Source organism: Psychrobacter sp. (assembly GCF_049295055.1).
GTDB lineage: Bacteria > Pseudomonadota > Gammaproteobacteria > Pseudomonadales > Moraxellaceae > Psychrobacter.
Map to the genome: position 1 here is coordinate 1 of NZ_JBAQQF010000047.1, position 91,179 is coordinate 91,179.

A 91,179-nucleotide genomic window follows, 5' to 3' on the forward strand; every position below is an offset into this window, starting at 1 on the left:
TGAACCCTATCGAGAAAAAATGGGCTCAGGTGAAGTTTCTACGCCAAGGCTGGATGGAAAACGACTTATCTAAATTATTTTATGATATTTGTCCTGGCCATAACAGTTTTATTTTGAACTGACTATACCTAAGGAGATTGAATTTGTTGACGATTATTGTTACAGCAAAGATATTCAACCGTTAATAGTAGTGAAAAAAGATAATAAACAAGGTCTTATAGATAGGCAAGGTAATATTGAGATTCCATTGGAGTATGAGTCTATTGAACTGTTTCGCAGAAAAAGAGCACTTGTAGGACAAAATGGTAAGTTTGGTTATATCGACGAGCAAAATAGTATAGTGATTCCGATACTTTATGACGGTTTTGAAAACTTATTTAATCATGAGGTTTTCTCTGTAAAAAATAATAATAAATATGGCTTTATCAGTGATAAAGGTGCGCTGATTACTGACATCATATATGACGATGTAGGCTACTTTAGCGAGGGATTAGGATCCGTAGGTTTAGAGGATAAATATGGCTTTGTCAGTAAAAGGGGAAAATTGGTTATTCCCATTGAATATGATGAGGTAGGCAGCTTTACTAATGGTCTTGCAAAAGTTAAGAAAGGGGGTAAATACGGGGCTATTAATAAAAATAATAAGATCATTATTCCTTTGGAATAGAAAGACTGGGCTTGATGGTCGTTAAAAGGGACAGGAAGTATGGTGTTATTAATATCAAAAACGAAGTAATAGCTCCTTTTGAATATGACAGTGTTAACCATAATCTAGAAAATAGCATTGGACTGTATATGCACGGCTCCAATGTATTCATGGATGGGGGTTGGATGCTCGGTCGTTAATGTTAGTCTCAAATCGGTCATTTTAATAGTCAGAGACACGAATGATGATATTTTTTAACAATAAAAAATTAGGTCTTATTAGTGCTTTAGCGCTTGTATTCTCATTGAGCAATCAAGCACTAGCCAATTCAGGTTGCGCTTTAGCTTCAGGTTATGAATTACCAGTAGGTGTAGAGTTTGCCGAGTACTGCTCATTTGATGAAGGATTAGCTCCTATTATCAAAAATGGCAAATATGGTTTCGTGAACCAACGAGGTCAAGTAAAAATTAATCCAGAGTATGATTTATCGGGAGCTTTTGTTGAAGGTTTGGCAAGCGTAGACAAAAATGAAAAGTCAGGATATATAGATACAGCGGGTGAGGTGGTTATACCTTTTATATACGATATTGCTTACCCATTTGACGATGGTTTAGCTGTCGTTGTTAAAGATGATAAACGAGGAGTTATTGATAAAAAAGGGCAGATCGTTATTCCTATAACTTATGATGACTTGATAGGTTTTCAAGAAGGTTTATCGGCAGTTGAGAAAGATGGTAAATATGGATACATAGATATTAATAATAAATTAGTTATTCCTTATGAATATGATTCTACTATCTCATTCACAGAAAGCTTAGCTGCTGTTGAAAAAAACGGAAAATTTGGTTTTATTAGTAGGTTGAATAATATCGTTATCCCTATCGAATACCAAAGTGTCACTTGGTTCTCAGGGGATTTGGCGGTTGTTAAAAAAGATAATAAATTTATGATCATTAATAGGTCGAATCAAGTCATTAAACAACTAAATCATGCAGTAGTTTACCCCTTCATCAATGGACTCGCGCTTGTTCATAATATTTGTGAGAACAACTATAGCAAAGACGGATTTATTGATACGAAAGGAGATATTGTAATCCCTCTAATATATGACGATATTCCATTCCTCTATCCATTTAGTGACGGAACCGCTTATGTGCAAAAAGATGGTGAATGGTTTTATATTGATAGACAAGGCAAACGATTAGAGTAGATCGTTATAAACAAAAAAAAGCCCTTTCAAATTGAGAGGGCTTTTTAATTTCACAGGTTAAGAATAAAGCTTAAAGCTGCGTATGCAATCCACACTCACGATGCTCTTCTACCTTCGTTGGATCAAAGTAGTCAAACTCGTTTGGTAGGCTATGCTCTTCAAGATAAACATCTAAATCAGCATCATTTTTCTCAAATAATGGCGCGACTTTTAAGACGCCATCTTTTGATAAGCTCAAGAAATCAAGCCCTTGACGGAATTCAGTTTGATCTTTACGAATAGCGTTGAACCACACATCAGGCTTTAGCTCGTCCAGTGCACGGCGGAATGGCTCAAGTTTTACTTGATCGGTGAACTCGTCATGTTGTGCATCATCGACACCAGGGATACCATTCATCGTTACGTCACGATGCGCAGCGGTTTGCTTAGGGATATAAGTGATGACGTTAAGATCTAAGTCTTTGATCACTTTATTAGCAAAACGATAAGTGGCATCGGTGTTATAGCCTGAGTCTACCCATAATACGGTGATATCTGGGCGCTGCTTAGCAACTAAATGCAAAATAGCGGATTCATAAGGGCGGAAGTTAGTAGTGATAATGGGATTTTTCGCTTGGCTCAATGCCCATTCGACGATTTGCTCAGGCGACTTACCTTGCAAGTCTTGGTTGGCTTGATCGATATTTAGATTTGGGTGTAATTGGCTCATGGTGCGTTCCTTAATGGTGGTTAATAATTAAATAGCTAGGTGATTAATAGTGAATTGAATATTTAATGATAAATTAAGCGCCGGCAAACATCGGCAAGTCGGCAGCGTTGCGGCCGTCGTAACTGCTGGCAAGCGCGTTAAATGCTTGACTGATGTCAGAGATAGATTGCAGGTCATGCTCACTAATCACAAAACTGTCTGCACCCGCACGTAAAAGGTAAGCGATTTGATCACGACCAAACTTGCCAGCCATACGAATCTCACCCTCGTAACCGATTTGGCGTAGGGTCTGGGCAAAGCTAAAGCCGCGCCCATCAGTGAAAGCTGGCACATGAATCACAATCAAATCTTGCTGTAATAAAAACTCTGGTATACGCGTCAGTACTTCCGTATCGCTGTCCGATGTCACCCAAACACCAAAACGGCTGGCATGTTCGGATAGCAATTCACGTACTTGTTGTACTAGTCCACCAGCGATATTGCCTTTAGTATCTAATAAATCGCTAAGCGGCAAGAGCACCTTGAGCTTTTCTTGCTTTTGCAATAACTCAAGTAAGGAGATGTGAGTTAGAGCAATACTATCAGGCAGCTCATTGGTGCTAAGCGCCAACCAGTGATCGTTTTGACTGATATCAATACCATCACTATTGAAAAGATGATGATTACCCATAGACCTTCTCCTTAAAGGGTGCAAGGCCAACACGGTCGACTAAATCACCAAAGCCTTCGACGTCATGCTCATTACTCACACGTTGCTCCAGATAGACATCGATTATCTTTTGTATTGTCGTCGCCACGTCGTCAGATGGCACCGCTTTACCTAGTATCTTACCGAGTTTGGCGTTATTACTAGAGTTGCCACCAAGGCTGATTTGGTACCAGTATTCGCCTTTTTTATCGACACCAAGGATACCGATATCACCCGTATGATGGTGCGCACAGGCATTCATGCAGCCAGACATATTGAGGCGAATCTCACCTAAGTCATAAAGGTAGTCGAGATCATCAAACTGCTTTTCGATTTGCTCAGCGATATTGTGCGTGGTGGCATTGGCAAGCGAGCAAAAGTCCCAGCCTGGGCAGACAATCATGTCGGTTAAGGTGTTGATATTGGGACGTGCTAGATGTAGCTCTGCTAGCTGTTGCCATAGCTCGTATAACTGATTGGTTTGTACATCAGCGAAAACTAAATTCTGCTGATAAGTGCCGCGCAATTCGCCAAAGCTATGTTTATCGGCAAGGTCGGCGAGGGCATCCATTTGCGACTCACTGATATCACCTGAAGGTACGTAGCTGCCATTAACCAAACCCGCTTTCAACGAAATCACGACTGCACGATAACCAGCGATTTTATGGGCGACGGTATTTTGCTGATACCAATTGGCAAAGTCTTGATTACTATCAAGCGTTTGTTGTAGCTCTGACTGAACTTGTAAGGCATCAAAGGTAAGGTAATCAGGCTCGGTGAAAAAGCTACTGGCTTTGTCAAAGTTTGCATCGGTTAAAGTCAAGGCACCATCTTTAGTATGCGCTTCCCATTCAGCATCGACCAATTTAGCAAAGGCCGGACCGCCCATGCTCTCAACCAAGATTTTGATACGCGCCTTAAACTTATTGTCACGGCGACCATGCAGGTTATAAACGCGCAGAATTGCATCCAAATAGCTGAGCAAATGCTGGCGTGGTAAGAATTTGTTAATGGTTTTTCCAATCACTGGTGTGCGTCCAAGCCCACCACCAACAATCACCTCAAAGCCAAGCTCACCGGCGTCATTGGTTTTTAAATGCAATCCAATATCATGAACTTGCGTCGCTGCACGGTCATTAGCAGTACCGATAACGGCAATCTTAAATTTACGCGGTAAAAACGCAAACTCAGGATGAAAGGTTGACCACTGGCGAATAATCTCGCAATAAGGACGTGGATCGGCAATCTCTTCTTTATGGATACCGGCATAAGGGTCAGTGGTGGTATTACGAATACAGTTGCCCGACGTTTGGATTGAATGCATCTGCACTGACGCCAACTCCGCCAAAATATCTGGCACTTCTTCAAGTTTTGGCCAGTTCAGCTGCATATTGGTACGGGTAGTAAAGTGTCCATAACCTTTGTCGTATTTACGCGTAATCTCGGCCAACTTACGTAATTGATAGGTCGCCAGTAAGCCATAGGGCACAGCGATACGCAGCATGGGTGCATAACGCTGTATATAAAGCCCGTTCTGCAAACGCAGCGGCAAAAATTGATCTTCTGGCAACTCGCCTGCTAAGAAACGCTCGGTTTGGTCACGAAACTGGGCGACTCGTTCTTCTACCAAGGTTTGGTCAGCGTAATTATATTGATACATGACGTAATCTCAATTTTGTTTTAAACGTAAAAGCAGCGACGAAAATGATTTGCGTGTGTACTCGATTTTATTGCCAATCGCAAGATAAATAATTCAGCTTCACATCATATAAGTTTAATCTTTTAAACATAAATTCCTTTAAGTCATATCTATATCCAAACACAGCATAAATTTTCATAACGAAAATTCGGTAGCCTATGCTTATCAAAATTTATATCTGCTTTTAATATTAATTTACAGCAGTTAACACCTTATTCATCGCAACACCTTTCAAACAAGTTACTTTCAATTCAATTCTTTTTTCTCACCATTTCTTAAGGTTGTAAAATCACCATGACATCTATCAATGCTAATCAATCACCATCAAAACTCGTTCCGCCACATGGTAGTGCTGAGCTTAAGCCGTTGCTATTAAATGGCGATGCTCTTAAACAAGCATTAAAGCTTGCCAACAATTTGCCAACTATTACCCTAAGCTCGCGTGAGCGCGGCGATTTGATTATGTTTGGCATTGGTGGTTTTACACCGTTAAATGGTTTTATGAATCAAGCGAATTGGCAGGGCGTAGTTGATAACATGCGTCTGCAAAGTGGTGATAATGCGGGCTTATTTTGGCCGATTCCTATTACTTTGTCAGCGCCAAAAGCGACTGCCGATAGCCTAAACCAAGGCGATAAAGTAGCGTTGGTGGCGCAAGATGGCGAGATTATGGGTATTTTGACGGTAGAAGAAACTTATACTATCGATAAAGCGCATGAGTGCCAGCAAGTCTTTACCACCACTGACCCTGAGCATCCGGGCGTTCAGCAAGTATTAGAGCAAGGCGACGTTAATATTGCTGGTAGCGTTGAAGTATTAAGTGAAGGTGAGTTCCCAACGCTATATCCTGAGATTTATAAAACCCCTGCTGAAACCCGCGAGATTTTGGACAATAAAGGCTGGCAAACGGTTGCGGCATTCCAAACTCGTAACCCAATGCATCGCTCACATGAATATCTTGCCAAGATTGCGATCGAGATATGTGATGGCGTGCTGATACATTCGTTATTAGGCGCACTAAAACCAGGTGATATCCCAGCAGACGTCCGCCAAGAAGCCATTAAAACCTTGATTGATAATTACTTTAGACAAGATACCGTTATTCAAGCCGGTTATCCGCTAGATATGCGTTATGCCGGACCACGTGAAGCATTGCTGCATGCGGTATTCCGTCAAAACTACGGCTGTAGCCATCTGATTGTTGGTCGCGATCATGCAGGCGTTGGTGATTATTATGGCGCTTTTGATGCGCAAACTATCTTTGATTATGTCGGTAAAGATGATCTGATTACCCAGCCGCTAAAAATTGGCTGGACGTTTTGGTGTAATGCTTGTAATGCGATGGCGTCAGACAAGACCTGCCCACATGAAGCGTCTGAGCATGTGAAAGTATCAGGTACTAAGCTACGTAAAGCACTATCAGAAGACGAAGAGGTACCTGAGAACTTTAGCCGTCCAGAAGTGTTGCAGATTTTGCGTGATTATTATGCCGGTATCGCTCGTGAGGAACGTGCGGAAATCAAACTCACTGGCGCATCAGCTGTATAGTTACTATAAATCATTAAAATAAAATCAATAAAAAAGGTGTCAGACGATAAATCTGACACCTTTTTTATTGTCTAAAGCCGTGTATTACCTAAAGCTGAGTATTACTTCATTAGATTCTAATTCAGCTCTAAATCGTCCTCAAGCTTCTCATAGTTTCCGACCAAGGTAGCACCACCCGAACAAAAATAATTCAATGCGTATTTATCTTGGCTATCAATGGTCAGCATATCGTCTTTAAATTGAAAAAAGGCGGTGCTGGCATTAACCTTACTTTGGAAAATGACACCGTGCGCGTCATCTTGCCCCATAAAAGTCGCTGTTCCATCAAATTGGCACGTCGGTTTTTTTATATCACTACGCGCTCGTACCTTGATCTCAATCTGCTCATTCCCTTCCGATCGTATCATCACACCTACCCAATCATAGCCTTGCGCACGCTTGGCATAATCCTCAGAAGCGTAATCTCCAACAATAACTTGTACTGCAGGCGAAGTCGTAGCGGTAGAAAGCATGGCGTTAGGTTGCATGGTGCTGTGATTGTCCACATTGGCTTTGGTGGTGTTATTACAGCCACTTAAAGCAAGCAGCGCTGCGCTCGTCAAAGATAGGGCTGAAAAAAAACGCGAGTAACGAGAGAAAGAGGTAATCATTGAGATGCCTTGTTTGAGTGAATCAGTCGCAGAGAATGGCTCTAACAACCATGTTAGCCACTGCTAATTAAATGTATCGCTATTAATGGAATCAGACGGTTTTATGCCGCTAGATATAGGTCGGGCTTAAAATGCAGGCGATGATAGCGCTTATTTAAATTTTCGTCTACTGCATAAGAAACACCATAACTTACGCACAAGTGACGCAAAAGCGACGGCTTATCTCTAAATCGTAAAAATAGCCAATAAAAAATCCCATTGTAGAATAACTAATAACAGTGCTTATGCCAAGTTAAACACTTGATAAGCGTATTCGTCACTAAGCATTTTACTTCTATGCTGCTAGCATATCTCTCATCAACAAAAAAACCAATTCATCTACCAAAATTCTAACAACCACTGCCTTTGTTACCCTTATTAATCGATTCTGCAAATAAGGTCAACCAATAGCAGCATGACATTATTGAGAGCGTCTATGCAAACGACCAACCCCATTAAAAACAACTCTTTGCGTCATATCTCAGCAACTGATAATCAGAGCATGCAAATCATCCAAAACAAAGCATCGCGCAGCTTGATAATGGGTGGCGTACTGAGTATGGCAGCATTTATGAGCGGTTGTAGTCCTACGGAAGCCACTCAAAGTGAGACGCAGCCCGATGCACAAAAATCATCCGCACCGTCACAAGATATCGAGATACTAAACGTCTCTTATGATGTATCACGTGATTTTTATAAGGACTACAATACCTTGTTTGCTAAAGGTTATCAAAAACAGCATCCCGATAGCAAAGTCAGCATCAATCAATCACATGGTGGCTCAAGCAAACAAGCGCTATCGGTCGCTAACGGTCTACAAGCGGATGTGGTGACCTTTAACCAAGAAAGTGATATGAATCTGTTGGTCGAAAAAGGCTTAGTCGCTGCTGATTGGCAACAAGCATTACCAAATAAGGCTGTCCCTTATACCAGTACCATGGTGCTATTGGTACGCAGTGGCAATCCAAAAGGTATTAAAGACTGGCAAGATTTGGCACGTAGTGACATCGGTGTCGTTATACCTAACCCAAAAACCAGTGGCACCGCGCGTTATGCTTTTTTAGGCGCCTATGGCTATGGTCTGCATCATTTTAAAGAAAATGTTAATGCTTCTACCAAAACAGATAATTTTATCAAAAAGCTACTGGCAAACGTCGTCACTTATGATAATGGTGCACGTGCCGCAACGACTAGCTTTACCCAGCGTGGTCTAGGCGATGTGCTCATTACGACCGAAAACGAAGCACATCTGGCTGTCAAGCAATTTGCCAAAGGAAAAGTCGATATTGTTTATCCAAGCTATTCAGTATTGATTGCTAATCCTGTTGCGGTAGTGACCGGAGTAACGGATAAAGCAGGTAAGACCGCTGCGGCAAACATCTATCTAAAAGGCTTATGGGACACGCCTGCACAGGAGCTGATGGCACAGATGTATATGCGTCCTAGTAATGAGCAAGTGCTTGCTGCCCATAAAGATACCTTGCCTGATATTGAGACATTTGAGCCAGTAGCGGTATTTGGTCCTTGGACGCAAATTATGGAGACATTCTTTGTTGATGGTAGTCGTTTTGATCAGTTGGCAATTAAGCAATAAATTAGGATGATTAATTACTGTCTTACTTGCGATTGACTATTGGTGACTGATGATTATTAGCGAATGATGGAAGCAATCGGTCATATGCTTATAAAAATATAAGGCTTATCAAGCGCTCGTTACATTAAGTATTTGATAAGCCTGTATTTCTATATCCTTTATTCCGTTTTGGCAATAACATACGCATATTCGTCATTAAACATAATAAGCTTGCGCTGTTAGCATACTTGCATTACTTAACTTATCTCCTTTGAGGCAGCCATGACATCATATACAGCAGGTTATAAAAATAAAACGATTAGCGTCCTAAGTATCGCCGGTGTGGCGCTTACTTTGGGTATGACAGGCTGTAGCAATAGCGAAAAGACTGAGCCAACTGCCAAAACTGATGACGCACCAGCTGCTGCCGCTGAAAATATTGAGCTATTAAACGTCTCTTACGATGTAGCACGCGATTTTTACAAAGGCTACAACCCACTATTTATTGAACATTATAAAGCTGAAAACCCAAACAGTAATATCAGCGTTAATCAGTCGCATGGCGGCTCAAGTAAGCAAGCATTGTCTGTTGCCAATGGCTTACAAGCAGACGTGGCGACCATGAACCAAGGCTCAGATATTGAGCTACTTGAGAAAAAAGGCTTGGTTGAAGCAGATTGGGAAAGCAAATTCCCCGATAATGCCGTACCTTTTACCAGCACTATTGTTTTCTTAGTACGTAAAGACAATCCAAAAGGCATCACAGACTGGGCAGATTTGACCAAAGATGGTGTTGAGATTGTCATGGCCAACCCAAAAGTGACCGGTAATGGTCGTTATGCTTTCTTAGGCGCTTATGGCTATGGTTTAAATGCTTTTAATAAAGATGAAGCCAAAACCAAAAGCTACGTAAAAGACGTCCTTAAAAACGTCAAAGTTTATGAGAGTGGTGGGCGCGCCGCAACGACGACCTTTGTCCAACGCGGTATCGGTGACGTGCTAGTAACTTTTGAGAATGAAGCCAATCTTGCAGCAACTGATTTTGGCGCTGGTAAAGTCGATATCGTTTATCCTAAATACTCTATCAAGTCTGAAAGCCCGGTTGCTATTGTAAAGACCGTGACCGACAAAAAAGGCACAACTGCTGCTGCAAAAGCTTACCTTGACTATCTCTGGAGCGAGCCTGCTCAACAATTGGCCGCTGATTTATACTTACGTCCAAGCGTGAAGAGCGTTCTTGATAAAAACGGTGATAAATTACCACCAATTGAGACTTTCCGTCCGAATGATACCTTTGGCACATGGGATGACATCATGGGTAACTTCTTCAGTGATGGCGGTGTGTTCGATCAGTTAGCCGTTAACGCGCCAAAATAACTCTTAAAAAATTAGCTTTTAAAATGCGCTGAGCTTAGCGCTACCTTTAACTTAGAAAGACAATCAACCTTATCATTCGATAATAGAGCACACAATATAAAGGACATGGCGACTCGCGCTATGTCCTTTATACCATAAGCATACTAATAACAAACTTGAGATAAATGGTCTTAACGATAAGCACCATTAGATAGGCAATAGGACATTATTATGAGTGTAACAACCACTTCTGCCAATAAACCTAGTCACAAAAAGGGCTGGCTGACACGCTTGCGCCAACGTAATGTGCTACCAGGTTTTGGGCTGAGTATGGGTATCACCGTCTTTAGCTTATCGTTGTTGGTGGTCTTGCCGTTTGCAATGATGGCTTATACCACAACCCAAATGGGCTGGACAGGATTTTGGACAACCATCAGTCAACCTCAGGTTGCAGCCGCCATCAAATTGACGTTATGGATGTCGTTCTTAGCGATGTTGACCAATATGGTGTTTGGTACCTTGGTCGCATGGGTGTTGGTGCGTTATGAGTTTTGGGGCAAATCTTTGATTAATGCCTTGGTTGATTTACCATTTGCGCTGCCGACCGCGGTGACTGGCATCTCACTGGCGACCCTTTATGCCCCTAATGGTTTGATCGGGCAGTGGTTTGAGAAAATTGGCATTCAAGTAGCGTTTACACCCATAGGAATTTGGCTCGCGTTAGTGGTCGTCAGTTTTCCATTTATTGTGCGCGCAGTGCAGCCAGTATTAGCAGAGTTATCGGTTGAATTTGAAGAGGCTGCTGCGGTACTAGGAGCCAATCGATTCACCACCTTTCGTAAAGTCATTTTACCCGAGCTATTGCCAGCGTTGTTGATGGGCGCTGGCATGATGTTTGCCCGTGCTACTGGCGAGTATGGTTCCGTTATTTTTATCGCGGGTAACATACCCATGGAATCTGAGATTTTACCTATTATTATTATCAGTAAACTTGAGCAATTTGATATTCAAGGCGCCTCCGCAGTAGCGTTATTTATGCTGATGATTTCTTTTGTGATTTTACTAACGATTAATATAGTGCAGTGGAAACTGTCACGCCGCGTAGGAGCTCGCTAAGATGCAAATAGCCAATAGCTACGACTATCAAAGCAACCCTGCAACCCGCGATAAGCCATGGATTAGACGCATCTTTATTACTATTGCCGTCTTATTTATGATTATTATGTTGGTTTTTCCGCTACTTGCCGTATTCTATGAAGCCCTTAAAAATGGCTGGGAATTGTATATTGCTTCTCTTATTGAGCCTGAAGCGCTACAAGCCATTAAGCTGACTCTCATTACCGCTGCTATTGTGGTACCAATTAATATGGTGATGGGCATCGCCATTGCTTGGCTGGTGACTCGTTATCAATTTAAAGGTAAGCAGTTGGTCACCACCTTACTTGATTTACCGTTTTCGGTATCGCCGGTGGTTGCAGGTTTGATGTTTATCCTGTTATTCGGTCTGAACTCGCCTATCGGTGGCTGGCTTGAAAGTATGGGCATCCAGATTATTTTTGCAGTTCCTGGTATTATTTTAGCCACTTTGTTTGTGACCTTTCCCTTTGTTGCCCGTGAGTTGATACCTTTAATGCAAACTCAAGGTGACTCTGAGGAGCAAGCGGCATTGACACTAGGCGCTAGTGGTTGGCAAACGTTTTGGCATATTACTTTACCTAATATTAAATGGGCATTGCTATATGGTTTGATTTTGACCAATGCACGGGCGATGGGTGAGTTTGGCGCCGTCAGTGTCGTCTCTGGTCATATTCGCGGCGAAACCAATACCATGCCACTATTGGTCGAGATTGCCTATAACGATTATAACTTTACCGCCGCTTTTGCCTTATCTAGTCTACTTGCTGCCTTAGCTATGGTGACCTTGCTAGTTCAACAAGTGATGACTAAGCTACAAGATCGTAAGTTTGCTAAGTCTGAGCGGTTGGTCAGTGCACCTGAATTGCCCGTCAGCGCCAGTGTTAATGCGACAGCAACCGTTGAAAAACGTACTGATAACGATATAGATTCTGATAAATAAGCCATTACAGACGTTGCTAAAGACAATTAGCCACCATTAGATAAAGCCGTACTAAGAGAAAAATAAGAGATATTGCTATGAGCATCGAAATTAGACACGTGAATAAGAACTTTGGTAACTTTACCGCCCTAAATGATATTAATATCACCGTGCCGACAGGTAAGCTTACCACCTTACTTGGGCCCTCAGGCTGCGGTAAAACCACTTTGCTGCGGATTATTGCGGGTCTTGAGTATGCAGACTCAGGGCAGATATTATTTGATGAATTAGATGTGACCAATACACCGGTACAAAAACGCCATATCGGCTTTATGTTTCAGCATTATGCGCTGTTCCGTCATAAAAATATCGCCGACAATATCGCCTTTGGTCTTACTTTATTACCAAAAAATGAGCGCCCAAGTAAAGCGGATATTAATAAACGGGTTGCCGAGCTATTAGAATTGGTGCAATTGCCACAATTGGCAAATGCTTACCCGCATCAATTATCAGGTGGTCAACGGCAGCGGATTGCGCTGGCACGTGCCTTAGCCGTCAAACCAAAACTACTCTTACTCGATGAGCCGTTTGGCGCACTTGATGCCAAGGTGCGTAAAGAGCTGCGTACCTGGTTAAAAGACATTCATCATGAGCTTGGTATTACTAGCATTATGGTGACCCATGACCAAGAAGAGGCAAGGGCGGTATCTGATGAGATTGTGGTCATGAACCATGGCATTGTCGAGCAAGTAGGGACCTCAGAAGAATTGATAAATCGCCCAGCCAACGCTTTTGTGAGTGATTTCTTAGATTTGGTCTAGCCAGCTAAATATAAAAAACACATTAAAATAATCCATAAAAAAAGACCTAATAATGTTAGGTCTTTTTTTATACGTTGAATTAACTTAGGTTTTTTTAGTACCTGTCATAGTTAAGTAGGGTTTGGCATATTAATATCTTTGGTCGATATCTGCTTGTAAGTAATCTCTAAAATCTCTTGGCACCATTCTGGTAAGTCGTCTGCCACTTCATACCACATCCACGTTCCATCACGAACGCAGCTTAAAATACCCAATTTTTTTAAGTGATTGAGATGGCGAGATATGGTTGGCTGTGGTTGATCAAGTATTTCTACCAACTCACCAACGCAGCGCGATTCTTTATTGAATAAGATTTGGAAAATCTTTAAGCGCGTTGGGTCAGATAATACTTTAAATAACTCAAGTGGTTGTATCATAGAATTATTATTAGACATAGAACAATTCCAATATGTGTGGTTGGTAGGGGGACAATATAACAGCAGTTACCGACAAAATCGATTAAAAAATGACCAAATTTACAGTTCATCGTTATTCTAATACCTTTGATACTTTACAGTTACACTTATGATTATATTCAGTTACCTGAATTAAATAAGGGCAACATAACGAGGTGCTGATAACTAATATGACTGACGAATCTTTTAAATACTATTGTAAATGGTAATAATTATCGTTATTATAACGAATAACAAGACAGTAATTCACGTAGGAGCCGCACATGTACGTATGTATCTGCAATGATATCAAAGAAAAGCAAATCAAAGCCGCCATTGCTTCAGGCATTGATACGTTAGATGGTCTAAAAGATACGCTAGATGTGGCGACTTGCTGCGGCTGCTGTGAGCCCATGGTCAACGATTATCTTGATGCACATCATGCCAAACTAGATGTACTCGCTTACGCAGTTTAAGTGTTAGCTACTCTGATCTTTTATCACTTCAATAGCTATACTTAATAAATATACCTAATAGCTATGCCTAACAACTATATCCAAGTATCTTGATGCAACAGCAGTACATGCAATACTCTGCACTTACCTTTAATTTATTATACCTAAAGGGTAGGTTGCAAGCGTCCATATAACGTCACTCATACACCCGCATTCATTGCTCATTCTATCGATCCATATTGAATCTGATGATTCATCACTGTCGCTACTAGCAACAGTAGTTCGTTATGATTCTCAATTCGCATCTTATTCTTAGTTCATATCGTTACAAGCGATACGCGTCTGTATGCTACTATATCTATCAGTCTTTGTAAGACTTTTTGTTGAATTAATCTTTACCGATTAGTTTACTGATAGTACTTTCTATATATGCAATATTATGAATGTAATCTGCAGATAACGATAAATACAGGAGTATATGTGATGATAGGTAGTCCGAAAGTTATTGATTATTTAAACTTTTTGTTAGGCGGTGAGCTTGCAGCTCGTGATCAGTATTTCATTCATTCTGAGATGTACGCAGAATGGCATTACGGCAAATTATACGACCGTATCAGCCATGAAATGCAAGACGAAACCATGCATGCACAAGTTATTATCCGCCGTATATTGATGCTGAGCGGCACGCCAAAAATGAAAGTCAATGACATTCATATTGGCAGTACGGTTCCAGAGATGCTCCAACTCGACCTTAACCTTGAGTATGAAGTACAACAACATCTTAAAGACGGTATTGCTATCTGTGAAGCAGAGCATGACTATGTCACACGTGAGATGTTGGTCGAGCAGCTAAAAGACACCGAAGAAGATCATGCGCATTGGCTTGAGCAGCAGCTACGTCTAATCGATATGATTGGTCTGCCTAATTACCTACAAAGTCAAATGGCTGAAGTGTCTCCCAATCTTATTTAATATCATAATAGATATGAATAGCCATAATAGTTAGCTTAAAAAAATAAGTAAGGAGAGAAGTCATGAAAGGGGATAAAGAGGTTATTCGTGCACTGAACAAGGTGCTTGGACAGTCATTAATCGCGATCAATCAGTATTTTTTGCATGCTCGTATTGCTAGACACTGGGGCTTAGAGTCGCTAAATGAAAGTTTTTATAAACAGTCTATTGCGGAAATGAAATGGTCTGATGAGCTCATTGCACGGATTTTATTGCTAGGTGGTTTACCAAACTTGCAGGATTATGGCAAGATGTTCATCGCTGAAGATGTACCTGAAATGATTGACTGTAATTTGCGCTTAGAGAAGCAAAAATTCGCCATCATTACCGATGCGATTACTTTGTGTGAGACTCAGCAGGATTACGTATCACGTCAACTAATTGTCTCATTGAAAGATGGTAATGAAGAATATCAGGACTGGTTAGAGACGCAAGAAGACTTGATGAAAGATGTCGGTATTGAAAACTATATCCAATCTCAAATGGATGACGATAATACGCCTTAGGTTATTTTGTTATAAATTATTACTATTGCGGTGACTAGCGCTAATATCATCCAAACTCGCCAGCGTGTATTTTGGTCTTAACCAAGCACACGCTGGCTTTTTTAGGTCTGACTTTTAACAAGTTTTATTATATCGTCAGCTTAAGATAGAAGATACGAATTTGAAATATAGTCAGTCCTAAATAAAAAAGTACAACTATTATCAGGCGCTACTGGGATAAATTTTACTTGCTTACTTGCGCAGACAGAGGCTGCGAAAAATTTATTCCAGTAGCGCTGTATGTATTTAATAGTGGATCGACTATAGCGCTCTGCAATACATTAATACATCAATATAAACCGCGACCATCCTCAGGTTTTAGGCGTAAAAAATATAATCCTGACAAGATAGTTAAAATACCTAGTATCCAATACGTAGTTTGAAATGCCGCCAACGTATCAAGCTGCATTCGCTCACGTAATAGGTTAAGTAATGCCGCCCCAAAGGCAATACCAAAGCTGATAGCCAGTTGTTGATTAACTGCCATCAAACTATTGCCACTACTGGTTTGCGTGCCTTCTAAGTCACCGATAGTAATCGTATTCATTGCGCTAAACTGCATAGAATTACATGCGCCCATGACAGTCAAAATAGGAATAAACCACATCCATTGTGACGAATCGCTAAACTGCGCCAATACAATAATGAGCGCACCCATCAAAAAGGTATTGTAAACAAGAACGGTGCGATAGCTATAACGCTGGATAAGCTTGCTAACCCAAGGCTTAATACCTATCGCACCCACAGCGATGGGCGCAAGTAACCATCCTGCTTGCGAAGGGGAGTATTCAAACACCACCTGCAACAGCAGCGGCAGTAAAAATGGTACAGCGCTGATGCCTAAGCGTGTAAATAAATTACCGGTAATACCGATGCGAAAGGTACGAATGCTGAACAAACTCAACGGAAATAGTGGCGCTGAGCGACGTTTAGCGTGCCAAACATAAGCGCCTATCAATAGACTTGCCAGCAACCCAAGCATGAGTCCATAAAATCCACGACCTGTCTGCGAGCCGAACTCCACAGCAAGAGTAAAACCACACGCGGCGGCGGCAAACAACAAAAACCCCGTCCAATCGAGACGTTTGGTGTCCTCAAACAAAGCCGGCACCAGCTTTTTACCTATAATAAAGCCAAAAATACCCATGGGGATATTGATTAAAAATATCCAATGCCAACTGGTGTACTGAACAATATAACCGCCCAACACGGGACCAACTAATGGCGCGATCAATGCCGGTATCACGGCAAAGTTCATAACCGTTAAGAGCTTATTACGCGGATAAGATTTGACCAATATCAACCGTGCAACGGGTGTCATCATCGCACCGCCGATACCTTGTACGATACGTGAGCCAATTAAGAAATTCAAATCAGTTGATGCAGCACATAATAGCGAGCCAACACAAAAGATGATAATAGCTGATAAAAATACCCGTCGTGTGCCATATTTATCGGCTAAAAACCCACTTATGGGAATAAAAATAGCCAAGGTTAAGGCGTAACTAATGACTGCCCACTGCATTTTTAATGGCGATTCACCCAGTGCTTGTGCCATCTGTGGTAGTGAAGTGTTCAAGATGGTAGCATCTAAAATTTGCATAAATAACGCCACCGCTAGTACATAAGGTAGGTATTTATCTTGCGTCGCGGTCAGAGTTACCATATTGATGTCGCCATATCTTAAGACTGCCATTATTTAAATTTTGTCTGAATCAGCTGCTAACTGTATATATAAAACAGCCATTAAGTTGTGTGTAGTATAAAAATAACCGCTTAGCAGTTAAAGATAAAGAGCAGCAAAGTAACCATGTGGCTATATCACAACTTTAAAATGTGGCTATGTAACATGGTTACTTTGCTGCACTCGATACCCGACAATATCTGGCTTAAAAATACCTACATTAATTACAAGACGTGACTTTAATAGAATACTCCATCCTCGCTATAGTAAGACGCACATGGTCAGCATAACCATACTTAGAAAAGCCGTATTTAGAAAACCATAACGAGTGCATCCCCATTTAATAAAACGATAAAAATAGGCAGCCTTATGAGTCATGATAATAATTCCTCTAACCAGCAATCTAGCGATAAGCAAGCTAATGGTAATACAAGTGGCTATATACCACCCAACGTCTGGACCCAAGATAAAGAAAACGGTGGGAAATTTGCTAGCATCAATCGTCCCACTGCAGGCGCGCGCCATGATAAAGAACTGCCAGTCGGCGATGCGCCATTACAACTGTACTCGTTAAATACACCGAATGGTGTCAAGATAAATATCTTATTGGAAGAGCTTGCCGAGCTTAATATTAAAGGCGCTGAATACAACGCCTACCAAATCGACATCTCTGAAGGCGATCAGTTTGGCTCAGGCTTTGTGGCCATCAACCCAAACTCAAAAATCCCTGCTTTGGTCGATCATGCTGCTGATGACGCTGGCGAACCGATTGCTATCTTTGAATCTGGCGCAATTTTAATGTACTTAGCAGAAAAATTTGGCGAGTTTATACCTTTGTCACTTGGCAAGGCGCGGGCAGATTGTCTGTCTTGGGTAATGTGGCAGATGGGGAGTACACCTTTCTTGGGCGGCGGCTTTGGACACTTTTATGCTTATGCGCCCGAACCGCTGGAATATCCTATCAACCGCTATACGATGGAAGTTAAACGCCAGCTTGACGTTCTGGATCGCCACCTAAAGGACAATGAATATATGTGTGGCAATAAGGAATCTGATTATAATATTGCCGATATCATTATTTGGACATGGTATGGTCAACTGGTACTTGGCAAGCTTTATGATGCCGCTGAATTCTTACAAGTGGACGACTATCAGCATGTAAAGCGTTGGGCAGAAAAAATTGCCGAACGTCCTGCTGTCAAACGTGCAGTAAGCTTAGTGCTTGAGCCCATTGTTTAATGTAGGCAGTCTATAAAATAGTATTAGCTCATTGTTATAAACAAGCAGTCTAATAAAAAGGTTAATAAGGGATTCTCTTATTAACCTTTTTGTTTTCAGAATATCTATAATTCTAAATACAAATATAGTTATATTCAAATAGAGTTATAATTCGTTATTTACATAATGGTACATTAGTACAACAGATAGAAACATTGGTACGTTAAGATAACAGCCACCACCTTAATAGGCTGGTGTTTATATTTCTTCTATTAGTGAGTAAAAATTATGAAGAATAATAATCTTAAGGGTAGAGCATTAGTGTTATTGAATAAGGCTAGTCATAATAGCCAACATAATGTTGAAGCACTTGAACTGTTAAAAAACAGCGCTTATTTTAAAAAAAATGTTATAAAAATTAAAAAGACGTCAGTATTTATGCCAAAGAAGCTCTTATTACCTATATTTGCAGCAATCAGCAGCGCTTTATTTAGTGCTGCGAGTATTGCTAGCACGCCCGTTAATTTTAATAGTCAAGATTGGCAAGTCGCTTGTGACAACACCCTTACTTGCCGGCTGGCAGGCTATCAATCAGATAACAATAACGAGCTGCCTGTTTCTTTATTACTGGTACGCCGTGCAGGTGCGAATGCGACGGTCGATGGACAGGTTAAACTTGGCGGTGCTAAAGAAAGCGCCGCCAAGGCATTGATGCAATTGGGCAATCGCCATCGGATATCGTTGTTTATTAATGATAAAGATTATGGCGAAACCAGACCTTTCTCAGCTACAGCAGGCTATGCAGAACTTACCTCTGCGCAAGTAACAGCGCTATTAGAGGCATTGACAAAATCAAGCAAGATTGAGCTGGTTATCCGCAATGCACGCTGGCAGTTATCCGACAAGGGTTCAAATGCGGTCATGCTCAAAGCCGATGAAGCGCAGGGTCGAGTTGGTACGTCGAGTGCCTTTATCCGTACTAATAGCCCCACTAAGCCTAATAGCAGCGTCTTAGCACCGAAGGCTATACCGTCGATACAGCTGGTAACGCCTAATCCTAAGGCCACTTCTAGCAGTAAGAAAAAATTTGCTATGCGCTCTTCTCAGTTATCAAAGATAATGAAAAGCACCATAAGCGACGTAGATACTAATTGCCCAAACTTATCTGATAACTCACCGTGGCGCGTTAGTCGCCTAAATAGCAGACAATTACTTGCACAACATGACTGCTGGGCAGGCGCTTATAATACCGGTATGGGTGTCTGGGTACTCAATGACAGTGAACCTTACAAACCTACATTAGTGACGACTGGTGCAACAGACTATAGTAGTGGCAAAATAACGTCTGTACAAAAGGGTCGTGGTATTGGTGACTGCATATATAAAGCTGAATGGATATGGACCGGCAAAGACTTTGAAAAGAGTCATGAAAGTACCACTGGACTATGCCGCATGATTGAAGCGGGCGGTGCGTGGCAACTGCCAACCCATGTCACTGACGTTAAAATTTCACGTTAACACCTGACTTGTTTGATAAGCTGCATTTAGTATGCGTTATTAGCAAAGTATTGCTTCATACGTCCTATTTTACTGCTTCCTTTAATAAGAAATAGGAAAATAGCTACCGATTGCAGTTTTGTTGTGCTATAATGCGTCGCCACGTTAGCTTAGACTAATGTGAATTATGAGATTGATAACATCGCCTGCGATTTTGGGTCTAGGATGACCGAAAGTAATTGTTGCCGATGATTTTGTGTACTTAAATAATCTTATTATTTTTGACTCATATCTTATCTACTGACCCTTGTATGGGCTAGATTGGTTGTTATTTGCGGTTATCTGCTTTGGACAAAGTATTGATAATGCGCTTCTATCAAGCAAGGATAAGACACTCGGCACTACCACCAAAATACGTCAGACAGCACGAACGCTTTTATATAATATTGACAAGCCTTATTGGCTTGGCATTTGATTATCATGATTTTGATAATTATTTTATATGGGTGACGTGATGAACGGTTATCAGTGGTATGCATCAAGCTTGCTGAATTTACAGCGGCTTATACTTACCAAGGATTCTCATGACTGATATCTTATCTGCAATCGCCGCTGAAAACGGCATTATCGAAAGCACTGATACCCCAAATACTGCTACTAATAACATTGATACTAACAATCAAGCGGTCAATACTGACGCTACTGATGAAAATCAAGTTACTTTTACTGATCTAAACATTGCCAAGCCGATTCTTACCGCGCTTGAGCGCAGTGGCTACACCAATCCAACACCTATTCAAGCACAAGCGATCCCTTTTGCATTAGAAGGTCGTGATCTTTTATTGTCTGCGCAAACGGGTAGTGGTAAAACGGCTGCTTTCGTTATCCCAGTACTTGACCGCTTAAGCCGTGCGACTAGCTTTGACAAATTGACTAAAGCCCTTATCCTAACGCCAACGCGTGAACTTGCTCAGCAAGTACATGATAGCGTACGCACTTATTCTAAAGACATGCGCGGTCTATTTTGCGTACCTTTAGTTGGCGGCGCACCATACAACGGTCAGATCACTGCTTTGAAAAAAGGTGTACAAGTTATCGTTGCAACACCAGGTCGTTTACTTGACCATATCAATGCGGGTCGCGTTGACTTATCAACCCTTGAAATATTGGTACTTGACGAAGCTGACCGTATGCTAGACATGGGTTTTGCTGATGACATCAGCGACATTCTACGTGCAGCACCTACTGATCGTCAGACGATTATGTGTTCAGCAACGTGGGATGGCCCTGTCGGCAAAATCGCTGCAAGCTTCACAAAAAACCCTGAGCGTGTTTCAATTAAAGTTGAATCAGCACATATCGAAGAAAAAGTGTATTACTGTGATGATTTCGATCACAAAAACCGTTTGCTTGACAAAATTGTTTGCGATAGAGATATGGAGCAGGTCATTATCTTTGCTGCGACCAAACGTAGTACTGAAAAGCTCGCAAAACAGCTACAAGAAGATGGTCATAAAGCCAGTTTCCTACATGGCGATTTGCCACAAAGCAAGCGTAACCGCATTGTTCAAGACCTCCGTAATGGTAAATGCAAAATCTTGGTAGCAACTGACGTTGCTGCTCGTGGTTTAGACGTGCCAGCACTATCGCACGTAATCAACTATGACTTACCACGTCAAACTGAAGATTACGTCCATCGTATCGGTCGTTGTGGTCGTGCCGGTCGTACTGGTATCGCCATCAGCCTATGTAGCATGGATGATCGTCCACAACTTAACGCGATCAACCGTTATTTAGATCGCAAAATGGAAGTATGTGTCATTGAAGGCATGGAGCCTAAGAAAACTTACGTTCCTAGCGACAATAAAGGCAGTCCTCGCGGCCGTGGCCGTGGTCGCTCTAGTGGCGGCGGTAATGGTCAAGGTCGTGGTCGCTCAAGCGGTGGCTATCAAGGTAATCCTGCTAATGCTCGTGGTCGTTCAAGTGACAGCGCTCCAGCCGGTCAACGCGCAAGCAATGACAGCGGTTATCAAGGTAAGCCACGTGACGCATCTGGCAAACCAAACGAGCGTTCAGGTGGCAAGCCGTATCAAGGCAAGCGTACTGGTGCTCCTAGCCGCGGCGATAGCACTGGCGTTCCACGTGGTGAGCGTGCTGCAACAGGTCGTGGCCAAGGTCGTCCTACTGGCCGTTCAGGTTCAGGCAATAGCCAAGGCGGCCGTCCTACTGGCGGTAACCGTAACAAAAACTCGTAATAAGCTAGCATTGATGGGCTAGGACAATTCTAGCTACCTCAATTACTAACAATGAGTTCGAAATAAAAAAGCCAGATACTTGTTATCTGGCTTTTTTGTGGCTGACGGTCTTGTATCGACCATCGGATAGAATATGACTTGTTTGACAGGATTAAACTTAACTCTGTATTCGATAGTTGCTTGCACGTCTTTTTTGCCTTGTCTATACTGACAAGCTTTTATTCATCGTGTGCTGCGGAGCCATTTGATGCCCGATATTTCTCATTTAGCAATTGATAGTCTGCCCTTAGCATTTGGCATCATTATGGCCATTATCGGTTTGGTATTTTATACCCAAGGATTGCCTAGTAAGTTTTGGCGACGGTTTTATGCGGTATTACCAGGTATCGTGCTGTGCTGCTTTATCCCTGCAACGCTGAACAGTTTAGGCGTCTTCGCTGATGGTATAGGCTCACAAATTTATGGCTTTACTGCCACTTATCTGTTGCCAGCAAGCTTACTGCTGATGACTTTATCAATGGACGTCCCTAAGATACTGGGTTTAGGCTGGAAAGCAATTGCGATGTTCTTCGCTGCCAGTATTGCTATTGTTATTAGTGGTCCTATTAGCTTAGGCATTGCTAAATGGGTGTCACCCGAGATGTTTACCGATGATACGCTGTGGCGTGGGTTCTCAGCAGTGGCGGGTAGTTGGATTGGCGGGGCTGCAAACCAAGCGGCGATGAAAGAGCTGTTTGGCGTCAGCGATGATTTATTTGGCATGATGATCTTGGTCGATACCACCAATGCTTCACTATGGCTGCTAGCTATATTAGTCATGGCAAAACACAGCGCTAAGATAGATAAGTTTTTACGGGCGGATAGCAGTAGCATTGATAAAGTCATCGCTGCCGTTGAAAGCTATGAGCGTGATAATGCGCGTCCAGCCACGCTTAATGATTTGATGGTAATGTTTGGTTTGTGCTTTGCGATGGTCGGGGTAGCACATTTCGCAGGCGGGCAGATTGCAGGGTTCTTTGCGCCCTATAGCTGGGCAGTACAATATAGCTTTGCCAGCGCGTTCTTTTGGATGGTTGTGATTATTACTTTAATCGGTGTCGTCTTTTCCTTTACCAAAATCCGTAGGCTTGATCATGTTGGTGCCTCCAAAATCGGTACTGTTTTTATCTTTGTACTCATTGCTGCCATCGGTATGCAAATCAATCTAGCGGGTATTGTCTCACAGTGGCGACTCCTGTTAATTGGTCTGCTATGGATGAGTATCCATGTGGTGCTAATATTTATTGTCGCTAGAATCATTCGGGCGCCTTTCTTCTTTTTAGCAGTCGGCTCCAATGCCAACACGGGCGGTGCCTCATCCGCGCCTATCGTTGCAACGGCGTTCCATCCATCGCTTGCGCCAGTTGGTGTGTTTTTAGGAATTCTTGGTTATGCGGTGGGTACTTTTGGCGGTTATATTAGTACGCAGTTAATGCGTTTGGTAGTCTCTTAGGAACGTACTGCTTCCCATTATTAAATGTTTTCTATTAAGTTATTTGTAAATATAAATCCGCACTAGTCATAAGCTGCTGCGGATTTTTTGTCTTTTTGAGTTTGGTATTAAGTTTTTTATATTAAGTATCATTTTGTCTCACTGTGCTAGTGATAGGTAAACCTAGCCGAGGTCTTTAGCCTTGATATGTTAACCTTTTTAAAATTTTATAATAAAAATGAATAGGAATAATAATTTTATGACCCAAACTAAAACCACTTCTAGCTATTTTAATAATAACTTTAATAACAGCGCTATTAATAATACCTCTCACAACTACATTCAGGTGAGGGGCGCTCGCGTTCATAATCTCAAAAATGTGGATGTTGATTTACCGCGCAATGCGTTGGTAGTCTTTACTGGTATATCCGGCTCAGGAAAGTCATCTTTAGCCTTTGGCACCTTATTTGCTGAGTCACAACGACGCTACCTTGATTCCGTATCGCCTTATGCAAGACGACTCATTGACCAAGTTGATGAGCCTGACGTCGATGCGATAGAAGGCTTGCCGCCAGCAGTTGCTCTGAAGCAGCAACGTGGGTCGCCTTCGGTGCGTTCATCCGTGGGTAGTGTCACGACGATTTCGAACGGTCTACGCATGCTGTACTCACGAGCGGGAGAGTATCCAGCAGATCAAGAGATGCTATACGCGGATGCGTTTTCTCCCAATACGCCAGAAGGTGCTTGTCCGACTTGTTCAGGTATCGGCCGCGTGTTTGAAGTCACCGAACAGCTAATGGTGCCTGATGATACCAAGACCATTCGTGAGCGTGCTATTGCGGCATGGCCACCAGCTTGGCAAGGTCAAAATCTAAGTCGTATATTAACGACGCTTGGCTATGATATTGATAAGCCTTGGAGCACACTACCAAAGAAAACTCGTAACTGGATTTTGTTTACTGATGATACGCCAACAGTGCCTGTTTATCCTGAATACGATATTGAGCAAACGCGCGAGGCGATTGAAAAAGGCGAAAAGCCCAACTATATGGGCACCTTTACCAGTGCAAAAAACTTCATTTTGCATTCTTTTGCTAATACTCAAAGCCCGCGTACCAAAAAGCGTGTCTCACAGTTTATGCAGATCTCTGAGTGTCCAGAATGCCACGGTAAGAAGCTTAAAAAGGAATCACTATCAGTCAAATTTTCAGGACTAGATATTGGCGAGCTATCCCAATTAACCCTCACCGAACTGGCGCTGAAATTGGAAGATGCTGCCAATAGAATCCCTAACGATAGTATGCCAAACCGTGAAAAAGCTATCGTTGCTCAGCGTATTGCCAGTGATATTCTTGCTCGTGTTGAAGCATTGACAAGACTGGGGCTAGGGTATCTATCACTTGGACGCACCACACCAACTTTGTCTCCTGGCGAGTTGCAACGTTTACGATTGGCAACGCAAATCCGCTCGCAGCTTTTTGGTGTCGTCTATGTCCTTGATGAGCCGTCCGCTGGTCTACATCCTGCGGATACTCAAGCACTGCTAGGTGCGTTGGATGAGCTAATAGCAGCTGGTAACTCTTTATTTGTCGTTGAGCATGATGTTAGCGTTATCAGGCATGCCGACTGGGTGGTAGATGTCGGGCCAAAGGCTGGCACGCATGGTGGCGAGATTGTTTATAGTGGACCTGTAGATGGCTTACGTGACGTTGCCCAGTCACATACTGGTCAATATCTATTTACTAATAGTTCTATAGTGAAGTCAAAATCAGATATCAGACGACCAACAGCTTGGCTCAAGCTTGCGGATATTGAACAAAACAATATCCAAGGGTTAGACGTTGAGTTTCCGCTAGGTGTGATGACCAGTGTCACTGGCGTATCCGGCTCAGGTAAATCAAGCCTAGTCAGTCAGTCATTGGTTGAGCTAGTGAATGAAGCGCTGGGACAAAAATCTGTCGTAGAAGCACCAACTGACGAAGCAGGTTTACTTGAACAAGAGTTTGAGACGGCAGTAGGTGGAAGAATCGTTGCTGGCATGTACAAAGTACGTCGCCTGATTAACATTAATCAAAAAGCGATTGGGCGTACACCGCGCTCAAATCTTGCTACTTATACAGGCCTGTTCGATGACGTCCGTAAATTGTTTGCGGCAACGGAACAAGCAAAAGCACACGGTTATGATGCCGGTCGCTTTTCATTTAACACCGTAAAGGGACGCTGTCCAAATTGTGAAGGTTTAGGGTTTGTCAGTGTTGAGCTGTTATTTTTGCCTAGTGTTTATGCGCCATGCCAAGTTTGTCATGGTCAACGCTATGATGATGAAACATTAGCAATCACTTATCGAGGTAAAAACATCGCTGAAGTGCTTAATTTAACAGTTGAAACAGCCTATGAGTTCTTTGTAGATGAAGCATCAATCTTGCGCGCCTTAGATGCTTTATTACAAGTAGGTCTCGGATATTTACGTCTTGGTCAGCCCGCGACTGAGTTATCAGGTGGCGAAGCTCAACGTATTAAGCTTGCGACCGAACTTCAGCGCGTACAACGAGGCGATACCCTTTATATATTGGACGAGCCAACCACAGGACTACATCCTGCCGATGTATCCATGCTGATGACACAGTTAAATGGGCTTGTTGATGCTGGTAATACGGTCATTATGGTTGAGCACGATATGCAAGTAGCCAGCAATAGCGACTGGATTATTGATATCGGACCAGGGGCAGGGGATGAGGGCGGACTGATTGTCGCTCAAGGCAAACCTGATGATGTCGCAAAATCAAAGGTTAGCCGAACGGCACCGTTTCTATTGGTGTAGCGTTATTCGCTGAAGCATATAATGGTTGGTAGGCTATGACTTAATGGAAATATCACATGACATTATGACATTATGACATTATGACATTATGACATTGTCATATAAATAAAAAGGCAGTTGTCGCAAAATTTGCGACAACTTCCGCTGATGGTAAAACCTATCGAGTAGGGCATTATAATCTCGATGTCATTATTTCAGTCGGTTATGGTAACGAACGCAGCGCTCACACAATTATGTTAAACTCTTTTATGCAAATATCCTCCTAACCACTGTAAAAATTCATCGCTTGTTGTTGATACATTTAGGCGCAGATGGGTTGAGGTGCGGGCATCTGGATAAAATAATTGCCCCGGTGCGACCAGCCAGCCTTCTTTATAGGCATCTAGTGCTAGCTGGCTCGTATCCTGCCCCGTGTCTACCCAAACAAAGAGACCTGCTTGTGTATGCTCAGGATAGGTAAGTCCTATATTTGGTAATGCTTTTCGCATTCTTTCATGAGCGCTATATAAATGCTGCTGTACTCTTTTAATCTGCCGACGATACTCACCATGCGTCCATAAATGATGACAAACCCGTTCGCCAAATTCTGGCGTGTTTGAATTGCTTAAGGTTTTAATACGCAATACATCATCAATATAGTTATCAGGACAGACTAACATGCCGACACGCCAGCCAGACGCCATCGATTTTGAAAATCCTGTCGCATAAAAAACCCGCTCGAACTGATCAAGAGTGGCATAGCGCAATACTTGACCACCCGGCACAAATGCAGCGTATAAATCATCCTCAAAAATATAAGCATCGTACTCATGAATGAGATTGAGCACTTGATGTGCGCGAGCAGGATGCAGGTTACAAGAGGTCGGATTATGCAGCACGCTATTGGTCAGATACAACTTAGGGCGATGCGCCGCAAACAGCTTTTGCATCTGCTCAATATTAGGCCCTTGATGGTCACGTTCTACAGAGACGACGTTTAATCCTTGTTGTTGCAGGCAGCTTGATAGCCAATACCAGCCCGGCCCATCAACGACCACCGTATCTCCAGCTTGAGTAAGCAGCCGCGCAACCATGGTCACGGCTTGTGATACCCCAGCTGTAGTAATCACATGGTCAGTATGAGTTTGCAAGCCTAGCGTATGCAGATGTTGGACCAGCTGCTGACGCAGCGGCAGATAGCCATGAACATTACCATAGTCATAAATAAAGCTATCGGCTTGCTGGGTTACCTGCCGTATGGCCCATTCCATCTTCTCATTACGTACCCAGTCTCTCGGTAGTGTTCCCACCCCCGGCGAGCGATTATGCGGGATATCACTAAAGACTTGCTGTATCAGCCAGCGCGTATCTATTACTGGGCGCTTAAAAACCTTTCTTTTATCATCATTCGGCTGAACTAAACTTGCTTGCGTATTGACATAATAGCCCGAGCTGGGCTTAGCGATTAGTACACTGGTAGCCACCAATTGCTCATAAGCCTGTACCACCGTAAAGCTTGATATATGTAATAATTTCGCTAACTTTCGCACCGAGGGTACGCGCTGATTGGGCAGGTAAATTTGCCAGTCAATACGCTGCTGTATCCATTCAGCGACGGCAGCGGTCTTAGTTAAATTGGGATTGAGCGTATAGGTTTCGACCATAATGAATGTGCTTATCTCTTCAATGTAATGATTGATTGTTACGTTAAAACCAACTATACACTTTGTTCATCATCAGTGAAACTGTATCGGGTCTGTTATGGTTATTTAAATTATAGTTGGTTCTTCTAATTCAAAAATCAATAACAACTAAGAACTAAGAACTAAGAACTAATAATAGCTATTCTAGGATAAGCATATGACCCCTTTACATATCGCATTAGCAGTACTGGTTACCTTTATTTGGGGCGTGAACTTCACCTTTATTGCGTGGGCGCTCGAAAGCTTTCCACCACTCATGCTCACTGCTCTACGTTTTTTCTTTACCGCTGTGCCACTGGTTTTTTTCCTCAAGCCGCCCAAATTTAACCGTACGCTATTTATCTATGCCATCGGCACCTTTGTCATGCAGTATGCTTTTGTATTTACTGCCATGCATTTGGGTGCATCGGCAGGGTTAACGGCACTACTGCTACAAGTTCAGATATTCATCACGGTATTACTGGCATATGTCATATTGGGTGAGGCAGTGAGTCGTATGCAGATAACTGGTATGTTAGTCGGCGTACTAGGACTGGGCGTAATCGCGCTGAACCTTGGCGGTGATATGCCTTTGATAGGGTTTATCTGTATCTTGATTGCGGCAATCGGTTGGAGCTTTGGCAACATTGCCTCCAAGCAGGCATCAAAGCAAGCCGTCATAAAAGTTACTCAGCAAAGATCTGGCGTGTCACTTGTTTCGACTAGCACTGGGAAAAATAAAGCATCCGCGTTGTCTGCTCTAGCTTTAGTGGTATGGGGCGGTCTGATTGCTTGTGTGATTTTGATCTTATCTTCTCTTATATTTGAGACTGACGCATGGCAATTGGCGACGTTTACGCAAGCATCACTCAAGTCTTGGCTGTCGCTTGGGTTTATCGTGTACATCTCAACCCTTGTTGGTTTTGCACTGTGGGTGCATCTGCTTAGTCAAAATATTGCGTCTAAAGTTGTGCCTTTTGCCTTATTAGTGCCGGTATTCGGTATGATCACTTCCGTACTGCTTCTAGGGGAAGTGGTAACGTGGTGGAAGATGCTGGCGATGATGTTGATCTTGTCAGGATTATTACTGGCAAATGTAAAGATACGGCTGGGAAGAAAGACAGCTAAGATCTAAAATACTTACCGGCATCTAAAGTACAAGAAATTGAATTGGGGCTGGCTTAGTGATATTAGGAGTATTAAGTATATTAAGTATTAGGCCGTGTCCTCAATTCAATCTATAGACCTCTAAATGGGCTAAGAATGGCTAAATTTTTATGACCATTTTCAAAACGAGGACACGTTTTAAAATAAGGACACGCCCTAGTAAAAATGCCAAAAAATAAACGCTTAATAATTAAAAAAAACATTACTAAATCAATCTACTATTAAAACTTAATTTAGCCATTAATTTAATTCTAAAACTCTAATACCTAAGCTATTATGACAACCTTGTCACTAGTACTTGACTGTATAGGTTTTCATAGCCGCCACCCATTCGTACGCCGCGCACAGGGGCAGCATCTAAGTAATCCCGACCAATGGCTACGTACACATGAGAGCTCGGCTGAAACAACTGATTTGAGATATCGAAGACATACCAGTAGCCCTCTAGCCAAACCTCCGCCCAAGCATGACTGGCCATGTGATTCTCGGTGTCATCATATAGATAGCCGGACACATAACGAGCAGGGATTTTCTGATCTCTTAAGCAGCTCAAAAATACATGAGTATGGTCTTGGCACACACCTGCACCAGTCTCAAACGCTTCAGCCGCCGTTGTTCCGACATGGGTCATATCTTTTATGAAGGGCATTTTGGTTATAAGGTCAGCTGCCATCGCCTTTAGGCTATCTTGAGAGGGGTCTTTTAGATAAGGCGCGGCAAATTCGCGCATTGCCTCTGAGCATTTGGTCAAGGGAGTTTGTACGGTAAATAGTAAGTAGGGGACGTTATCCATATCCTCTAAACGCTCAGTATCGGTATTGATTTCAACGATACCTGACGCCTGCATTTGTAGGTTATTATGGGCTTCATTACGGCTGAGGGTCAGCCAATCGTTGCCGAAGCCATCTTTTTGACTGGTGGCTACCTTTGGCAGCATAACGTCCCAGCGATGTATGACTTGGTGCGGTAGTTGCATCGGAGTCATGCGAATATACTGCACGCTGCGCTGCGCCAGCTCGTCATAATAATAATTGGTTTGGTGGCTGATTTGAAGTTTCATAATATCATCCTTTTGTCGTGCTTATTATCTGGATTGCTATCTGGTCTATTGTCTTATCGAACCTTCTGATGACTTGTACTTGTTAGAGATTTTTTTAAACACCCTGCCGCAGTATGATGTTGAACTCTTTACTTATTAGCTTAAAGTCACTAAATCGCTTTGATTTGATCATCTGGTTGGTCAAGCGCGTCAGCTCGCGCCATCGGGTGTTCTCTGGTAGCTCATTGATCCAATGTTTGAACTCAAGACTGGCTGTCATTGAGTCCTCATCTAATAAAACAGCACGTTCCAGCTGCTCAAAGTGTCGCCCTAATTGCCAAAAACAAGTCACTGTCGCATGCTCTTGTTTCATAGCAGCATTACAGGCATATAGTTGTAAGGTAGCTGCCCGATAAGTGCCAGCGCTTGAGAGACGCTTGATCAAGTTATACAGCTCAGCAGTGTCTTTACCAATAACACCTTTGGCCTCTTGAACATTGGTCTCAATAGACTGAACCACGTTAGGAATTCTTTTTTGTGCCAAATCAGTGATCATCTGCGCTTTCATAGTTTTTAGCGACTCATCTGCATCTACCTCAAAGCCTAAATGGCTGATTAAATGCTGTACTTGTGACTTTTTGAGATCGCCTTTGATCAGCTGCTTCATCATATTGTCATAATAATAGAGCCTCTCACTATATCTACCCAGCCATATCAGATGGCTGGCGGTGGATAACAGCAGTATCATAGGGGCATCATCTAAATGCTCATAGCCTGCTTCTGTAGGCTGTACACGATCATAATAGTTGGCGTGATCAGTACTGGTCTCTAGTGACGAATGACTAGATGCAGGAAATTTGTGGTTATTGACACTATCAACACTTAAATTACTTTCATCTAAATTACTGTCATCAACGACCCAAGTGTCTTTGATGCCGCCACCTTGCGATGAGTTGACTACTAGTGAACCTTCGACCATTGCGACGCGAGTTAAGCCGCCCGGTACAATATCCACTGAACCATCTCCATGACTGAGTATGAATGGACGCAGATCAATGTGACGTGGCGCAATGCCATCGCTGACAGCAGTAGGATTGGTTGACAGCGCAATCGTTGGTTGGGCAATGAAGCCAGCTGGATTATCCAGTAAACGCTTACGGTAGTCCTCAATCTCTTGTTTGCTCGAGGTTGGCCCTATTAGCATCCCGTATCCGCCTGAACCTTGGGTTTCTTTAACCACTAGCTTGTCTAGATTATCAAGCACATATTTAAGCTCATCAGGCTTGCGGCATTGATAAGTTTCGATATTAGGAAGAATAGGATCTTCATCTAAGTAGAACTTAATCATATCCGGTACAAATGGGTATAGACTCTTATCATCTGCAACGCCAGTTCCGGGAGCATTGACGATGACCACATTGCCTGCTCGATAGGCACTCATCAGCCCTGATACGCCCAATATAGAATTGGATTGAAATGCTAGTGGATCAATATAAGGATCATCAATACGCCGGTAAATGACATCGACTTGCACTTTACCGCGAATACCTTGCATGTAGACTTTACTGTCTTCAACCACTAAATCATAGCCATGTACTAAAGGTACATTCATCTCGTGCGCTAAAAAAGCATGCTCATAATAAGCACTGTTAAAACGCCCTGGCGTTAAGATAACAATCTGTGGATCATATTTACTAATAGCACTGGCAAGACATTTTTTGAGACGTTGCGGGTAATCACTGATGCCCAGAATAGGGGTATGGCTGAACATATCAGACAATAGGGTCTCTGATATGGTACGACTCTCAAGCATGTAAGAGACGCCAGAAGGCGTGCGCAGGTTGTCTTCTAATACACAAAACCTACCGGTCTCATCGCGGATTAAATCGATGCCACTAATATGCGAATAGATAGGTTTGTCCAGCTCAATACCCATCATCCAAGGCTCATAGCAGCCGCTGGCATAAACGTAGCTAGCAGGTACGATACCGGCCTTCATAATAGCTTGGTCATGATAGATATCATGCAAAAAGGCATTGAGTGCGGTAATACGTTGCTTACAACCAGCCTCTATCTGTTGCCATTCACTGGCAGCGATGATGCGAGGGATAATATCAAACGGTATCATGCGCTCAATATTTTTAGCATCGCTATAGACCGTAAAGGTGACACCTTTGCGGTAAAAGATATTTTCGGCTTGCTCATTTAGATGGTTAAGAGCGTCGATGTTAATGTTGTCGAGCCAATTGCCAACGGCTTGCGCAACAGGTCGATATTGACCTTTGCTAGTTTGCAACTCATCAAAACTTTGCAGCTTTTTTGTGGCTTTTTGTGAGGTGTCTTTAACGGTGGTCTTGGTGGTAGAAGTGGTTTGACTTTGACTTTGATTTTGATTTTGAGCCTGATTTTGGCTTTGAGATTGAGATGACTTTTTATTCATAAATACCTCACGCATCCTTGGTAAAGTTATTAATTACGATTAACAGCCTGGCCATTTGACTATAAAATAAATAAATGGGCAGGCTGGCAGGTGTAATGAGTACAATACGTCCAATGTATTGGCTATGCCTTCTGTTAACTATACAACGTCTATAGGGCAATGCACAACAAGCGTTAGATAATGGGGCCCCAAGATAATGGGTTTCCATAAAAGTTATGCCAATAAGAGTCATGAAAAATAGCTAGAAGTAAATAAAAGAGGGAAGAAAGTGCTATGAAGAATCGCCGCCAATTTTTAACATTAGCTGCCATCGGTGTTTTTGTCGTCATGAGCACTAGCGGTTGTAGTGACACGCCAAATCAAATCGTCTTGCCAGCGGATAGTAAAGTCATCGCGCTAGGCGATTCGCTTACTTATGGCTATGGCGCTAGTCCCGAGAACGCTTATCCTATGGTATTAGCAGAGCTGAGTCAGTGGAAGGTTATTAATGCTGGCGTGAACGGTGATACATCAGCAGCGGTACTTGCCCGTATAGAAGATATCACCGCACAAAATCCTGATTTAGTATTGATTGGTGTTGGCGGCAACGATGTATTACGTCGCGTTCAGTCTGAAACGACTCGCGCTAATATTACCGAAACTATCGGTAAGCTTAAGTCAGCAAATATTCTTGTGGTACTTATCGCGCAACCACACTTTAGTGCCAGCGCATTATTTGGTAGGGCTAGTGACAATCCTATTTATGAGGATATTGCTAAATTGGAGCATGTACCGTTATATGCTAGCGGTTGGTCAAAGGTGCTGTCTGACGACACGCTTAAGTCTGATCAAATTCATGCGAACAGCGCTGATTATCGAAATTTTGCTGAAGGCTTGTATGACTATCTACAGGAGGAGGGCGTGGCTCAGTAATAAAACCTCTAGACAATATTCTAAAAACGCTACGGTATTGCTGATATCAATTTTTCGTAGCCTCTGTCTGCGCAGGCATAGTAAGCAAGAAAAATTGATATCAGCAGTGCGTGATGTATCGATATTACTTTTCACTCACTATATGTAATACAGTCAACAAAAATATTAAACAAGATCTCATCAAGGTATTATTGATAAGCAAAAAAATAGAGAGCCTGTTAGCCAAGCTCTCTATACTCTCTATACTCTCTATACTCTCTATACTCTCTATTACTTTTGATAGTTACTGCTTTAACTCATTGGGTTAGAGCTACATCACTACCACCAAACCTTCATCTGGGCCAATCTTGCCATCACAGACCTCTTGGTAAATGTTAGCTAGACCATTCAGACCATCCAGCTCTTTGATTTTGAGCCAAGGGGTCGTTTTTGCCGCGCTTTTCATCATATAGCTCATCGAGCGTTTATTAAACTCATCAAAGCCCCATTCCTTCATGCGTTGCTGCATGTGGCTGGGTGCAAAAAATTGATGGCTACGTTCTTTAATAATGCCATCAGCGCCTCGCGATTCATCCCAGTGGGTTAAGCCCACATTACTGGTATAGCGCATATTATCACCTAGATGCGTATGCAGTCGGCTGAGCAAATCAGCATTGGCCGACATGTCTACGATGACCGTCGGCTTACTTGCATCAATCTGCTCAAGGTTGTCATAGCTTAAAACGCTATCATAGGCATTCATTGAGTTGACAAAGTCTAAATGGTAATCTGATGTGAGACCGATGATGTGCGGTGCGTCTTTATCATCAGTTAGACCGTAGGCCAAGCCCGTACTAGTCTTACTAGAAGCACTGATAATCACCACTTGTTCAGCGCCAAACCAATCATTGCTCTTTAGTAGATCATATAAACAAAAGGAAGCCATATGTAATGGAAACAATAGCATACGCTGCTTGTCATTAGCTTTGTCATAACCGGGTTCATGCTTTACCCGTTGATACATATTATAGGTAGGTGGTAGCTGGGCACGATGCGCACTGCCATCGGTTAATCCCATGGGCGTAATTTTCGTCGGTTTTAGCACTAGATCATTGGCTGGCGGGAAGTAACCAAAGAGCCGTTCACCCACTGGCAACTCAGTATTATTTGATTCGATCACATCAGCAAAACCCCACACTGGAATAATGCCCCATTTTTTGGCATCTTCGGCATGTGGTGGGAAAAACTGCCAATATTGTAATTGATCGCCCATTGCCGCATAGGTAATGTTGTTGGCAGTAAAGGCAAAGCGGTCGACTTTAACTAAGACTTCGCTATTGCCAACCGTGCTGATCGGTGCTTGTATTAAACGACTTTGGGTTATATCTTCTTTATTGGTTTGAAATTCTTGCATTGTTATCCCCTCAAAATTTGACTATTTGAAAGCTAAATTAGCAAAGTTAATGATAGCGCTGTGTAATATGATGTTGTGTAAAATAGGCAATTACCTGAAAAAGGACAAACAGCATGTTCAACATAATAAAAGACTGGCGCGAGCAGCGTGTATTGGACAATAGCGAATTTACCAACGCTGACTGGATACAAGCTGCCGAGCGCATTGTGATATTGGATAGACTAAACGAGGATGAGATGAGCCGACTGTTTGAGCTGGCGACGTTGTTTTTGGCTGATAAATCTATTACTGGTGCGCAAGGCTTTGAAATTACTGATACTGTCAGGCAGTCTATCGCCTTGCAGGCTTGTCTACCTATCTTAAACCTAAGCCTTGAGTGGTACGCTGGCTGGTCATCAATCATAATTTATCCTGGTTCATACACTAGCGAAAGCACCAGTATTGACGAGTTCGGTATCGTTCATGAGGGTCACCAACATCGTAGTGGGGAGGCGTGGCTGCGCGGGCCTGTCATTCTGTCATGGAAGGATGCCAAGCATTCAGGCGAGCGTAATGGTCATAATGTCGTCATCCATGAGTTTGTACATAAGCTCGATATGCTTAATGGTAGCGCCAACGGCTTTCCGCCACTGCAACCGGATATGGATCCGACTCGGTGGACTGAGATTATGACGCGAGATTTTGAAGACTTTCAAACCCATCGTAAGTCAGGACTGGATCGCTATGGCACTATCAATCCGGCTGAGTTTTTTGCCGTGCTAAGCGAAGTGTTTTTTGAGACACCGCAAAAGCTAGTTGATGCTTATCCTGACATTTACGACATTATGGTTAAGTTTTTTCGTCAAAAGCCACTTGAGCCAAAATCATAAATATTAATTATGACATTCATCTATTTATATCAAAAAGTAAATATATACCTATATAAGTGATAATCATATAAACAAACAAAAGGGCAGTACATCACATACAATGTACCGCCCTTTTATTTATAATATTACCTGCTAAATAAAATATTTAAATTATATTTTTGCTTACAGTTATACCGTCCATCTGTCATTAATAATCCCAACCAAATACCGTTTGCCTTGATAATCATCAAATACCAAACGCATACCACGCCAGTCTATACCATCGTATTCGTCAGAGCCTTTATAATAAAAATCAACCACATCTGATTTCGGATAAGCCTCATTGACGTTGTTAATCATATTACCTCTAGATTCAAAGGTATTGACTGTTATGCGTGCGTTATTATATTTTTTACCATCAATCCAAGTATCTAAATATTCCGGTAACGGCACTACCAATGCCTCGCCAACACCATCCAATTCACCCCAAGTAAAGCGAACTTTTGATTGATTTAGATATTGAACGAATTGCTCGCGACTAAAGACTTTATCTTTGTTTAAATGCACATAAGCATACATCGAAAAACGTACGCCACGAGTTGGGTGAATATGATTGGTGATACTGGCATAGTCTTTAGTCGCCAAAGCCTGCTGAATATCTAATGCTTGCTGTGTAAGAGTTTGCTGGCTAGTCTGAGGTTTGACTGATGGTTTTATAGGGTTTTTTTCTGATACCTTTATCGGTATGTTTACGGGTACTGACGCTTCATTATTCTGACCGCTATTAGAAGTCACAGGCTTGGTTTCTGTTTCAGTAATTTCTACTTCAGGCGTTGCTGAAAACTGACAGCCTGTTGTCATAAACAGAAGCGCCAAACAGCTACCAACAGCAAGTTTATGGTGAATTAGCATTGTCATGAAGGGCTCCTTGCTGTTGTCATATGAAGAAAATTAAGTAAAGAATACGGAGTTATTCATATTGAATAAAAAATAGTATTGACTTGATATGGATGTAACTATGCTTATTAGTATAATAAGGATAAGTTAGCAAGATTTATAATAACACTGTGTAATATGTTGTTTATAACGTATAGCCAAATGGTAGTTCAAAGAACAATATAAGCGAATTCTAAACCAGACTGATACGAGAATACAGCAAAGCAATAAGAGGGATATGATGTAATAACTTGTAACACTTATCCTATTAAAGCTCGTAGAGAACACCATGCAAACATTAAAATCATACGCATTATTACTGACAATGGGATTTCTTGCCGTCAATACTGCTATAGCGGATGCACCAGATACTAAGCAGACGCATGCTGCAATGAAAGTCGCTACTATTAAGAAAATGTATCAGCAGGACGTGAGCAATCAGGGAATGGATTATCCTGTGGTGCTAGAGCAATATGGTAATCAAGAACTGCAAGCAGCTATGAAGCTTGAGCGAGATTATTTTGATAGAGAGGAAATGTCCTGTCATATTGGCTACGATGTGTTGTGGGATTCGCAAGATCCTGACTATGAGCAAGAAAAGAAATTTTCAATGACTGATAAAGGATTGGTACAGGTTAGCTTGGCACAAGGCAGCAATGTTTATTATGATTTGTCGTGTGACGGCATTGATGACAGTGTTGATTGTAAAGTGGCCGATGTAATCTTAGATGAGGATGGAACCTCGCTAAAAGAATATTTACTAAAGACTTGTCGCTAGCTAACAGCTCATAAATACTCAAGTAGTAATTTGAAGGGTAATAAGTTTTAGATTAGAAAAACAAATAAGATTTATATGAGCGTTGTATAAATTATCAGGCAGATATTTATTAAATAGATAACTTCTAAGACCGTTGGTTTGTTTTCGTATAATGTATATTATGTTAAACTAAGGCTACCGTATAATAAGTTCATGGGATTATAATTATATGATAAATCCTTATAAAGATTGGTTGATGATTGATTGATTCTCATACGTACTAAGTATTCATAAAGTCATCTTCATCACCACTAATACAGTTACTAGCTGAGCTGTCTTAAGGAGTTAATGTACAGAGCTATCAGTGATCTGTAATCAAGCTTAACGTATTAAACTATGTCGCTAGTTAACCTGTTTGATAAACTTGTTCTGCTCATCATTGCTAAGTTTACTACCTTCATACTGCACAATAAGCCCTTTGCATAATCTGCCATTCCTAATCATCACCTAATAACTAAATCACTCATCAATCGATTGTTGGTAGCTTAGCCGACATCCTCATTGATGCGAATGTGCTTGAACTACGTTAGATACAGAAGTATTTGCGCGCAAGTGACAATCAGCTCAAAGTATAATCAATAACTCTTCGGGATGCCTATTACTCTATACCATTAATAAGAACGTATACAAGCTCTGACAATGCTCCTACTTGGCATCTCAGTGAGTCCAAGTCTAGATACACCTCATGGCTGCTATTATCTTAGTTAACTACGTTGTTTAGCTAACTACGTTGTAATACGCTTTTATTTAAAGTCATCAAAAGAGCCTTCCAGATTAGTGAAACATTCATTGGTCTTTTCTATCATCTCTCGTTCTTCCTGAGATATCTTAATCTAAAGCATTGAGTTGATGCCTTCCAAATTTGCACAGAACAGTACTATCACCCTGATTAAGGTATTCTGTGCGAGCACAGGAGCACGGTTTTTCGTGCAAATATGTCGAAGGACTCTATTGCCAACAGCAAACAGCACTCTTACTTTTAATCTATATGAAGTTTATTCCTTCAAACGCCATATATATCAACAAAAAAATAGCTTACTCCCTCTTTCTCCACTATACTATAATTATCCCCAACCTTCACTTGGGGATAATTATATCTAATAACCTTGTTTATAAAGGGTTTAATAACTAAGTCGATCAATAACGGTGTCCATGTTAGTGTCCAATAGTTATCTATTTTTTACAGAAAACACTTTTCAAGATTTATAACATATGCGCAAAGTTTGTTCCAAGTCTAAATATAGAGATAATGAATTAACCCTTACAATTTACCTTGCTTATAAAGCTTACGGATATAAATTATGGCTGTCGACAATTTAAATGATATAAATAAACTTGAATGCCGAGATAAGGATTACTCGGTCAGTGTCTCAGGTATTGCGGGTTTAAGTATCCGTATTTATCCAAATGGTAAAAAGGAATATTACTTGCGGTATGCTCATCCGCATATCGATGGTAAGCGCCCTAGAATGATGTTAGGTAAGGTCGAAGACATCAGCCTATATGAAGCTAAACATAAAGCAGAAACTATACTTAGCATGGTCGCACAAGGCTCTGACCCTAAAGCCATTCACCAAAAAGAACAAGTCAATAAATATGTTCATTTAAAAAACGCTACATTTGCTGATATTACACAAGCATGGAGAGATCACAAGACGTCAAGTCGTAATCGTAGCAAATCTAGAAAGCGTGCGTTTAGTGAATCGACCCTTAAATTTTGGGATTTATGTCTAGGATATATGTGTCGCGAGATTGGCGACTTAAGAATGAATGATATCACGAGCGAGATGATATTAAGTGTGTGTGAGGCGATTCAGAATAACGAAAATCAAGCAACCTTTGTTGGCGCAAGCACTCGGCTTTATACTGAAAAAGTCTTTTCATTCGCTGTCGCAAGAGGATTATGCGATAGAAACGTAGCTATTGATACGCGTGGCGAGCTCGCACCTGCTAGCTCAGGTAACCACTTACCAGCCATCACCAAGCCTGATCAGTTTGCCACCCTCCTGAACGATATGTCCAATTTTAAAGGTGCAAGTAAAATCACATTGGAGGCAATGAATTTACTACCTTATGTCTTCGTACGTAGTATCGATTTACGGTCTATGCGCTGGCAAGATATAGATTGGGATAACAAGCTATGGGAGTTTTCCCCAACAAAAGGCGAAGGTCGTGATGACATGGTATCGCACTTAGTTGTACCACTAGCAACTCAAGTAATTGTGCGTTTACGAAAAATACAATCAGTCACAGGTCATAAAGAGTATGTGTTTGCATCGATGCGCGCCTCAAGCAATCCTTATATTAGTAAAGCAACACTAGTACAAATATTCCATAGGCTTGGCTATAAAAATGTTCAATGCGCTCATGGATTTCGGGCATCTGCTAAAACTTTATTAATGGAACAACCTGAGTTACGTTATTCGGATATCGTAACAGAGTTACAGCTGGGTCATAGAATAAAAGATACACATGGTGGTGCTTACAATAGGTTGGATGAGATAGACAGTAGAGTACAAATGATGCAAGATTGGGCAAACTATATAGATAAACTTCGAAATTTTTCTGAAAAGCAAACTTAGTATTCATAGAAACACACCACTAGATTAGCGGATTTTTTACACCAGTAATGAACTGTAGTATAACCTTGCATCACGCAGAGTTTTTCAGAGTAATATTGAGATCTGAGTGTAACCGGACTTCTTACATCTCCCTGTTCTATTCATTCTTTAGCAAAATCAATGTTATCTGGTGCAATAGTGGATATTGTCACTCCAAACGATAACCCTGTAACCATCAGCCTATTAGCAGATATGTTTTTTAATAATTACATAGTTTTAATTTTTTTCCAAAAGTGCTTCAAATCATGATTGGTACGCTAATAGGAATTCGACCATTCGGCTGTGTCTCAGTTTTTTGGAGTCTATAGTTTTCCACTATCCGCATCATTAGCAACAACATTGATATATTGCTATCATCTTTTTATAAGTCAGTGTGTCCAAAAAATATTCTGACTATCGTATAAATTTGCAACAATAGAGACAGGTTACTGCTATATCAAAACTCAATTCGTTTTATAAGGATTTACAATGAACAATAAAAAGTGGCTGATTGGTATTAGCCTCACCTTGAGTATCATGTTGAATAGCGCTTTAGCCCAAGATTCTGAATATTGTGATGAAGAAAAATATGATACTGTTTCATTAAAGCAATGTGGTATGAAAGATTTGAAGATTGAGAAAGATAGGTTAGATAGAGTTTATAAAAAGCTAATGTCAATACTTGATTCAAACAATAAACAACTACCAAAGACTTCACAGTTGGCATGGGTAGATTTCAGTAGAAAAGACTGTGCTTTTCAAACCGATTGGGAAACTGGAACTATGGGACCACTCATGAGCATAAGTTGCGAGACTACAATTACTGAAGATAGACGCAAAGATCTTGAAAGTCGTCTGGAATTTGAACTAGAGAATAATTAGGGTAATCCAACTTACGAACAGAAGATGTATTTGAAGGCATTATTGGCTGCATCAACGACCTAATATAGTGTGCAAGTATTTCATGTACCGCTCATTTCACTCTGTAATAATTGATTTTGTAGTCCTTTTATCACTATCAACGCCGCTTCAGCGACAAATAAGCCTGCGTCAACGTACTAGGTAAATGGTTCGCTGTGGTTTGCAAACATAGCGCTCCCGTCTTCTGACTTAGCAATTGCTGCAACTGCTGTCGGCCTTGTTGATAATCGACTAGCGAATGATACAGCAGCGCGTCATCCATACTTTTAGGGATAGTATCGCCGTATAAGCGGTCAACAACCACTTGCTCTATGAGATTAGCAAAGACTACTTGATGACGTTTGGATAGTAGGTTCACCGCTTGAGTCAACTCCTCCGTCGCTTCGGCACGGGTATTAGTAACAAGGATAACGACACTACGTTTTTTGAGCTTTTTCGTTAGCTCTTGCGCGGCGATAAGGTAATCGCCCGTTTGCATTGTAGGCTTGATATCAGCAGTCTCATTGAGCAGATGCCGAATCAGTGTCGTGCCTTTACTGGGCGCTAAAAATATATCGACGCCACCAAAGGTCATCAGCCCAACGCGGTCGCTTTGCTTATTAGCAAGGTACGATAGTAATAATACGGCATTAAGCACTTTGTCAAAATAGCTGGCATGTCCCGTCATATTATCACTACCGTCCAATTTACTTTGCCACAACAGACGATCGGTATGCAGCGCCTCATCGATATCGCTGTCGTTATGGTAGACATCTTGATGGCGCATTTGCTCACCGCAATCGAGTAAAAATACTACGTCTTGGTCGTTCTCATCTTCGTAGGCTTTACTCATCAGTTTGCGCAGTCTTGAGCTGGTTTTCCAATCGATTTGACGGATGGCATCACCGACGCTATATTCTCGTAACTTTAAGAAATCACTGCCTTGACCTTGCTGCATCAGTGCTTGCCCGCCAGCTTGAACACTTCTTTCAAAGATAACAGACAGCTGATTATTGAGCAGTCCTGAGAAGTCTGCTAGCACTCGTAGATACTGTGATGCATTAGCTGGATCGGCAGATACCGCTAGTGAACGCCTGAACAACTTTAGCGGTGACCAGACCCGCAAATAAGCAACACCAAAATAGCCAGTACCGCGCTCAGAGGGAACGACTGGGTAGCGTATAGTTATGCTGCTTGGCTGGCTTTCAGAATTACCGATATCACTTACAGTATCTACTTTACTATCTGTTCGACTTACTGCTAATGGCAGCTTAATCCCAATAGGCATAGCATCAATGAGCATTAAATGATCTGGATAATCATCATAAAATTCAATATGAATATTTTTGACCATACCCATAGTGAGTAAGCTATTAAGTAAGCCACTATGCACAGCAGCACTTAGTAAAACTTCAATATCCATATCGTGATAGATTGGCACATTGCTTGGAAATTTACGTTCTATTTTGTAGTCCGTTGTCTGACTTAAAGTCATGAGCATCAAAACGTCTAGCGAACAGATGACTACTAGACCTGCCAGCAGTGCATAGCACAGATAATATAACGATTCAGAACTAGTATTGAGCACATTAATACCGAAGCCTCGAGTCATATCTAGTGCCGTAACCACTATCAGTAATAGCCACCAAGCTAACACTATCTTAATTAATCTGGCGCTAGGCTGATACTGTCGCAAGCGCTGCCACGCACTAAGCTTAGGCTGCGCTTGCTGCTGTGTCTGACTTCGGGTTAATACTTGGTTCATTGTTATCTCTACGTCGCGTAGGCTGTGGCTTTAGCCCAGCAAATGATGCAAAATCGTTATTTTAAACCGCAAAACATACCTACTATTTAACGAATTACTGGCGCGGTGCAGCAACGGAGGACACCACTTGATTGATAACTTGCTCAAGACTCACGCCTTCAATCTGATAATCCGCGCTTAAAGCGATACGATGGCGCAATACTGGTTGGGCAACTGCAAAAACGTCATCGGGGATCACATAATGGCGACCATCTATCAGCGCTTTGGCGCGCGCTGCCCTCAATAGGGCAATGCCACCACGAGGTCCTGCCCCTGAAGCAATCCCTTGGTGTTGACGAGTCATCCGCGTAATCTGTAACGCGTAACTCACGATTCTATCATCGATATGTACTAGCGCCGCCAGTTGTTGTAACTTCATAAGGTGTTCAGGAGACATTACTTGTGGCACTGCAGATAAATTAAGCGTCGCACCGATATTACCGCTTAATACGGTTTTGAGCATCAGCGCTTCATCTGCTTCATTAGGACAATCTATTAAAATATTAAACAAGAACCTATCTAGCTGAGCTTCAGGCAACGGATAAGTGCCTTCATGATCCAGCGGGTTTTGGGTAGCAATGGTGATAAAGGGATCGGAAACTTCATACGTAGTGCCTTCGATGGTCACTTGCTGCTCTTGCATGACTTCAAGTAGTGCGGCTTGGGTCTTAGCAGAGGCACGGTTGATCTCATCAGCCAGTAATAAGTTACAAAACACAGGCCCTTTGCGTACTTTCCATTTGCTAGTCTGCATATCGTAGAGAGTATGACCAGTAATATCGGCTGGCATCAGATCAGGGGTAAATTGTACCCGATGATAGCTGCCACCAATAGCTTTGGCATAGGCTTTAGCCATCAACGTTTTACCAAGACCTGGCAAGCCTTCAATCAAAACGTGTCCACCTGCGATCAAGCAGATACATAGCTGCTCAATAATCTCACGCTGGCCGATAACTCCGCGTCCGACAGCATCCATCAGCTCATTGGCTTGTTTGGCTGCTACTTGCCAATTCTCAAGATCAGTAGCCTCAAGGTTGACTACTTTTACCTTAGCAGTCTCCGCCTTACTATCAATAGCTGATTGCATAGACGGCGCTGTCTCAACTGGTGGCTGTTGATTGATTGTCGGCTGACCTAGCCGATCGATACCAACTGCTGCTACTGGTGAATCCGCTGTATTGTCAAATTGCTTATTCATTTTTTAGTCCTAAGCTTATGTTTTAGTCTAAGAGAATATTGTGATCTTTAATTTATTTTAATAGCCACTGTATCATCCACAAAGTTTGTGTCATTTGCGTAAATTCGAACGCTTGATTACTATTCTGCAAGCGTGAATCAATAGCGCTCTGCAATCTATCGGGGGCAATAGTTTCTCGAATAAAAGCTTCATTGGTGAGTAACAAGCTATCGTTACTATCATCATTAATGTTGCTGACATGGCTGGCATGGTCGCTAACGCTTATAGAATGTAGTAACTGTCTTTTTTTATCGTCTAAACGGGCGCTTAATAATTCGTGCAATTTAGTAATGGATAATTGATCGTCAATGTTAGCAGCTGTATTTACAGTATTGACATCGTTCAACGAGGCCGTATTAATCGAGCTATTCGATATTTCACTGATTAATAGACGCACTTTGTCTCTAGTAGCTTGCGTGAGTTGCTGCGCGTTATCTTGGTGCCAACCAAAGCGCCCTACTTGGCGGAAGTAACGCATAATGTCACGGCTTTGATTGGTTGGTAAGTGTGCCATTTTGCCAAAGCGATTGTACAGTGACCATAACCATAAGAACGCCAATAGTCCAAGACCTAATAGCGCAGGTCTAGCCTGTTTCCATAATATTACTGGTAATGAATCAATATCCGTATTAGGCAATATCTGTACGTCGCTACTATCTTGCGTCAAAGCGATGAGCCATGCCGCATTATCAGCACTTAGTAAAGAAGAGGGAATAGAGCTTTCAGTGGTTAGAAGTTTATACAACGCCGAACTAGGTGCTGAATCTGCTTGCTCAGTATCACTATTAGCGTCATAAGTACGGGCTTCGTCAGACAGTTCGAGGTTAGGATTAGGATTACTAAAAACGTCACTATCGTTAATGACGCTCAGCCGACCTTTACCAAAACTTGCGTCTAGATAGATACTATCGGTAGGATAAAACAAGGCTACCAATTGCTCATCACTTAAAGCCAAAATTGCCGTTAATAATTCAGGTAGCTGCTCTTTTGCACTCTTTTTTAAGGCGCTGCTTTTTCCATTCTTTTTAGCATCATCACTAGCATTGTTACTAGTATTGTTACTAGTATTGCCATCGGAGACAACAGAGTCTTTGTCTTCTACAGAAGTCTCATTTTTCACGGTCGAGCCGCTAAGATTGATATTACTAGCCTTAATATACTGGCGTATGAGCTGTGCTTGTTGTTTAAGCGTTTGCTGATTGGTACTGTTATTATTGTTAAACGCTTGCACATTAATCTGCGCACTATCAGGATATAAGGATTGAAACAGTTGCGAGTTAAGCCTATTTTGAGAATGCCATATTTCAATCAATAGTAACTGTTGCAGATCAGTATCATAAGCACTAGTGTCAATCAAAGATAACGGCTGCAATTTTGCTAACTCAGCAATTTGATCTTCGATAGATAAGCTTTCATTATTAACTTGGTTAATTTTCTTTTGAGAGTCTTCGATTATTACTTCTATTTCCGCAACATTACCTTCAGTATCGACATCACTATCTTGATCATTTTCTACTCTAAAGATACCCAGCTTATTCAAAAACTCATTACCGCTATCTAACGGCTCTAACAATCCATTAAGCATCTCATCGTTGCTAATACGCTCAGGAGTGGCTTGCTCCTGTTGTAAAGTCTCCAAACGTTCAAGAGCGTTTTGCATGTCATCATAACTGCTGTCTCTGGCGGCAAAGGTAATAAGATGCCCACCCTGCTCTATCCATGACTTGAACGCCTCAAAACGCTCATCAGTCAGCTTAGTACCCATGCTATTGATAATCAACGTTGGTCGATAGCCGTCAGCGATAGCAGCGGTATCCATATCCATCAGGGGTAGCTCATCGAGCAAAGTTTTCAAATCGCTATCTAACAAAGTAAACGCAATCTCATCGTCAAATTCGACATCGGCATCTATAGCAGCACTGTACTGAGAGTTGATTAATAACTCGGCAGCATAGTATGGGTTGTACTGAGCCTCTGTGTTTAACGCATAGTCCGTAGTTGTAACTTGCTCAAAGTTATTACGAAACCACCAAACTAAGGCAATGATAAAGGCACACAAGATTAAACCAATAATAAGGTGAACAGGGCGTATCGAACGGCTGGCTTGCCTAAAAGTGCCACGCATAGCAGACATTGAATTACGAGGATTGCCAGTTGACATTAGCGCGCCCCTTGCTGTGAGTTATTACTAGCACTAGCATCAGCGTTTACAGCAGCAATAGAGGGTAGATTTGATAACCAAAGATTTGCCTCACTTTGTAATTGTTGACTAAGCTGCTCAGAGTGCTGTGCTAGTTGCTGCTCGTCATAGGCCGTTTGTACCCACAAACGGATTATTTCGCTGATAAAGACATGCGGTTTTGAGTGATCAAACTGCGCTAAGTGTTGGATTTGCGCCAAACATTGTTGCTCAGTATTGGCCGCGGCAATTGGCAGCTGCTCATTTACTACCAGCCATCTTAAGCTACCACGATATAGCACAGATGCAGCCTGAGTTATTTTGCCCTCGATTAGATATTGTTTAACCAAATCTGGGATTTGCTCATGGCTTGGCAGATGCTCCCACCCTTGATCTTGGTAGCCTGCTTGCTGGTGTAAATGACTACTACTGCGTCGACCTGTATGTTTATTGATGCGCTCAGCCCAACCTACTAAGTAGCCTGCACGGCGCATCACCCAAACAATAAAAGCTATCAAAGCCGCAACAAGTAAAAATTTTAGCAACATTGAAAATAAGGCTACTGAGGACTCAGTGTCATTACTTGCGCCAAATATCGACTCTAGAAATTCTTCAAGCCAGTCTAAATCTGCCTCACTCTTATCAGGCTTTTCGATAGGTTCCCAACTGGTTATTTCCTCTGAGTTGGCGTAATCTTCACTAGTAATAATACGAGCCAAATCTTGGCGTATCGCATTGTTATTTTCTACAGATATTGATGTAGTGCTAGCATCTGCTGGCGTGATTATGCCTTCTGCTGCTATAGCAGTTTGCGCTAAGCTAGCCGTACTTATAGTCATTAGGGCTATAGACAATAGCTTTACTAACAAAGTGCTAAGATAAATAGCGCAATCACAATTTCTAATACCTGAATTTTTAATGATAGAGGTCATAGAGGTGACCTCTTATTATTATCAGGCGAAAAATCATTTCGTGTAGCTTGAGGTTGAAATGTCACGTTATTAAGATGACGATTAGCAGTAGCAGCGAATGAGCTATCAGCGTTGTTAACAGTACTATTATTTGCAGAAATGCTAGCACTGCTAGCAGCAACAGCTATTGGGCTGGCGAGTTCAGTCAAAGGATTACTTTGCGCGGCGATATAACGTTGACCTAAATCCTTAAATATTAGCTCGACATCCCAGCCTTCAAGTAAACAGCGCTTGGTTAGATAAACCGCAAAGCCACCAGCCACAAAGAACGGTGCAACGATACTAACCACCAAAAAGTACAAGGCTCCCGAAATCATCTCCGTCCAAAACGGTGCAGATTCCAAAATTGTAAACAAGGTTTGCGCTTTGACTAAGCCCGTTGGCACTAACTGCCAAATAAGCAGCACAGCCGCTAGGCTTAAAATGAATTCGATATTGACCATCAAAGTCGTATGCCAACCAAGCCCACTACCTTGACCACGTGAGAGCACTTGCAGGCGCGCTTTAAACTGTGCTTTGTCAGGTTTCTCCAGCATTAATATAGGCAGAATAAGTTGTCTTTTTAAGGACAAGCGCTTTTTGATTAGTAGTGTAAAAGCATATAGTTTGCCATTTCTCCACCCATTCTTGACGGTGTCTTTAACAGCTGGCGGTTCACTAAATAAAGCCTCACCTAACCAAGCTATCATAGGTTTTTCATAAAAAGGTTTGAGCCACCAAAACAGGAACGCTAAATAAGTACCAAACGTGCCTATAGACTCCTCAAAACTCATGTCAAAAAACAGACCAATAATTACGCCAATGATATAAACCAGCACATAAATAGGTAAAGCCATCCCCAACCAAATCTTCCACAAAGGGACGAACCAATGCCGCGCCATTGCCATGCCCAAGTCTAGCGCTTGGGTGGTACTCATCGGCCGAATGGCCACTTTCATGCTATTGATATTCATGACAGCGCCTGCTTATTATTTTTAGAAGCAGTACTAAGTTGACTAAATGTTTGATCAGGATTTTGCGCGGCGGTATCAAAAAGGTTATTACTATTATTTATGACGCTATTAGGCGGATTAGAATCGTCATCATACTCTATGGCGCTATGAGTGTTAGAAGTATTGAGGGCATTATGAGCTTGGTAACTATTGTATTCGCGTCTACCCGTCAGACATAGATAAGCAATCACTGCTGTCCACAATATAGCGGCCACAATGTATTTGACCATATCAGGCACTACTGATGACGATGACCAAAACGCTTCAATGAAGGCGGCAATAAAGGTCATAGTTGCTGCGCCAATGAGCAGCTCGATACTTTGCTTGCCAGCGATTTTAAAGGCATCGATACGTCGATAGTTACCCGGCATAAATAGCGACTGTGCCAATCGCAATCCTGCCGCGCCACTAATCACAGCCGCTATCAGCTCAAATGAGCCATGTCCTGAGACAAAAGGCCAAAAAGTTTCGCCATAGCCGACACCGGTTAAATGACCAGACACGCCACCAATGACCAGCCCGTTATAGAGCAAGCTGAGCAGCGTACCGATACCGGCAAAGATACCCATGCCATAGATACGAAAATCAATACCGACGTTATTTAAAATATAATAGCCAAACATCGCAATGTCGGTATCTGAGCGGCGCTCGCTGTCGCGGCCAACCATGTCGTTAGCGGGATTATACATCTCTTCCATCGTTCTTACTTGCTCAGCTGGCATGACGCTATAGAGCATATCCGAGTGCTCATAAGCGGCCCAACCCATCAAAATCGCAGGCAGCAAAAAAAAGGCTAAACTTAACCAAAAAAGATTGGCGTGTAGGCGTAAGCGTACTGGAAAGGTATAACTAAAAAATCGATAAATACGGGTCAAGATATGGCTATCACGCTGATACAATTGCTGGTGACCTTTAATGACTAAATCATGTAGATATTGCACCAGTTGCGGGCTGTAATGACGCTGTTGAGCGAGTGCATAATGTTGACAAATAATACGATACAAACGAATCAACTCATAGCCTGAGGTTTTGTGAGCATGGCTATGGGTTGAACGAGCAGAACTATGGACAGCTACATTGTTATCCATCACTGATGCTGAGCTTTTTTTATTGCTCTTGGTACTAGTAGCTAGAAGGTGAGTAAATCGCGTCCAATCAGCACTATACTGCGCCTCAAATTGTTGCTGTTTCATCGCCGCTTATCCTTTATCCTGCTGTAAGTGAGCATCTTGAGTAGTCTTAGCTGGGTCGATAGCTACAGCGGTCATTGTACTATTCGCGCCAGTAGCAGCATTGTTGATGTTACTGACACTGATATTCATACTGGGCATAGATACTCCCCCCTGAATCATTCTAGCTTTGTATAGCACTGCTTGCTGTACTGCCAGTTGTTGTAACGCAGCACTATCTGCTAGTATCTGAGCGTTTGCTACTGATGGTCTTACTGAGGGTTTTACCAAGGGCGTCAAGGCGTTAGCAATCTCTTGCTGTCGAGCTACGGACAAGAAATCTAAACGCTCAACATAGGACACCAAAGCTTGCTGCTCGTTTAAGCGCAGAGGATAAAAGAACAATGGAGAGTTAAGCTCAAAGGTGGTATTTTTTACATCTATCGGTATGTCATTGCTGGCTTGCTGGCTTGATTGATTGACATCAAATCCATAAATGCTTTTGTATAATTTTTCAAGGTTATCTTGCTGTTTATATACCACCAAAGTACCTGCAATAATATCGCCAAGCCGTTGTGAGCGCTGGGTAAACATTATAGTCAAAATACCAGCAGCAAAACCAAAGGGCAAAAAGTCCGCTACCCGCAGCAAATTACGAATCATCGAGGACTGTAATGATATGGGCGTACCATTATCATGGCACACATAGATACCCTGCTTTTTTTTACCCGGAGTCATGCCACCACGGTATACCTCGAAATACACAGGATATAACCAAGTAATAATAAAATAAGCAACCGCAATAATACCAGTACCTGCCGTACCAAAAAAGGCGCTGATTATGCCAACAACGATGATGATGATTGCTCGAATAAGCAAATCAATGAGCCATGCCCATAACCTTGGCAGCAAGCCTGCTGGCATCAGCGTGAGCATCAAGCCTTCGGGAGTAGGATGCTTGGCGATATTATCGATAAGCATGGCCGTCTCAGCCACTTTGAAGGAGTAAGTAGCTGCAGGTATTGGCGTATGAGAATTATTAGCTGATAGCAAAACAGGCTTCTTAAGATAGATAGCGGTTTTTAGGAATTATTAGTTGCAGGCTAGTTTAGACGAGATACTGAACAAATCATAGGTAATATACTATAGAACCTGCTCTAACTGCACTTGTTGGGCGCGTTGGATATAGTCCTGATAAGCTGGAATCGCAATCGCAGCAAGTATCCCAATGATAAACACAGCAAAGATAGGCACTATTATAGCAGCTATATAGTGGATTGTTCGATTGGGTCTTGGCGGGTAGCCATACTGGTTAACATCGTCATGACCGCGAGCAAACATAAGATAGAAGGAAAAAAGGACATTTATTAAGGGAATAAACATCAAAATAGCCAACCAGCCGCTAAGATTTGAGTCATGTAATCGACGTCTAGGGTAGATTATAGTGGTATAAAACGCTAAAGGTAATAAAAGCAAAAAAAATAGCAGCCCGATAAATAGGCTGACGGAATCATTATCAACCCCTGTTAATAAGGTACTCAGTCCTACTGTTATTACTCCAACAAAGACATACATTAAAATAGTCATTAGCGTGAGGTAACTAATATAACGCAAACGACCAATACGTCCAGACAGCTGATACCATTTACTGTCATTAGTTATTTGACGATCTGTTTGAGCGTTGTCGGTAAGGCTAGCCGTTGGAGACTGATAAGGATTCGTATCCGTACTGACGTAACGATTTAATGGATTTAAATGGTCTTCATGCGAGGAGGATGGCGTATTAGATTTATTTATCGTTACTCTCTGTGTGTCTAAATCTCTATTACTCATCTAAAATTCCATATATATCTTGTGATATGACGCAAAACATATTTTTAGGCGAATAAAATACTACTTATTTTATTCCGCTATGTTCAAGCATTTATGACTTCACAGGATATTGACAAAAGTTCGGCAAGTCAACACGTTCCTGTATTTAACAGATAAGGTAAATGATTTAAAATGGGATTATAAAATATCGTTAGGCGCTACTGATATGCACTCAAGTATCATTATGATCGACAAAAATAGCTGAAAGCCGGTTTTGATGACAGGTTTGTTATAGCCTCCTGCATTCCGTATCTCTTCTGCTGATGCTTGCGACTCTTTAATTGGGTTTTGATATATTTATAGGTGCGTCTGCCAAAGGCGTCGTAGTGATAGTGAATGGTGATGATACCTTGTTGCTTGGTGGAGATACTTTGAGTCAGTTCGTGATCGGTACTGTAGGGTTGCCTAATTGCTTAAGCGCTTGCTTGACTTTACCAAGTGGCGTTTGGAGTTTATAGAGCATTCTTCCATGACTGTCACAGGTATAAGTTAAATGCTTATCATGGGTGGTGAGTTCGGTTGGACGACTCTGTTTACTGCTATCGTTTCGAAATTACAATATCCCGAAGGCTACACGTTTCTTAATATTACAATTGATATATTCTCTGTACGTCAGTTCGACTTTGAATTATATCGGACTTAAAGGTAAAAGATTATTTTCATAGCACTGGTAAATATGCTCTACAAAACTATTTTTAGATTTGAAATAAAGGTTGGCGTAAATCAAACCACCATCATCTGAAATGTATTCGGCCAACTCATAGCTCTGAGTTAATTGAGCTACCTTTTTAAATAATCGTTCTCTTAGTTCTTTTTCATTAGATAAAAACGCCTTATTCTTATGATCAATATCGTTAAAATATTCATAAGCAAGACTCCATTTTTCATCAAAATTCTTTGAATCTCTTAAATTCAGGTAATTATCAATAGAATCCATAGTTAATTGATCTTTATTTTTTTCAGTTGTATTAATAATAGAGTTAAAAATAGAATCTAAGTACATAAGTTTCCTTGTCCTGTTAGCCATTTTTCATTCTGGAAACAGTAGTTTTAGGCCAAATATTTTCTCCCAGATCAACGGCAACGGTACTATCTGGGGAGCGTAAATCGCATTCAAGCTCTTTAATAAGCTGCTCTTAGCTTTGAGATTGTACAATGTTTGGAATGCTTTGCTCAATATACTTCTGATGCCATTCTCGAAGGGTTTCAGAGGTAAAAAATCTTGGAGGCGATGGCTTGAATGGCCGACCATGTGAAAGGATAGTCGTCATTGGCTTGTATAAGCATACGAACGGCTCTTTCTTTAATCTCGAGGGTATAATTTTTTTATTGTCGTATTCTCTCAGATTGTTAGGTTTCCGATAATCACGGGGTGGTTCAGTATTCTATTGTTATCTTTTTATACCTCAGTTATTTTGTTTGAATAAGTGGTTAACATGCTAGCCACGCACTGCAGCCACTTCTTGTCATTACAAAGCAAAAAAATGAGTAACCTAATACAGAGCTACTCACCTTTAGATATTCTTTATCATTGCTCTGCTTTTATTAGCTGGCAAGCTGAAGATTTTTTACACTGCCCATAAGCATACTAAGCTTTTGCTCAAGCTTACTTTTTTCTAACTTATTTTTAGCCACGGCTTTAGTACTTTCATCTACCAACTGTTTGTTACCTTCTGCTACTGCCTGCTTTAATGCTAATTTCTCACGCATAATAGCGACTCTCAAAGGCTCGATTTTATTGATAACGTGATTAATAGATTTATGCAGGTCTGATTTTCTATACAGCTCTTTAATCTTAGAAGCTTTATATAAGACGCTATTTTTATTGTTTTTTGCGCTAGCGAGCTTTTCTATATACTCAATAGCTATCTTGTCTGCATAGTCATCTTGAACACCAATCTCTAAGATATCCTCTTCTAACAGAATACCTAATGCTTCTAATTCGTTTTTTTCGATTGTATTTTCTGACATTTTAAACATTCCTTTGTATATATTGGGATTGTGGATAGATTAAATAATTATAGAGACGTTACTATCATTAGTTGCTTTTGATAATAAGTCTTAGTAATAGCAATAAGTGTGATTGTAATTGGCATGTGGATTCGTTATTTACGTATCATTAGCGGTTACTGTGACAACCATGCCAATTAGTTAGTAGTAAATGTGATTAACGCATACTTAGTTAGGCAAAAATCACGGCTTATCTTAACCTAAGAGTACAACTGTACACAATAAGTATTTAACCCTTTTATGATAAAGGGTATCAATTAAGATTTTATTTATAACATTTAGACAAAACGCGCTGATATGTTTAGCCATACATATCATTTAGACAAAAAAAGAGGTTCACAATTATTTGCGAACCTCTTTTGAATATACCTTGTATTACTTATTATGGCTCTAGCTTACTCATGTAGATTATCAATCCTCTTCGCGATATAAAACTTTTTTAGCTTCTACTTTAAAACTTTCATCACTCAGATCTGCATTTACTTTTGTAGCATATGCTTGCATGCGTGTTTTTCTTTCTTCTGAATCACGAAATAACGTATTCTGCGCTTCTTGTCTAAAACCACTTTCACTCATAGTTATGCCGTCATTCTGTGTATTCAAGTGCTTGTCACTAGCTGCTACTGTTTTATTGATTTGAACGTTCGGTACGCCATTATTAACGACGGGCGCAGTATTGCTCACCGTTGCTACTTGAGTGCTAGTTGATAGAAAATGATTGAATATAAACACGCTTGCCAGAAATAAAATACAAAGGATGCTCAGTACGCTGATAAATTTTACGTTATTCAGCGACCTACCCTTTGATGATTTTATGGTTTTAATTGTCATAGTTTAATACCGAATCAGTATATATCAATAGCGGCATATAACCGCATTTTTTATATGATACTAATACCCTGATGCTATGCAAAGGTTTTTGGTATGAGCGATAGATTTGACCGATAAACAGTACCAAAGCACAGCTTTATCGCTGTTGAAGATTAAAAAATGTGATTTACATGCTACCTATACATTCAACACTAATCATTGGTCTCACGATATAAGGTGCTTTGCGATTCTTCTCTGAAATCATCGTACGTAATGGCGGGATCAGTATTCAGGTCTGCTGCTGGTTTGTTTGTGCCATCTACATTACTGGCAGTATCTTTGTTAGCATCGTTTACTATAGCTGTTTGAGGTGCTGACGTTGATGGGTTTGATGTATTAGGAGCACTGGCATCAGATGGTTTGCTTTCATCTATCTCGACTCCTTGTTCTATACTAGCAACAGGCGTATTATTTTCTGAAAGCGTTGGGGTTACGCTAGCGCTAGCAGGCGTGCCAGCGCTATCAGATTCTTTAGAAGTGGTTGCAGTCGACAAGACACCGGTAAAAAGAAGTGTGAATACGATAGCAGCAATCAATAATGAACCGAAAATCATTCCAATAATAAGTGGCTTCTTACTAGTTGCCAGCTTATCTTTTGATTTTATGTTTTTTTTGTTTATAGGCTCTTCAAGCGCCAATACTGCTGCATGCTGAGTTGATTGAGTGATTAGGTTTTCATTATCGACGCTTTTAGCGATATGAACAGTATTATCATTTAAAACGTTGTCATTCAAAGAATTATCGATATCTGTCGTTAATACAAGATTTTCAGCCTCTTCCTCGTTTTCATCAGAAAAATCCAAGCTAACCGTCGTGCTTGTATAGTCGGATATCTGTAGACTTGAGTCCTCTTGCAAGATATCCTCATCTTGAATGGCAAACAGCTCAAGCTCTGCTGCACTTAAAGGCTCATAAGAGGACAGTTTGTTGGCATTTTTTAACGGTTTTAATGCAGTCTGCTTAGCAGATTTGTCCGCTATGCTCTCTCTATCACTCTCATCATCGTCGGAACTGTCAATAATATCGACGCTTTCAACACGCGTGATAAAACGCTCGTAAATATTATCTTTACGATTGCGCCTACGTGGCTTAGCATTAGCAATTTTAGCTAAATTTGCCTCTAAATCAGCGCTTTGGTTGTTTTTTTTGTCGCTCATGAAGTAATACCAAACCAGTTTATGCCACGAAAAAGCAGATGACTGCTAAAATTAAAGGTAAAGGCTTTTTGTTTGCTAAAGTGTAACACTATCGTTAACAAACAATATAGTGGCTCACCTCTTTAGCTTCAAGCATAATTTTACGGTTGATCCTGTTATTTGTACAAAACAGCCAAAATATTATGCTAGATAAACTTCCATGACATTATAGATAAACGAGCATAAAAAAATGGATCTAAAACAGCTCAATGCTTTCATCGCTGTTGCCGAGCTAAAAAGTTTTAGCGCGGCAGCCACCAAAACAGGATTGTCACAGCCTAGCCTGAGCCGATTGCTCAAACAGCTCGAAACAGATATAGGCGTTATGCTGGTCGATCGTTATAATAGACCGCTACATCTAACAGAAGCGGGCACCTTCTTTTACGATAAAATCAGCACCATACTGACAGAAATGGATACTGTCGTTAGTATGACCCAGCGGCTATCGGTGCCCAGTAGCGAGTTAAACATTGGCTTTGTGCCATCCATTCTGTATGGATTGCTACCTGAAATCATAGCCATGCTTAAGCAGTCCAATCCTGAGATTGAGGTCAATCTCAAAGACATCAGCTCTTATCAGCAAATGGATGCGCTAAAATCTGGTGAAATTGATATTGGTTTTGGGCGCTTTGCCCATCAAGACCCATGGATACAGCAGATACTACTGCGGCATGAGCGTTATGTGGTGGCATTACCCAAAGCCCATCCGCTAGCCAATGTACGTGAGCAGCGTTTAATTGATTTGGCAAATAACCGCCTCATTCTCTATCATCAAACTCATTTGCCTATATCAACGACGGTGGCGCCTGTTGCTAATAAGACCATTAATAATAAGTCTGTCAATAGCAAAAAGCCTAACAGTCTACATAACCAGCCACTATCGACTGAGGCTGTCACCGAACCTTTACTCTATTTATTCGCACAATATGGCATCTCTCCTTTTATGACCACGACAGTCAGTGATTTACAAGTGGCACTAGGCTTGGTTGCTGCTGGCGAAGGCATTACCTTGGTACCTGCCAGCCTAAAAACAGTGCGTACAGAGCAAATTAGCTATCAGAGCCTTATTCATGAAAACGTGACCTCCCCCATTTATCTGCACACACTCAAAGACTTTGTCCATCCGAAAATTCCCGACTTACTGATTGCCATTTATCAGGTATATGAGCAGCGTGGCATTACATACCGTCGGCAAAATTTTGTGTCATCGCTTTAAATTATCAGATATTGGATGAGGATTGTGTTATAAAGAACCGCCAAAAATACTCAATCTTAACGCTTGATATTAGTATTTCATTATGCTAACTATCGGGAATGGCAGCATAAACAAATAGTAATAATAATGTTAATAATCATTCTCCTAAATAGCATCGGTGTGCTAAAGTCGATACGAAATGAATCGTTTTATATTTAAGCCCTATGTAAATTCTATAAAACATTCTCTAACGATCATTGGCAAGCTGACACAGGTAAGTGATAATTTGCCGTTTTAAAAATTTCGAGGAATTCATGACCACACAACCACTCAACGATATTGTTACCCCGCAGCAAGAAGGTTTTAGCTGGCGAATTTTCGGTCCCGGCATTTTAATGGCGACCGCTGCTATTGGCGGCTCACATCTGATTTCATCGACACAGGCTGGCGCGATATACGGCTGGCAGCTGGCGATCATGATTATTCTAGCCAACTTCTTTAAGTATCCGTTCTTCCGCTTTGCTACCGATTATGTCTATGATACTGGCGAGAGCTTAATCGCAGGCTATGCCAAACGCTCTAAAGCCTATCTATGGGTTTATTTTATTTTATCCATTTTATCGGCGGTGATTAGTACGGGTGCGGTGACATTGCTTGCAGCGGTGATATTAGGCTTTATGCTGCCCGCATCTGTAGGACTATCAAGTATTGGCTTAGCAGTCATCATCGTTGCTGTATGTTGGTTTTTTCTGATTGCTGGTCATTATAAGTTACTTGACGGCGTGACTAAGTGGATTATGATTGCGCTCGTATCGGCAACCGTTTTGGCGGTGATGATTGCTGCTGGCAAGCCGACGGTGATGGTTGCTGATTTTGTTCCCGCCTCTCCTTGGAATTTAGCGACTTTAGGATTTATTGTGGCGCTTATGGGCTGGATGCCAGCGCCACTTGAATTCGCTGCTATTACTTCTATGTGGACATCAGCCAAGAGAAAAGCGGACAATACCACTCATCGGCAGGGCTTGCTTGATTTCAATGTGGGTTTCTTAGTCTCTGCTATTTTGGCGTTGTTCTTTTTAGCGTTAGGCGTTTTTGTACAATACGGCTCAGGTCAAGAGATCCAAACCGCAGGTGTCGCTTATATTGATCAGCTGATCAATATGTATACGGCCACTATCGGTGAATGGTCAAGACTACTGGTCGCCTTTGTCGCCTTCATGTGTATGTTTGGCACCACGATTACCTGTGCGGACGGTTACGGACGTGCCAATGCTGAATGCTGGCGCTTACTTAAAGGTGAAGACGAGATTAATAAAAAGCAAATCGCCTTTTGGACCACTTATGCTATCGGTGGCGGTCTGGTGATTATTAGCTTCTTTGCCGGACAATTGGGCGCTATGCTGAAGTTTGCGATGATATCGGCCTTTATATCCGCGCCTATCTTTGGTTGGTTAAACTACTCGCTCGTGAAAAACCATAAAAAACTATCAGCCGGTATGAATGCCTATTCGATAGCAGGGCTTGTATTTTTAGGGGGCTTTACCCTGTTATTCTTAGCCAGCCTTGCCGGTATCCTTGGTTAAAAGTAGCTATTAGCGAGTTTAGTTAATAATAGTGTAGATAGAATAGAAGCCCTTTTAGCCAAACTAAGAGGGCTTTTTTTTGGATATAAATAAAAACGAATAGCTAAAATTGTAACCAAACGTAAATATTAGAGCATAAAAAATAAGGGTTCTTATGGCTTATGAATACTAAGCTTGATAAAGCTCTAAATAGTGGATAGCATTATTTGATTATTGAATAATATTAATATAAATTAAATAATAATTTAAAAATATTAATTAATAGAGTTAAAGCATTACTTTGCAAACATGGATAATTGGGTATAATCAAACACAGCAATCTGATCAAGCTTACAAGCATAACAACGATAAGATTACCCCTCTACGTAAGGACTACGACATGACCCTATCAGCTGGCGCTCGCTTTCGCAGTGCAATTAAACAAAAAAACGATAACAACCAACCCCTACAAATTGTCGGAACCATTAATGCTTATACGGCAATGATGGCAACTCAAGTTGGTCATCAAGCGTTATACCTTTCTGGTGCTGGCGTGGCCAACGCGTCATTTGGTTTACCTGATTTGGGTATGACCAGCCTTGATAATGTCTTAGAAGATGCTCGCCGTATTACTGATGCTGTTGATACACCATTGTTAGTAGATATCGATACGGGCTTTGGCGGTGCTTTTAATATCGCTCAAACCATTAGAAAAATGGAAAAAGCGGGTGTGGCTGCGGTACATATCGAAGATCAAGTCGCTCAAAAGCGCTGTGGTCACCGTCCAAATAAAGAAATCGTTAGTATCTCAGAGATGGTTGATCGTCTAAAAGCAGCCCTTGATGCCAAAACAGACAAAGACTTTGTGGTAATGGCGCGTACTGACGCCTTATCTGTTGAAGGTCTTGACGCTGCTGTTGAACGTGCAGTTGCCTTTCAGGAAGCTGGTGCAGATATGATATTTGCTGAAGCATTAACGGATATTGAGATGTATCGTAAATTTACGGATGTGCTTGATATTCCAGTACTCGCCAACATTACTGAGTTTGGTCAGACCGACCTATATACCACTGATCAGCTACATGGCGTTGGTGTCGATATGGTGCTCTACCCACTATCAGCATTCCGTGCGATGAATAAAGCGGCATTAAATGTGTATCAGCACCTACTTGATGATGGCACGCAAGAAACAGTCGTCGATACCATGCAGACTCGTATGGAACTATACGACTTCTTGAACTATCATGAGTTTGAGCAGACGCTAGACAAGTTGTTTGCTGATAATAAATAAAGTCCTATTTACAACAGTCGTTCAAGTACAGTATTAAAGCTTAAAGCGTTGGCTTTGTCATAGATGACTACAACCAGCGCTGTATTTGAATAACAATCAACAATTCTTATCCAACCAAAGCTACCAACAAAAGGAATTTACCATGGCAGCACACCAAGCAGCACAAAAGGAACTTTCAGGCGCAGGTCTACGCGGTCAAGTCGCAGGCAAGACCGCTTTATCTACCGTTGGCAAATCAGGCTCAGGTCTGACTTACCGTGGTTATGACGTCTCAGAGCTGGCAGACAAATGTATCTTTGAAGAAGTCGCTTATATGTTGTTATATGGCAACTTGCCTACCCAAAGCGAGCTTGATGCTTATCAAACCAAATTAAAAGGTTTACGTGGTTTACCTCAAGCGTTAAAAGACGTCCTTGAGCGTATCCCTGCGGAAGCTCACCCAATGGATGTGCTACGTACCGGTTGTTCAATGCTGGGTAACCTTGAAACCGAACTCGATTTTGCTGAAGAAAATGACCAAGCGGATCGTATGCTGGCTGTCTTCCCATCAATCATCAACTATTGGTATCGCTTCACCCATGACAACGTGCGTATCGAAACCGAAACTGATGATGAGACCATTGGTGGTCACTTTTTACATCTGCTAAAAGGCGAAAAACCAAACGAGCTGCATACCAAGGTGATGAACGTATCGCTTATTCTTTATGCTGAGCATGAGTTTAACGCCTCAACCTTTACTGCGCGCGTTTGTGCGTCGACCTTGTCTGATATCCATTCTTGTATCACTGGCGCGATTGGTTCATTACGTGGTCATTTGCATGGCGGCGCGAACGAAGCTGCTATGGATATGATTGAAGGCTTTAGCTCACCAGATGAAGCCGAAAAAGAGATGATGGCGATGCTGGCGCGTAAAGATAAAATCATGGGCTTTGGTCATGCTATCTATAGTGAGTCTGATCCGCGTAACGTCGTTATCAAAGGTTGGGCTGAGAGACTGGCTGCTGACGTTGGTGATGAGGTACTTTACCCAGTATCCGTACGTTGTGAAGAAGTCATGTGGCGCGAAAAAAAACTGTTCTGTAATGCAGATTTCTTCCATGCTTCTGCTTATCACTTCATGGGTATACCAACCAAGCTGTTCACGCCAATTTTTGTCTGCTCACGTCTGACAGGTTGGGCGGCTCACGTATTCGAGCAACGTGCTAATAACCGTATCATTCGCCCAAGTGCAGAATATACTGGCGAAGATTTGCGTTCAGTACCTGATATCAGCGCGCGTTAATTGATATAGAATTAAGTTATGAATTTGTAGGGTGCGAAATCCGTACCCTGCAAGTATTCAATAAGGTTGAAAGATGATTGTCGCTTACTCAGTTTGGGTAATTATTTTTTTATGGTTATCGACCTTGTTTTTTAGAAGTATAAATAATCCAAATAAACCATTAATGATAGATATCATCATTTATGCCATTTTGACAATTACTTTGCTTTGTTATGGTTATACCGCAATTAGCTTTAAAGCAAATCTTGCTCAAGATACTATGAGTCGGGATTGGTTAGATTCTATGCTTAGCACTTGGATGTTTTTATTTCTGTGTAATATATTTTCTCTAATAACTGTCTGGGTTAAGTTACTATGACCACCCTACCCACCAATGCATGTACGATGGTTATTTGTATTTACAGCAACAATAGGTTTTATGTTTACCATATCTTTAGCCGCATATGTCTAGCATTTTACATACAGCTGCACAGTTTTTTTAGCAAAATTCTATCTTATTGTATGAACAACTTTGCTAAAAGAATTTCAATTTCAGACAAGCTCAAATTCTAACCAGCCAACAGCCAAAGGTACTCTATGGACACTCTAATTCAGCCGATGAATGAGCAATTCAAAAAGCCACTTCCCGATACCGACCTGTATTACTTTGATACTCGCGAAGCCGTCGAGAATATCGAAGCTGGCGCGTATGACAAACTACCGTTTTGCTCAAAAGTATTGTGTGAAAACTTGGTACGTCGCTGCCCACCGGAAGACTTAACAGCAGCTTTAAAGCAGCATATCGAAGGCAAGCAGGACCTTGATTTTCCTTGGTACCCTGCCCGCGTCGTATGTCATGACATCTTAGGTCAGACAGCCTTTGTTGACTTGGCAGGTTTACGTGACGCCATTGCTGAACAAGGTGGCGATCCGTCTAAAGTAAATCCAATCGTACCAACTCAGTTAATTGTCGACCATTCATTAGCCGTTGAACATGCCGGCTTTGAAGAAAATGCTTTTGAGAAAAACCGCGCGATTGAAGAGCGCCGTAATGATGACCGTTTCCACTTTATCAACTGGTGTCAGTATGCCTTTGATAACGTCAACGTCGTACCGCCTGGTAACGGCATCATGCATCAAATTAACCTTGAAAAGATGTCACCGGTCGTACAAGTCGCTAAGGGTAAAGACGGCTATAAAGTTGCCTTTGCGGATACGCTAGTCGGTACTGACAGCCATACGCCAATGGTTGATGCCTTAGGTGTCATCTCTATCGGTGTTGGTGGCTTAGAAGCTGAAAGCGTGATGCTGGGCAACCCATCATATATGCGCCTGCCAGATTATGTTGGTGTTAAGCTAACTGGTAAATTACAAAAAGGCATTACTGGTACGGATTTAGTCCTCGCTATGACCGAGTTCTTACGCAACGCAGGCGTCGTATCTACCTATATTGAATTCTTTGGTGAAGGTGCCCGCAATCTGACCGTTGGTGATCGTGCGTCTATCTCTAATATGACCCCTGAATATGGCGCAACCGCAGCGATGTTCTATATCGATGAGCAAACCATTGACTATTTACGCCTAACCGGTCGTAGTGAAGCGCAAATCAAATTAGTTGAGCAGTATGCTAAGCAAACTGGCCTATGGGCTGATGGCATGGAAACTGCCGTCTATGACCGTGTTCTTGAATTTGACTTATCAGCAGTCGTCCGTAACCTAGCTGGCCCTTCACGTCCACATGCCCGCGTATCCACCACTGATTTGGTTGCTAAAGGCATTGCCCACGCTCCTGAAGATAAATTACCAGAGCCAAAAGATGGGTTAATGCCAGATGGTGCGGTTATCATTGCCGCTATTACCAGCTGTACCAACACCTCTAATCCGCGCAATATGGTTGCTGCTGGCTTGGTTGCTCGTAATGCCAACGCAAAAGGCCTATTACGTAAGCCTTGGGTAAAAACATCATTAGCCCCTGGTTCTAAGACGGTAAAAATGTATCTAGAAGAAGCAGGACTGATGTCTGAGATGCAGCAAATAGGCTTTGATGTGGTTGGCTTTGCTTGTACCACCTGTAACGGCATGAGTGGCGCGCTAGATCCTGATATCGAAAAAGAAATCATCGATAATGATTTATTCACCACTGCAGTGCTATCTGGTAACCGTAACTTTGATGGGCGTATTCATCCGTATGCTAAGCAAGCATTTCTAGCATCACCACCATTGGTTATCGCTTATGCCATCGCCGGTAACATTCGTTTTGATATTGAAAAAGATTCATTAGGCCAAGACCGAGATGGCAATGAAGTTTACCTAAAAGACATCTGGTTTGATGACGAAGAAGTCGATGCAATCGTCGCCAAAGCAGTGAAGCCTGAACAATTCAATGCCGTTTATATCCCCATGTTTGATGAAGCCAAAAAAGATACGGGCAAAGCTTTAAGCCCATTATATAATTGGCGTGAGACAAGTACTTATATCCGTCGTCCGCCGTATTGGGAAGGTAAAATGGCGAAGAAAAACGCCTTAACTGGTATGCGTCCTTTAGCCGTATTAGGTGACAACATCACGACTGACCATCTGTCACCGTCAAACGCTATCTTAGGCGCATCTGCTGCTGGCGAGTACCTAGATACCATGGGCTTACCAAGCGAGGACTATAACTCGTATGCCACCCATCGCGGTGATCACTTGACCGCTCAACGTGCGACATTTGCCAATCCAAAACTGCTCAATGAGATGGTACGTGATGGCATTGATGGTAAAACGGGCGAAGTCATCCAAGGCTCATACGCTAGAGTTGAACCGCAAGGTCAAGTCATGCGCATGTGGGAAGCGATTGAAACTTATATGAATCGTGACCAACCGCTTATCATCATCGCCGGTGACGGCTATGGTCAAGGATCAAGCCGTGACTGGGCTGCTAAGGGTGTACGTTTAGCCGGTGTTGAAGTGGTGGTTGCCGAAGATTTTGAACGTATTCATCGTCAAAACTTGGTTGGCATGGGCGCTCTACCGCTCCAGTTTGAAAAAGGTGTGACGCGTAATACCCTTAATATCGACGGTACCGAAGTATTTGACGTCACTGGTGAAGTATCTGCTGGTGGGTTAATGACGTTGGTTATTAACCGTACTGATGGTAGCAAGCTTGAGGTACCAATCATCTGCCGCTTAGACACGGCTGACGAAGTGAAGATGTACCATGCTGGCGGTATGCTACAGCGCTTTGCTAAAGAGTTTATCGATGGCACATTAGATATTGCGTAATCATCATGAGTTTTGAGTAATTAAAGAGCCGATGTTGTATAGAGTGTCTATATGGCATCGGTTTTTTAATCTTTAGGTATTAAAAATAATGACACTAGCGCTTTATAAGGATAATCAAAGTATTAATTTAACATCACGATAAAAGTTCTCATGTGTGCCAACCATCAATAAGGTGAGGACAAGCTGACCATTATCAATTTGATAGGCCAATAATGTTAGCTGCTTTAGCATCTTAAACTTATAGATACGCACAGAGGATAAATCACCTACTTTCTGTATGCCTAAATTGGGATTATCTATTATGGTACGTACAGCAGCATCTAGATCGGCTTTTTGATTTTTATGTAATTTTTTAACGGCTTTTTTAAAGCTGTGTGATTGAATAACACTTAAAGACTGAGTCATCATTTATCCAAAAAATGTTATCCGAATTCGTAAGGCTCGACCATACCAGCATCCACTTCTGCTTGCGCAATTAATAGTTGGCGGACAAATTCATAGGATAGGTCAGGATTGTCTTCCATAATTTGGCCAATGGTTGCCCAATGTTCTATTTGCTTTGGCGGGGTACGATGTTGTGCTTTAGATATCGCATAGGCTTTATCAACTAGCGCCTTGTTAAGACGTATGCTTGCAGTAGACATAGAACTCTCCTTATTCAAGAATATTAAGCTTTGTGGTATTTTACCACAACTATAAAGTATTAACGAATATCATCCTGATAAACCAATAAAAGGAATGAAAAATGACACAACCAAACACCCCTTTCGCCCCACAAATCTCTGTCCCTGCTACTTATATGCGTGGCGGTACCTCAAAAGGCACCTTCTTTAAACTGTCCGACTTACCTGAGCGTTGCCAAGTTGCTGGCAAGTTGCGAGATAGTTTCTTATTACGGGTTATCGGTAGTCCTGATCCTTATGGTAAGCAAATTGATGGCTTGGGTAATGGTAGCTCGAGCACCTCTAAGACCGTTATCTTATCGCCGTCATCTAGTGACAACCACGATGTTAACTATCTGTTTGGACAAGTGAATATTGCCAAACCTATGATTGATTGGGCGGGTAACTGCGGTAATTTAACTGCGGCGGTTGGTGCTTGTGCGATTAATATGGGACTGGTTGACGCTGCTAAAATTGCTAATAGTATTGATGACAGTGCTGAAAGCGGTATTTGCGAAGTCCGCATTTGGCAAGAGAATATCAGCAAAACTATCATCGCTCATGTGCCTGTCTATCTAGATACACAAGGTAAGGTACAAGTACAAGAAACTGGCGACTTTGAGTTAGACGGCGTGACCTTCCCTGCTGCTGAAGTAAAGATTGAATTTATTGATCCGGTAGACTCGTCAAGCGATATGTTTCCTACTGGCAATCTAGTCGATGACTTTGATGTTTCTGGCTGTGGTTTAAGTTCTGATAGTGTCAAAGCAACCTTTATCAGTGCGGGTATCCCAACTATTTTTATGAAAGCAGAAGATTTGGGCTTTAACGGTACTGAGCTGCAAGGTGATATTAACAGCGATAGCGAGACACTTGCCAAGCTTGAGAATATCCGCGCCAGAGGTGGCGTTGCGATGGGCTTGTTTAAAGATGTTAGTGAAGCGCAAACCAGTCAGCATATTCCCAAGATAGCTTGGGTTGCTCCTGCGCAAAGCTATACTGCCTCTAGTGGCAAAGCCGTTGATGCTAATGATATTGATTTGGTCGTACGAGCGATGAGCATGGGACAATTACATCATGCCATGATGGGTACAGCAGCGGTTGCGATTGCTGCAGCAGCGACTACTCAGGGAACGTTAGTTAACCAAGCCGCAGGTGCAGGCGAATTGATGGAAGTGCGCTTTGGTCATCCATCTGGTACATTATTAGTTGGCGGTAAAACAGAACAAGTCGATGGTCGCTGGCAAGCCAAAAAAGTCTCAATGAGCCGCTCTGCTCGCCGTATCATGGTTGGTGAAGTATTTGTGCCAGCAGATGCCTTCTAAGGTTTATTATTCGTTCGATTAATTTAATACTGATGCTCTGAATAGCTTTTTGATTGCGTTTACTTTACTCTAATAAAATGCCAACTCCTCCTACTCTTAATAAAGCCTCACTTGATAAAAAGCCGCCGCTCAAAAAAACGGAGCGGCGCGCTTTGCTGTGGAATATTCTCAAAAAATTAGCAGTATTTGCCGCGCCTTATAAAACCTTGATTATTGCCACTTTGTTTTTAACCGTGCTGGGTTCCTTTACGGCACAGGTCAATGCCTTTGTGCTGCGTTATGCTGTCGATACTTTGACCGAAATCGCCACCCTTGCCGAGCCTTGGGAAGCAGGTCTGCGTATGCTCGGCATTATCAGTACGGTGCTCTTGACCAAAGAAGTGTTATCAATATTTATATCTTTTGGACAGCGCTTTTATGGTGAAAAGATTCGTATTAATCTCTCTCGTGATTTATCGCAAAAAATCATTGAGCGCATCTTGACCTACCGTATGGCGTTTTATACCAGTAGCGAAAACGACAGTGGTAAACTGCAAACGCGTATCGATTATGGCGTTAGCAGTCTAACCAGTCTGGTGCAAAACTTCTTTATCGATATGCTGCCGCTGTTTGCCAGTGCGATCGTCTCACTCATTATTATGTTTTCGACCAATTTTTGGATAGGCTTGGTCGGTCTTATTATCATCCCGATTTACTTTTTTATCAGTCAAAAACAAGCGCGGCGCCTGCAAGGTTTTCGTCGTGAAATGCGTGGCTTTAGAGAAGCGAAAAGTGGTCTGGTTATATCGTTAATTAATTCTATCAGCGTGGTAAAGTCTTTTGTCCGTGAGTCTATCGAAGCTGAAAAGCATTTAACGATTCAAAAAGATATGACTGATAATCAGCTGCGTATTCGTAGTATTGGCTTCATTTATGATGCAGTCAAAACCTTTATCGAACAGATAGGTGTGGTGGCGATTATTCTACTGACCTCTTATTTCGTGCTAAAAGGTCAGATGACCATTGGGATGATTTTATTTCACGTTATGCTATTTCAAAACGTCGCGGCCCCTATCCGTCAATTACATCGTATATATGATCAAATTAACAACGCGCTGACCTATGCCGAAGGTTTTTTTGAGATATTAGAGGACGACGAGCAAGTTGAAAACATCACTGGTATAAGTAGTAAAGACCTCAAAGGTCATATCGAGCTTAAACATGTTGATTTCACTTATCCTAATGGTACCCAAGCACTAAAAGACGTCAGCTTTACTATTAAGCCCAATCGTATTACCGCGTTGGTGGGCTTAAGCGGCGCTGGCAAGAGCACGATTATTAATCTGTTGGTAAGGTTTTATGAGCCTGACGCCGGCACGATATGCTTGGATGGTCAGAATCTAGCCGACTACGATACCCATGAGCTACGGCAAAATATCGGATTGGTATTACAAAGTAATCACATATTCTCAGGTACGATCAGCGAAAATATTCGCTATGGCGATATGAATGCTAGCGATGAAGATATTATTGTCGCAGCAGAAAAAGCCTCGATACATGAGCAAATCATGTCGTTACCAAAAGGCTATGAGAGCACCGCAAAATCTCTATCAGGTGGACAACAGCAGCGTATTGCGCTGGCACGAATGTTCTTAAAAGATCCGCCTATTGTGTTTTTGGATGAGCCAACGGCTAGCCTTGATGCGATTGCCAGCCAACAGGTGAAGAAGAGCCTAGACTTGATTAAGAAAGACCGTACCGTAATTATGGTGTCGCATAATATTGCCCAAATCATCGATGCCGATGACTTAGTGGTGATAGAAAACGGGCGTGTGGTGGAGACAGGCACTCACGAATCACTATATGAAAACCGCGGCAAATACTTTGAGATATTCAGCGCGATGTCAGATAGTTTAAACTTGGACAAAATCAGTCAAACCTTAAATAGTTAATGTAGGGCGAAATCGTTATAATGCTCACTCTGTGATGCATTGATGCATTATTTTTTATTACGCTATTTTTTATTATTTTATGACAGCCCCTTAAATCGTTAGAAGCTATTTGACTATGACTTGTGAATTTTCTATAAAAACCTTTGATGAATTAACCTCAATCGATATTTATCATATCTTAAAAGCGCGCTCGCAAGTGTTTGTGGTTGAGCAAAATTGTCCTTATCAAGATATGGATGAGGTTGATTTTGACTGCTTACATTTGGTCGCGCATCAAAACGAAGCATTGATTGGCTATTGCCGAATCATTCCGCCGACATTTAACACTAAAAAATCCGCCGTAAACCCTTCAGGCCCTATTCCCTCGATTGGTAGAGTGTTGGTCCTAGCAGCGCACCGTGGCGATGGCGTTGCACGTCAGATAATGCTAGAGGCCATCAAATACTGCCGTAAAAAATATGGTAAAAAACCCATTATCATCTCAGCCCAAGCTTATTTATTAAATTTTTACCAATCTCTAGGATTTATCCCTGAAGGTGAGCATTATCTTCATGATGGTATTGAGCATGTCATTATGGTTTTACCAATAATCAAAAAGGTGAAGATAAAAAAGGAAAGCTCAGGTGCCGCTAGCAATATCCTCAGCTTTTTACTATTGATATTGGCGCTGCTATTCATTGTCGGTTTGGTGTATTTAATGATCTGATTGATGGTCTGAATAATTGTCTAATTAGGGGTTAGGTTCTAAACCAGTCTTACACTACTTCACCATAGTTCGATATTGAGTATGCTATTTTTGATGCATGGCTTATCAATCCATAACGGGATTGATAACTGCTTAACTATCTGACTCAAGGAAGAGGTAACGACTATGTCTAATGTAGAAAGCAATGTCCGCCCAGAGTATGACGTCGAGATTCAAAAAATTGCTGATTACGTCCTTAATTACTCTATAGATAATGACTCCCCCAATAGCGCTGATGCTTGGAATACTGCCCGCCACTGCCTGATGGATACCCTTGGCTGCGGACTATTGGCATTACGCTTTCCTGAATGTACCAAGCACTTAGGTCCTGATTGCCTAGATCAGTTGACGCCTCATGGCGCGCGCGTTCCGGGCACCTCTCACCGGCTAGATCCTATCAAAGCTGCCTTTGATATCGGCTGTATCGTACGCTGGCTTGATTATAATGATACTTGGCTCGCTGCTGAATGGGGACATCCGTCAGATAATTTAGGCGGCATCTTAGCGGTAGCCGACTATATCAGCCAACAAAACGTCAGTCAGGGTCATGCAGCACTCACTATGAAAGAGGTGCTAGAGGCCATGATTATGGCACATGAGATTCAAGGTGTATTGGCATTAGACAATTCATTTAATCGCGTCGGCCTTGATCACGTATTTTTGGTAAAACTAGCGTCAACTGCTGTGGTGGCAAAGTTATATGCTCTACCACGTGAGCGTATCATGGCAGCCATCTCCCAAGCGATTGTGGATGGTCAAGCACTGCGCACTTATCGCCATGCACCTAATGCCGGTAGTCGTAAGTCATGGGCAGCCGGTGATGCGACCAGTCGCGCGGTACGTTTGGTCGATATCACACGCCGCGGTGAAATGGGTATCCCTGGGGCACTCTCTGCACCGCAGTGGGGTTTTTACGATGTGTTGTTTAGCCATACTAATAATGACCTAGCCACCAAGCCTGAGAATGAACGCAAATTCACCTTTCAGCGTGAGTTTGGCAGTTATGTAATGGAAAATATCTTATTTAAATTAAGCTTTCCTGCAGAGTTTCATGCGCAAACAGCCTGCGAGGCTGCGGTGATTTTGCATCCACGTATCGATGACAGAATTGATGAGATTGAGAGGATTGTCTTAACGACTCATGAATCTGCTATTAGAATCATCTCTAAAGAAGGAACGCTGTCCAATCCTGCCGATCGCGATCATTGTCTGCAATATATGGTTGCAGTGCCTTTACTTACAGGCGATTTGATGGCGGAAAATTATGAAGATGATTATCATGCCCAGCATCATATTTTGATTGATGGGCTACGCCGCAAGATGGTCGTTGAAGAAGATGCCAATTATTCAAAGGACTACCACGACCCAAGCAAGCGCTCGATTGCCAATGCCATTCAGATCTTCTTTAAAGATGGCAGCAGTACGGATAAGGTTGCCATAGAATATCCTATCGGTCATAAACGCCGCCGCATTGAGGGCTTGCCAGTATTAGAAGCCAAGTTTCGTGCCAGTCTTGCAACGCGGTTTATAGACAGTCGCTGTGCGGATATTTTTGCATTATGTAGCGATCAAAAGCGTTTAGAGCAGACACCTGTGAATAAATTTATGGATTTGTTTATGGCTAATTAGGATATTTGCGAACCCAAGATTTTCTCTTATCTTATAAAATAGGGCGTGTCGTTAATATGATGACAACGACACGCCCTATTTTGATCTATTGAATTGGCTCAATATTAATTTTTAATAGTTTAGAGCTACCAAGGAATAGACTCACCTGCCCAATCAACAAAACTTCCTGATTGCGCAGCGCTCATTTTGCTCAGTACTTCTAACAAACATTCGGCACTATAGGCTGGCGAGAATAACTGACCGTCAGCCACATTTCCTTGAAAAGGTGCCGATAGTTGGGTATTGACCGTACCCGGTTGCATGACCACCACGCAGACGTCTTTTAACGACCTTCCCCATTCAATGCTCAGGTTTTTCATGCCCATATTGAGCGCCGCTTTACTCATGCGATAGCTATACCAGCCGCCGAGCTGATTATCACTGATACTACCTACCCGCGCAGATATCGTTGCAAAAATGGCTGGCTTGTCGTTACTGCGTTTGGCTTTAGCCAATAACGGCTTTACATGCTTAGCAATAAGCAGACTGGCTAAAGCATTTACTTGCATATTCTCTAAGAAAAAATCTGTCTCAACTTGACGTAGTGCTTTTTCAGGTTGCTGCGCTCCGCTGTGCAGTAGTCCTGCACAGTTTATAACCCAATCAATATGCACAGTTTGCTGCTTAATAGTATCAGCAGCTTGTTTTATGCTTTCCTCGTCACAGATATTCATCGCTAGCCAATGCAAATTGTCTCCTTCAAAGTCAGGAACGTTTTTATAATAAGTCGCAAAGATAGTAACCGGCGGTTCGTGCTGTTTTGATGCAGCAGATACAAGCTGTTCAACCATGGCTCGACCAATACCACCAGTGCCGCCAATGATGAGATAGGTTTTAGTATTCATAAGGCACTACTCCTTATTATTAATGTAGTAAACCAATTAAAGTGAGGGTTTTACACGGTATTCCCTATATTGACTCAATTTTTCAACATTTACCATGAGGCTGTTGTATTCAACTGCTATAACCAGTTAAGTGAAATGCTGAGTAACAAAAAGCCGCCTCAATGATGGGCGGCTAATTAATACTTTAGTATTAGAATTCTTACTTAATCTACTTATAATTTAAGTAAGATTCAATAAATTAATAGTGGCTAATGCGCAGCTGGTTTGTCTACTGCTACAACAGGCACTTCTTTATGATCTACATCAAACAATTTACCTTCGCTAAAATAATCACCTTCAGTTAAATCTAGAATCACAGCAGGACGTACTGAACGGTCTTCTGTACCCGCTACAAATACCGACTGATTTTCTGAGTTTCCTACTTTTAAGTGGTTAAATAACAAGTTTAATGCGATGGCCATAATAGCTGCAGAGCTGATACCTGAATGGAAAATAGTTGCAAACCAGTCTGGAAATTGATCATAAAATGCTGGCGCTGCAATCGGTAACATACCAAAACCGATAGAGGTGGCAACAATAATTAGGTTCATGTTATTGGTATAGCTGACTTGCGCAAGTGTACGAATACCACTAGCTGCAACCGTACCAAACAATACGATACCGGCGCCGCCTAATACTGCGGTAGGAACCGTTGCAATCACACGACCCATAATTGGCATCAAGCCTAAAACGACTAAGATGATACCCGCATAAGCGACTACAAAACGGCTTTTAACACCTGTTACGGCTACCAAACCAACGTTTTGGGCAAAAGCACTTTGAGTAAATGAGCCAAAGATTGGCGCAACCATACTGGCTAGCATATCTGCACGTAGACCATTACCCAAGCGTTTTGAGTCAACATCAGTCTCAATAATATCACCAACTGCCAAGATATCTGCTGACGTTTCTACTAAAATAACCAATACCACGATGAACATAGAGATAATCGCAGCAAGCTCAAAGGTAGGCGCGCCAAAATGGAACGGTGTAGGAAAGGCGAAAATAGAACCAGTGGTAATACCAGAGAAGTCGACTAGGCCGAAAGCCCAAGCGGCAAAGGTACCGATGACCATCGCTAGCAGAATAGATAAGCGACTGATAGCAGCATTACCAAGCTTGCTTAGTAATAACACCATCGCTAATGTGAAGCCGGCAAGACCAATATTGGTCATGCTACCAAAGGTTGGTAAGTTGCTATTGCCACCCATAGCCCAACGTGCGGCTACTGGCATCAAGGTCAAACCAATGGTAGTAATAACTGTGCCTGTTACCAGTGGCGGAAAGAACTTAATAATCTGGGAGAAAATAGGCGTAATCAAAAACCCAAGAGCAGATGCTGCAATGACGGCACCAAACACAGAAGGTAGCCCGCCCCCCGTCGTCACAATCGCAACCACGGTTGCCACACTCGCAAACGATACACCCTGTACGAGCGGTAGCTGACAACCAAAGAAAGGCACACCAAGGGTCTGCAACAATGTCGCTAGACCACCAATAAATAAAGAAGCGGCAATCAATAAACCGATTTCGGCCGGTAGTAGCCCAGCGGCTTGCCCAACAATCAATGGAACCGCAATAATGCCACCGTACATGGTAAGTACGTGTTGAAAGCCATAGGCGATATTAGCGCCAACGCCCAGATTTTCATCTTCTGGGCGGGCAAATGTCGATTGAGAAGTAGATTTAATATCCATATTAAATAGCCATCCTTGGTGTGCTGTCGTTAATATATTCTAGGCTTGTTTTTTAATAAATCCTAGAGTGAAACTTATAAGTAGTATAAAAACTAAGCTCGCAACCTTTGCTACTGAAAAGGACTGTGAACCTCGCTTTTAATTAATATCAATGAGTTTTGATTTATAACTGTATGTAGAGCTGTGTATTATCTGAATTTAACATTAGAATGTACCTGAAGGTCTAAGTTAAATATTTACATTAGACTTCTGATTTGTTTTTAGCATAGCGTGTATTTATGATAACTACCAGCGATTATTGACCATATGGTCAGGTTTTTTGTATTTTGAAGATATTTATCCAATATTAGACCCTATAATAATAAAAATGCAAAAATAACCATGCTTGTAAATGTACCATCATGACTAAAAAATCTCTTATTTTACTATTTTCACTTCATCATTGATTATACGGATATCAGACTATGCTATCGCCCCAAGACCAATTGACCGAGCTGGTACGCACACTTGAGACAGAGCAACACGTTTTTGCCACTGATCCGCTACTCATCACTGAAAAGCTGCAAAGTGAAGATGGGAAACCGATGCAAAAATTACATCGGAGAGCCTCACGTATCGATAGCAATGGTGCGCTGGCACGAGTGTTGGGTAAGATTGATGGGCGTATTAAAGGTATTATGTTCGTCATGAGCGTGGTGTGGTGCATCTCAGGATTTTTGGGATTGTTTACCTTATTACAGACCAATGTGGTGAACTTCTTCTATGTGTTGGTTTGCTTGCTAGGTTTTCATAGCATCATGCTTTTGGGTTGGCTGCTGATGACTCTCATTAATCAAGGCAAACAAACCTCTAACTGGTTTGCCAGTTTTGTGAGCCCCAGTTATCTTATACGCGGTAAAGATGATGTCACTAAAGCAGCAGTCGACTTATATGAGTGTCAATTGCAGCATAGCGGTATGCGCTGGTATTTAGGCCGGTTTAGCCATCAGTTATGGCTGGCGACGTTGACTGGAATGCTGCTTGCGATTATATTTTTATTAATTGTGCGTCAGTACAGCTTTAGCTGGGAGTCAACGCTACTCTCTGATCAGGCGCTGATCACCTTGACCCAAGTACTCGGATGGCTGCCAAGTATGGTTGGATTCGATGTGCCGGACAGCACAGCTATCGTACAGAGCCGACTAGTAACGGATGCAATGCCACTGTCTGTCGCGCGGCAATGGGCAGGATTATTAGTAGGTAGTTTACTGATGTATGGCATTGTGCCACGTGCAATAGCATGGGCGTTTTGTGCATTGATGTTTCGTCGTAAGAAAATGCGCTTGGATATCAAACTGCCCTACTATCAAAAGATTTTGAACTTTTGGCAGCGTCATGTGGTTGATGCTGATGATTTTATTGAAGCACCTGCACCTATTGCACCAAAGGCAACTGTCAGCGCTGGCAAGAAACTGGTTGCCTTACTTGAATATCCATCAGAGCAGCTTAACTGGTGGCAATCGGGTCTAAATACGGATAGTCATGGCCATAGCAACGTTAGCAACGTTGAAAATTTTGGTATTGTCGATGATCGTGATGATATGGCACGGTTAAAGACCTACTTAGATAGCCATGCGGTACAGGTGTTACTGGGGATTCATGGTAAAGCGTTGCCTGATCGTGGCACATTGCGTAAACTTGATCAAATTGCCAATCATGCAAAACACGGACTGATTGTCCAACTGCTTAATGATGGCAATATTATTGATAGAGCGCTTACTGACCATGATATAACCAACGATGTTGTAGATTCGAGCCAATCAAAAGAGCCGTTATTAGACAAACAAGACGTTCGTTATCAACAATGGCAAACAGCTCTTTCTGCTCGGAAAATTGGCTTAATTAATGTTGACTCGTAGAAAAATGCGTCTTATGATTCATTAGACAATAATCTAATTTTATGGTTGCTGAACTTGGCTATTAATAATAAATATAAGACTCTATCATGAATAATGACAATAATAATCGAGAAAGCAACCAAGAAAGCAACCAAAAAACGGATAAGCCTGCCGGTCTCTTTGCTGATAAAGCCTATGAAGTGACGATTGACTCAAAAAGTCAGCCAGTGCATCAGCCACATCCGACCTTCGCTAGCGATGAAGACTTATCCTTGAGCAAACAGACGTTAAATCAGCAAGCATTAACCGAACAATCATTAACTGAACAAACAGTACCGAGCAATACTACACTTAAAAAGACAATTGCTAGTGGCGAGGCTCTTAAGTTAGCCGTTGTTGGTCATACCAATACGGGTAAGACCTCTGTACTACGCACCCTATTACGTGACGTATATTTTGGTGAAGTAAAAAATGAAGCAGCGACTACTAGACATGTTGAGCGCGCCCAACTGACCGACAGTCAGACCGGCGAGGTATTGGTTACGTTGTATGACACGCCTGGTCTGGAAGACGCATCGGGATTGATGGACTGGTTAGAGGACAATACCGCCAGTCGCCGTGATGGTATTGAGCGTCTACAGCAGTTTTTGGCAGCAGATATCGCTCAAGGTGTTGATAGTAATGTCTCGAACAATTATGACTCGCAAGATTATGACTATAGCCAAGAAGCAAAAGTTATCCGTCAGTTGCTAGCAAGTGACATGGCCATCTACGTCGTAGATGCACGTGAGCCAGTATTGGGTAAATATAAAGATGAGCTTGCTATCTTGTCGTGGGCAGCGATACCCGTTATGCCGGTATTTAACTTCACTGACAGTCAAGATGCCAATATTGACGACTGGCAGACGATGCTGGCAAGACGTAATTTGCATATCTCAACCCGTTTTGACTCAGTTGCCTTTGAGTTTGAAGATGAAATGCGCCTGTGGAAAAATCTTGCGACCATGCTCACCCACTCTGAGATGCTTGAGCAGTTAATGACGCGCAGGACTGAAGACTGGGCACAGCTTTATGATGATGCAAACATTATCATCGCTGATTTTTTATTAAATGTCGCCGCTTTTGTACGTGAAATTAGTGAAGATGATGATCCGATGCCAGTATTACAGCAAATGCAAGAAGCGGTCAGGCAGAGTGAGCGTGCGATGCAGCATAATTTACTAAATTCATATAAATTTTATGACAATGCGGTAGCAGCAACCCCACTTGAATTGCAAGCGTATCAACAAGATCCATTTGATCCCGAGCTTCTTAAAAGCTATGGTATCCGCACCACTTCTGGTGCGGCAGCTGGCGCGCTATTAGGATTGGGTATTGATGCCGCAGCACTAGGCACGACCTTAGGATTGGGCGCTGCCATCGGTGGTATCGCAGGCGGACTGTTATCTAATACCAGTAGTATTGCCGATAGAATTACTGGGGTAAAGCGTCTGTATATCGACCCTGCGACATTGACCTTATTGGCAACTCGGGCCATAGATTTATTGAATACTCTACGCCATCGTGGTCATGCTGCAACGGATGCCACGCAGCTCATATATAATGGCGAGAAAAGTGATAATAGATTGTCAGTTGATCACAATGAAGATAATTTAGTGACGCCATGGGCCGCGAACAAATTACCCAGTGAGCTTAAAAAAGCGCGTGGTAAACCGCAATGGTCATCGCTCAGTAGCGGTAAGTCAGAACAAGCTCAACTACTACGAGCAGATATGGCCTGGTCGCTAGCAAGTAAGTTACCCTCATATAACTCCTAGGAGTTATAAAACGAGCGCTCTTAAATAAGAATCATAATTAAAACCACTGAATATATTTAGCAACAGTTAAAATCAATCAAAACCAAGGAAAATTAATGACATACTATTTTGGATTCGTACCTTCAGAACAATTAAAAGCGTTAATTGTTGAAGCAGAACAAGTCATTGCATCAGAGGTAAAAACTGACTATTACCCTTATCGCGATGCACTAACTCACCAAACCGCACGCGATCTTATCGATAACTTATTGGTTGGTCTAATTGAAATTATTCCAAACCCTGAGCGTCAAGCATCCATGCGTAAAATTGTTGCGACGATTGAACGAGCGTCGGATACCCTACTCAATATTTTACTGGGTAAAGAAAATAATGAAGAAGTTTTACCCAGCTTTCATTTCTTAAGAGATCGTGCAACCTTTATCGACAATGAAGGTTTAAAGCGTGTGGGTTTCAAGCTATCAGAAAAAGACGCTGAAATCATCGATAAAGGCTTTGCTGCTGTCACCCCTGAACACATAGATATGAAGACGTTTAAAACAGCCCTTGAAACGATGAATGAAGAAACGCTGACTCATTTTATCAGTCGTTATGCAGAAACACTAAAGCTTGGTATGATTAAGCGTAAGGCTGTGCCAGTTGCCAAAGCGGCTATCGATAAAGGCATGAGTATGGCGCTTAATAAGCTGTTACCTGACTTACCAGACAACTCATTAAATCGTTTAGCAAACTATTACCGCCCTTTTATCGTAGAAAAGTCAGAATAGCACCTAGTATTTAATTAATTTTATCCCAAAAGTCACATGGCGTTGGGAAAATTCACTAAAATTTGCTAAAATAAGCGGCACTTTTTATCAAAGGCGCACCCGATGACCCAAATTAGCAATCAAGAAATTGAAAAAACATTACGCAACTCAGAGTGCCTTATCAGTAGTATGGAAGTTGCTGCTGCTTATGAGCGTTTGGCTGCCCAGCTCAACCTCCATTATGCTGGTCTAAACCCGATTGTTATGGTTGTTATGAACGGTGGACTTATCCCAGCCGGTCAGTTACTTACCCATTTGACGTTTTATCATCGTATGCATTACATCCATGCTTCGCGCTATCGTGATAATCAAGGTACCAACGAGCTAGACTGGAAATTCAAGCCTGATGTAAAGCTTGCTGGTGAGCATATATTGTTGATAGATGATATTTTTGATGAAGGCATCACCCTAAAAGCAATCGTTGAAGAATTGAGTAAAGAAAACCCGTTGTCTATCGAGTCTTGTGTATTGCTCAATAAAGAACATGATCGTAAAGTTGCAGATTTTGACGTTGATTTTGTTGGTATCAATGTCGCTGATCGTTATGTTTATGGCTGTGGTATGGATTTTCATGGTTATTTGCGTCATCTACCAGGTATTTATGCCATTAAAGAAGACAAAGTGTAAATTTAAAAATTTTGTCGTTAAAAAAGCATCCAAATTGGATGCTTTTTTTTGATTTATTTTTTCAAACTAACAAAATAATAAAGGCCCTACTCTACAAATTCTTCAAACTGTAAACTTAGCCCTGTCTGTCTTTCTGTTGGCGTTGATAATGCGCGCGTAAATGCTGAAGCAGTACTAAAAATAGAAACTTGTTTTTTGGCACGTGTCACCGCGGTATAAATAAGCTCCTGGCTTAGCAAGCGTCCATTACTATCATCAAAGGCAATAGCCACATGATCAAACTCTGATCCTTGCGATTTATGAATGGTCATCGCATAAGCAGTCGCAATCATCTCATCACTCAGCATATTAATATTGATGCCCTGAGTTTTGTTCTCAAAAAATACTTGCAAACGTCCTTTCTCGGTTTGTAGACAAATACCAATATCACCATTAAACAGCCCTAGCTCATAGTTATTCTGTAAAACCATTATAGGACGTCCATGATACCAAGGTGATTTTGATAACGGCAATTTTAATTGAGTTTTATGCTGCTCGCTCAGATAATTATTAATGTAATGATCACCGCAGCGTCCATGATGCCCAGCAGTTAGTACTCTAAATTGATTGAGCAATACCATTAGTTTGCCAAAGTCATCGAATGATTCTTTGGTTGGCATGGATTTCGCTTTTTTTATTTTTGTTAATAATATCTCAGTTCGACTAAAGTACCGGATATATCTATTCGAGAGGTTAATTAAAAAATTATAATTGCTTAGGCTATTTTTTAGCTTATCAGTTGTTTTCTCACTGTTCGTGTATTCCTTTGTATTATCTATATTAGAAGTCAGATGATAGAACTTTAACGCGTCATCTTTTTGGAGAAGTTGCCAAACAACTATCATATTTTGCGTACTAGTCGAGCTTCCATTGGCCTGATTAATGAGTTTAGCAAGCTTGTCTATACCCGAATCTTCATCAAAACGTTGACTAGCCACTAGGCTTTGATGCACGTCTTGTAATGCAGATATACGGCATAAATCCGCTAGCACTGCCCCTGCATCGACTGCGGCTAACTGATTGGCGTCACCCAGTAGTATCAGCCGCGCATTGGCTTTTATGGCGCTCACTAGATGATTAGCTAGCTCTACCCCAAGCATAGAAGCTTCATCGATGATGACGATATCTTCACTTAGCGGATTCTTATTATTGTAACGAGGACGACCACCCTGCCCGATACCTAATAAGCGGTGAATGGTCTTAGCTTCTGGCAACTGTATAGAGACGCCAGCTTGCTGTATGGCGTTCTGTATCGACTCTTGCATGCGCTGTGCAGCCTTACCTGTTGGAGCGGCTAATGCGAGATTGGCCTTTGATTTATCTCCTTCAGACTGTTCTTGCTGCAGTGCCATGACCAACTGCGCAACGGTAAAAGTTTTGCCCGTCCCTGGTCCGCCAGTAATGATGCTAAATGCTGATCGGTTTGCCATATGAATGGCATTTTGTTGTTCGGGGTTTAACCGAGGATTGAGCGCTATCGGTAATTCTACTAACATCTGATTTTTAATACGAATCACATTTTTTGCGAGTGCATGCTCAGCTTGCCATGTACGATGTAGCCATAAAGTGATTTTAGTTGATTCCTCACTATCGTTTTTCAGGTCTTTACTTACCTGAAAAACGATTGGACTGGCAACCTCATTTTCTTCTATCTTGCTTTTTATTTTAGTAAAAAGTGGTCGGTTTATTAATATTTCATTAAATTTGCTTAGGCTATTTTCTATTGAGGTACAGTTACTTGCTATATGTATCAATGATTGATATAGATTTACACAAACTTGACGGCGTTGTTCTAATATTTTTTTATCGTATAAAGGTAATGTGGATTGGCGCATTACTGTAATCCACATCTCATCGCTTTCTAATAATTCAGCAACTGATAGATCTGTTATGCCAGTGCTTAGTAGCGTTGTAAATAATGGCTGTAGCAAAGGTTGCAATAAATACTGTTGCCAATTAAACAGCCCAATATCTTCATTGAACCTATTCTCACTTATAAGACGATTAGATGCTTCAAGGACCAATACGGTGTGCCCTTCTTCTAGACGCTGCACCAGCACCTCAAATAGCGCTTCAAACAGCCAATCTTGCGTGTCATGACCTTCCTCAGTTATGTTAGACACCAGCTGAATTTTTAGCTGTCCTTGGTAAGCCACTTGCGTTTGTGTGCGTCGTTGCAATAGATACTGGCTAATCGTCGTCGCCCAACTACTAACAGCATCTGTGTTAGTAGCATTTAAATCAGCGTTATTTGCTTTGTCTTGCTTCATTACGTTGTTTATATCCTTAACATCACTCATCGCTTATCCATTTTTATCATTATTTTAGTGTTTTCGTGTGCTAGATACTTGGGCTACCAAACATATCATCTAATGCTTTAACCAGCTCAAACGGTATCTGCCACTGAATACGACCATAGTTTTGTGCGCCCTTTGAGTCGATACCACGTAAAAATACGTACTCCACTGCACCTAAATATTGCGTCTCATTGCCTTCATAATTAGCTAAACGTAAGCGCAAAAATCGATGGAGTGCCACTTGATAAATGGCGGCTTGCAACCAGTACCCTGCTTTATTCATGGCAGCGCTTAGATTTTCATTATCGTAACTGCTTAGGCTATTTCCTAAGTAGTTACTTTTATAATCAACCACATAATACTTGCCAGCACACTCATACACGAGGTCAATCTCACCTCGTAGATAACGATAAATATAGTTAGAATACTGCGTGGTCAGTTCAATGTGTTTCTCAGGCTCATCCGGTAAATACTGCTTGAAAACATGGTTAATATGCTCAGGTGTAAAGTTTTCTGATAGACCCATATTAAAACCAAGCTCAGCAATACGCTGCTTAACCGGTATGTCCTGCAAAGGTTGACCAGATGCTAACAATGGTGCGGCTAATACATCCGCCACCCATGCCATCAACTCTTCATGGGCAACGCCTAGCTGGTTAGGCTCAGCCGATTCAATATTCTCTGTAGCCAGCTCTGAAGTCAATGCTGATGGTATTGCTTTATTTTGCTGTAAGCGCTGTTGCGAAGTGGCGCTAGCATAACTTATGGGCAGCTGATACTGACGAATACTTTGATCAATAATGCCTGACCATTTACTACTATCTGTAAAATCCATTTTTTCAAAAATCTCATGTAAAAAAGTACCAGCATTAGCGCCTTTTACAAAGCGAAAACGAATGTCATCGCTGCTGATTGAATTACTAACGTTGCTATTATCGTCATTCTGTAAATCTTGTTGAGGTTTATTACTTAGAAATTTAGAAGATAAATTAATACTATCCGTTAAATCTAAATCATCCTCTACTCCATCATCAAAAACAGCCAATGCTTTGCTTTGTTCACTTAGCTGACGCGATAGTGCCGTAAAGCTGGTCTTAGCCCAGCCTTTAAATGAGTTTCGTTGTATCTGCGCATAGGCACTTTGATAGTCGATACGTAGTGCAGTATCAGAAGCAGATATAGATTCAATGGTATCAGTAGCAGCGGTCTCAGATTCTTGGGACGTCTTATTAGTATCAATAAGTGCTTCAGCGCTTAATTCAATAGCCGCATATTCTAACCAGCCGATATAAGGCTGTAATCTATCCGGCAATACAAACTTATGATCCTCACAACTCAACCATTGCAGACTTGGCTTACGTTCTGAATCAGTTTTGTTATAGCCGTCCTTGAGTACCATGTATAGCTGCTCACTGGCACGGGTGAAAGCAACATAACCCAGTCGTCTAAACTCCTCATAGTTTTCAGCGGTTTCAAATTGCGCATAATAGTCTGTTGGTGTTTCGCCTTTAGCAGATTTACTATGCGGTTTTCCTTTACTAGTAGATAGGCGGCGCTCCGTTTTATTATCCTCAACATCATGGTCATATAGAAATAAATTATGATCGCTACGACCGCCAGCTTTAGGACTAGCGCTATCCATACCGACGACATAGACAATCGGAAACTCTAATCCTTTGGACTTATGAATGGTCATCAGCTGCACACCTGACTCCGTTGGCAGTGGTTGCTGCTGCGCCCATTCTGGTGTTCGACTACTATTCATATTTTTCTTATACCATGCCAGTAGCTCATGCTCACCGATATGCATGCCATGCTGCGCTAAAATATCGAGTAACTGCCGTAAATCCATCAAATAGCGCGCGCCATCCTCTAAGTCGGCAAGTCCTACCCAAACATTTTGGCTTTTTACTTGTTTACCAGATTGCTGCGGATTTTGGCTAATCATCGGGTTACGAGCAAACAGATAATGCAGCGCTGACAAAACGCCATTATGCTGCCAGTACGACGCTGCGGTTTTTAAATACAACTGGAAGTCTTGATAACGCTGTTTTAACGCTGCTTGCTCGCTATCCAATCCATTACTTTCTCGTACATCCGCTTGGTCAGTATCACTCTCATCGTCATCTAACATCAACGCTTGTATATCATTAAGGCTTAACTGATAAAAATTACTGGTTAATACACGATTAATAATATCTCGGCGATGTGGTCGCAGCATAGCCTCTAACAAAGCAGCTAAGTCAGCGGCGATAGGCGTATCAAAGATATTTTTCTCTGCTGTTTCCAAGGTAGGCACGCCAAGCTTACTGAGCATATCCTCAACTTGCTTTAACTCATGCTTACGGCGACCTAGTACACCAATATCATTTGGCTTGATAGGTCGACCTTCAATGGTTTGCTGACTTGCGAGCAATGCCGCGATATGCAACGCTGTTAGCTCGCAAGCATTGTACTTAGCTTGTTTATCATAGGGCAGATGTATCACACTGACGGGACTATCCGATAAAACAGCGGCTTCTGTTTGTTCTTTTCCTCGTTCTTTCACAGACGCAGACGCTTGCCATGAAAGACGCGAGTCAGTATTTGCCGCCGTTATATGCTGGTAGTAAATACCCTTACCCAACTGCGCTAACTGACTCGCTTTATCCTGCTTATAATTTTGGGAGTCTTGTGTATCTGATACCGGGCTCGGTCTGCCAAACCAGTGGTTCAGTGCGGTAATCAAACGCTCATTAGAGCGTCGATTGACATCAAGACTCATAATATGATCTTTATCAAACTTAGCTTTCATGGCGTTATAATTGGCGACGTCACCACCGCGAAAGCCATAAATCGCTTGTTTAGGATCGCCCACTAATAATAGAAAGCCTCGATTCTGATGAGCACTATCTTTATTACTATCAGTATTTTTAGACAGGTAAATGCGCTCAATCATGCGCGCCTGCTCACCATTGATATCTTGTGACTCATCAATCAATGCCACCGGATAATGATGGCGAATATAACGTGCCAGCCGCTCACCTTGCTTACCTGACAAGGCTTGGTTTAAGCGTACCATTTGCAGTGCAAAAGTAGTCTCACGACGCGCTTCTAATATCGATGGTAGTTTTTGGCGTACCTTTAGGGCTATCTCACGGTTTAGGTTTTCAACCAATGCATTTAAATAGAGCTTAATTTGTTCACTATAATTGTGTAATACAGCTAATAACTGGATACTTTCAAGATTTATAAAGGCTAGGCGCTCGGCTTCTTTACCTTTGTTGAAAACCTTCCCACCGTCTTCTTTACTAATAAAAGCATTAGGTAGTTCAGTATATAAAACGTCAGCATGAGATTCTAGATTGGCAAAAAATGTTACCCCATACTGAAGGATGGCTTGTTGAATCGTAAAAACAGAACCGATATTTTTACCAATCTTACCTGCTTTACCAAACCCTTGTGCCGTACGGTACTCAAAGTCAAAATATGGCTCTAGTTCTTTTAAATCACAATTTTTAAATTCCTCTAATGCCTGCTGATAGGCAACAAAATCTATCTCTTCGCCCATATCGACATTCTCGATAGGCGTTGAGATAAACTGAAGAGATTTTTGGGCGGCACCAATATGATCGGCAGGTGAGGTCAGCTTCTTAGTATGCTGCAATAGCTGATAAATCTCATGCTGCTGGTTATACAAGTAGCTGTGATGGGCACGTACCGCATCATGAATGATGCTTTCTATCACTATCTGCTCTTGATCACTAATTTGTATGCCTTGCTGATGCCCAGTCTCCGCGCTGTATTCTGATAGCCATTTTTGTGACAAGCTGTCTAATGTACCAACGAACAGCTTATCTAGAGTAGTCAATACGAGAGCGCAGCGCCTAAGCGCATCAGACAACGGGTAATCTTCGGTATGATCTAATAAGTACTCGAGCAAATAGCTGTTGATAGGATCATCCATAAGATCCTTATTGCCTGAGAGCATAGCTTGCTTTTCAAGCCACTCCAGTCGCTCTTGCTTCTGCTCTAGGGTTATTTTTTTATTAGATTCATTAGAGAGTTTAGAATCTTCATCAACTTTATCTGTTTTATCAGTAGACTTTTTAGCGCTTTCATTGATGAGTAGCTGTGGATAGAGAATATCTCGGGTAATAGCGTTAATTTGCAGCTTACCAAACCATTGCAGTAGCTGATGAAAATCAATCAAACGATCATGGATACGCTGGCGCATCTCGGCAGCAGCAGCGCGAGTAAAGGTAGTGGCGATAATATGCTCAGGGGCGCGTTTTGCTTCAATTAATAAGCGCAGGACAATACCCGTCAAGGTCCACGTCTTACCAGTACCTGCTGAGGCCTCTATTAGATACTTACCGTTTAACTTAATACGAATGGCAGGTGGTTCTTCTGGCTTAATAGCGTTCTTGTCAGCGACAGCAGTCTTGCCAGCAACACTATTAGCTAGATTACTAGCCGAGTTGCCGACTAATCTTCCAGGTATCGCATTGCTGTAGTCGTGCCCGACATTATCTAAACCATTAGCAGAGTTATTATCTTGATCCATAAAAAATCACTTGTTCAAAGTCGTACGATTAACATTATTATTTAGCATTCTGAATGAATAGCTTGATAGCGCTACTCTTTATAAAGCTTTTAAGGCCTCATCCATCGCCCCAAATAAAGGCTTTGCCAATGCCGGCAAAGCATCCTTTAACTTGGCAAAGGCATCTTGCTTATAAAGAATATATTGCCATAGCTCATGCTGTGAACAACTGTCATAAATAACGTCGCTGTTATAGTCCGGCCATAACCAACTCTCAAAATCACTACTCTTGGGTTGATAATCAGTGTCCTTAGCTTTGGCTTCATTGACCTTATAAAGATAAGCAACAGCGTAAACAGGTAATACCGCCATTGGCGTCGTGCCAGCAATATGGGCAAACCTTATCCACTTAAGCAATTCAGCTAAGGCTGTATCATAAGCAATGGGCGCAAGCTCAAACGTAGTCTTGTCTTTGAACTTTTTATACTCAGCGCTACCTTTATTAAAGCGCCAGATGCTTCTGCCATCACCAGCAGTAACTTGCGCCTCAGTGGTGTGGCGCGCCACTTGCCAAAAAACATGCGCTAACCAAAACTGTAGTAAGTACTGTGTACGAGCACTATTGGGTAATATGTTTAACCAAACATCAGGTATTGATGACTCAGGTGAAGACGTATCTGAGCTTTGAGTGGCCATATTAGCGGCAACCGGCACCACACCTTTTATCTGTAATTGACCTTGAGGATTTATATCAGGGGTAGCAACCGTAATCATGGTTTCAGCACACGGGGTTAATAAGGTGCTGGCATTTCTACTCCTCTCATCAAAAGTACCGTTACTAATATTAATGTTGTCATGGTTATTAGCACGAGCATCAATATCCAATACCGCTAACTGTTCGGCAAACTCTTGGCATTGCTGCTGTAGCTTAACCTGTTGATACTGCAGTGTCGATTGACGCGCCACACCTGCTGGCATAACTGGGTCGTATAGCAAATTGCTCGCGCTGGTATTATCAACATTTACATCTTTATTCAGCTCATCAAGCAGCTGCGTATTCACCTGATAGGCACTTAAACCAGATAACGATAGAGGCTCTTGATGTGCCATCTCATCTTCAGGCAATACAATATGTACTTGCTGCTCTCGTAGAAAATGCTTGGCAGGGTGACGTACTTGATAGTACAGGTGCTGCATATCTACTTGGCTAATATTAAAACGCTCTGGTAATTCCTGCACAATATCATTATTCAAAGTTTTAACATCTGATAAGCCCTCTAATAAAATACGCTGAGCAATATTGGCATAGTCTTTCTTGCTAGGCAGATGAACTTTAACAGAAGTTGATATGTCGTCATTTTGAGCGTGCAGGCGCTCAAATACCTCGTGCCACACTCGCGCTGGTGCATTGGTGCTTTGTTGATAGAGCTTTTCTTTTTGCATGGCACGCGCGAGTAATTCTATCAATGCTTGTCCATCATCTTCACTAGACATTAGGCTGTTTGAATGAACAGAATCAGTTTTTGACTGCACAAATACTTCTTGCGCAAACGGTAGTGCCGGATGACGAGTGACTAACCATTGCTCGATAAGCTTAGGCAAATAACGCTGCACTTGCGCCGCCAAGGCTGATTGGTCATTACTATCATTATCAACACTATCAACACCATTAACAGTCGTTAGTGAATTGCTCTTAAGCTGCTCAGTCTTTAAAGGATCCCACTGCCACTGTACTTCGCCTTGTAGGAACTGCAATAACTCACTCACCGGATTGGCTGGCAAATGCTCATGATTATCAGTGAGACGCTGACCATTATAAAAAATCCAGCAAGCATTGCGAGCACATAACAGCGCATCTAAAAATGCACCATTATCGTCGTCTTCACTAAATCTGTCGCCGCGACGTGCCAGCCCAGATTTCATTAAGTCATAACGGTTGTCACGGTCACGATTGGGAAACTCGGATAAATCCATATTGAGCATGACCACCAAACCAAACGGCACATTACGTAGTGCGCCAAAACGTCCAAAGGTAATCACGCCAGTCGGCTCCGCACTGACTTGCTGGCTCTCAAGCTCATCTTCGATACTATCGAGCATAAAGCTCAGCTTTAAGGGTAGATTACTGACTTGTGATAACTTTGACTCAACTTGGCTGGCTTCAAGCTCTAGTGACTGTGAAATTGAGGAAAGTGACATTGAAGAAAATGACATTGAAGAATCATCAGCATCAGCTGTCATCGTATCAAGCTGACTGTCATTATCAGTATGGTAGCGCTGGTAATGACGATTGGCACGCAAACTACTCTTAAAACCATTCATCGCATTAAAAATAGCGCGCATCGGACGCGTTTGGTCAAGCGCACCAAAATACGGATGAATGATATGGTTCTCAATATTATTGAGCCAATTCTCAGCGTTATGACGGGCTTGAAACTCGTAACGGCAATGATGCAATCCACTGTAGACACGGCATAGCGCTTCAACAATAAATGCATCACCCAAACCAATCGCTGACATAGGTACCGTTTTTTCGGCTAATGTATTATCCTGCCAGTTATCGGGATATAAGCAGTCACTGATACCAGCCTCAGGCATGACCAGGCCTAGCGCTACCTTATCCAGTGCATGGGCAAAGCTAAAACGGTAATCATAATCATCTATATCAAGCGTTTGCTGCAGATGTGCTTCATCAAAACCGCGTACGAATCCTGCTTGCTCTAATAGGTCACACGCGCGGCTCATCTGCTCATGCGTTAAGCCAAGGCTTTCATACAGCGGTGGCAGCATCAGCCAATCAAATACTTCAGCCGCCTCAAATCGGGCACTCTCACTACCTAACAGCCCATAAAAACCACGTATCGCTTCCCACAGCTGACGAATAGATTTATCAACGACGCCTGTGACCTTAGCTGGTAGCGTCAGACCATCTTGCCCTTCTCCATTAACAAACACCGAGTTAATAAGCTCATGGTGGCGATCAACATCTGGTAACAATACAACGATATCGGATAGATGACGCGTAGTACCATCTTGATTTGGCTCATTTAACCAACGTCCAATCATGCCGCGTAACACTTCAAGCTGACGTTGTAGATTATGGCAAGAGTGAATGCTTAGGCTATTATCATATTGCGACAATTGCCATTGCCGTGATTGCTCGTAGCGTTTACCTTTTAAAGTATCGTCGCTATACCATACATTAGAATCATTATTTTTACTTAGGCTATTTTTATCACTAACGTTTTCATTATCTGAATCAACTTGCATTTGCGTACTAAGCGCGGCACTTAAACGCCCGGCAGTGGTTTGCTGCGTCGCACTTTCATCTAGCATCAGTACATCTTGCTGTAAATGGGCAAGCAAACTTAGCGGTCGCTCGGATTCTGTTTCAATTACTTGGTCGTAACCTACATCAAACTTATCTTGCCAGTTCAGTTTGAAATTCGCTGTATCTTCATTACCTGATAAGCTTGCCAGCATCGCAAAGGTCTCGCGTGATTGCTTGCCCAAGCGCGACAATAGCGTATGCCCATAATCTCGCAAAAACACACTTTCAGGGTTAATCACTTGCTGACGCTGTAACCACTGCTTATCGACGATATCCGCCCAAAATAACTGCGACGGATTATAGTGTAATAAAGTGATATCAAGGTATGTCGATAAACGCTGTAAAAAATTCAGCTCGTTTTGCGGTAATTGCTGAATGGTGAAAATATGCAGTTGCGTTGGTAATATCGCTTGAATATCTACGCCACTATCTGCTTTGTCTTGCTTCATAATCTGCCAAAAACGTGTCTCAATAGACGCGCGATGTTCATACACAGAAGCAAATAACAAGCGCCATAAATGCCTTTGAGCAACTTCCAGCTCAGTATAATGTGCAACCAACCATTCAGGTGTCTTGCCAGCATTCTTATCAAACTCTATTGCCAGCTTGTCTTTTTCAGCAACGAGCAGCTCTACATCAACAGACTTGTTAGCTGACCATAGTGTCAACCAATCCTCACGGTGTGTCAGATAACGAGTAAATACTCGCGAAAAATCTGTCGCCAATGACCATAACCGTATATCTTGCTGACTACGATCCGCCTCTTCATCTAGTAGCGCTGATAGTAACGGATACAAAGGATGTTTATCATCTGCCATAATTTGCGCTTGATAATAAGTAAAGTAACCAAACAAACGCCACTGCATCACCGCACCAGTTAACACTGCCACTTCTGGCACTGTCACAATCTCTTGCGATCGCTGATTAGACTCTAACCAAACGTTATGCTCAGCCAAGACCTTTTGCATCAAGGTCCATTGATACTGACCCCAAAACTTAGTCGTAACTAAAGTACTGATACCTGCCTGACTGGCAATCGACTTATCCAACCAATCACCTAGCACCATCGATGGCACAATGACAATGAATTCTTCAAAGATAGGTAGATTCTTAGACTTATAAGCGTCAAGTAACTGCTCAACTAAGCGTTCGGTACGGTGCGACTGAATAATGTTAAACATAGAATATAGTCTAATTCGAGAGATGGAGTAATGAAGCAAACAAGTGTTTTTTAAAACGTTAAGACATTAGCATTGCTGTTAAAAAGTCAGAGAGAATAATGATGGTGCAGTAAGTGAGAGAACCTGTTGATACTGGATTTAGAAGACCATCCATACACATATACTATAAACAAAGAAGGTTAAGGAGAACACTGGGCAATCTATGTTTCGCGGTCGTTACTACAATGTATTTCTGCTAGCATAATAAGCATAAATGCAGGATACCAATAATAACTGCCTTCAACCCCTTAATAATACCAACCTATCATAATACTAATGAGTATAATAATAAAACATGCTGCTTGTCAGTTTGCCACCGATAGAGAAGTTTTACCAGTATAGATACCAGCATTATAATACCTTGCGACAGTTAGTGTCGCCGTTAACCCACTCGTAGTTACTAAAAAGGCTTTCTGCTTTTTATCAAATCTACCATTGCACTTCTTAACTGTTTTTATTAACGAGATAATTAAATACTATGCGCTTGCGTCCCATTGATGCCATTTTCGTTGATCCTAAACGACGTTTATACGTTGTATACTATCGCGGTGAGCTATGGCAATTGCCACGTATGAAAATTGATGACAGATCTTGGCAGAATAGACAACCTTATACTGATGATAGCAGTGGACTCTACCTCAGTATCCATCAAGCCATAAGCGACCCTGTTTTGGCACAAAAATTGCGCACATTAAACCTTCCTGTTGCGGTACGTAGCAGTACGTTACCACGCTTTGAAGCATGGTGGGAAACCCATGGCTTTAAGTGGCTTACAGAGAAGCTAAGCACGGGGCAGTCACCATTAGCGGCACATCAAGAAGCAGTCATGGCAAAAATGATTGACAATCAGCCCGCTTCCCCTTCAAACTATCCATCTGCAAATTTAGACAATGATAGTACTGCTAGTGATAAAGTGACTGAACAAAAAGCAATACCCGTTGCAGGAGAAGCAACCGATATCTTTGCAGATATGCTAGCGGATTTAGCCGATGAAGTGCTGCATCAGCAGCTTTAGCTCGAACTCAAAAGCTTGAACTCAAACAAACTAAAAAAAAGAAGATCGGTAATATATGAAAGACTACAAGCTGCTACTGGCTGGGCTAATTTTACTGCTGTTGGTCATTTTTATCGCTATTTTTACTTGGTTATGGACCAGCAACCGTAAAAATATGGATCCACTGCCTATTATGTCGAATGAGAGTGGCTCATCGGCTGCCGAAGAAGACAAAAACAGCATTACCAAAAGCTCGTTGCACATACAAGCAGAAGATAAGTTGCAAGAACCCTTGGATGACGTCATTGCAAGCTTTCAATCACGCTATCCGAATGTAGAAATCTTGACAAATTACGTAGCTTCTACCGCACTACTCACCCTATCAGACCGCAAACTTATTGATAATGAGCGCTCCTCTTTTATCGTTGATATTGATATGATTATTGCCAATAATAACCTATCGACAGAACGCTTAGCACCGCTACAAGAAAAACTAAAAATTGCGCAAGATGAGCACAACCAAACCAAAATAAACAATAGCACTACTCAAAATAGCGCTGTAAACGATACTCTCAATACGGACGACAGCGCTGGTGATGAAGCTGTCACTACTGAGGGTCAAAACGACAATACTAACACTCTGAACCGCCCCGACTATATCGGAGAGTGTTTTACTTGAGTCAGGCAGCAATGCCTGACAGGGTTAAATTATCATAATACCGCTTTTCAAATTCAAAAGGTGACACATATCCAATCGTGCTATGC

The 91,179-nt window shown here is 41.8% G+C and carries 67 protein-coding genes and 1 pseudogene; 38 read left to right on the top strand and 30 right to left on the bottom strand.

Going from position 1 to position 91,179, the window contains the following annotated elements:
* Positions 1–190: 190 nt before the first annotated feature.
* Both WAZ74_RS06320 and WAZ74_RS06325 read left to right on the top strand, forming a co-directional pair.
* Positions 191–667: a WG repeat-containing protein gene (locus WAZ74_RS06320; protein WP_422306956.1), complete on the top strand. Its 477-nt coding sequence runs from the start codon at positions 191–193 to the stop codon at positions 665–667.
* A gap of 220 nt (positions 668–887) precedes the next feature.
* Positions 888–1,856, top strand: coding sequence for a WG repeat-containing protein (locus tag WAZ74_RS06325; RefSeq protein ID WP_422306958.1), 969 nt, complete (start codon positions 888–890; stop codon positions 1,854–1,856).
* Between the two features lie 70 nt (positions 1,857–1,926).
* On the opposite strand, the gene WAZ74_RS06330 is transcribed toward WAZ74_RS06325, so the two are convergent.
* From WAZ74_RS06330 to WAZ74_RS06340, 3 genes are all read right to left on the bottom strand, one after another.
* Positions 1,927–2,565, bottom strand: coding sequence for a phosphoadenosine phosphosulfate reductase family protein (locus tag WAZ74_RS06330; protein WP_422306960.1), 639 nt, complete (start codon positions 2,563–2,565; stop codon positions 1,927–1,929).
* A gap of 73 nt (positions 2,566–2,638) precedes the next feature.
* Positions 2,639–3,235, bottom strand: a complete 597-nt coding sequence (locus tag WAZ74_RS06335; protein WP_422306962.1) for a DUF934 domain-containing protein — start codon at positions 3,233–3,235, stop codon at positions 2,639–2,641.
* Positions 3,228–4,913, bottom strand: a complete 1,686-nt coding sequence (locus tag WAZ74_RS06340) for a nitrite/sulfite reductase (RefSeq protein ID WP_422306964.1) — start codon at positions 4,911–4,913, stop codon at positions 3,228–3,230. The genes WAZ74_RS06335 and WAZ74_RS06340 overlap by 8 nt, the downstream gene beginning before the upstream one ends.
* Positions 4,914–5,246: 333 nt before the next feature.
* On the opposite strand from WAZ74_RS06340, the gene sat reads away from it, so the two are divergent.
* Entirely contained in the window at positions 5,247–6,500 is a 1,254-nt protein-coding gene (gene sat / locus WAZ74_RS06345) for a sulfate adenylyltransferase (RefSeq protein ID WP_422306966.1), read from the top strand.
* A gap of 116 nt (positions 6,501–6,616) precedes the next feature.
* Here the strand turns inward: sat and WAZ74_RS06350 are convergent, their stop codons facing one another.
* Positions 6,617–7,198, bottom strand: a complete 582-nt coding sequence (locus WAZ74_RS06350; RefSeq protein WP_422306968.1) for a hypothetical protein — start codon at positions 7,196–7,198, stop codon at positions 6,617–6,619.
* A gap of 427 nt (positions 7,199–7,625) precedes the next feature.
* Here WAZ74_RS06350 and WAZ74_RS06355 point away from each other — a divergent pair, with 427 nt between their 5' ends.
* From WAZ74_RS06355 to WAZ74_RS06375, 5 genes are all read left to right on the top strand, one after another.
* The gene (locus WAZ74_RS06355; protein WP_422306970.1) at positions 7,626–8,783 is read left to right on the top strand and encodes a sulfate ABC transporter substrate-binding protein; all 1,158 of its coding nucleotides are present in this window, start codon (positions 7,626–7,628) and stop codon (positions 8,781–8,783) included.
* A gap of 261 nt (positions 8,784–9,044) precedes the next feature.
* A complete protein-coding gene (locus tag WAZ74_RS06360) occupies positions 9,045–10,139 on the top strand; it encodes a sulfate ABC transporter substrate-binding protein (protein WP_422306972.1) in 1,095 nt (364 codons plus the stop codon).
* Between the two features lie 210 nt (positions 10,140–10,349).
* On the top strand, positions 10,350–11,234 hold the full coding sequence (cysT, locus tag WAZ74_RS06365; protein ID WP_422306974.1) for a sulfate ABC transporter permease subunit CysT: 885 nt from the start codon (positions 10,350–10,352) through the stop codon (positions 11,232–11,234).
* A 1-nt stretch (position 11,235) separates the two neighbouring features.
* Entirely contained in the window at positions 11,236–12,195 is a 960-nt protein-coding gene (gene cysW, locus WAZ74_RS06370; RefSeq protein ID WP_422306976.1) for a sulfate ABC transporter permease subunit CysW, read from the top strand.
* Between the two features lie 77 nt (positions 12,196–12,272).
* A complete protein-coding gene (locus WAZ74_RS06375; RefSeq protein WP_422306978.1) occupies positions 12,273–12,995 on the top strand; it encodes a sulfate/molybdate ABC transporter ATP-binding protein in 723 nt (240 codons plus the stop codon).
* A gap of 110 nt (positions 12,996–13,105) precedes the next feature.
* Here WAZ74_RS06375 and WAZ74_RS06380 read toward each other — a convergent pair whose 3' ends face one another.
* Positions 13,106–13,429, bottom strand: coding sequence for an ArsR/SmtB family transcription factor (locus tag WAZ74_RS06380; protein WP_422306980.1), 324 nt, complete (start codon positions 13,427–13,429; stop codon positions 13,106–13,108).
* Positions 13,430–13,713: 284 nt separating this feature from the next.
* On the opposite strand from WAZ74_RS06380, the gene WAZ74_RS06385 reads away from it, so the two are divergent.
* The 3 genes from WAZ74_RS06385 (at position 13,714) to bfr (WAZ74_RS06395) (ending at position 15,401) form a co-directional block, all read left to right on the top strand.
* Complete coding sequence (locus tag WAZ74_RS06385) at positions 13,714–13,905, top strand: (2Fe-2S)-binding protein (RefSeq protein ID WP_422306982.1); 192 nt, start codon at positions 13,714–13,716, stop codon at positions 13,903–13,905.
* A gap of 462 nt (positions 13,906–14,367) precedes the next feature.
* Positions 14,368–14,856 (top strand): bacterioferritin, encoded by a 489-nt coding sequence (bfr, locus tag WAZ74_RS06390; RefSeq protein WP_422306984.1) that lies wholly within the window; start codon positions 14,368–14,370, stop codon positions 14,854–14,856.
* A 62-nt stretch (positions 14,857–14,918) separates the two neighbouring features.
* On the top strand, positions 14,919–15,401 hold the full coding sequence (bfr, locus tag WAZ74_RS06395; RefSeq protein WP_422306987.1) for a bacterioferritin: 483 nt from the start codon (positions 14,919–14,921) through the stop codon (positions 15,399–15,401).
* A 328-nt stretch (positions 15,402–15,729) separates the two neighbouring features.
* Here bfr (WAZ74_RS06395) and WAZ74_RS06400 read toward each other — a convergent pair whose 3' ends face one another.
* Positions 15,730–17,106: a DHA2 family efflux MFS transporter permease subunit gene (locus WAZ74_RS06400; protein ID WP_422306989.1), complete on the bottom strand. Its 1,377-nt coding sequence runs from the start codon at positions 17,104–17,106 to the stop codon at positions 15,730–15,732.
* A 387-nt stretch (positions 17,107–17,493) separates the two neighbouring features.
* Between WAZ74_RS06400 and yghU the strand changes: the two genes are divergently transcribed.
* The 5 genes from yghU (at position 17,494) to uvrA (ending at position 26,386) form a co-directional block, all read left to right on the top strand.
* Complete coding sequence (yghU, locus tag WAZ74_RS06405) at positions 17,494–18,363, top strand: glutathione-dependent disulfide-bond oxidoreductase (RefSeq protein WP_422306991.1); 870 nt, start codon at positions 17,494–17,496, stop codon at positions 18,361–18,363.
* 417 nt (positions 18,364–18,780) lie between these two features.
* Positions 18,781–19,860 (top strand): DUF1176 domain-containing protein, encoded by a 1,080-nt coding sequence (locus WAZ74_RS06410; protein ID WP_422306993.1) that lies wholly within the window; start codon positions 18,781–18,783, stop codon positions 19,858–19,860.
* A gap of 563 nt (positions 19,861–20,423) precedes the next feature.
* Positions 20,424–22,094 carry a DEAD/DEAH box helicase gene (locus WAZ74_RS06415; RefSeq protein ID WP_422306995.1) on the top strand — a complete coding sequence of 557 codons (1,671 nt, stop codon included), beginning with the start codon at positions 20,424–20,426 and terminating at the stop codon, positions 22,092–22,094.
* Positions 22,095–22,341: 247 nt separating this feature from the next.
* Positions 22,342–23,586 carry a DUF819 domain-containing protein gene (locus tag WAZ74_RS06420; protein ID WP_422306997.1) on the top strand — a complete coding sequence of 415 codons (1,245 nt, stop codon included), beginning with the start codon at positions 22,342–22,344 and terminating at the stop codon, positions 23,584–23,586.
* 238 nt (positions 23,587–23,824) lie between these two features.
* Positions 23,825–26,386, top strand: a complete 2,562-nt coding sequence (gene uvrA, locus WAZ74_RS06425; RefSeq protein WP_422306999.1) for an excinuclease ABC subunit UvrA — start codon at positions 23,825–23,827, stop codon at positions 26,384–26,386.
* A 236-nt stretch (positions 26,387–26,622) separates the two neighbouring features.
* On the opposite strand, the gene WAZ74_RS06430 is transcribed toward uvrA, so the two are convergent.
* The gene (locus WAZ74_RS06430) at positions 26,623–28,029 is read right to left on the bottom strand and encodes a PLP-dependent aminotransferase family protein (RefSeq protein WP_422307001.1); all 1,407 of its coding nucleotides are present in this window, start codon (positions 28,027–28,029) and stop codon (positions 26,623–26,625) included.
* A 196-nt stretch (positions 28,030–28,225) separates the two neighbouring features.
* Here WAZ74_RS06430 and WAZ74_RS06435 point away from each other — a divergent pair, with 196 nt between their 5' ends.
* The gene (locus tag WAZ74_RS06435; protein ID WP_422307003.1) at positions 28,226–29,182 is read left to right on the top strand and encodes an EamA family transporter; all 957 of its coding nucleotides are present in this window, start codon (positions 28,226–28,228) and stop codon (positions 29,180–29,182) included.
* 306 nt (positions 29,183–29,488) lie between these two features.
* On the opposite strand, the gene WAZ74_RS06440 is transcribed toward WAZ74_RS06435, so the two are convergent.
* Both WAZ74_RS06440 and WAZ74_RS06445 read right to left on the bottom strand, forming a co-directional pair.
* Positions 29,489–30,274, bottom strand: coding sequence for a transglutaminase family protein (locus WAZ74_RS06440; RefSeq protein WP_422307005.1), 786 nt, complete (start codon positions 30,272–30,274; stop codon positions 29,489–29,491).
* An 886-nt stretch (positions 30,275–31,160) separates the two neighbouring features.
* Positions 31,161–32,693: pseudogene (locus WAZ74_RS06445) on the bottom strand (circularly permuted type 2 ATP-grasp protein); the annotation flags it as partial.
* A gap of 273 nt (positions 32,694–32,966) precedes the next feature.
* On the opposite strand from WAZ74_RS06445, the gene WAZ74_RS06450 reads away from it, so the two are divergent.
* A complete protein-coding gene (locus tag WAZ74_RS06450; protein ID WP_422307007.1) occupies positions 32,967–33,605 on the top strand; it encodes a GDSL-type esterase/lipase family protein in 639 nt (212 codons plus the stop codon).
* A gap of 310 nt (positions 33,606–33,915) precedes the next feature.
* Here the strand turns inward: WAZ74_RS06450 and WAZ74_RS06455 are convergent, their stop codons facing one another.
* Positions 33,916–34,998: a DUF2855 family protein gene (locus tag WAZ74_RS06455; protein WP_422307009.1), complete on the bottom strand. Its 1,083-nt coding sequence runs from the start codon at positions 34,996–34,998 to the stop codon at positions 33,916–33,918.
* A gap of 113 nt (positions 34,999–35,111) precedes the next feature.
* Between WAZ74_RS06455 and WAZ74_RS06460 the strand changes: the two genes are divergently transcribed.
* Complete coding sequence (locus WAZ74_RS06460; RefSeq protein ID WP_422307011.1) at positions 35,112–35,867, top strand: zinc-dependent peptidase; 756 nt, start codon at positions 35,112–35,114, stop codon at positions 35,865–35,867.
* A 168-nt stretch (positions 35,868–36,035) separates the two neighbouring features.
* Here WAZ74_RS06460 and WAZ74_RS06465 read toward each other — a convergent pair whose 3' ends face one another.
* Positions 36,036–36,764 (bottom strand): hypothetical protein, encoded by a 729-nt coding sequence (locus WAZ74_RS06465; RefSeq protein WP_422307013.1) that lies wholly within the window; start codon positions 36,762–36,764, stop codon positions 36,036–36,038.
* Positions 36,765–37,071: 307 nt separating this feature from the next.
* Between WAZ74_RS06465 and WAZ74_RS06470 the strand changes: the two genes are divergently transcribed.
* The 3 genes from WAZ74_RS06470 to WAZ74_RS06480 all read left to right on the top strand — a co-directional run bounded on the left by WAZ74_RS06470 (position 37,072) and on the right by WAZ74_RS06480 (position 41,081).
* On the top strand, positions 37,072–37,560 hold the full coding sequence (locus tag WAZ74_RS06470; RefSeq protein ID WP_422307015.1) for a hypothetical protein: 489 nt from the start codon (positions 37,072–37,074) through the stop codon (positions 37,558–37,560).
* A gap of 1,340 nt (positions 37,561–38,900) precedes the next feature.
* On the top strand, positions 38,901–40,181 hold the full coding sequence (locus WAZ74_RS06475; RefSeq protein WP_422307017.1) for a tyrosine-type recombinase/integrase: 1,281 nt from the start codon (positions 38,901–38,903) through the stop codon (positions 40,179–40,181).
* A gap of 507 nt (positions 40,182–40,688) precedes the next feature.
* On the top strand, positions 40,689–41,081 hold the full coding sequence (locus WAZ74_RS06480; protein ID WP_422307019.1) for a lysozyme inhibitor LprI family protein: 393 nt from the start codon (positions 40,689–40,691) through the stop codon (positions 41,079–41,081).
* Between the two features lie 136 nt (positions 41,082–41,217).
* On the opposite strand, the gene WAZ74_RS06485 is transcribed toward WAZ74_RS06480, so the two are convergent.
* The 8 genes from WAZ74_RS06485 to WAZ74_RS06520 all read right to left on the bottom strand — a co-directional run bounded on the left by WAZ74_RS06485 (position 41,218) and on the right by WAZ74_RS06520 (position 51,284).
* Positions 41,218–42,864: a DUF58 domain-containing protein gene (locus WAZ74_RS06485; protein WP_422307021.1), complete on the bottom strand. Its 1,647-nt coding sequence runs from the start codon at positions 42,862–42,864 to the stop codon at positions 41,218–41,220.
* Positions 42,865–42,958: 94 nt separating this feature from the next.
* Positions 42,959–44,101, bottom strand: a complete 1,143-nt coding sequence (locus WAZ74_RS06490) for an AAA family ATPase (protein WP_422307023.1) — start codon at positions 44,099–44,101, stop codon at positions 42,959–42,961.
* Positions 44,102–44,153: 52 nt separating this feature from the next.
* The gene (locus tag WAZ74_RS06495; RefSeq protein WP_422307025.1) at positions 44,154–46,301 is read right to left on the bottom strand and encodes a hypothetical protein; all 2,148 of its coding nucleotides are present in this window, start codon (positions 46,299–46,301) and stop codon (positions 44,154–44,156) included.
* Positions 46,301–47,251, bottom strand: a complete 951-nt coding sequence (locus WAZ74_RS06500) for a hypothetical protein (RefSeq protein ID WP_422307027.1) — start codon at positions 47,249–47,251, stop codon at positions 46,301–46,303. Before WAZ74_RS06500 ends, WAZ74_RS06495 begins: the two co-directional genes overlap by 1 nt.
* Positions 47,248–48,243, bottom strand: a complete 996-nt coding sequence (locus WAZ74_RS06505; protein WP_422307029.1) for a hypothetical protein — start codon at positions 48,241–48,243, stop codon at positions 47,248–47,250. Before WAZ74_RS06505 ends, WAZ74_RS06500 begins: the two co-directional genes overlap by 4 nt.
* Positions 48,240–49,475: a stage II sporulation protein M gene (locus WAZ74_RS06510; protein WP_422307031.1), complete on the bottom strand. Its 1,236-nt coding sequence runs from the start codon at positions 49,473–49,475 to the stop codon at positions 48,240–48,242. Before WAZ74_RS06510 ends, WAZ74_RS06505 begins: the two co-directional genes overlap by 4 nt.
* A gap of 6 nt (positions 49,476–49,481) precedes the next feature.
* Complete coding sequence (locus WAZ74_RS06515; protein ID WP_422307033.1) at positions 49,482–50,504, bottom strand: RDD family protein; 1,023 nt, start codon at positions 50,502–50,504, stop codon at positions 49,482–49,484.
* 90 nt (positions 50,505–50,594) lie between these two features.
* Positions 50,595–51,284 (bottom strand): DUF805 domain-containing protein, encoded by a 690-nt coding sequence (locus WAZ74_RS06520; RefSeq protein WP_422307035.1) that lies wholly within the window; start codon positions 51,282–51,284, stop codon positions 50,595–50,597.
* Between the two features lie 365 nt (positions 51,285–51,649).
* On the opposite strand from WAZ74_RS06520, the gene WAZ74_RS06525 reads away from it, so the two are divergent.
* Positions 51,650–51,781: a hypothetical protein gene (locus tag WAZ74_RS06525; protein WP_422307037.1), complete on the top strand. Its 132-nt coding sequence runs from the start codon at positions 51,650–51,652 to the stop codon at positions 51,779–51,781.
* A gap of 170 nt (positions 51,782–51,951) precedes the next feature.
* Here the strand turns inward: WAZ74_RS06525 and WAZ74_RS06530 are convergent, their stop codons facing one another.
* The 4 genes from WAZ74_RS06530 to WAZ74_RS06545 all read right to left on the bottom strand — a co-directional run bounded on the left by WAZ74_RS06530 (position 51,952) and on the right by WAZ74_RS06545 (position 55,360).
* Complete coding sequence (locus WAZ74_RS06530; protein WP_422307039.1) at positions 51,952–52,326, bottom strand: hypothetical protein; 375 nt, start codon at positions 52,324–52,326, stop codon at positions 51,952–51,954.
* A gap of 542 nt (positions 52,327–52,868) precedes the next feature.
* Positions 52,869–53,294 (bottom strand): hypothetical protein, encoded by a 426-nt coding sequence (locus tag WAZ74_RS06535; RefSeq protein ID WP_422307041.1) that lies wholly within the window; start codon positions 53,292–53,294, stop codon positions 52,869–52,871.
* A 450-nt stretch (positions 53,295–53,744) separates the two neighbouring features.
* Entirely contained in the window at positions 53,745–54,164 is a 420-nt protein-coding gene (locus WAZ74_RS06540) for a hypothetical protein (RefSeq protein ID WP_422307043.1), read from the bottom strand.
* Positions 54,165–54,355: 191 nt separating this feature from the next.
* Entirely contained in the window at positions 54,356–55,360 is a 1,005-nt protein-coding gene (locus WAZ74_RS06545; RefSeq protein WP_422307045.1) for a hypothetical protein, read from the bottom strand.
* Positions 55,361–55,589: 229 nt separating this feature from the next.
* On the opposite strand from WAZ74_RS06545, the gene WAZ74_RS06550 reads away from it, so the two are divergent.
* The 5 genes from WAZ74_RS06550 to acnD all read left to right on the top strand — a co-directional run bounded on the left by WAZ74_RS06550 (position 55,590) and on the right by acnD (position 63,972).
* Complete coding sequence (locus WAZ74_RS06550) at positions 55,590–56,615, top strand: LysR family transcriptional regulator (protein WP_422307047.1); 1,026 nt, start codon at positions 55,590–55,592, stop codon at positions 56,613–56,615.
* A gap of 293 nt (positions 56,616–56,908) precedes the next feature.
* Positions 56,909–58,177, top strand: coding sequence for an NRAMP family divalent metal transporter (locus WAZ74_RS06555; RefSeq protein WP_422307049.1), 1,269 nt, complete (start codon positions 56,909–56,911; stop codon positions 58,175–58,177).
* Between the two features lie 379 nt (positions 58,178–58,556).
* Positions 58,557–59,447 (top strand): methylisocitrate lyase, encoded by an 891-nt coding sequence (gene prpB, locus WAZ74_RS06560; protein WP_422307051.1) that lies wholly within the window; start codon positions 58,557–58,559, stop codon positions 59,445–59,447.
* A 142-nt stretch (positions 59,448–59,589) separates the two neighbouring features.
* Entirely contained in the window at positions 59,590–60,729 is a 1,140-nt protein-coding gene (gene prpC / locus WAZ74_RS06565) for a bifunctional 2-methylcitrate synthase/citrate synthase (RefSeq protein ID WP_422307053.1), read from the top strand.
* 597 nt (positions 60,730–61,326) lie between these two features.
* The gene (gene acnD, locus WAZ74_RS06570; protein ID WP_422307091.1) at positions 61,327–63,972 is read left to right on the top strand and encodes a Fe/S-dependent 2-methylisocitrate dehydratase AcnD; all 2,646 of its coding nucleotides are present in this window, start codon (positions 61,327–61,329) and stop codon (positions 63,970–63,972) included.
* A gap of 114 nt (positions 63,973–64,086) precedes the next feature.
* Here the strand turns inward: acnD and WAZ74_RS06575 are convergent, their stop codons facing one another.
* Positions 64,087–64,377, bottom strand: coding sequence for a type II toxin-antitoxin system RelE/ParE family toxin (locus WAZ74_RS06575; RefSeq protein WP_422307055.1), 291 nt, complete (start codon positions 64,375–64,377; stop codon positions 64,087–64,089).
* A gap of 17 nt (positions 64,378–64,394) precedes the next feature.
* Positions 64,395–64,616, bottom strand: coding sequence for a TA system antitoxin ParD family protein (locus WAZ74_RS06580; protein ID WP_068404729.1), 222 nt, complete (start codon positions 64,614–64,616; stop codon positions 64,395–64,397).
* A gap of 101 nt (positions 64,617–64,717) precedes the next feature.
* Between WAZ74_RS06580 and prpF the strand changes: the two genes are divergently transcribed.
* From prpF to WAZ74_RS06600, 4 genes are all read left to right on the top strand, one after another.
* The gene (gene prpF, locus WAZ74_RS06585) at positions 64,718–65,959 is read left to right on the top strand and encodes a 2-methylaconitate cis-trans isomerase PrpF (RefSeq protein ID WP_422307060.1); all 1,242 of its coding nucleotides are present in this window, start codon (positions 64,718–64,720) and stop codon (positions 65,957–65,959) included.
* 77 nt (positions 65,960–66,036) lie between these two features.
* Positions 66,037–67,890, top strand: a complete 1,854-nt coding sequence (locus WAZ74_RS06590; RefSeq protein ID WP_422307062.1) for an ABC transporter ATP-binding protein — start codon at positions 66,037–66,039, stop codon at positions 67,888–67,890.
* Positions 67,891–68,005: 115 nt separating this feature from the next.
* Positions 68,006–68,596: a GNAT family N-acetyltransferase gene (locus WAZ74_RS06595; RefSeq protein ID WP_422307064.1), complete on the top strand. Its 591-nt coding sequence runs from the start codon at positions 68,006–68,008 to the stop codon at positions 68,594–68,596.
* A gap of 165 nt (positions 68,597–68,761) precedes the next feature.
* Positions 68,762–70,264: a bifunctional 2-methylcitrate dehydratase/aconitate hydratase gene (locus tag WAZ74_RS06600; RefSeq protein ID WP_422307066.1), complete on the top strand. Its 1,503-nt coding sequence runs from the start codon at positions 68,762–68,764 to the stop codon at positions 70,262–70,264.
* Positions 70,265–70,389: 125 nt separating this feature from the next.
* On the opposite strand, the gene WAZ74_RS06605 is transcribed toward WAZ74_RS06600, so the two are convergent.
* Positions 70,390–71,148 carry an SDR family oxidoreductase gene (locus WAZ74_RS06605; RefSeq protein ID WP_422307069.1) on the bottom strand — a complete coding sequence of 253 codons (759 nt, stop codon included), beginning with the start codon at positions 71,146–71,148 and terminating at the stop codon, positions 70,390–70,392.
* A 248-nt stretch (positions 71,149–71,396) separates the two neighbouring features.
* Positions 71,397–72,884, bottom strand: coding sequence for a nucleobase:cation symporter-2 family protein (locus WAZ74_RS06610; protein ID WP_422307071.1), 1,488 nt, complete (start codon positions 72,882–72,884; stop codon positions 71,397–71,399).
* Positions 72,885–73,348: 464 nt separating this feature from the next.
* Here WAZ74_RS06610 and WAZ74_RS06615 point away from each other — a divergent pair, with 464 nt between their 5' ends.
* The 4 genes from WAZ74_RS06615 (at position 73,349) to WAZ74_RS06630 (ending at position 78,008) form a co-directional block, all read left to right on the top strand.
* Positions 73,349–74,782 (top strand): DUF2868 domain-containing protein, encoded by a 1,434-nt coding sequence (locus WAZ74_RS06615; RefSeq protein WP_422307073.1) that lies wholly within the window; start codon positions 73,349–73,351, stop codon positions 74,780–74,782.
* A gap of 86 nt (positions 74,783–74,868) precedes the next feature.
* The gene (locus tag WAZ74_RS06620) at positions 74,869–76,578 is read left to right on the top strand and encodes a DUF3482 domain-containing protein (RefSeq protein WP_422307075.1); all 1,710 of its coding nucleotides are present in this window, start codon (positions 74,869–74,871) and stop codon (positions 76,576–76,578) included.
* Positions 76,579–76,673: 95 nt separating this feature from the next.
* Positions 76,674–77,342, top strand: coding sequence for a hypothetical protein (locus WAZ74_RS06625; protein WP_422307077.1), 669 nt, complete (start codon positions 76,674–76,676; stop codon positions 77,340–77,342).
* 102 nt (positions 77,343–77,444) lie between these two features.
* Positions 77,445–78,008, top strand: a complete 564-nt coding sequence (locus tag WAZ74_RS06630; RefSeq protein ID WP_422307079.1) for a hypoxanthine-guanine phosphoribosyltransferase — start codon at positions 77,445–77,447, stop codon at positions 78,006–78,008.
* An 86-nt stretch (positions 78,009–78,094) separates the two neighbouring features.
* Here the strand turns inward: WAZ74_RS06630 and recD are convergent, their stop codons facing one another.
* The 3 genes from recD to WAZ74_RS06645 form a co-directional block, all read right to left on the bottom strand.
* Positions 78,095–80,347, bottom strand: coding sequence for an exodeoxyribonuclease V subunit alpha (gene recD / locus WAZ74_RS06635; RefSeq protein WP_422307081.1), 2,253 nt, complete (start codon positions 80,345–80,347; stop codon positions 78,095–78,097).
* Positions 80,348–80,387: 40 nt separating this feature from the next.
* Positions 80,388–84,890 (bottom strand): UvrD-helicase domain-containing protein, encoded by a 4,503-nt coding sequence (locus WAZ74_RS06640; protein WP_422307083.1) that lies wholly within the window; start codon positions 84,888–84,890, stop codon positions 80,388–80,390.
* Positions 84,891–84,968: 78 nt separating this feature from the next.
* Positions 84,969–89,381 (bottom strand): exodeoxyribonuclease V subunit gamma, encoded by a 4,413-nt coding sequence (locus WAZ74_RS06645; RefSeq protein ID WP_422307085.1) that lies wholly within the window; start codon positions 89,379–89,381, stop codon positions 84,969–84,971.
* Positions 89,382–89,898: 517 nt separating this feature from the next.
* Between WAZ74_RS06645 and WAZ74_RS06650 the strand changes: the two genes are divergently transcribed.
* A complete protein-coding gene (locus tag WAZ74_RS06650) occupies positions 89,899–90,435 on the top strand; it encodes a hypothetical protein (protein WP_422307087.1) in 537 nt (178 codons plus the stop codon).
* Between the two features lie 55 nt (positions 90,436–90,490).
* Entirely contained in the window at positions 90,491–91,093 is a 603-nt protein-coding gene (locus WAZ74_RS06655) for a hypothetical protein (protein WP_422307089.1), read from the top strand.
* Positions 91,094–91,179: the final 86 nt, after the last annotated feature.

Bases quoted from the DNA above. Each gene is read 5' to 3' on its own strand.
- WAZ74_RS06325 (WP_422306958.1), top strand. From the start codon at position 888: ATGATGATATTTTTTAACAATAAAAAATTAGGTCTTATTAGTGCTTTA.
- WAZ74_RS06330 (WP_422306960.1), bottom strand. From the start codon at position 2,565: ATGAGCCAATTACACCCAAATCTAAATATCGATCAAGCCAACCAAGAC.
- WAZ74_RS06335 (WP_422306962.1), bottom strand. From the start codon at position 3,235: ATGGGTAATCATCATCTTTTCAATAGTGATGGTATTGATATCAGTCAA.
- WAZ74_RS06340 (WP_422306964.1), bottom strand. From the start codon at position 4,913: ATGTATCAATATAATTACGCTGACCAAACCTTGGTAGAAGAACGAGTC.
- sat (WP_422306966.1), top strand. From the start codon at position 5,247: ATGACATCTATCAATGCTAATCAATCACCATCAAAACTCGTTCCGCCA.
- WAZ74_RS06355 (WP_422306970.1), top strand. From the start codon at position 7,626: ATGCAAACGACCAACCCCATTAAAAACAACTCTTTGCGTCATATCTCA.
- WAZ74_RS06360 (WP_422306972.1), top strand. From the start codon at position 9,045: ATGACATCATATACAGCAGGTTATAAAAATAAAACGATTAGCGTCCTA.
- cysT (WP_422306974.1), top strand. From the start codon at position 10,350: ATGAGTGTAACAACCACTTCTGCCAATAAACCTAGTCACAAAAAGGGC.
- cysW (WP_422306976.1), top strand. From the start codon at position 11,236: ATGCAAATAGCCAATAGCTACGACTATCAAAGCAACCCTGCAACCCGC.
- WAZ74_RS06375 (WP_422306978.1), top strand. From the start codon at position 12,273: ATGAGCATCGAAATTAGACACGTGAATAAGAACTTTGGTAACTTTACC.
- WAZ74_RS06380 (WP_422306980.1), bottom strand. From the start codon at position 13,429: ATGTCTAATAATAATTCTATGATACAACCACTTGAGTTATTTAAAGTA.
- WAZ74_RS06385 (WP_422306982.1), top strand. From the start codon at position 13,714: ATGTACGTATGTATCTGCAATGATATCAAAGAAAAGCAAATCAAAGCC.
- bfr (WP_422306984.1), top strand. From the start codon at position 14,368: ATGATAGGTAGTCCGAAAGTTATTGATTATTTAAACTTTTTGTTAGGC.
- bfr (WP_422306987.1), top strand. From the start codon at position 14,919: ATGAAAGGGGATAAAGAGGTTATTCGTGCACTGAACAAGGTGCTTGGA.
- WAZ74_RS06400 (WP_422306989.1), bottom strand. From the start codon at position 17,106: ATGGTAACTCTGACCGCGACGCAAGATAAATACCTACCTTATGTACTA.
- yghU (WP_422306991.1), top strand. From the start codon at position 17,494: ATGAGTCATGATAATAATTCCTCTAACCAGCAATCTAGCGATAAGCAA.
- WAZ74_RS06410 (WP_422306993.1), top strand. From the start codon at position 18,781: ATGCCAAAGAAGCTCTTATTACCTATATTTGCAGCAATCAGCAGCGCT.
- WAZ74_RS06415 (WP_422306995.1), top strand. From the start codon at position 20,424: ATGACTGATATCTTATCTGCAATCGCCGCTGAAAACGGCATTATCGAA.
- WAZ74_RS06420 (WP_422306997.1), top strand. From the start codon at position 22,342: ATGCCCGATATTTCTCATTTAGCAATTGATAGTCTGCCCTTAGCATTT.
- uvrA (WP_422306999.1), top strand. From the start codon at position 23,825: ATGACCCAAACTAAAACCACTTCTAGCTATTTTAATAATAACTTTAAT.
- WAZ74_RS06430 (WP_422307001.1), bottom strand. From the start codon at position 28,029: ATGGTCGAAACCTATACGCTCAATCCCAATTTAACTAAGACCGCTGCC.
- WAZ74_RS06435 (WP_422307003.1), top strand. From the start codon at position 28,226: ATGACCCCTTTACATATCGCATTAGCAGTACTGGTTACCTTTATTTGG.
- WAZ74_RS06440 (WP_422307005.1), bottom strand. From the start codon at position 30,274: ATGAAACTTCAAATCAGCCACCAAACCAATTATTATTATGACGAGCTG.
- WAZ74_RS06450 (WP_422307007.1), top strand. From the start codon at position 32,967: ATGAAGAATCGCCGCCAATTTTTAACATTAGCTGCCATCGGTGTTTTT.
- WAZ74_RS06455 (WP_422307009.1), bottom strand. From the start codon at position 34,998: ATGCAAGAATTTCAAACCAATAAAGAAGATATAACCCAAAGTCGTTTA.
- WAZ74_RS06460 (WP_422307011.1), top strand. From the start codon at position 35,112: ATGTTCAACATAATAAAAGACTGGCGCGAGCAGCGTGTATTGGACAAT.
- WAZ74_RS06465 (WP_422307013.1), bottom strand. From the start codon at position 36,764: ATGACAATGCTAATTCACCATAAACTTGCTGTTGGTAGCTGTTTGGCG.
- WAZ74_RS06470 (WP_422307015.1), top strand. From the start codon at position 37,072: ATGCAAACATTAAAATCATACGCATTATTACTGACAATGGGATTTCTT.
- WAZ74_RS06475 (WP_422307017.1), top strand. From the start codon at position 38,901: ATGGCTGTCGACAATTTAAATGATATAAATAAACTTGAATGCCGAGAT.
- WAZ74_RS06480 (WP_422307019.1), top strand. From the start codon at position 40,689: ATGAACAATAAAAAGTGGCTGATTGGTATTAGCCTCACCTTGAGTATC.
- WAZ74_RS06485 (WP_422307021.1), bottom strand. From the start codon at position 42,864: ATGAACCAAGTATTAACCCGAAGTCAGACACAGCAGCAAGCGCAGCCT.
- WAZ74_RS06490 (WP_422307023.1), bottom strand. From the start codon at position 44,101: ATGAATAAGCAATTTGACAATACAGCGGATTCACCAGTAGCAGCAGTT.
- WAZ74_RS06495 (WP_422307025.1), bottom strand. From the start codon at position 46,301: ATGTCAACTGGCAATCCTCGTAATTCAATGTCTGCTATGCGTGGCACT.
- WAZ74_RS06500 (WP_422307027.1), bottom strand. From the start codon at position 47,251: ATGACCTCTATCATTAAAAATTCAGGTATTAGAAATTGTGATTGCGCT.
- WAZ74_RS06505 (WP_422307029.1), bottom strand. From the start codon at position 48,243: ATGAATATCAATAGCATGAAAGTGGCCATTCGGCCGATGAGTACCACC.
- WAZ74_RS06510 (WP_422307031.1), bottom strand. From the start codon at position 49,475: ATGAAACAGCAACAATTTGAGGCGCAGTATAGTGCTGATTGGACGCGA.
- WAZ74_RS06520 (WP_422307035.1), bottom strand. From the start codon at position 51,284: ATGAGTAATAGAGATTTAGACACACAGAGAGTAACGATAAATAAATCT.
- WAZ74_RS06530 (WP_422307039.1), bottom strand. From the start codon at position 52,326: ATGTACTTAGATTCTATTTTTAACTCTATTATTAATACAACTGAAAAA.
- WAZ74_RS06535 (WP_422307041.1), bottom strand. From the start codon at position 53,294: ATGTCAGAAAATACAATCGAAAAAAACGAATTAGAAGCATTAGGTATT.
- WAZ74_RS06540 (WP_422307043.1), bottom strand. From the start codon at position 54,164: ATGACAATTAAAACCATAAAATCATCAAAGGGTAGGTCGCTGAATAAC.
- WAZ74_RS06545 (WP_422307045.1), bottom strand. From the start codon at position 55,360: ATGAGCGACAAAAAAAACAACCAAAGCGCTGATTTAGAGGCAAATTTA.
- WAZ74_RS06550 (WP_422307047.1), top strand. From the start codon at position 55,590: ATGGATCTAAAACAGCTCAATGCTTTCATCGCTGTTGCCGAGCTAAAA.
- WAZ74_RS06555 (WP_422307049.1), top strand. From the start codon at position 56,909: ATGACCACACAACCACTCAACGATATTGTTACCCCGCAGCAAGAAGGT.
- prpB (WP_422307051.1), top strand. From the start codon at position 58,557: ATGACCCTATCAGCTGGCGCTCGCTTTCGCAGTGCAATTAAACAAAAA.
- prpC (WP_422307053.1), top strand. From the start codon at position 59,590: ATGGCAGCACACCAAGCAGCACAAAAGGAACTTTCAGGCGCAGGTCTA.
- acnD (WP_422307091.1), top strand. From the start codon at position 61,327: ATGAATGAGCAATTCAAAAAGCCACTTCCCGATACCGACCTGTATTAC.
- WAZ74_RS06575 (WP_422307055.1), bottom strand. From the start codon at position 64,377: ATGACTCAGTCTTTAAGTGTTATTCAATCACACAGCTTTAAAAAAGCC.
- WAZ74_RS06580 (WP_068404729.1), bottom strand. From the start codon at position 64,616: ATGTCTACTGCAAGCATACGTCTTAACAAGGCGCTAGTTGATAAAGCC.
- prpF (WP_422307060.1), top strand. From the start codon at position 64,718: ATGACACAACCAAACACCCCTTTCGCCCCACAAATCTCTGTCCCTGCT.
- WAZ74_RS06590 (WP_422307062.1), top strand. From the start codon at position 66,037: ATGCCAACTCCTCCTACTCTTAATAAAGCCTCACTTGATAAAAAGCCG.
- WAZ74_RS06595 (WP_422307064.1), top strand. From the start codon at position 68,006: ATGACTTGTGAATTTTCTATAAAAACCTTTGATGAATTAACCTCAATC.
- WAZ74_RS06600 (WP_422307066.1), top strand. From the start codon at position 68,762: ATGTCTAATGTAGAAAGCAATGTCCGCCCAGAGTATGACGTCGAGATT.
- WAZ74_RS06605 (WP_422307069.1), bottom strand. From the start codon at position 71,148: ATGAATACTAAAACCTATCTCATCATTGGCGGCACTGGTGGTATTGGT.
- WAZ74_RS06610 (WP_422307071.1), bottom strand. From the start codon at position 72,884: ATGGATATTAAATCTACTTCTCAATCGACATTTGCCCGCCCAGAAGAT.
- WAZ74_RS06615 (WP_422307073.1), top strand. From the start codon at position 73,349: ATGCTATCGCCCCAAGACCAATTGACCGAGCTGGTACGCACACTTGAG.
- WAZ74_RS06620 (WP_422307075.1), top strand. From the start codon at position 74,869: ATGAATAATGACAATAATAATCGAGAAAGCAACCAAGAAAGCAACCAA.
- WAZ74_RS06625 (WP_422307077.1), top strand. From the start codon at position 76,674: ATGACATACTATTTTGGATTCGTACCTTCAGAACAATTAAAAGCGTTA.
- WAZ74_RS06630 (WP_422307079.1), top strand. From the start codon at position 77,445: ATGACCCAAATTAGCAATCAAGAAATTGAAAAAACATTACGCAACTCA.
- recD (WP_422307081.1), bottom strand. From the start codon at position 80,347: ATGAGTGATGTTAAGGATATAAACAACGTAATGAAGCAAGACAAAGCA.
- WAZ74_RS06640 (WP_422307083.1), bottom strand. From the start codon at position 84,890: ATGGATCAAGATAATAACTCTGCTAATGGTTTAGATAATGTCGGGCAC.
- WAZ74_RS06645 (WP_422307085.1), bottom strand. From the start codon at position 89,381: ATGTTTAACATTATTCAGTCGCACCGTACCGAACGCTTAGTTGAGCAG.
- WAZ74_RS06650 (WP_422307087.1), top strand. From the start codon at position 89,899: ATGCGCTTGCGTCCCATTGATGCCATTTTCGTTGATCCTAAACGACGT.
- WAZ74_RS06655 (WP_422307089.1), top strand. From the start codon at position 90,491: ATGAAAGACTACAAGCTGCTACTGGCTGGGCTAATTTTACTGCTGTTG.